General features: G+C 52.9%; 91 protein-coding genes and 2 tRNA genes. 59 read left to right on the top strand and 34 right to left on the bottom strand.

From position 1 onward, the window contains the following. On the top strand, nt 1-662 hold a 662-nt coding region (locus tag MLE19_RS19005), incomplete at its 5' end, for a hypothetical protein (RefSeq protein ID WP_240719686.1). Between the two features lie 300 nt (nt 663-962). Beyond that, on the top strand, nt 963-1,811 hold the full coding sequence (locus tag MLE19_RS19000; protein ID WP_240719685.1) for a sulfurtransferase: 849 nt from the start codon (nt 963-965) through the stop codon (nt 1,809-1,811). Nucleotides 1,812-1,986: 175 nt separating this feature from the next. Here the strand turns inward: MLE19_RS19000 and rlmF are convergent, their stop codons facing one another. Further along, entirely contained in the window at nt 1,987-2,925 is a 939-nt protein-coding gene (rlmF, locus tag MLE19_RS18995; protein WP_240719684.1) for a 23S rRNA (adenine(1618)-N(6))-methyltransferase RlmF, read from the bottom strand. Nucleotides 2,926-3,086: 161 nt separating this feature from the next. Here rlmF and MLE19_RS18990 point away from each other — a divergent pair, with 161 nt between their 5' ends. Further along, the gene (locus MLE19_RS18990) at nt 3,087-3,632 is read left to right on the top strand and encodes a macro domain-containing protein (RefSeq protein WP_240719683.1); all 546 of its coding nucleotides are present in this window, start codon (nt 3,087-3,089) and stop codon (nt 3,630-3,632) included. Between the two features lie 76 nt (nt 3,633-3,708). Then, nucleotides 3,709-4,128: a GFA family protein gene (locus MLE19_RS18985; protein WP_240719682.1), complete on the top strand. Its 420-nt coding sequence runs from the start codon at nt 3,709-3,711 to the stop codon at nt 4,126-4,128. A gap of 758 nt (nt 4,129-4,886) precedes the next feature. Here the strand turns inward: MLE19_RS18985 and MLE19_RS18980 are convergent. Then, entirely contained in the window at nt 4,887-5,783 is an 897-nt protein-coding gene (locus MLE19_RS18980) for a LysR family transcriptional regulator (RefSeq protein ID WP_240719681.1), read from the bottom strand. A gap of 159 nt (nt 5,784-5,942) precedes the next feature. Here MLE19_RS18980 and leuC point away from each other — a divergent pair, with 159 nt between their 5' ends. The 15 genes from leuC (at nt 5,943) to MLE19_RS18905 (ending at nt 23,103) form a co-directional block, all read left to right on the top strand. Beyond that, nucleotides 5,943-7,394, top strand: coding sequence for a 3-isopropylmalate dehydratase large subunit (gene leuC / locus MLE19_RS18975; protein WP_240719680.1), 1,452 nt, complete (start codon nt 5,943-5,945; stop codon nt 7,392-7,394). A gap of 3 nt (nt 7,395-7,397) precedes the next feature. Beyond that, a complete protein-coding gene (gene leuD / locus MLE19_RS18970; RefSeq protein ID WP_240719679.1) occupies nt 7,398-8,045 on the top strand; it encodes a 3-isopropylmalate dehydratase small subunit in 648 nt (215 codons plus the stop codon). Between the two features lie 35 nt (nt 8,046-8,080). Further along, nucleotides 8,081-9,160, top strand: coding sequence for a 3-isopropylmalate dehydrogenase (leuB, locus tag MLE19_RS18965; RefSeq protein ID WP_240719678.1), 1,080 nt, complete (start codon nt 8,081-8,083; stop codon nt 9,158-9,160). 205 nt (nt 9,161-9,365) lie between these two features. Continuing rightward, nucleotides 9,366-10,478, top strand: a complete 1,113-nt coding sequence (gene asd / locus MLE19_RS18960; RefSeq protein WP_240719677.1) for an aspartate-semialdehyde dehydrogenase — start codon at nt 9,366-9,368, stop codon at nt 10,476-10,478. Nucleotides 10,479-10,660: 182 nt separating this feature from the next. After that, nucleotides 10,661-12,766, top strand: coding sequence for a type IV pilus assembly protein FimV (locus MLE19_RS18955; RefSeq protein ID WP_240719676.1), 2,106 nt, complete (start codon nt 10,661-10,663; stop codon nt 12,764-12,766). Nucleotides 12,767-12,775: 9 nt separating this feature from the next. Next, nucleotides 12,776-13,714, top strand: coding sequence for a tRNA pseudouridine(38-40) synthase TruA (gene truA / locus MLE19_RS18950; protein ID WP_240719675.1), 939 nt, complete (start codon nt 12,776-12,778; stop codon nt 13,712-13,714). Further along, on the top strand, nt 13,711-14,349 hold the full coding sequence (locus MLE19_RS18945) for a phosphoribosylanthranilate isomerase (protein WP_240719674.1): 639 nt from the start codon (nt 13,711-13,713) through the stop codon (nt 14,347-14,349). Before truA ends, MLE19_RS18945 begins: the two co-directional genes overlap by 4 nt. 191 nt (nt 14,350-14,540) lie before the next feature. Further along, on the top strand, nt 14,541-15,728 hold the full coding sequence (gene trpB, locus MLE19_RS18940) for a tryptophan synthase subunit beta (protein WP_240719689.1): 1,188 nt from the start codon (nt 14,541-14,543) through the stop codon (nt 15,726-15,728). Between the two features lie 23 nt (nt 15,729-15,751). Beyond that, on the top strand, nt 15,752-16,555 hold the full coding sequence (trpA, locus tag MLE19_RS18935; protein WP_240719673.1) for a tryptophan synthase subunit alpha: 804 nt from the start codon (nt 15,752-15,754) through the stop codon (nt 16,553-16,555). A 94-nt stretch (nt 16,556-16,649) separates the two neighbouring features. Continuing rightward, on the top strand, nt 16,650-17,669 hold the full coding sequence (gene accD / locus MLE19_RS18930) for an acetyl-CoA carboxylase, carboxyltransferase subunit beta (RefSeq protein WP_240719672.1): 1,020 nt from the start codon (nt 16,650-16,652) through the stop codon (nt 17,667-17,669). After that, nucleotides 17,662-19,011, top strand: a complete 1,350-nt coding sequence (gene folC / locus MLE19_RS18925; protein WP_240719671.1) for a bifunctional tetrahydrofolate synthase/dihydrofolate synthase — start codon at nt 17,662-17,664, stop codon at nt 19,009-19,011. The genes accD and folC overlap by 8 nt, the downstream gene beginning before the upstream one ends. Beyond that, nucleotides 18,998-19,699 (top strand): SPOR domain-containing protein, encoded by a 702-nt coding sequence (locus tag MLE19_RS18920; RefSeq protein WP_240719670.1) that lies wholly within the window; start codon nt 18,998-19,000, stop codon nt 19,697-19,699. The genes folC and MLE19_RS18920 overlap by 14 nt, the downstream gene beginning before the upstream one ends. Before the next feature lie 3 nt (nt 19,700-19,702). Further along, the gene (locus tag MLE19_RS18915; protein ID WP_240719669.1) at nt 19,703-20,278 is read left to right on the top strand and encodes a CvpA family protein; all 576 of its coding nucleotides are present in this window, start codon (nt 19,703-19,705) and stop codon (nt 20,276-20,278) included. An 80-nt stretch (nt 20,279-20,358) separates the two neighbouring features. Further along, nucleotides 20,359-21,879 carry an amidophosphoribosyltransferase gene (purF, locus tag MLE19_RS18910; RefSeq protein WP_035579689.1) on the top strand — a complete coding sequence of 507 codons (1,521 nt, stop codon included), beginning with the start codon at nt 20,359-20,361 and terminating at the stop codon, nt 21,877-21,879. 12 nt (nt 21,880-21,891) lie between these two features. Further along, nucleotides 21,892-23,103: an O-succinylhomoserine sulfhydrylase gene (locus tag MLE19_RS18905; RefSeq protein ID WP_240719668.1), complete on the top strand. Its 1,212-nt coding sequence runs from the start codon at nt 21,892-21,894 to the stop codon at nt 23,101-23,103. 118 nt (nt 23,104-23,221) lie between these two features. Here MLE19_RS18905 and MLE19_RS18900 read toward each other — a convergent pair whose 3' ends face one another. Next, nucleotides 23,222-23,500 (bottom strand): hypothetical protein, encoded by a 279-nt coding sequence (locus tag MLE19_RS18900; protein ID WP_240719667.1) that lies wholly within the window; start codon nt 23,498-23,500, stop codon nt 23,222-23,224. 354 nt (nt 23,501-23,854) lie between these two features. Between MLE19_RS18900 and MLE19_RS18895 the strand changes: the two genes are divergently transcribed. From MLE19_RS18895 to MLE19_RS18885, 3 genes are all read left to right on the top strand, one after another. Further along, entirely contained in the window at nt 23,855-24,421 is a 567-nt protein-coding gene (locus tag MLE19_RS18895; RefSeq protein WP_240719666.1) for a cytochrome b, read from the top strand. 79 nt (nt 24,422-24,500) lie between these two features. Continuing rightward, nucleotides 24,501-25,085, top strand: a complete 585-nt coding sequence (locus MLE19_RS18890) for a YceI family protein (RefSeq protein WP_240719665.1) — start codon at nt 24,501-24,503, stop codon at nt 25,083-25,085. A gap of 111 nt (nt 25,086-25,196) precedes the next feature. Further along, a complete protein-coding gene (locus MLE19_RS18885; protein ID WP_425356823.1) occupies nt 25,197-26,531 on the top strand; it encodes an MATE family efflux transporter in 1,335 nt (444 codons plus the stop codon). On the opposite strand, the gene MLE19_RS18880 is transcribed toward MLE19_RS18885, so the two are convergent. The 4 genes from MLE19_RS18880 to MLE19_RS18865 form a co-directional block, all read right to left on the bottom strand. Next, complete coding sequence (locus MLE19_RS18880; protein ID WP_240719663.1) at nt 26,528-28,012, bottom strand: NCS2 family permease; 1,485 nt, start codon at nt 28,010-28,012, stop codon at nt 26,528-26,530. The two genes, MLE19_RS18885 and MLE19_RS18880, sit on opposite strands and share 4 nt — an antisense overlap. A gap of 187 nt (nt 28,013-28,199) precedes the next feature. Beyond that, nucleotides 28,200-29,390, bottom strand: coding sequence for an aromatic amino acid transaminase (locus tag MLE19_RS18875; protein WP_240719662.1), 1,191 nt, complete (start codon nt 29,388-29,390; stop codon nt 28,200-28,202). Then, nucleotides 29,391-29,729, bottom strand: a complete 339-nt coding sequence (locus tag MLE19_RS18870) for a 4a-hydroxytetrahydrobiopterin dehydratase (RefSeq protein WP_240719661.1) — start codon at nt 29,727-29,729, stop codon at nt 29,391-29,393. It lies immediately after the preceding gene. A gap of 32 nt (nt 29,730-29,761) precedes the next feature. Continuing rightward, the gene (locus MLE19_RS18865) at nt 29,762-30,664 is read right to left on the bottom strand and encodes a GGDEF domain-containing protein (RefSeq protein ID WP_240719660.1); all 903 of its coding nucleotides are present in this window, start codon (nt 30,662-30,664) and stop codon (nt 29,762-29,764) included. 245 nt (nt 30,665-30,909) lie between these two features. Between MLE19_RS18865 and cobA the strand changes: the two genes are divergently transcribed. From cobA to dcd, 4 genes are all read left to right on the top strand, one after another. Further along, nucleotides 30,910-31,731 carry a uroporphyrinogen-III C-methyltransferase gene (cobA, locus tag MLE19_RS18860; RefSeq protein WP_240719659.1) on the top strand — a complete coding sequence of 274 codons (822 nt, stop codon included), beginning with the start codon at nt 30,910-30,912 and terminating at the stop codon, nt 31,729-31,731. Between the two features lie 188 nt (nt 31,732-31,919). After that, the gene (locus MLE19_RS18855; protein WP_240719658.1) at nt 31,920-33,092 is read left to right on the top strand and encodes a kinesin; all 1,173 of its coding nucleotides are present in this window, start codon (nt 31,920-31,922) and stop codon (nt 33,090-33,092) included. Between the two features lie 149 nt (nt 33,093-33,241). Beyond that, a complete protein-coding gene (gene apbC / locus MLE19_RS18850) occupies nt 33,242-34,042 on the top strand; it encodes an iron-sulfur cluster carrier protein ApbC (protein WP_240719657.1) in 801 nt (266 codons plus the stop codon). 11 nt (nt 34,043-34,053) lie between these two features. Next, the gene (dcd, locus tag MLE19_RS18845) at nt 34,054-34,620 is read left to right on the top strand and encodes a dCTP deaminase (protein WP_096279703.1); all 567 of its coding nucleotides are present in this window, start codon (nt 34,054-34,056) and stop codon (nt 34,618-34,620) included. An 80-nt stretch (nt 34,621-34,700) separates the two neighbouring features. On the opposite strand, the gene purN is transcribed toward dcd, so the two are convergent. Continuing rightward, nucleotides 34,701-35,450 carry a phosphoribosylglycinamide formyltransferase gene (gene purN / locus MLE19_RS18840; RefSeq protein WP_240719656.1) on the bottom strand — a complete coding sequence of 250 codons (750 nt, stop codon included), beginning with the start codon at nt 35,448-35,450 and terminating at the stop codon, nt 34,701-34,703. Further along, entirely contained in the window at nt 35,447-36,514 is a 1,068-nt protein-coding gene (purM, locus tag MLE19_RS18835) for a phosphoribosylformylglycinamidine cyclo-ligase (protein WP_240719655.1), read from the bottom strand. Before purM ends, purN begins: the two co-directional genes overlap by 4 nt. Before the next feature lie 226 nt (nt 36,515-36,740). Here purM and MLE19_RS18830 point away from each other — a divergent pair, with 226 nt between their 5' ends. Together MLE19_RS18830 and hda are read left to right on the top strand one after the other, a co-directional pair. Then, complete coding sequence (locus MLE19_RS18830) at nt 36,741-37,886, top strand: AI-2E family transporter (RefSeq protein ID WP_240719654.1); 1,146 nt, start codon at nt 36,741-36,743, stop codon at nt 37,884-37,886. Then, nucleotides 37,883-38,590, top strand: a complete 708-nt coding sequence (gene hda, locus MLE19_RS18825; protein ID WP_240719653.1) for a DnaA regulatory inactivator Hda — start codon at nt 37,883-37,885, stop codon at nt 38,588-38,590. The genes MLE19_RS18830 and hda overlap by 4 nt, the downstream gene beginning before the upstream one ends. A gap of 117 nt (nt 38,591-38,707) precedes the next feature. Here the strand turns inward: hda and MLE19_RS18820 are convergent, their stop codons facing one another. Continuing rightward, nucleotides 38,708-39,082, bottom strand: a complete 375-nt coding sequence (locus MLE19_RS18820) for a phasin family protein (protein WP_240719652.1) — start codon at nt 39,080-39,082, stop codon at nt 38,708-38,710. A 317-nt stretch (nt 39,083-39,399) separates the two neighbouring features. Here MLE19_RS18820 and MLE19_RS18815 point away from each other — a divergent pair, with 317 nt between their 5' ends. Then, nucleotides 39,400-40,776 carry a class II fumarate hydratase gene (locus MLE19_RS18815; RefSeq protein ID WP_240719651.1) on the top strand — a complete coding sequence of 459 codons (1,377 nt, stop codon included), beginning with the start codon at nt 39,400-39,402 and terminating at the stop codon, nt 40,774-40,776. A 37-nt stretch (nt 40,777-40,813) separates the two neighbouring features. Here MLE19_RS18815 and MLE19_RS18810 read toward each other — a convergent pair whose 3' ends face one another. Beyond that, complete coding sequence (locus tag MLE19_RS18810; RefSeq protein WP_240719650.1) at nt 40,814-41,884, bottom strand: endonuclease/exonuclease/phosphatase family protein; 1,071 nt, start codon at nt 41,882-41,884, stop codon at nt 40,814-40,816. Between the two features lie 208 nt (nt 41,885-42,092). Here MLE19_RS18810 and MLE19_RS18805 point away from each other — a divergent pair. Together MLE19_RS18805 and MLE19_RS18800 are read left to right on the top strand one after the other, a co-directional pair. Next, nucleotides 42,093-42,169: transfer RNA gene (locus tag MLE19_RS18805), tRNA-Val, on the top strand. Nucleotides 42,170-42,192: 23 nt separating this feature from the next. Further along, a tRNA-Val gene (locus tag MLE19_RS18800) sits at nt 42,193-42,269 on the top strand. Between the two features lie 56 nt (nt 42,270-42,325). Here MLE19_RS18800 and MLE19_RS18795 read toward each other — a convergent pair. The 4 genes from MLE19_RS18795 to MLE19_RS18780 all read right to left on the bottom strand — a co-directional run bounded on the left by MLE19_RS18795 (nt 42,326) and on the right by MLE19_RS18780 (nt 45,496). Next, nucleotides 42,326-42,805, bottom strand: a complete 480-nt coding sequence (locus tag MLE19_RS18795) for a GAF domain-containing protein (RefSeq protein WP_240719649.1) — start codon at nt 42,803-42,805, stop codon at nt 42,326-42,328. 102 nt (nt 42,806-42,907) lie between these two features. Next, nucleotides 42,908-43,699 carry a MetQ/NlpA family ABC transporter substrate-binding protein gene (locus tag MLE19_RS18790; RefSeq protein ID WP_240719648.1) on the bottom strand — a complete coding sequence of 264 codons (792 nt, stop codon included), beginning with the start codon at nt 43,697-43,699 and terminating at the stop codon, nt 42,908-42,910. Nucleotides 43,700-43,803: 104 nt separating this feature from the next. Further along, nucleotides 43,804-44,457: a methionine ABC transporter permease gene (locus MLE19_RS18785; protein ID WP_276322500.1), complete on the bottom strand. Its 654-nt coding sequence runs from the start codon at nt 44,455-44,457 to the stop codon at nt 43,804-43,806. Continuing rightward, entirely contained in the window at nt 44,438-45,496 is a 1,059-nt protein-coding gene (locus tag MLE19_RS18780; protein ID WP_240719647.1) for a methionine ABC transporter ATP-binding protein, read from the bottom strand. Before MLE19_RS18780 ends, MLE19_RS18785 begins: the two co-directional genes overlap by 20 nt. Before the next feature lie 555 nt (nt 45,497-46,051). Between MLE19_RS18780 and MLE19_RS18775 the strand changes: the two genes are divergently transcribed. The 10 genes from MLE19_RS18775 (at nt 46,052) to moaE (ending at nt 54,003) form a co-directional block, all read left to right on the top strand. Next, a complete protein-coding gene (locus MLE19_RS18775) occupies nt 46,052-46,684 on the top strand; it encodes a riboflavin synthase subunit alpha (protein WP_240719646.1) in 633 nt (210 codons plus the stop codon). Nucleotides 46,685-46,927: 243 nt separating this feature from the next. Continuing rightward, nucleotides 46,928-48,226, top strand: coding sequence for an NCS2 family permease (locus MLE19_RS18770; protein ID WP_240719645.1), 1,299 nt, complete (start codon nt 46,928-46,930; stop codon nt 48,224-48,226). 50 nt (nt 48,227-48,276) lie between these two features. Next, nucleotides 48,277-48,822, top strand: coding sequence for an adenine phosphoribosyltransferase (locus MLE19_RS18765; RefSeq protein ID WP_240719644.1), 546 nt, complete (start codon nt 48,277-48,279; stop codon nt 48,820-48,822). Nucleotides 48,823-48,827: 5 nt separating this feature from the next. Continuing rightward, nucleotides 48,828-49,307, top strand: coding sequence for a xanthine phosphoribosyltransferase (gene gpt / locus MLE19_RS18760; RefSeq protein ID WP_240719643.1), 480 nt, complete (start codon nt 48,828-48,830; stop codon nt 49,305-49,307). 2 nt (nt 49,308-49,309) lie between these two features. After that, the gene (gene ung, locus MLE19_RS18755) at nt 49,310-49,993 is read left to right on the top strand and encodes a uracil-DNA glycosylase (protein WP_240719642.1); all 684 of its coding nucleotides are present in this window, start codon (nt 49,310-49,312) and stop codon (nt 49,991-49,993) included. A gap of 94 nt (nt 49,994-50,087) precedes the next feature. Beyond that, nucleotides 50,088-50,717 (top strand): uracil phosphoribosyltransferase, encoded by a 630-nt coding sequence (gene upp, locus MLE19_RS18750; RefSeq protein ID WP_240719641.1) that lies wholly within the window; start codon nt 50,088-50,090, stop codon nt 50,715-50,717. 87 nt (nt 50,718-50,804) lie between these two features. Beyond that, nucleotides 50,805-52,037, top strand: a complete 1,233-nt coding sequence (locus tag MLE19_RS18745; protein WP_240719640.1) for a uracil-xanthine permease family protein — start codon at nt 50,805-50,807, stop codon at nt 52,035-52,037. Between the two features lie 85 nt (nt 52,038-52,122). After that, a complete protein-coding gene (mobB, locus tag MLE19_RS18740) occupies nt 52,123-52,731 on the top strand; it encodes a molybdopterin-guanine dinucleotide biosynthesis protein B (RefSeq protein ID WP_240719639.1) in 609 nt (202 codons plus the stop codon). 4 nt (nt 52,732-52,735) lie between these two features. Beyond that, nucleotides 52,736-53,533, top strand: coding sequence for a cyclic pyranopterin monophosphate synthase MoaC (gene moaC / locus MLE19_RS18735; protein WP_240719638.1), 798 nt, complete (start codon nt 52,736-52,738; stop codon nt 53,531-53,533). Between the two features lie 2 nt (nt 53,534-53,535). Continuing rightward, nucleotides 53,536-54,003, top strand: coding sequence for a molybdopterin synthase catalytic subunit MoaE (moaE, locus tag MLE19_RS18730; protein ID WP_240719637.1), 468 nt, complete (start codon nt 53,536-53,538; stop codon nt 54,001-54,003). Between the two features lie 25 nt (nt 54,004-54,028). On the opposite strand, the gene MLE19_RS18725 is transcribed toward moaE, so the two are convergent. Continuing rightward, the gene (locus MLE19_RS18725) at nt 54,029-55,639 is read right to left on the bottom strand and encodes a ribonuclease J (protein ID WP_240719636.1); all 1,611 of its coding nucleotides are present in this window, start codon (nt 55,637-55,639) and stop codon (nt 54,029-54,031) included. A 230-nt stretch (nt 55,640-55,869) separates the two neighbouring features. Between MLE19_RS18725 and purU the strand changes: the two genes are divergently transcribed. After that, nucleotides 55,870-56,724, top strand: coding sequence for a formyltetrahydrofolate deformylase (purU, locus tag MLE19_RS18720; RefSeq protein WP_240719635.1), 855 nt, complete (start codon nt 55,870-55,872; stop codon nt 56,722-56,724). 24 nt (nt 56,725-56,748) lie between these two features. Beyond that, complete coding sequence (locus tag MLE19_RS18715; RefSeq protein ID WP_240719634.1) at nt 56,749-57,420, top strand: energy-coupling factor ABC transporter permease; 672 nt, start codon at nt 56,749-56,751, stop codon at nt 57,418-57,420. An 8-nt stretch (nt 57,421-57,428) separates the two neighbouring features. Here the strand turns inward: MLE19_RS18715 and lexA are convergent, their stop codons facing one another. Continuing rightward, nucleotides 57,429-58,112 (bottom strand): transcriptional repressor LexA, encoded by a 684-nt coding sequence (gene lexA, locus MLE19_RS18710; RefSeq protein WP_240719633.1) that lies wholly within the window; start codon nt 58,110-58,112, stop codon nt 57,429-57,431. 266 nt (nt 58,113-58,378) lie between these two features. Here lexA and MLE19_RS18705 point away from each other — a divergent pair, with 266 nt between their 5' ends. The 4 genes from MLE19_RS18705 (at nt 58,379) to MLE19_RS18690 (ending at nt 61,295) form a co-directional block, all read left to right on the top strand. Next, the gene (locus MLE19_RS18705) at nt 58,379-59,056 is read left to right on the top strand and encodes a TetR/AcrR family transcriptional regulator (protein WP_240719632.1); all 678 of its coding nucleotides are present in this window, start codon (nt 58,379-58,381) and stop codon (nt 59,054-59,056) included. Beyond that, the gene (locus MLE19_RS18700; RefSeq protein WP_240719631.1) at nt 59,034-59,570 is read left to right on the top strand and encodes a L,D-transpeptidase; all 537 of its coding nucleotides are present in this window, start codon (nt 59,034-59,036) and stop codon (nt 59,568-59,570) included. Before MLE19_RS18705 ends, MLE19_RS18700 begins: the two co-directional genes overlap by 23 nt. 66 nt (nt 59,571-59,636) lie before the next feature. Beyond that, entirely contained in the window at nt 59,637-60,668 is a 1,032-nt protein-coding gene (nagZ, locus tag MLE19_RS18695; protein ID WP_240719630.1) for a beta-N-acetylhexosaminidase, read from the top strand. Nucleotides 60,669-60,716: 48 nt separating this feature from the next. Beyond that, entirely contained in the window at nt 60,717-61,295 is a 579-nt protein-coding gene (locus MLE19_RS18690; RefSeq protein WP_007114399.1) for a hypoxanthine-guanine phosphoribosyltransferase, read from the top strand. A 19-nt stretch (nt 61,296-61,314) separates the two neighbouring features. Here the strand turns inward: MLE19_RS18690 and ppsR are convergent, their stop codons facing one another. After that, the gene (gene ppsR, locus MLE19_RS18685; protein ID WP_240719629.1) at nt 61,315-62,148 is read right to left on the bottom strand and encodes a posphoenolpyruvate synthetase regulatory kinase/phosphorylase PpsR; all 834 of its coding nucleotides are present in this window, start codon (nt 62,146-62,148) and stop codon (nt 61,315-61,317) included. Between the two features lie 272 nt (nt 62,149-62,420). On the opposite strand from ppsR, the gene ppsA reads away from it, so the two are divergent. After that, nucleotides 62,421-64,796, top strand: coding sequence for a phosphoenolpyruvate synthase (ppsA, locus tag MLE19_RS18680; RefSeq protein WP_240719687.1), 2,376 nt, complete (start codon nt 62,421-62,423; stop codon nt 64,794-64,796). Nucleotides 64,797-64,904: 108 nt separating this feature from the next. Continuing rightward, the gene (ggt, locus tag MLE19_RS18675; RefSeq protein WP_240719628.1) at nt 64,905-66,695 is read left to right on the top strand and encodes a gamma-glutamyltransferase; all 1,791 of its coding nucleotides are present in this window, start codon (nt 64,905-64,907) and stop codon (nt 66,693-66,695) included. Between the two features lie 8 nt (nt 66,696-66,703). On the opposite strand, the gene MLE19_RS18670 is transcribed toward ggt, so the two are convergent. The 3 genes from MLE19_RS18670 to acnB form a co-directional block, all read right to left on the bottom strand. Beyond that, the gene (locus MLE19_RS18670) at nt 66,704-68,590 is read right to left on the bottom strand and encodes a glycerophosphodiester phosphodiesterase family protein (RefSeq protein WP_425356822.1); all 1,887 of its coding nucleotides are present in this window, start codon (nt 68,588-68,590) and stop codon (nt 66,704-66,706) included. Nucleotides 68,591-68,685: 95 nt separating this feature from the next. Further along, nucleotides 68,686-69,183 carry a ribonuclease E activity regulator RraA gene (rraA, locus tag MLE19_RS18665; RefSeq protein WP_425356821.1) on the bottom strand — a complete coding sequence of 166 codons (498 nt, stop codon included), beginning with the start codon at nt 69,181-69,183 and terminating at the stop codon, nt 68,686-68,688. Between the two features lie 180 nt (nt 69,184-69,363). Next, the gene (acnB, locus tag MLE19_RS18660) at nt 69,364-71,967 is read right to left on the bottom strand and encodes a bifunctional aconitate hydratase 2/2-methylisocitrate dehydratase (protein WP_240719625.1); all 2,604 of its coding nucleotides are present in this window, start codon (nt 71,965-71,967) and stop codon (nt 69,364-69,366) included. A gap of 582 nt (nt 71,968-72,549) precedes the next feature. On the opposite strand from acnB, the gene MLE19_RS18655 reads away from it, so the two are divergent. Both MLE19_RS18655 and MLE19_RS18650 read left to right on the top strand, forming a co-directional pair. Further along, a complete protein-coding gene (locus MLE19_RS18655) occupies nt 72,550-73,221 on the top strand; it encodes a tRNA-(ms[2]io[6]A)-hydroxylase (protein WP_240719624.1) in 672 nt (223 codons plus the stop codon). Between the two features lie 27 nt (nt 73,222-73,248). Beyond that, entirely contained in the window at nt 73,249-77,148 is a 3,900-nt protein-coding gene (locus tag MLE19_RS18650; RefSeq protein WP_240719623.1) for an AAA family ATPase, read from the top strand. 44 nt (nt 77,149-77,192) lie between these two features. Here the strand turns inward: MLE19_RS18650 and MLE19_RS18645 are convergent, their stop codons facing one another. Genes MLE19_RS18645 through queC form a run of 4 tightly spaced genes read right to left on the bottom strand, consistent with a single transcriptional unit; the run spans nt 77,193 to nt 79,646 of the window. Beyond that, nucleotides 77,193-77,450 carry a YkgJ family cysteine cluster protein gene (locus tag MLE19_RS18645; protein WP_240719622.1) on the bottom strand — a complete coding sequence of 86 codons (258 nt, stop codon included), beginning with the start codon at nt 77,448-77,450 and terminating at the stop codon, nt 77,193-77,195. Further along, nucleotides 77,447-78,292 carry a 6-carboxytetrahydropterin synthase gene (locus MLE19_RS18640; protein WP_240719621.1) on the bottom strand — a complete coding sequence of 282 codons (846 nt, stop codon included), beginning with the start codon at nt 78,290-78,292 and terminating at the stop codon, nt 77,447-77,449. The genes MLE19_RS18645 and MLE19_RS18640 overlap by 4 nt, the downstream gene beginning before the upstream one ends. Then, nucleotides 78,292-78,936 carry a 7-carboxy-7-deazaguanine synthase gene (gene queE / locus MLE19_RS18635; protein ID WP_240719620.1) on the bottom strand — a complete coding sequence of 215 codons (645 nt, stop codon included), beginning with the start codon at nt 78,934-78,936 and terminating at the stop codon, nt 78,292-78,294. Before queE ends, MLE19_RS18640 begins: the two co-directional genes overlap by 1 nt. Then, nucleotides 78,936-79,646, bottom strand: a complete 711-nt coding sequence (gene queC / locus MLE19_RS18630) for a 7-cyano-7-deazaguanine synthase QueC (protein ID WP_240719619.1) — start codon at nt 79,644-79,646, stop codon at nt 78,936-78,938. The genes queE and queC overlap by 1 nt, the downstream gene beginning before the upstream one ends. 208 nt (nt 79,647-79,854) lie before the next feature. Here queC and MLE19_RS18625 point away from each other — a divergent pair, with 208 nt between their 5' ends. Next, nucleotides 79,855-80,271, top strand: a complete 417-nt coding sequence (locus MLE19_RS18625; RefSeq protein WP_240719618.1) for an SRPBCC family protein — start codon at nt 79,855-79,857, stop codon at nt 80,269-80,271. 49 nt (nt 80,272-80,320) lie between these two features. After that, nucleotides 80,321-80,929, top strand: coding sequence for a TVP38/TMEM64 family protein (locus MLE19_RS18620; protein WP_240719617.1), 609 nt, complete (start codon nt 80,321-80,323; stop codon nt 80,927-80,929). A gap of 4 nt (nt 80,930-80,933) precedes the next feature. On the opposite strand, the gene MLE19_RS18615 is transcribed toward MLE19_RS18620, so the two are convergent. The 9 genes from MLE19_RS18615 to MLE19_RS18575 form a co-directional block, all read right to left on the bottom strand. After that, the gene (locus MLE19_RS18615) at nt 80,934-81,173 is read right to left on the bottom strand and encodes a DUF2789 domain-containing protein (protein ID WP_240719616.1); all 240 of its coding nucleotides are present in this window, start codon (nt 81,171-81,173) and stop codon (nt 80,934-80,936) included. An 89-nt stretch (nt 81,174-81,262) separates the two neighbouring features. Continuing rightward, nucleotides 81,263-82,339 carry an asparaginase gene (locus MLE19_RS18610; protein WP_240719615.1) on the bottom strand — a complete coding sequence of 359 codons (1,077 nt, stop codon included), beginning with the start codon at nt 82,337-82,339 and terminating at the stop codon, nt 81,263-81,265. Between the two features lie 29 nt (nt 82,340-82,368). Further along, complete coding sequence (locus MLE19_RS18605; protein ID WP_240719614.1) at nt 82,369-83,580, bottom strand: MFS transporter; 1,212 nt, start codon at nt 83,578-83,580, stop codon at nt 82,369-82,371. Nucleotides 83,581-83,605: 25 nt separating this feature from the next. Then, nucleotides 83,606-84,109, bottom strand: a complete 504-nt coding sequence (locus MLE19_RS18600) for a hypothetical protein (RefSeq protein ID WP_240719613.1) — start codon at nt 84,107-84,109, stop codon at nt 83,606-83,608. Between the two features lie 105 nt (nt 84,110-84,214). Beyond that, nucleotides 84,215-85,471 carry a DEAD/DEAH box helicase gene (locus tag MLE19_RS18595; RefSeq protein ID WP_240719612.1) on the bottom strand — a complete coding sequence of 419 codons (1,257 nt, stop codon included), beginning with the start codon at nt 85,469-85,471 and terminating at the stop codon, nt 84,215-84,217. A 272-nt stretch (nt 85,472-85,743) separates the two neighbouring features. Next, complete coding sequence (locus MLE19_RS18590) at nt 85,744-86,250, bottom strand: helix-hairpin-helix domain-containing protein (protein ID WP_240719611.1); 507 nt, start codon at nt 86,248-86,250, stop codon at nt 85,744-85,746. Between the two features lie 65 nt (nt 86,251-86,315). Further along, entirely contained in the window at nt 86,316-86,921 is a 606-nt protein-coding gene (locus MLE19_RS18585; RefSeq protein WP_240719610.1) for a PqiC family protein, read from the bottom strand. Between the two features lie 9 nt (nt 86,922-86,930). Further along, nucleotides 86,931-88,631 (bottom strand): intermembrane transport protein PqiB, encoded by a 1,701-nt coding sequence (gene pqiB, locus MLE19_RS18580; protein ID WP_240719609.1) that lies wholly within the window; start codon nt 88,629-88,631, stop codon nt 86,931-86,933. Next, nucleotides 88,624-90,003: a paraquat-inducible protein A gene (locus MLE19_RS18575; protein WP_240719608.1), complete on the bottom strand. Its 1,380-nt coding sequence runs from the start codon at nt 90,001-90,003 to the stop codon at nt 88,624-88,626. The genes pqiB and MLE19_RS18575 overlap by 8 nt, the downstream gene beginning before the upstream one ends. A gap of 367 nt (nt 90,004-90,370) precedes the next feature. On the opposite strand from MLE19_RS18575, the gene MLE19_RS18570 reads away from it, so the two are divergent. The 6 genes from MLE19_RS18570 (at nt 90,371) to MLE19_RS18545 (ending at nt 98,467) form a co-directional block, all read left to right on the top strand. Continuing rightward, nucleotides 90,371-91,348, top strand: a complete 978-nt coding sequence (locus MLE19_RS18570; RefSeq protein ID WP_240719607.1) for a calcium/sodium antiporter — start codon at nt 90,371-90,373, stop codon at nt 91,346-91,348. 280 nt (nt 91,349-91,628) lie between these two features. Next, on the top strand, nt 91,629-93,044 hold the full coding sequence (locus MLE19_RS18565; protein ID WP_240719606.1) for a cytochrome ubiquinol oxidase subunit I: 1,416 nt from the start codon (nt 91,629-91,631) through the stop codon (nt 93,042-93,044). Nucleotides 93,045-93,046: 2 nt separating this feature from the next. Next, nucleotides 93,047-94,048 (top strand): cytochrome d ubiquinol oxidase subunit II, encoded by a 1,002-nt coding sequence (gene cydB / locus MLE19_RS18560; RefSeq protein WP_240719605.1) that lies wholly within the window; start codon nt 93,047-93,049, stop codon nt 94,046-94,048. Between the two features lie 3 nt (nt 94,049-94,051). After that, complete coding sequence (gene cydD, locus MLE19_RS18555) at nt 94,052-95,722, top strand: thiol reductant ABC exporter subunit CydD (RefSeq protein WP_240719604.1); 1,671 nt, start codon at nt 94,052-94,054, stop codon at nt 95,720-95,722. Beyond that, nucleotides 95,719-97,425 carry a thiol reductant ABC exporter subunit CydC gene (cydC, locus tag MLE19_RS18550; RefSeq protein ID WP_240719603.1) on the top strand — a complete coding sequence of 569 codons (1,707 nt, stop codon included), beginning with the start codon at nt 95,719-95,721 and terminating at the stop codon, nt 97,423-97,425. The genes cydD and cydC overlap by 4 nt, the downstream gene beginning before the upstream one ends. A 49-nt stretch (nt 97,426-97,474) precedes the next feature. Continuing rightward, nucleotides 97,475-98,467 carry an adenosine deaminase gene (locus MLE19_RS18545; protein WP_240719602.1) on the top strand — a complete coding sequence of 331 codons (993 nt, stop codon included), beginning with the start codon at nt 97,475-97,477 and terminating at the stop codon, nt 98,465-98,467. The last annotated feature ends 291 nt before the right edge of the window (nt 98,468-98,758 follow it).

The following is a 98,758-nucleotide window of genomic DNA, read 5'->3' as shown; positions in this document are numbered from 1 at the left end:
GTCTCAGTGGGGATTTGTGCGATATTCATTTATCCTTAATTCAGCTATTAGGTGGAGCTGATGCATATTCACAATTGCAAGAGGTTAAATCTTTACCTGGCATGGGAGAAGTTTCTCCAATGGATTTGCCAGCCATCCATATTTGGTCGTCCGAATCAGCGGTAAGAATAGCTCTTGGTAGATTTAAATCAGAAGATAGTCTAAAGGAAGTTTTCCGGATAATCTTTCAAGAAATAAAAGAAATTTCGGGTCCGATTACAGAAACATCGGTGCAAAATATCGTAGAAACTGTAACCACTTATGCTGAGAAAGACTCATATAGAATCAATGGGCAAGTAATAAATGGCGCTGTAGCAAGTGGTGATATCATTCAGTTTACCCAAAACTTTTATGAAGGAAAAAACCAAATGGATTCAGAACAAAGTGAATCAGAGCAAACACTTAAAGATGTTGAGATTGGTGGTGTCATCAAACAAACATCAAATGCTGAGAAATCTAAACAAAGTATTGAGCAGGCTAAGGCATCTGAGTTAGAGCAGTCCGCGAATTCAGAAAAACAAAGTCTAAAAATTGGTAACTATAGGGCCACTGGGAAATGGGCTGTTATAGGCTTAGTTATAGTTGTTATTGTCATAGCTATCATAAATAGCTTAGGTCAATAGCCTAACAAGCGCAGGTTGTCGGACTGGTTTTCCGCTGCGCTCCAAACCAGCCGCAACTGCGGACGTTAGGATACTGCAATACCCCCAGATGAGGAGGATTGCGGCTGCAAGGTAAGTAGTCACGAAGTGATATCAGACCTGCTTGCGAGGTTTACGCGGATGCTAAAGTCCTCACCTGCGTCTGCTATTAGTGTCGTTCGTCGATCAGCATGCTGCGGATGACGCGGTCCGCGTCTGCTTGCTGATCGCGCCCGCCCGCGATCGTGCACTGTTACATATTGACCTAAACCGGAGAACGCCATGCCTTCCCCCCTCGTGACCACCGACTGGCTGCAGGAGAATCTGGATAACGAATATTTGGTTCTGATCGACGCTAGCATGGCCAATGTCGTTGGCAAGGAGCCGATCATTTATGACCGTCCGATGTTGATTCCGGGAAGTTTCCGAATAGACCTGGAAGGAACGCTTTGCGATACCGGAGCTTCACAAGCCCACGCCTTCCCGACAGAAGAGCAGTTCACGGCGGAGATCCGTCGATTGGGCATCGAGCCCGAGAGCCTCGTGGTGGTGTACGACGATCAGGGTGTCTACTCGTCACCACGCGCCTGGTGGATTCTGCGGGCTATGGGCCTCAAACAGGTATTTGTTCTGGATGGCGGCCTGCCGCAGTGGTTGGCCGAAGGTCGGGACACCGTTTCTTCTTCGGTGTCAGATGCGGCCAAGCATGGCAGCGTGGTTGGCAAGCTCGACGACACTCTGGTTCGAGATTCTGCCTACGTTTTCCAGCACCTGGAGGACAAGCAAGTAACGGTCATCGATGCGCGATCACAGGCACGTTTCCTGGCGCAAGCGCCAGAACCCAGGCCTGGTGTGCGCGGTGGCCACATCCCCAATTCCCTCAACCTGCCGTTCACAGAGGTGCTGGAGGGCTATCGGTTCAAGCCAGCCAGCCAACTGGCGTCAACGTTTGCCCACCTCGCTCCCTCCCTTCAGCCCAGCAACGGGCACCAACTGGTTTTTTCCTGTGGCTCCGGCATCACCGCCTGCATCATCCTACTGGCGGCCGAGCTAGCCGGGTATACTCAGTTGTCACTGTACGACGGTTCGTGGGCCGACTGGGGCGGCAGTGAGTCGTTGCCGGTGGCGTAGCGGATATCTTCTCGCTACGAGATGAATTGGCAGTTCCTAACAATCACAGGCACGGCGACGTCTACTCCATTGCGGATTCGCCTCCACTTCTCTTTTAGCCATCCCCGGCGATGTGCTTATCTCAGTATAAAGTCCCGGCAAACTCCGCATAATCATACCCCACCTTAAAAAGGCCTCACATAAATGTCCAAGCCAATACCCTCGTAACTTTATTTCCCTGCTTCATCTCTATTTCCCTACTATCTACTGCACCAAGCTTTCCAATCAACTTCTTTGCAGGCTTAACATTGTCAGCTTTTGAAACCAAGCTGCTAAACCAGCGGCATTGAGTTGAATACGTTTGGCTTTCTCTTATTAGCTTTTTAAGAAACAGCTGTTCGCCCCCCTTACACCAGAGCTCTGCTCCCATCCCGCCAAAATTCAGCGTGGGGATTTTGGTTGTTGCTTTCTGTTCACCGCGACTATGAGCAAGGTTATTAAGTTTACGCTGGCTACCTTTAAGTGCTTCATCAAGCGAGGCATGGAAGGGCGGGTTGCATACGCTGACGTCAAAAAACTCCCCAGCCTGAATGATCCCTTCAAAAATATGGTTTTTATCGGGCTGCGTGCGCAGCGTGAAGTGATCTTTGAGCGTGGGGTTATTGGCGATAATCGTGGCGACGTTCTCAAGCGAGTTAGGGTTAATGTCACTACCCACACACTGCCAGCCGTAAATTTGGCAGGCCAGTAGCGGGTAGATGCCATTGGCTCCCGTGCCTATATCGAGCAGCTTGATGCTGGGCTGTTCACGTTCAAGCCCAATTAAGTCCGCCATGTAATGGATATAGTCGGCTCTGCCTGGTATGGGAGGGCAAAGCGCACCCTCTGGAATATCCCATTCGACAATGTCGTAGTATCGCTTTAATAACGCTGCGTTGAGCGTTTTTACGGCCAGTGGGTCTGCAAAATCGATGGAACGATCGCCATAGGCATTCGGTTTCACATAGAGGGCTAGTGCTGGGTGGCTTTTTACGAGAGCTGGGAAGTCATAGCCTTGGTTGTGTAGATTCCTCGGGTGCAGACCTTTGCGAGCAGGCCCAGCGTGGCTTTTTTTACTTCGATTGAGGGTGTTCACAGTAATTGGCCCGAAGCTTGGCGTTCATTAGTCGAGTGGGTTTGGCTAGTCCGTGATTATAACCTTAATGGTTGCGCTGAGCTTATTCGGTAGTGGTCACATCAAAGGATACCCTTCTACAGTAGGTGATAAGAGATGCACCGTGATAGAGGGAGGTGGTTATGAACGATAAGAGCAGCATCAGCGTGCAGTGCGTGGTGGGCGATATCGCCCAGCAGTCCGATATGGACGCGGTGGTTAATGCCGCTAATGCATATTTGAGAACCGGTGGAGGCGTCGCTGGAGCGATTCATCGCGCTGCAGGCCCCGGCCTGGCCGAAGAGGGGCAATCAATGGCACCCATCAAACCGGGCCAGGCGGTACTCACTGGCGGGCATAACCTGCCCAACCGCTGGGTGATTCACTGTCTGGGCCCGGTATACGGCACCGACAAGCCGGAGGATCAGCTGCTGGCGGAGTGCTACCGCAATGCGCTGACACTGGCCGACGTGCACGGTATTGAGAGGCTGGCCTTTCCGGCACTCTCTACTGGCGCCTTCGGCTACCCAGCGGAAGAAGCCGCTCAAGTGTGCGCGGCTATCCTTGAAGCCATACTGCCCAGCTTGCATAAAGTGCGCCTGATCCGTTTTGTGCTATTCGATGAAGCTGCTCGGCATACTCTCCACGAAGCATTGGTTCAACGCTTGGCCATTGATCCAGCGGTCTAGCAACTGTGTTCATTCCTCCATTGAGACTACAGTGAAAAGATCAGAGCTGATAGAAACACAACTTAAGGAGACAAACATGGCATCCACCACCCAGCTTCAAGGGGCCTGCCTTTGCGGGAGTGTCAGCGTTACTGTAGCCACTCAAAGCAACCATGTTGGCGTTTGTCACTGCTCAATGTGTAGAAAGTGGGGCGGGGGGCCGATGTTTGCGGTTGAGTTTGCTGGTGATGTGGACTTTAAAGGCTCAGAGCATATATCCATCTTCAGTTCCTCTGAGTGGGCCGAGCGTGGTTTCTGCCAGCGGTGTGGTACTCATCTTTTCTATCGCTTAAAACAGGATGGGCATTACGCGCTTCCCGTGGGGCTTCTTGATGTCTCGGATGATTGGACGATAACCGAGCAAATCTTTATTGACCAAAAGCCGCGCTACTATTCACTAGCAGAAAAAACTAAGCAGTTGACCGGCGAAGAAGTGTTCGCCCAGTTTGGTGAGTAGGGAACAGTTCATAAGGCTTCGGAACGACGCCCGGTGGCACCTCAGCCAAACCCTGGCACCGCTGCGCGCTGCTTCCGCGGGTGCGCCTGAGGCTTACCACGCGCTACGAAAACCCATTGATCCAGCTTTGTGCACCAATCGTAGCGTGTGCCACCCCAGCCAAACCCCGGCACCGCTGCGCGCTGCTTCCGCGGGTGCGCTTCGCTTGCCACGCGCTACGAAAACCCATTGATCCAGCTTTGTGCACCAATCGTAGCGTGTTCCACCTCGGCCAAACCCTGGCACCGCTGCGCGCTGCTTCCGCGGGTGCGCCTGAGGCTTACCACGCGCTACGAAAACCCATTGATCCAGCTTTGTGCACAAATCGTAGCGTGTGCCACCTCAGCCAAACCCCGGCACCGTTGCGCGCTGCTTCCGCGGGTGTGCCTGAGGCTTACCACGCGCTACGAAAACCCATTGATCCAGCTTTGTGCACAAATCGTAGCGTGTTCCACCTCAGCCAAACCCTGGCGCTGCTTCCGTGGGTGCGCTTCGCTTGCCACGCGCTACGAAAACCCATTGATCCAGCTTTGTGCACAAATCGTAGCGTGTGCCACCTCAGCCAAACCCCGGCACCGCTGTGCGCTGCTTTTGCGGGTGCGCTTCGCTTACCACGCACTACGAAAACCCACAAAGCCAGATGTGCACATACCTTATCGTGCGGTAACGAGAAAGCGAATGCTACGAGTGCTTAGAGGCCCTGCGGGTACACATAGGGCTTATTTTATAGGGCTTTCCCCACGCGTAATTTCCAGCTCCTCAATCATCCTGCGCGCTGCATTCGAGAGCGTTCGGTTGGTATGCACTAAATACCCCAGCGGGCGGTAAATCGGTGCAGTGTCGACGTTAAGCTCTACTAATTCACTATCGATCATCTTCTCTGGCAGCAGGCTCCACCCTAGCCCTACGCTGCACATCATTTTTAACGTCTCTAAATAGTTGGTCGCCATGCTCACCGGCAGTTGCAGGCCAGCTTCGCTAAAACGCTGCGCGATAAGGGAGCCTGTAAAGGTCTTGGCCCCCGGCATCACGCAGTTGTATTCGCATAGATCAGTTAGTGACAGGACGTTTTGAGAGACCTGGTGGGCAAGAGGGTGATCAATAGCACAGGCAAAACAGAGCCGGTCTCGCCACAGCTCTACCACCTGCAGTTGCTCATGAGGGTGGGGCGCCAGCGTTACCACGGCCATTTCCAGAGTGCCGTCCAGCACTCCCTGGTACGCCTGTTCGGAATCCAGAAAATGCAGGTCTAGCGCTACCTCCGGGTGGCGCTGGGTATACTGCTTTAATAGCGGTGGCAAACGGTGCAGGCCAATATGGTGGCTGGTGGCCAGGGTCAGCTTGCCGCCTACCTGGCCAGAAAGGTTGGCCAGCGCGCGGCGGCTATCTTCTACGCTAAACAGTATTCTCCGCGCTTGGGGTAGCAGCACGCTACCGGCTTCGGTTAATGCTATCCGTCGCCCAATACGATCAAACAGCCGTGTGCCCACCTGGGACTCCAGCGTGGCAATGCGTTTGCTTACCGCAGGCTGGGTCAGGTGCAGCTGTTCAGCCGCCCGTGAGAAACTTTGTGTATCTGCCACGGCCAAAAAGGCTTGTAAGCTTTGGGTATCCATGGGCTGCTTCCTAATAATCTATTCCAGTTTGGAATCTAAACTATGAATAACATGAATTGCTTTTATGCGCGAGTCGCGTGACACTGACTTCACAAGTAATTTAAGCAGCCCATAGAGGCGGCTATACCGAACTAGCAGGGCACTGCCCAGGAGAGCCACATGTCAGGTCAAACCCTTTACGACAAGCTTTGGAATCAGCACTTGGTCAAGCAACGCGATGACGGCACCGCGCTGATTTACATCGACCGCCAGTTGCTTCACGAAGTGACTTCGCCTCAAGCGTTTGAAGGCCTGCGTTTAGCTAATCGTAAGCCATGGCGTTTGGATGCCAACTTGGCCACGCCTGATCACAACGTGCCGACCACTATTAAAGAGCGCGCCGAGGGTAACAGTGGCATTAAAGACCCTGTATCGCTGATTCAGGTACAGACCCTGGACGACAACTGCCTTGAGTACGGCATTGAAGAGTTTAAAATCAACGACCCCCGCCAAGGTATCGTGCACGTGGTTGGCCCCGAGCAGGGCGCTACGCTGCCAGGTATGACCGTGGTGTGCGGCGACTCCCACACCGCTACCCACGGCGCTTTTGGTGCTTTGGCCCACGGTATCGGCACTTCTGAGGTCGAACACGTGATGGCGACCCAGTGCTTGCTAGCGCAAAAAATGAAGAATATGCAGGTCCGCGTAGAAGGCGAGTTGGGCCTGGGCGTGACTGCTAAAGACGTTGTATTAGCGATTATCGGTAAAATTGGCACCGCTGGCGGTACTGGCTATGCCATTGAGTTTGCCGGTAGCGCGATTGCATCGCTTTCGATGGAAGGCCGTATGACCGTGTGCAATATGGCCATTGAAGCAGGCGCCCGGGTCGGTTTGATTGCCGTAGACGACACCACAATTGATTACCTTGGCAAACGGCCTTTCGCGCCGACGGCTGAGCAGTGGGAAGCCGCAGTAGCTGACTGGCGCAACTTGGTTTCTGACGCTGATGCGCAGTTCGATAAAGCGGTTACTTTGCAGGCTGAAGAGATTGAGCCACAGGTGAGCTGGGGCACCAGCCCGGAAATGGTCACCGGTATTTCTGGCCAGGTGCCCGACCCGTTCGCCGCGCTGGATGAAACCGTACAGCGCAGTCACACTCGCGCACTGGAATACATGGGGCTTCAGGCCAACCAGAAAATTACCGATATCAAGTTGGATAAAATCTTTATCGGCTCCTGCACCAACTCGCGCATTGAGGATTTACGCGAAGCCGCCAAAGTTGCCAAAGGTAAGAAAGTGGCGGATTCGATCAAACTGGCCATGGTGGTGCCGGGGTCTGGTTTGGTGAAGCGCCAAGCGGAAGCGGAAGGTCTGGATAAAATCTTCATTGAGGCAGGTTTTGAGTGGCGCGAACCGGGCTGCTCTATGTGCTTGGCCATGAACGCGGATAAGTTGGGTGCCGGTGAACACTGTGCCTCAACCTCTAACCGTAACTTTGAAGGCCGTCAGGGCTACGGTGGTCGTACCCACTTGGTTAGCCCGGCCATGGCAGCGGCAGCGGCGATCGCCGGTCACTTTGTCGATGTTCGCACCTTGCCCGCCAACGACGCCACTCACGCTCAGGAGGCCTAAGCCATGAAAAAATTTGAACGTTTTGAAGGCGTGGTAGCGCCTCTTGATCGCGCCAACGTCGATACCGATTTGATTATCCCGAAGCAGTTCTTGAAATCGATTAAGCGTACTGGTTTCGGCGTTAACCTGTTTGATGAATTGCGCTACCTGGATGAAGGTCAGCCGGGACAGGATTGCTCACAACGCCCGCTGAATCCGGATTTCGTTTTGAACCAGCCGCGTTTTAAAGGTGCTGAGGTACTCTTAGCCCGCCGCAATTTTGGTTGCGGTAGCTCCCGCGAGCACGCGCCTTGGGCACTGGAAGATTTCGGTTTCAAGGTAGTGATTGCACCCAGTTTTGCCGATATCTTCTACAATAACTCGTTCAAGAACGGCATTTTGTTGATCACCTTCCCAGAGGATGTGGTAGATCGTTTGTTTGCTGAGGTTGCCGCCAACGACGGTTACCAGTTGGATGTGGATTTAGAGCATAAGCGTGTCATCACCCCCAGCGGCGAAATTCTTGAGTTTGAAGTCGATGATTTCCGCAAGCACTGCCTGCTGGAAGGGTTGGACGATATTGGCTTGACGCTAAAAGATGAAGATGCCATTCGTGCGTTTGAGCAAAAACATAAAGCCGCGCGCCCTTGGCTTTTCCGTCAATCCGCCTAAGCCAGTCTCTAATAATTAAATGCTAAGGATTTTGCATGACACATAAGGTTTTGTTACTGCCGGGTGACGGTATTGGCCCCGAGATTGCCGCCCAGGCGGCACGCTTGTTGAAGGCGTGCCAAGAAGCTGGCTTGGATATTGAAGTAGAAGAGGCGCTGGTAGGCGGCTCCGCCTACGATGTGCATGGCGATCCACTGCCGGCGGAAACGCTGGAAAAAGCCAAAGCCGCCAGCGCTATTCTGCTGGGTGCGGTAGGTGGCCCTAAGTGGGACAAAATTGAAGACCTCTCCAAGAGGCCTGAAAAAGGCCTGCTGGGGCTGCGCAAGAATCTAGGCCTGTTCGGCAACTTGCGTCCAGCGATGCTTTATCCGCAGTTAGCTAGCGCTTCCAGTCTCAAGCCTGAGCTGGTGGCGGGTCTGGATATCATGATCGTCCGCGAGCTCACCGGCGGTATCTACTTCGGCCAGCCCCGGGGTATTGAAGTGCGCAACGGTGAGCGGGTCGGTTTTAATACCTATATCTACTCTGAGAGCGAAATTGAGCGCATTGGTCGCGTCGCTTTCGAGATGGCCCAAAAGCGTGGCAAAAAGCTCTGCTCGGTAGATAAAGCCAACGTGCTGGAAGTTACCATCTTATGGCGTGAAGTGATGGAGCGTTTGGCGCCAGAGTACCCAGACGTTGAGCTTTCGCACATGTACGTGGATAACGCCGCCATGCAGCTGGTGCGCGCCCCCAAGCAGTTTGACGTGGTGGTGACTGGTAATATGTTTGGCGACATTCTTTCCGATGCCGCCGCGATGCTGACCGGCTCCATCGGTATGCTGCCTTCAGCTTCGTTAAACGAAAGCGGGCAGGGCATGTACGAGCCATGCCACGGCAGCGCGCCGGATATCGCCGGTCAAAACGTGGCTAACCCGCTGGCCATGATGCTTTCGGTGGCCATGATGCTGCGCTACTCATTGAATGAGAATGCCATGGCAGAACGCATTGAAGCCGCTGTGGGCAGCGTGCTGGATGATGGTCTTCGCACCGCAGATATTGCCTCTGAAGGTATGCAAACCATCGGCACCGATGCCATGGGCGATGCGGTGTTGGCAGCGTTTTCTAAGCAATAAATTAGCGACTGCGTTAAGGGCGCCTGGGACAAGCCGTAGAGGGGGTCATTTGCCATGGATGGCAAATGTAGCGCCCAGGGATGGGTTTACAGCGCCCCCTCCAAGGCTTGTCGCAGGGATAGCCCTTAACCTATCTACTGACTTCAAAATCAGCGTAAAGAAGTGTGTATAATATAAAGACTCATTCTTTGCAGGAGGACTTCATATGTTGAAAGTCGGTTTCGTGGGATGGCGCGGCATGGTGGGCTCTGTATTAATGCAGCGCATGCTGGAAGATGGTGATTTTAAGGGCATCGAGCCGGTTTTCTTCACCACCTCCCAGGTTGGTCAGCCCGGCCCCGATATCGGTGTGGATGTGCCTCCGCTTAAAGATGCCTTTGATATTGAAGCGCTCAAAGCGCTAGATGTCATCGTGACCTGCCAGGGTGGTGACTACACCAAGCCGGTCTATAAAGATCTGCGTAACGCAGGCTGGAAAGGCTACTGGATCGACGCCGCCAGTACCCTGCGTATGGAAGATGAAGCGACTATCGTGCTAGACCCGGTCAACCGCAAGGTCATCGACGACCAGCTAGCCAAGGGTGCTAAAACCTTTGTGGGCGGCAACTGCACCGTGAGCCTAATGCTTATGGGCTTAGGCGGTCTGTTTGAAGCCGATATGGTCGAGTGGATGACCTCCATGACCTACCAGGCGGCTTCAGGCTCGGGCGCTAAGCACATGCGGGAGTTGCTCAACCAAATGGGTCAACTGCACGACAGCGTTGGCGAAGAGCTGAAGGACACGTCCAGTGCGATTCTGGATATTGATCGTAAAGTAACGGCTGCAATGCGCAGTGGGAGCTTCCCGACCGATAACTTTGCCGCGCCTCTGGCGGGTAGCCTGCTGCCGTGGATCGATACCAAGTTAGACAACGGCCAAAGCCGCGAAGAGTGGAAGGGCAGCGTTGAGACCAATAAGATTCTTGGCCTCGGCAACAACCCGATCCCCATCGATGGCCTGTGTGTTCGTATCGGCGCGATGCGTTCGCATAGCCAGGCGTTCACGATCAAGCTGAAGCATGATGTGCCGCTGGATGAAATCGAAGACCGCATCGCCAAGCACAACGAGTGGGTCAAGCTCATTCCTAATGATAAAGATGCCACCATTGCTGGTTTAACGCCTGCGGCTGCCACAGGCACGCTGCAAGTTCCCGTTGGCCGCTTGCGCAAGCTGCAAATGGGCGGTGAATACCTGTCAGCCTTCAGCGTAGGTGACCAGCTACTCTGGGGCGCTGCAGAGCCGCTTAAGCGTATGCTAAAAATCCTGCGCGAACAGTAATCGTTCATTGCTGCAGGTCAGTCGAAAACGGGAAGCTGTTCGCAGCTTCCCTTTTTTTTATGCGTCTATCTACCACGGTAGTGTGAAAAACGGCGTTATTTCGTTAAGTTAAGATAAAAAAGACGTAATACAATAAGCTTGCATCCATGGTAAAAAAGTAAGTAAGCGATCAGGGAACATTCATGAAAAAAACACTGACATGGATTACATGGCTCTCATTGAGTGCAGTGAGTCCTTTTGCGCTAGCCGTTGGGCTAGGGCAGGCGAGTGTCAGCTCGTATCTGAATGCGCCTTTAGATGCCTCGATCCCACTACTGGAAAGTAGTGAATACGCGCTAGATACTATTCGTATTGATGTTGCCGAACCGGCTGATTTCGCTGCGGCAGGTCTTGAGTGGACGCCATTAGCAGCCAGTGTTCGCGCTCAGGTCGTGGAACACCAAGGGCGGCGTCAGGTGCGCTTAAGTTCTGAGCAAACGATGCAGGAGCCCTGGCTTGATTTGCTGTTAACGGTTGAGTTTCCAGGCGGGCAGCAGTTTCGCGACCTCACATTGCTGTTTGATCCCAGAGATTATGCGCAACAGCAGTCTCAGAATCAGTCTCAAAGTCGGTTTCAAAACCAAGCTACCCAGTCTCAGCCAAGCACGGTTCAAGCCCAAACGGCGAGCTCGACGCAGCCGCCTGTAAGCGAGAATAGTACTGCCAATAGGGGCGCGGGTAACAACAGCGCGTATATTGGCAGTGGTGATACGTTATGGGGTGTTGCCGAGCGCGTTAAACCCCCAGAGGCTAGCGTTCAGCAGATGATGGTAGCGCTGCTTGAGGCTAATCCTGAGGCCTTTCCATCGGGCAATATAAATGATATGCGCGCAAGCCAAACGCTGCGCATACCCGATACAGAGCGCATTCTGGCGCGCTCTCATCTCAATGCCGACACTGCTATTACAGCGATGAATGAAGCCTGGCGCTCACGCCGCAATGGCTCTTTGCAGGCTGTGTCGCTTCCTAGTGTCGATGTCGACGCTGTTGCAGTGACTGCCAGCCAAGCCTTGGTCGCTAATGGTGCGAATGAGCCAACTAATGCGCTCGCCGCTGGCGGCTCGGAAGCGGATGAACCAGAAGTCGGCTTGCCTGAAGAGAGCGTCGTAATGAGTGACCCCGCAGCGCTTGAAGAAGCCGAAGGGCCGGAAGCGTTGACACGTACAGAGCTGACCGAGCAACTGCGCCTAAGCCAAACGATGCTTCAGCAGGTGCTTGATGAGCGAGAGTTAATGCGCGCTGAGCTTAAAGAGTTGCGTGGCGAAGTTGCCTCATTGACTCAGGCGCTTAGCGATGCCTTGTCTGCTCAACAGGCGCCACCGGAGCCACTCGTTGCGAGTATGGATGAGACGGATAGACCGGGTATGGTGGCCTTGTTTGAGCGCTATCAGTGGCCGCTGGCCCTGGCTGCCATTGCCCTGCTTTTAGCCCTGCTGGTGTGGCTACGTAAGCGGCGTGAAGAGACGTGGGATGACGTTCCGTTGGCGCATCCAGTGGTTAAGCCAACAGTGTCGCCCAGTGCCGCGCCCGAAACAAAAGCTATGCCCGACGCGGTTCCCGTCACCTACCCTATCCATGCGAATAGTGATAGCGCTGATGAGCCGCTTGGGGAGAGCCGCCAGCCCGTATCGGTTCAAAACGAGATGGCGGCCGAGCCTGAGACGGATACAGCTGAGGCAGACACGGCTGAGACAAGCACAGCGCCGCCGCTAAACACGGATGAGTGGTTGGTCGATCATCAAGAACAACTACCTGAGCAAACGAGCACGCACAGTTATGAAAAAAGTCAGGCTGCCGGTCTGGCGGAGCAGGGCAGGCAGCGGCGTATGGGGCTGCAGGCGGTTCCCAATGGCGGCTATACAAACGTTTCGTTAGCACCACCGCCTAGTTCTGCTCCCATGAGCCAAATGCTGGCTGCTTTTGGCGCCCCTTTGCAAGAGGATCCCCCGTCTATTGATGAGCCAACGCCCCACGCTTCTGAAAGTGAGTCCAAAGCCTCAGGGGACGACGGGCATCGCTTTATCGATTATCACCCGCCGATTTTAAACAGTACCTTTACCAGCCAAGATAGCCCGCACGCTGAAACTCCCATGCAGCCTTCGGTAGAGTTCGACAGACAGCCTTATGCGGCGCCCCTAACGTCTGCGAAACAACCGCGCCGGCCAATTGAAGAGGAGTGGGAAATTGAAGAGGTAGCATTCAAGCCGCGTGGCCTGGATAATAGCGAACCTTCAAAATCTTCAAAATGATGTGGCTTGATGACGCTGTTCTATCACTTCGATGAGAAAATTCCGCTTACTGGCCGTTTGGCAATGGGTATTGAGTACGACGGTACCCATTACTGCGGCTTTCAGCGCCTAAAGCACGCCGCCTCTGTCCAGGCTTCGTTAGAGGCTGCATTGTCAAAGGTGGCCAATGAGCCTATTCAGGTGCATGCCAGCGGTCGCACCGATTCGGGAGTGCATGCAACGCGCCAAATCGTGCATTTTGACCCCACCGCGGGGCGTTCTGAGAAAGCCTGGATTTTTGGTGCCAACACCCAGTTACCTCGCGACATAGCCGTGCGCTGGGTGAAGCCCGTGGGCGACGACTTTCATTCGCGCCTGTGCGCCCTGGGGCGCCGCTACCGCTACGTGCTGCTGAACCAGATTAGCCGCCCCGTACTGGAGCGCGCCAATGTGACCTGGTGCCGTGATCCGTTAGACGCTGATGCCATGCACAGGGCCGCCCAGGCCCTGGTAGGGGAGCACGATTTTTCCAGCTTCCGCGCCGCGGGTTGTCAGTCCAAAACACCCTGGCGACATATGCACTTTGTTGACGTAAAGCGCTACGGCCAGCTGGTGATGATCGATATCCAAGGCAATGCGTTCTTACACCATATGATCCGGAATATTGCCGGTGCGCTGGTGAGCGTGGGTCGCGGTACGCAAAGCGAAGCCTATATCGGCGAGTTGCTGGCGCTGCAAAACCGCCGCAAAGGTGATGTCACTGCTCCTGCCTGCGGGCTGCATTTTGTCGATTCGGTTTACGATGAGCGCTTTGATCTGCCTAAAGAGCCGCTGGGGCCTCATCTGCTCTCATTTACCGGTGAATGGACGGGAGAGCGTGAGCTTCCTGATACGCCGCGGGTTGCCTATCGTCGCAACCGCACACTCAGTAACAGGTCGGTTGGCCCTGAACAGGAGGCGTCACTATGAGTATCACTCCGCTAGCCCGCACCCGAATTAAGTTTTGCGGCTTTACCCGCAGTGAGGATATTGACCGGGCCGTAGCGCTGGGCGTAGACGCTTTGGGCTTCGTCATGTGGCCAAAAAGCGCGCGCAGCGTGAGTGTTGAGCAATTGGCAGCTCTTGCTGCTCGCGTGCCTGCGTTTGTAACCCGCGTAGGCCTCTTTGTTGATCAGCCTGCTGAGCTTGTAGAGCAGTGTTTACCCTATCTCGACATGCTTCAGTTTCACGGTAATGAAACGCCCGAGGAGTGCCAGCGCTTTGCTCGTCCCTGGATGAAAGCACTCCGCATGCGCGACGAGATAGATTTACTCCATGAAGCGCAGCGCTATCATCAAGCACAGGCGCTGCTGTTAGATGCCTATCGCCCGGGAACGCCTGGGGGCACAGGGGAGACCTTTGATTGGTCGAGAATCCCCGCAAATCTTGCAAAACCTGTTATCCTCGCCGGTGGGTTGAGTGCTGGTAACATTGCTGATGCTGTGCGTCAGGTAGCGCCTTATGCAGTGGATGTATCTGGCGGTATTGAAGCCTCACCCGGCTGTAAAGATGCCGATAAAATGGTGTCTTTCGTGCGTCATGTGGTCTTAGCCGACGCCCGTTAGGATTCGCTACATACGTTTATGTGTGGCTAGTTTGTGTGTAATTTATACGTATTGCTTGTGGGTAATTTTATAGAGCTACGTGTTTACGTCGATTCATTTATTGTTTGCCTGTTCTGGCGATCTTGTGAGGTATCCCTGTGACTGTTTCTGCGACGCCTGCACCAAAAACCAAGTTCAGTGACCTGACCCGAATGCCGGATGCCCGTGGTCATTTTGGCCCTTACGGCGGTCGGTTTGTGTCAGAAACCCTCAGTTTTGCATTAGAAGAGTTGGAGAAAACGTACTTAAGCCTGCGTGATGATCCTGACTTCCAGGCCGAGTTCGATTACGATCTTGCCCATTACGTGGGGCGTCCGTCACCGCTTTATCACGCAAAACGCTGGTCGGCGAGTCTTGGAGGCGCGCAGATTTGGCTTAAGCGGGAAGATCTAAATCATACCGGCGCTCACAAGGTTAACAACACGATTGGCCAGGCACTGTTGGCCAAAAAAACCGGCAAGCCACGTATTATTGCTGAAACCGGGGCCGGTCAACATGGTGTTGCCTCAGCAACCGTGGCCGCGCGTCTAGGGCTTGAGTGCGACGTTTATATGGGGGCTGAAGATGTTCAGCGGCAAAAGCTGAACGTCTATCGTATGCGCTTATTGGGCGCTCGAGTGATTCCGGTAGAGTCTGGTACTCGCACCCTCAAAGACGCCATGAATGAAGCGTTGCGCGACTGGGTCACCAACGTTGATAACACTTTCTATATCATCGGTACCGTGGCAGGCCCGCACCCTTATCCGCTGTTGGTGCGCGATTTCAATGCGGTAGTGGGGCGTGAAGCGCGCCGTCAGTCGCTGGAACAGATCGGACGTCTACCCGATGCATTGATTGCCTGCGTTGGCGGCGGCTCTAACGCCTTGGGTCTGTTCTACCCGTTTGTGGAAGATGACGACGTAGCCATGTATGGCGTTGAGGCCGGTGGCGATGGCGTTGAAACGGGCCGCCACGCTGCACCGTTGGCTTCTAACGCGCCGCGCGGCGTCCTGCATGGCAACCGCACCTACTTGATGTCGGATGAGGCTGGTCAGGTATCCGATACGCACTCCATTTCAGCTGGTCTGGATTATCCTGGCGTAGGCCCCGAGCACGCGCTGTGGAAAGACGTGGGCCGGGTCTCTTATGTAGCGGCTAACGATAAAGAAGTGCTCGAAGCGTTTCGAGAGTTGACGCGTATGGAAGGAATTATGCCAGCCCTTGAGTCGGCCCATGCGCTGGCCCATGCCAAGGTGTTGGCGCCTACCATGCGCCCTGACCAGCATATTGTGGTCAACCTCTCCGGGCGTGGCGACAAAGACATCATGACAGTTGCTAAGATTGATGGCATCGAATTTTAAGGGCAGCTTTTTTAAGGGCAAGCATGAACCGTATTGATCAGCGTTTCAGTGAACTTAAACAGCAGGGTCGCAAGGCCCTGATCCCTTACATCACCGCAGGGGATCCAGCGCCGCAGTATACCGTGGGCTTTATGCATGCCCTGGTGGAAGCGGGCGCTGATGTGATTGAACTTGGCGTGCCGTTTTCCGATCCAATGGCCGATGGCCCGGTGATTCAAAAAGCCTGTGAGCGTGCATTAAAGCAGGGCACACGGCTGATTGATCTTATGCAGATGGTCAAAGAGTTTCGTCAAACCGATACCACAACACCCATAGTGCTCATGGGATACTTAAATCCTATTGAGCGTATCGGCTACGAGAACTTTGCCGATCAGGCTGCCAGCGCGGGTGTCGACGGTGTTCTGATTGTCGATATGCCCCCGGAAGAGGCCGATGAAATCGGGCCGCTGCTGAAATCTCGTGATTTGGCGGCGATTTTTCTTGTTGCGCCTACCACTTCTAACGAGCGAGCCGCTACAATATGCGCCCATGGTGAAGGCTACCTATACTATGTTTCGCTGAAAGGCGTGACAGGAGCTGCCACTTTAAACGCAGACGATGTTGCCGAACACTTGGCACCGCTGCGTGGTATGACCGATTTGCCGCTTTGTGTCGGTTTCGGTATCCGCGACGGTGCGACCGCCGCTGAGGTGGCTAAAGTCGCCGATGGTGTGATTGTAGGCAGTGCCTTGGTTAACCGGATCGCCGAAAGCCAGGACGCGCCGGAAACCATTGCGGGCCAGTTGAAAAGTGTATTAGCAGAAATGCGTACGGCGATGGATGCCTAAAGCTAGACGCTTTGTCACCTATACTGAATAGATAAACGACACTCATCAAGCCTGGTTTTGCCAGGCGTTGACGTATAACGGAAGCCTTTTTGATATGAGCTGGTTAGACAAGATCGTACCCTCCATGGGTCGTATCCAGCGTAAAGACCGTCGCGCTAGCGTGCCCGACGGCCTCTGGCGTAAATGTCCCAAGTGCGAAGCGGTTCTCTATCTCCCTGAGTTAGAGAAACATAACAGCGTATGCCCCAAGTGCGATCATCATCTGCGCTTGACGGCACGCAAACGCTTGGACTGGTTCTTGGATAAAGCAGGACGCGAAGAGATTGCGGCGGAAATCGAACCTAATGATCGATTGAAATTCCGCGACTCTAAGAAATACAAGGATCGCCTGACGGCGGCGCAAAAAGATACCGGCGAGAAGGATGCGCTGGTCGCTATGCGCGGCGAGTTGGACGGTTTGCCGGTAATTGCCGTTGCCTTTGAATTCACTTTCATGGGCGGCTCAATGGGCGCGGTGGTCGGCGAGAAATTTGTACGTGCTGCGACCCTGGCGTTGGAAGAGAATATCCCGCTGGTGTGCTTTGCCGCCTCCGGTGGTGCACGGATGCAGGAAGCACTCTTCTCGTTGATGCAGATGGCCAAAACATCAGCCGCGCTTGAAAAGCTCAAGCAAGCGGGAGTGCCATATATTTCGGTGCTAACGGATCCTGTATTCGGCGGTGTATCTGCCTCGTTGGCGATGCTAGGTGATTTGAATATCGCCGAACCCAATGCGTTGATTGGCTTCGCAGGCCCACGGGTAATCGAACAAACAGTGCGTGAAACCTTACCAGAAGGTTTCCAGCGCAGTGAGTTTCTGCTTGAACATGGCACTGTCGATATGATCGTTCATCGTCATGAAATGCGTGCCCGCGTGGGCAACGTACTGCGTAAGTTAACGCATCGCGATGCGACCCCCGTTAGTTCGTTGGCCACTGACGATCTGGATGTTTCTGAACCCATCGTTGAAGAAGCGACGTTAGCGGACACTGCTAATGTGACCTTTGAAAAGGTCGATGCGGCGAAGAAAGACGCTACCTCCGCTAAGAGTGATGATCATTCACGCAATGCCTGACTCTCTAGCACCACACTCTTTGCAGCCACGCTCCTTACAGCAGTGGCTGCAGTATTTGGAAACCCTGCACCCGGTTGGTATTGATATGGGGCTGGAGCGGGTTTCCGAAGTGGCAAAGCGTATGGGGTTGCTTTCAAGCTCAATTGCCCCTCGCGTTATTACGGTTGCAGGTACTAATGGCAAAGGGTCTACCCTTGCCATGGTAGATAGCGTTGCCCGTGCTCATAACCTGCGAGTGGGTACTTATACCTCGCCGCATTTATTGCGCTATAACGAACGCGTCAGAATCGATGGTCAGGAAGCGGACGATCAACTGCTTGTACAAGGGTTTGAGCAGGTTGAACGTGCGCGATTGCAGGATAGTGAAATTAGCCTGACCTATTTCGAAGCGGGCACGTTATGTGGGCTTTGGTGCTTAGCCAACGCGAAGCTAGATTTGGTGGTACTCGAAGTAGGGCTTGGCGGACGGCTTGATGCGGTCAACATCATTGATGCGGATGTCGCCATCGTGACGACCATCGCCCAGGATCACGCCAGTTTTCTGGGCACGGATTTAGCTCAGATTGGGCGCGAAAAAGCCGGTATTTTTCGTGCTCATCGGCCGGCCGTATTAGGCAGTCAAACGTTACCCGCAAGCGTTGTCGAGTGCGCCCAAGCGTTGGCTGCGCCTACGTTTGGTTTGGGTCAGCAATTTGTTCATCAAGTGATGGATAACGGTAACGAGCGCTCTCTATGGCGTTGGCAGGGTCAGGATTCACGTGGTCAATATGTTGCCATCGATGAGCTTCCTTATCCTGGTCTGCCGATTGATAACGCTGCCACGGCCTTACAGGCGCTGTTGCTGGCTGAGGTCGATTTGACTCAAGCTGGTGTGCAAACGGGACTTGCAGCGGTTGAACTAGCAGGCCGCCTGCAATGGGTAGGTCCGTGGTGCCTTGATGTAGGGCATAATCCCCATGCTGCCGAGTATGTGGCGCGTCATTTGCCCGCGCCACCAGCAGGCGGCAGGCAGTGGGGCCTTATCGGCATGTTGAATGATAAGGATATTGACGGTGTCATACAGGCATTATCTGCCCGCATAAGCGATTGGGTGTGCGTGACGCTGACAGGTGAACGAGGTTGCCTGGCAAGTGAGTTGTCGCAACGTATTATTGCTCAGGGAGGGCGGGTACACTTTTGCGCAGATTCGCCGCAAGCTGGCGTCGATTGGTTCGCTAATGTGTTAACGCCCAATGATCGTGTCTTGGCTACCGGGTCGTTCTTTACTGTAGCGGCACTACTAGCTCGGCCACTGCCAACAGGCGCCGCGTCGCTTGATGGAGACGGAAATGAAATACGGTAAAACCGAACGCATTAGCGGTATTGTAATTTTACTCGCGCTGCTGGCGATTTTTGTGCCTTGGCTAATGAGTGACCCTGCGCCCCGAGAAGATCGCCCTCAGCCGAGCTTTGTGATTGAACAGCCGGTTGAAGTGGAGCGACAGAACGTGCCCGCACCAGAGCGGCCTTCAACTATTACCGAGTCTTCATCATCTCCAGCACCCAGTGTAGAGAGTGATGATGGCTTTATCCCTATCGATGCTAATCCGCGGGAACCGCAAACCGATCAAATAGCTGCGGGCCAATCGCCCTCCAGCCCAGAAGCGGCAGGATCCAGTGAGCCTGATGACACCCAGGCTATCTCCGATAGCGATCCTATCGCGGATTTAATTGCCACCAATAGTGGAAGCGGCCAAAGCAGTGCTGAAAGCTCGTCGCAAAGCTCGTCACCAAGTGCCTCCAGCCCTTCGGCAAGCGCTCAGGGAGAGTGGGCGGTGCAAGTGGGGAGTTTTGGCGTGCCAGCGAATGCCCAGCGGCTTAGCGCTCAACTGTCAGAAGCAGGTTTTAGCGTCTATCAACGTGAGCGTGATAACAACATGACCACGGTTTTTGTAGGCCCATATGCCACCTCCGAAGACGGTGAATCAGCCATGTCCTCGATTAAAGAACGCGCCAATGTTCAGGGTCTTCTTGTTCGAGTAAGAGATTAACCCATGGCGTTAACCTGGATTGATGCGGTGTTCCTGGCCGTGCTGGCGCTGTCGATGCTAGCCGGTTTTGTAAGAGGTTTTGTTCGTGAAGCGTTAGGATTGGCCGCCTGGGTAGTGGCTTTAATGGTTGCCAGAGTGCTGGCTGAACCCGTGGCCGAACTGATGAGCGGTTTTATTGAAAGCTTTGATGCCCGTTTAGTGCTCGCTTTCGTGCTGGTGATTTTTGCCGTCATTTTACTCTGTGGCATTGTGATTCGCTTGGTCCATGCCGCGGTAGAGTGGGTAGGGATGGGCCTTTTGAACCGCGTGGCCGGGGCTGCTTTCGGGGTTGCGCGGGGGGCCGTCATTTTACTCGTGGCAACGGTGTTGATCACGCTGACGCCGTTGTCTGAGCTACAGGCGTGGCAACAAGCCGAACTGCGCCCAACTTTTATTCAATTACGCGACTGGGCGGTCAGCCAGTTAGATCAGTGGGATCGTGAACTCCCCGAGGCGCCCGCGTCGCTGCGCGATATTTCTCTACCCGAACTGCGTCTGCCCGGTGGGTCGCAGCGGGATGTTATCCCGGCAGGTGATTGACCTGCTACTGAAGTTGATTCTACGAACGTACGGGTTTGCTTAGGTGTAGGCAAACCATGGCATTAAGCGAGGTAACGTGAATGTGCGGTATAGTGGGCCTTCTGGGCAAGCAGGCGGTAAATCAGGGAATCTACGATGCCCTGACCGTACTTCAGCATCGTGGCCAGGACGCTGCCGGCATGATGACGTGGAGCGAGGGACGCTTCCTACTGCGCAAAAGTAACGGCTTGGTGCGCGATGTATTTCACACCCGTCATATGGCCCGTTTGAAAGGTAATCTGGGCATTGGCCACGTGCGTTACCCAACGGCTGGCTCTTCTAGCGAAGCCGAGTCACAGCCGTTCTATGTCAACTCTCCTTATGGTATTGCGCTGGCGCATAACGGCAACTTGACCAATTCCGAGCAGTTGAAGCAGGAGCTGTTCTCGACCGATTTACGCCACATCAATACCAGTTCTGATTCTGAGGTGCTGCTCAACGTGTTTGCCCATGAGCTGGGCAAGCAGGGGTTGCATCTGGAAGCGGAAGATATTTTCGACGCCGTGCGTCGTGTTCACCGTCGCTGCAAAGGTGGCTATGCCGCCGTGGCGATTATTAACGGCTTCGGTATGGTGGCCTTCCGTGACCCCTTCGGTATTCGCCCGGTAGTGTTTGGCACTCGCGAAGAGGAGAACGGTCAAGCGGTGATGATCGCTTCTGAATCCGTTGCACTGGACGTCGGTGGCTTCGAGCTTGAGCGCGACTTGTCTCCTGGCGAAGCTATTTTTGTCGATATTGAAGGCAATATTCACACTCAAGTTTGCGCTGATCGCCCACAGTTACGCTCGTGCATTTTTGAACACGTTTATCTAGCCCGCCCTGATTCGCTGCTCGATGGTGCCTATGTTTACGGTACTCGCATGCAGATGGGCCGTAAGCTGGGCGACCGCATTCTTAACGAGTGGCCCGATCACGATATTGATGTGGTTATTCCAATCCCCGATACGTCACGCACCTCTGCCCTTGAAATGGCACAGCACTTGGGTGTGACCTATCGTGAAGGCTTCATGAAGAATCGCTACATTGGCCGTACCTTTATTATGCCGGGGCAGACCCAGCGTAAAAAATCGGTACGCCAAAAGCTCAATGCTATAGACGTTGAGTTTAAAGGCAAAAACGTCCTGCTGGTGGACGATTCCATTGTCCGTGGCACGACCTGTAAGCAGATCATTCAAATGGCTCGCGATGCAGGCGCGCGTAAAGTTTATTTTGCTTCAGCAGCGCCCCCGGTGCGATTCCCTAACGTTTACGGCATCGATATGCCAGCGGCGTCTGAATTGATTGCCCATGGTCGTAGCGAAGAAGAAGTGGGGGATTTGATTGGCGCTGACCGTATCTTCTATCAAAACCTGGAAGATCTAAAATCGGCGTGCCGCGAAGTGAATCCTGAAATGGAAGAGTTTGATTGCTCGGTATTTGACGGCAACTATGTGACCGGCGATATAGACGACGCCTACCTGGCCGCCTTGGAAGCTAGCCGTAATGATTCTGCCAAGGATCAAAGCGCCGGTGACCATGCCCTGGTTGATATGCATAATCAGGACGATGACCTGGACGATTAGGAGAGAAGCCATATGCATGATGACAATCACCAGGAAGACGGTCACCAGGATGAGTGGTCACTAGAGACGCTGGCGATCCGGGCAGGCCATCAGCGCACCTTCGAGCAGGAGCACTCGGAGCCTATTTTCCCGACTTCAAGCTTTGTTTACGAAAGCGCTGCAGAAGCGGCGCGTAAATTTGGTGGCCAAGAGCCTGGCAATGTTTACTCGCGCTTTACCAACCCAACGGTGCATACCTTTGAGCGCCGCCTAGCGGCCCTTGAAGGCGGCGAACGCTGCGTGGCTACCAGCTCGGGCATGTCGGCTATTCTCTCCACCGCGCTGGCGCTGCTTTCAGCGGGAGACGAGATTGTCGCTTCCCGGTCGCTGTTTGGCTCTACGGTTAGTCTGTTCGATAAGTACCTGGGTAAATTTGGTATTACCACGCGTTATGTGGAGCTTTCCAACGTTGCTGCATGGGAGGCTGCGATTACTCCTAAAACGCGCCTACTGTTTGCCGAAACGCCTTCAAATCCGCTGTCGGAAATTGCTGATATCCCGGCGTTAGCAGCGCTGGCAAAGCGTCACGATGCGCTACTGGCGATAGATAACTGTTTTCTTACCCCGGCGCTTCAACAGCCGTTGGCTTTAGGCGCTGACCTTGTTATCCATTCGGCCACTAAGTATCTCGATGGTCAGGGTCGCGCCATTGGTGGCGCGGTAGTCGGGAGCCATGCGCTGCTTGAAGAAGTGTTCGGGGTGGTGCGCACCTGTGGACCGTGCTTGAGCCCCTTTAATGCGTGGATCTTCACCAAAGGTTTGGAAACCCTGTCACTGCGTATGAAAGCGCACTGTGAAAACGCCTTAATTCTGGCGCGCTGGCTCGATGCTCACCCGGCAGTGAATCAAGTGTTCTATAGCGGGCTTGAGCATCATCCTCAGCACGCCATGGCCAAACGTCAGCAAAAAGGGTTTGGTGCGGTGTTGGGTTTTGAAGTGAAGGGCGGCCAGGAGGGCGCTTGGCAGGTCATTGATGCCACTCGTATGCTCTCTATCACAGGTAACTTAGGTGATGTGAAAACCACTATCACTCATCCTGCGACGACGACCCATGGCCGTTTATCGGATATGCAGAAAGAAGCGGCGGGTATTGCGCCAGGGCTTATTCGCGTGGCGGTCGGCCTTGAGAGCCAGCAGGATATCCAGCGCGATCTTGCGCGTGGTCTGGATGCTTTGGCTAGCTAGTTGATGTTAAGCAATCCGGCGCAAAAACGAAAAACCCACCTTTGATTAAGGTGGGTTTTTTCGCACTTTTGAAACTTAATGGGTTATATGATTTGCAAGTAAAGCACCATCATTTGTTTCAAGAAGCGTTGCGGTGGGGCAGATCTGACAGCGCAATCTGGTCTTCACTATCGGAAGAGCCATTGGCGTGAGAGCTCGGAGCAGCAACGCTGTTTTTCTCTGCATCGCCATTAACTAAAGGCAGATCAGCCGTCGTCATGTGCAGGTTGTCAGTACTGTGATTCGCTGAAGAGCTAGGGTGTACAATCTGGTTAAGTTCGCCAGAGCCCTGTTCAGCTAGAACGGCGGTAGAAGTTAATGTCATGGCAATAGCGGTGATAAGGGTGATTTTTTTCATGATTGGCGCTCTCGATTAGAAAGTTTATGTGCAGTTTTTAAGATCGTTACACAATGTCTCTTTGGACATGCGCTAATAGTAAGCGCGCAAACAAAATGATAAAATTGATTAAATTTGCTGGATATATTCGATTTTATAGAACGAACTACCTTTTCGAATTTTTAGCAAAGCGCTGTGTAAAAATCGTTAGCTGGTTATTCAATGGTTTTTACGAATGAAATATTCTGCTTTTTTCAGAGGTTTTCAGCAGCTTCTAGCGGTAAGGTTCTGGGCGTGGATGAATAGCTTAATCCAAGCTCTGATAGGCGCGTTGGCGAAGTTGAAGTAGCCACAGATAAAATGAGGAATAGCACAATGTGGCGAAATAGTCGCAGCGGGTGGGGATTGATCAGCATTCTGTTTCATTGGCTGAGTGCGCTAACCATTATTGGCCTGTTTGCACTAGGTTGGTGGATGACAGGGCTAGGCTACTACGACCCTTGGTATAATCAGGGGCCCTGGATCCATCGATCAATTGGTATATTGTTGCTGATTGCTACGTTAGGACGGTTAGTATGGCGGTTCATTCAGCCGACACCGAAAGCGGAAGGCCGTCGTTTAGAAACTATAGCGGCTCATATAGGTCATATTTCGCTGTATGTACTTGTATTAGTGGTGATGGCGAGCGGTTACCTAATTTCCACTGCTAATGGTCGCGGCGTAAGTGTATTTGGTTGGTTTGAAGTACCTGCTTTGCTCCACGACCTACCCAATCAGGCAAGACTAGCGGGCGAGGTTCACTGGTATAGCGCATTAGCGCTAATGATTTTAGCCGCAGGTCACGCCTTAGCAGCGTTTAAGCACCACTGGATAGATCGGCATAAAACGTTGGTACGTATGCTGCATCCAGGCTATAGCCGACGTAATGCATCAAAATATTAACAGAATTCGTTTTGACCGCCGTGACGCTAATAGCCCTTTTTTCACGGTGATTATTAAGTAACCCAAGGAGTTGTTTACTATGTTGAAGAAGACTGCATTTGCCTCTGCGATTGCCGCCGCAGCACTGGTTCCATTGAGCCAAGCCCAGGCAGCTGATTATCAAATCGATACCGGAGGCCAGCACGCCTTTGTTCAATTTAAAATTTCTCACCTGGGCTTCTCTTACATTCTGGGCAGCTTTGAAGAGTTTGAGGGTCAGTTTGCTTACGATCCTGAAGATCTCGATGCCTCCTCGGCCGAAATTGAAGTGCAGGTTGATAGCCTAACCAGTAACCACGCTGAGCGTGACCGTCATATCCTGAGCAGCGACTTCCTCAACGCGAGCGAGTTCCCGACTGCCACCTTTACGTCAACCGGCTTTGAGTCAACCGGCGACAGTGAAGGTGTGCTGACAGGCGATCTAACCCTGCACGGTGAAACCCAGGAAATTGAAATGCCGGTTACGCTAATGGGTGAAGGCGATGACCCATGGGGTAACTACCGCGCTGGTTTTGAAGGCAGCACCACGCTGACCCTGGGCGATTACGGTATCGACATGAGCGATTTCCCTGAAACCATGCATGAGCTAGAGCTTTACGTTACATTTGAAGGTATTCGTCAGTAACATCTCACTGTTCTGACTACGCCACCGCCCTTTAAAGGGCGGTGGCGTTTTACGTTAAATCTAAAGAAGTGTTAATCCGTCGAGATAAGGAGAGATTGCTTGGCAGCCGTCATGCATCAAAAAGAGTTGGCGATAACCCTATGGCGCCAAACATGGCCGATGGCTATTGGGGTCTTGGCGCTATTGGGTTTTCAACTTGTTGATAGTGCCTTTATTGCCCGCTTGGGCACTGCCCAGTTGGCCGCGCAGTCATTTACCTTTCCTCTATCGTTTCTGATTATCGGTATTCAGGTCGGAATGGGCATTGCTATTGCCGCGCTTATTTCTAGGGCGTTAGGGGCGGGCGAAGAGTCGCGGGCGAGGCGCTTGAGTAGTTTGGTGCTAATGGCGGGCGGTGGCGTCATCGGCATATTGGCGATCGCGTTATGGGTATTTTATGTGCCTATCTTTCAACTGCTGGGCGCGGATGAAACGACGCTCTCCTATATTCGAATTTATTGGGCGCCTCAATTGCTGTCGGCTTGGTTGGGTGCCCTGCTTTATTTTAGTTACAGCGTATTTCGCGCCCACGGTGATACCCGTCTACCGGGCAAAATGATGGTACTGAGTAGCCTTGTTAACCTTGTGCTCGATCCATTGTTGATTTTTGGAGTAGGTGATTGGGAAGGCTGGGGGCTACCCGGTGCAGCCTGGGCAACTGCCATTGCGTTTTCAGTAGGTTTACTGGTAACCACGCGTAAATTACTTAAACGCCAGTGGGCGGCTCAGCAGGGGCTTTGGATTGAGGCAAAGCAGTCTTGGCGGCCCTTCGCGGGCATTGCCGCACCTGCGATGGTCAGCCAATTGATGCCCCCTTTGGCGGCGATGCTGGCCATTTCTGTGGTGGCGGGCCTGGGCGAAAGTGAAGTGGCAGCCTGGGGCTTGGCGAGCCGGTTGGAAACCCTCTCACTGATGGTGATATTGGCGATGACCATGTCGCTGCCGCCATGGTTAGGGCGTTGCTATGGCGCCGGTGATTGGGGGCAGATTCAGCAGCTTATGCGTTTGGCGGTCAAGGTCGCGTTAGTTTGGCAGCTAGGGCTTGGCATCTTACTGGCTCTGGGAGCACCCTGGCTTGCCATGGCGTTAGCAGGTAATCCTGATGTGCAAACTGAATTGACGCTGCTAATTCGCTTTTTGCTGCCCAGCTACGCAGCGCTTGGTATCTGTATGTTGGTAGTGTCAGCGGGCAATGCGTTGGGCTGGCCGCTACGGGCAATGTTGCTATCGAGTGCTCGGCTATTTATATGTTATTTGCCGTGCCTATGGTTGGGCTCACAGTTCTTCGGTTGGTGGGGGTTAGCGGCAGGGGCGGCTGTAGGTAATCTATTGGCGGGATTAATGGCGTGGCAAGTCATGCGACGTATTTTGTCCCGCCCGCATCGGCAGGCGGGATTCGTCAATTAACGCTGGCGGCCAGCTTCCTGGAAAGCAAAATACACAAACAGCAGCGCCATGCCCAAGTAGCCCATCACGAACTCAGGGGCGGCATTGAGTGACAGTTTAGGGGCGTGCATAAGGCCAAAAAATGAAAAGCCCGCCGCAATCGACGCAAAGGCGGCTGCACGCTTAAACTGATGATCAATGACTGAGACGGTCATAGCACCGAGCAGAATGGCCATAAACATAGCTCCTTGGCCCATCACCACAATGGCGCTGGAAATGTCAGTCACCACCTCGCCAGCACCGCGATTAAAGCGGGTCATCACGTAGTTGGCAAAGTAGGGCAGCATGGCCAATGCAACGGCGGGGTAGTAGCGCGTGTCGTTAGCTTGAAAAGCGGTGGCAATCATCGACATGCCGACAAATACCAAAATCGGTGCGACCACGGAAACGGGAATGATGGCGGCTAGGGCAGCGATTAAACCGAACATGGTGGCCAGCGCATACACTGCGCCGTTGAGCAGGCTGTAGCCGCGGCCTGCGCCCATCCACTTGGCGCCCACCGTCGCTATATAAACCGTGGTGGGAAACACGCCGCCAAACAGCGCGCCGATCATGGTGCCCGCGCCATCAACCGCTTGGCATTCGCGCACATCATACTTATCGCCTGCGGCTTCCATCGCCTCTACGTTGTTCATCGTCTCAATAGCGTTGTACAGCGTAATGGGAAGCACCACTGTTAACACTGCTAGCATACTGGTCAGTAGTAACCCCAGCCCTTCAAACCAGGCTAAGTTGGGGAGCAGCGGATAGAAGCCCAGATGGGTAAACGCATCGCTGAAGCGCTCGGTGCCAGCGTCGCCAATGAGATAGGCCATGGCAGTACCGACAATAATAGCGAATAGCGAGGTAGGCAGTTTAAACGGCATGCTGACCCGGGCGACCAAGCCAACAATAATGATCGCTAAGACCAACAAGCCAATAATCGGCATTTCCAGCGTTTTAAACAACATTTCCCCAGCAATGAACGTTAGCGCGACACCAGCCACCGCGCCGAGCATTGCAGCTCGTGGCAGGTGATGCTGCACCCAGCGGCCAATGACGCTAATGGCGGCTTCAATGGTGCCGCTAATAAAGCAGGCGGCAACGGTGACTTTCCAGGCCATTTCCGCATCGCCGGTCAACTGCTCTGCGGGTAGCAATACGCCAAATAAAAATACGAACATCACCGGTGTTGAAATGCCGTAAGAGAGCGCCGTCACATCCGCGCGGTTCTCCTTGCGTGCCAGTCTGGCGGCGCTCCACGCATAGTAAAAATTACCGACCATTACCGCTACTGCTGCGCCCGGCAGTACTTGTCCGTAAACAATCGAGGCGGGAAATCCCATGCCGAGCATCGTGATGGCGATGATGACAAAGTTGGCAATGTTATTTTGAAATAGGGCGAAGAACGCGTCGGTATCTTCTTTTTTGTACCACGGGTAGTGAGTGCTGGCAGCCGCCATGTCAGGCCTCTTGATTATGGTGTGTTGTATACAAGGCTACGCCGAGTGTGCCGAAGAGTTGACTAATCGGTCAAGTGTCTTGCACACAAAAACGCCCAGGAAGACCTGGGCGTTCGTAGTGCGCTAGTACTTGTTGGTTAAGTGCTTTTTGGCTAAGCACTTGTTTGAATAAGTACTTGGATGCTACCTAGTCATTCACAGCGGCGATCGCTTTAGCTAGATAGGGCAGGTTCTCGTGAGAGAAGCCCGCTACGTTGGCACGACCTGAGCGAACCATGTAGATGCCAAACTCATCGCGCAGGCGATCTACCTGTTCAGGCGTCAAGCCGGTGTAAGAGAACATACCGCGCTGCTCTGCTACGCAGGCGTACTTTTCATCCAGCCCATAGGGCTTAAGAGCTTCTACGAAGTCGCGGCGCAGCGTATTGATGCGGTCGCGCATTTCTGTCAGCTCTTCACGCCATAGCGCAGTTAGCTCGGCGTCGTGGAGAATCTCGCTGACGATAGACCCGCCATGCGCAGGCGGGTTTGAGTAGTTTTCCCGTGCCACGATCGCGACCTGCGAGCGAATGTTGTCCATCTGCTCACTGTCTTTTGCCACCATGATCAAGCAGCCGGTACGCTCACAATAAATACCGAAGTTCTTTGAACAGGAGCTGGTAATGATAGCTTCGTCGAGTTTTTCAGCCAGCAGGCGTACGCCGTAAGCATCCTCATCCAGGCCTTCGCCAAAGCCCTGATAGGCAAAGTCAATCAGTGGCAGAAGTTTGCGCTCTCGCACGATCTCTAACACTTCCTGCCACTGCTCGTGGGAAAGGTCAAACCCGGTGGGGTTGTGGCAGCAGGCGTGAAGTACCACTACGTCGCCTTCTGGAATGTTTTTCAGCGCTGCCCGCATACCGTCAAAATCTAAACGGTTGTCGGGATCGACGTAAGGGTATTTGTGCAGCTCAATACCGGCTGCGGTAAAAATACCGTGGTGGTTTGGCCACGTTGGATCACTTACCCAGATGCCCTTACCTGGCAGCTGTGAGGCAATAAAATCAGCGGCCAAGCGAAGTGCACCTGTGCCGCCAGGCGACTGAGTGGCACTCGCGCGATTGGCTTTCAGTACCGGGGACTCAGCGCCAAACACCATGGGAAGTACGACTTCGCCGTAGCTGGGGGCGCCATGAGAGCCGATGTAGGTTTTCGTCGTTTCATTCTTGAGCAGGCGAGCTTCTGCTTCCTTGACGGCGCGCATTACCGGTGTATTGCCTTGGGTATCGCGGTAAACACCAACGCCTAAATCCACCTTTTGTGGATTGGTATCTTTTTTGAAAGCTTCGATCAGCCCGAGAATGGCGTCTCCTGGGACTCGCTCAATATGCTCAAACATTTATTCGGCTACCTCGTCGGTTCTGGCGGCAAGAATGAAGTCATTTAGGTGCAGGCCCTTAATAGCGTGAGACCACCAAGTGACGGTGGCTTTGCCCCACTCGGTCACAATAACGGGGTGATGGCCAGCCTGCTCTGCAATATCGCCAACGCACTGGGTAAATGCCAATGCGCTAGCAAAGTCACGAAAGGTAAAACTCCGTGACAGCTTCATGATGCCATCGTGCTCGACAATCTGCCACTGGCTGAGGCTTTTTAGCCACTCTAAGGCTTCATCTTGGCTTAGCGGTTGGGTGTTTTTGCTGCACGGTTCACAGGTATGTTCGGCAAGGGCTGTCATGGCTGTTCTCCATATAGCCTAGGTGTTCCTTTCTAGCGTAGGAGGCATACGCAATCGCGACCAATGTCCTTGGCGCTATAGAGCGCTTGATCAGCCCGTTCGATTAGGCTAGTGAGTGGCTCACCACAGCGATATTCAGAAATTCCAATGCTGAGCGTGACATGGCCCGGGCCCATGCCGAAGTCCCGGGCGCTAATGGCTTGGCGTAACCGATCTGCAAGTGTATGGCATTGCTGCAGCGGTGTAAGAGGCAGCACTGCCATAAACTCTTCCCCGCCCAATCGGGCGATCATGTCTTCGCAGCGCAGTAGCGACTGCGCTTGCGTCGCTAGCTGCTTGAGGACGTCATCGCCATGCAAATGGCCCCAGCGGTCATTTAGACGCTTAAAGTGATCGATATCGATCATCATAATTGAAAGCGGTGTGCCGTGGCGGGTGCTGATTGAGGCGACGTTAGTGAGATGCACCATCAATTTTCGCCGATTGGGTAACTCCGTGAGCGGATCTGTATCGCACAACTTACGAAGCCGCTGCTCCTCGAATACTTGATCGCTTATGTCCATCATTATGCCGTTCCACTGCACCCCATCGGGAACCGGCTCTGGATTTGCACTGACGGCTATCCAGTGAGGCTTGCCTGTTGGAAATGGTAACCTAAAGCGTGTTGTGAGAGGCAGCATCCAACGCGCTGAGCGCTCAATAGCCGACATGATTTTAGGGTGATCCTTCCCTGTTAGCTGCTCAACTAGCTGTCCTGCATTTTCTGCGAGCAGATCCCGGTTTATATGTTGGAGTGCCACGCCGCCGCCCTCTAAATAAGGGAAGCGCATATGGCCGTTGCGAGCACGGTGGAATTGAAAAACGACACCAGGGATATGGGGGACTAACTGATCTGCACTGACTCGCTGTGGTTCGTCTATATCATTCACGGGCATGCGTGAATCTCCAAACATATGCCAATTTAAATTTGATCGTGAAGGTTAGACCTAAATACGTTAACAGGATGTAAGCCATTGCAGACAAAATGCCGATTATCCATATTTTATTAGAATAAATATATTCATTTTGTTTATATATTCGATTGAATTCTAAGTAATAGACAATGTGTTATTGGCATTTAATGATAAAATTAATTACTTTTTTGCATATTAAAAACCTTTCTTATTCCTGAGGTGTTTTCTTGGACGTAGGACGAGAGCAAACGTCCCAGCCATATGGCTTGGTTAGTTTAGTAGGGGCAGGACCCGGTGATCCTGAGCTATTAACGCTCAAAGCATATAAACGACTGCAGTCTGCTGAAGTTGTGCTGTATGACCGCTTGGTGAGCGATGAAATTGTTGCGTTCATTCCAACGCAAGCACAGCTTTTTTATGTGGGTAAAGCTCGCTCGCAGCACAGTGTTCCTCAGGATGGTATTAATCAAGCATTGGTGAAATGGGCTCAACAAGGCAAGCGTGTTGTCCGTCTTAAAGGCGGCGATCCGTTTATTTTTGGTCGCGGAGGGGAAGAGCTTGAAGCCCTGGTAGCGGCACAGATCAGTGTTGAAGTGATACCGGGCGTAACGGCAGCATCGGGCTGTGCTGCGTATGCAGGCATCCCTTTAACCCATCGCGATCATGCCCAGTCGGTGCGCTTTGTTACCGGACATTTGCAGCAGGGCGAGTGCGAGCTTGATTGGGATGCACTAGCGCGGCCAGGACAAACCTTGGTTTTTTACATGGGGCTCGGCAGCGTCAACGTGATCAGCCAGGCGCTGGTGAAGCATGGTCTATCTCCACATACACCGCTGGCCTTGATTGAACAGGGGACAACGCGTCAACAGCTCACCCACGTGGGAACGTTATCTGAATTGCCAGATACTTTCTTGGCGGGGCACATTAAACCGCCTACGCTGCTTATTGTGGGCAGCGTCGTATCACTGCATACCAAACTGGATTGGTTTGATGCGCTTACCGGCGAAGCATCGGGCTTTCATGAGGGTAAACATCCACCTTCAGACTAACATCATGATCATTTCTGTCTGGCTGGTAACATACTAGCAACATTTATATACGATTTTACTAACAGACTGGCTAGATACAGTGAGCTGTGTATGCTGAAGGGGAGATCATCCACGGTTAGCGCATTACCTTCGTTCGTGAAGACCGTTAGCTTGGACAAACGTTAGCTAAGACCATAGAGGAACGCATAATGTCAGAAGCAAACCACTCGGATCACCAGCCGCCTGCCAGCAAGCCAGAGCCGACTAAAAAGTCGGATATGAAAACGCTATTTCAAGATAACAGGGTAAAAGCGATTGCCGGTATTGCTGCCATCGCGGTTATCTGGGCAATTATGGCGCAATCTAACGCCGGCTCACGCCAGGATCAGGTCGATAGCTTAGAAGAGCAGCTCGCCAGCGCTGAGCAGGAAAACAGCCAAATGAGCCAACGCATTAGCGAAATTGAGGAAGCTGAAACCAATTTAGCTGCGCTTCAAGAGGAGATGGCATCTCTTGAGGCTCAGCAGCAAGAGGCCAGCTCTTCGCTTGAAAGTGCCCAAAGCAATGTCAGCGATGTGCAGTCGCGATTAGAAGAGCTTGAATCCGAGCGAAATGCGCTGGAAGAAGAAATTGCCTCTCTTAATGAGCAGGTAGAGAGCGCTGAGAGTGAGATGACCGCACTGCGCGAAGAGCGCGACGAGATCACCAGTACGCGCGATGAGGCAGAAAGCACCCTTCAGCAAGTAGAAGAAGCGCGTTCTAGCGCTGAAGAAGCTCGTCAGGAGGCTGAAGCCGCTCGTCAAGAAGCCGAGGAGCAGCGCCAACAAGCGGTTGAAGAGCTAGGAAACACGGAAGAGGAGCTGTCTGGGCTGGAAGAGCAGATTAGCCAGTCAAATGAACAGCTCAGTGGTTTGGAAGAGGAAATCTCAACTGCTCAAAGCGAGCTTGATGAGCTAAAAAGTGAGCGTGACTCCATCACTGGCGAACGCGATGAGCTGCAAAACGAAGTTGATTCGCTAACGGCGCTTCGTGAAGAGGAAGAGCAGAGCTTGAACGACGTGCGCAGCGAGCTCGATGACGTCATGGTCGCTTTGGAGATGGGCCGCGAGGAAGTGTCGAGCGTTGAAAGCGATATTGAAGAGCGTGAGAGCCAGCTGGAACGTTTAGAGGGCCAGTTAAGCGAATGGCGTGATGAGCTGTCTACTCTTGACAGCCGTTTGGCCGATGCGGAAGAGTCCGCTGGTGAAGCAGCTTCCTCTTCACAGGACGGTTCTTCTGAAGACAGCTCTTCAGAAGGCAGCTCGTCTGCAGAGAGTTCATCAGAAGAAAGTGCCAATGATAGCGATGGTGGGAATGAAGAACAGCAGCAAAATGCTGGCTAATCGTTAACAGCGGTAACGCTATAGAGTAGCAATCTGAGAGCGGATGTCGGGAAACCGGCATCCGCTTTCTTGTTGTTGGTTTATGAATGCGGCCCCGAGGAGTATCATTCATACAACGTTAAACGAGCCTAAATGAGGAGAGCCATTGTATGGATGGGGTTAAGCATATTATTGCAGTGGCATCGGGCAAGGGTGGCGTAGGTAAATCCACGGTGACTGTAAATCTGGCGCTAGCATTAGCGGCACAAGGATACCGTGTGGGTGTTCTTGATGCGGATATTTACGGTCCCAGCCAAGCACAGATGCTCGGTGTTAAAGAGGGGGTGCGCCCTCAAGCGGCTGCCAATGATAAATTTCTGCCGCTGGAAGCGCATGGCCTTCAAGCCATGTCGATGGCCTTTATGGTCAATACTCGCGAACCAATGGTGTGGCGTGGTCCCATGGTGGTGGGTGCGTTTCAACAGATGCTGACGCAGACCCAGTGGGATAATCTCGACTTTCTGCTGATCGACATGCCGCCAGGCACAGGCGATATACAGCTGACGCTGGCGCAAAAAGTGCCGGTGGCAGGCGCTGTGATCGTCACAACGCCACAGGATATTGCCCTGCTAGATGCCCGCAAAGGGATTGAGATGTTCCGCAAGGTTAATGTTCCAGTGCTCGGCGTGGTAGAAAACATGAGCCTTTACCACTGTGAAAACTGCGGCCATGAAGCGGCTATTTTTGGTACCGGCGGCGGGGACAATATTGCACAGGAGTACGATACCCAAGTGCTTGGACGCCTGCCGCTAACGCTCTCTATCCGCGAATTGACAGACTCAGGTCGCCCGAGCGTCATATCTGAACCTGAGGGTGCGGTTAGCCAGACCTTTGCTGCTATCGCCCAAAAAGTAGCTGCAGCAGTAAGTGCGAATCAAGGCGACGGCCCCACTATTTCCTTTAGCGAGTGATGACGTAACACATGAGTATCAAATCTGATAATTGGATTCGTCGCATGGCCAAGAGCGACGCGATGATCGAGCCGTTTGAAGCCGAACAGGTGCGCTATGTGAACGACCAGCGCGTTATCTCCTACGGCACTTCAAGTTACGGCTATGATGTGCGCTGTGCTGATGAATTCAAAGTCTTCACCAATATTCATTCGGCGATTGTTGACCCCAAAGCGTTTGATGCAAAAAGCTTCGTCGATATTAAAGGCGACGTGTGCGTTATTCCGCCAAACTCATTTGCACTGGCTCGCACGGTGGAGTACTTCCGTATCCCACGCAATGTGCTGACGATCTGCCTGGGTAAATCCACCTATGCGCGCTGCGGCATCATTGTTAACGTAACGCCGCTGGAGCCTGAGTGGGAAGGCCACGTTACCCTGGAGTTCTCTAACACCACCAATCTACCGGCAAAAATTTATGCCCATGAAGGTGTCGCGCAGATGCTGTTCTTAGAGTCTGATGAAGTGTGCGCCACTTCTTATAAAGACCGGGGCGGTAAATACATGGGACAGCGCGGCGTTACGCTTCCACGGACTTAATCATCACTGGTTGGCTATAAAAAAAGCGCCTTACGGTGAACCCGTAAGGCGCTTTTTTGTGTCTATTTCTCAAGCTAAGCTTATGACTCTTCGTCTAACTCCTCATCAAGTTCTTCAGCCGCATCCGCATGAGAAAGCCGCATTCCATGTTCTGGCAGTAGATGGCCATCCATTTTGGCACCTTCCGGACTGAACTGAAGTCTGCCTTCTAAAAACCACTGTACGGCAATTGGGTAGAGTAGGTGCTCACGAGAGCGCACTTTCTCTTGCAGTGTTTCAGCCGTATCGTCAGCGCTGACCTGAAGCTCCGCTTGGAGCACCACGGGGCCACCATCGAGCTCTTCGGTGACGAAGTGAACGCTACAACCATGGCTTGTGACACCGTCTGCCAGTGCACGAGCGTGAGTATTGAGCCCTTGATAAGCCGGTAGCAGGGAAGGGTGAATGTTAAGCATACGGCCCAGAAAGCGCTGCACGAAGCGGGGAGTCAAAATACGCATGAAACCTGCCAGCACGATCAGGTCCGGCTCATGGCGCTCAATGACCTTGATCAGGGCGCCGTCGTAGGCTTCACGGCTATCATATTCGCGATGGGGTAGTGCCACCGCTTCAATACCTGCTTCATGGGCACGCTTTAAACCGTAAGCATCAGCGATATTGGAAATCACGGCAACAATCTCACCGCCGCCTAATCGGTCATGGGATTGGGCCTCAATTAACGCCTGTAGATTGCTGCCATTGCCTGACACCAGCACTACAATGCGACGCGCGCCTAGCGGTTCTGGGGTCACATCTTTAATGGTATCGCTTTGGTAATCCGTATTGGTCATGCCGAGAGGTTCTCCAAAATAACGGCTTCCTCTTGACGTGCAACGATCTGCCCAAGGCGATACACTGTTTCACCTTCGGCTTCCAGGTGAGCTGCTGCCTGCTCAGCTTGCTGTTGGGAGACGACGACGACCATGCCGATACCGCAGTTGAGCACACGGTGCATTTCGGTTTCATTGACATTGCCTTGAGTCTGAAGCCAATCAAACACGGCAGGCCGCTGCCAGCTAGCAATATCAATATGCGCTGCGAGGTTGTCAGGCAGAACCCGGGGAATGTTTTCAAGCAGCCCACCGCCGGTAATATGCGACAGGGCGTGTACCGCAATATCACTACCGCGCATTAAAGAGAGCAAAGATTTTACGTAAATGCGCGTAGGCGCCATCAGCGCATCACCAAGGGACTGGCCGTCGATATCGGTGTCTAGCGAAGCGTTGCTGACCTCGAGGATTTTACGAATCAGCGAGTAACCGTTGGAGTGGGGGCCTGAAGAGGCCAGCCCCAGGATCACATCGCCTTCAGCCACTTTACTACCATCTAAGATGTCTGCTTTTTCAACAACGCCAACGCAAAAGCCTGCTAAATCGTAGTCGCTGCCTTCGTACATACCCGGCATTTCAGCGGTTTCGCCGCCGACTAGCGCACATCCTGCCAGCTCGCAGCCTGCACCAATACCAGTGACAACATCGGCGGCAATATCCACATCGAGCTTACCCGTGGCATAGTAGTCAAGAAACAGTAGCGGCTCGGCGCCTGCCACGATCAAATCATTGACACACATAGCGACCAAATCAATACCAATCGTGTCGTGTTTGCCAAGATCCATCGCTAGGCGCAGTTTCGTGCCAACGCCATCGGTTCCTGAGACAAGAACGGGTTGCTGATAGCCTGCTGGAATTTCACACAGCGCGCCAAAACCGCCCAGCCCGCCCATTACCTCTGGGCGAGTAGTGCGTTTGGCAACGTGTTTGATGCGGTCAACCAGGGCATTACCGGCATCAATATCGACGCCTGCGTCCTTATAGCTGAGGGAAGGAGTAGCCGAAGAAGAGGAGGTCTCGGTCATGACAGATCCTGTGAAGCAATTAGCGGTGCTGGTAGTGCTGGCGACAAGGCCAGAGCTGGGCTTAACTTTGGCGGATTGTAACACTCAGCGGCCCAGGTCGCACCGCTGTCACACATGTTGAAAACCAGACGAGCAGCTTTTGCTCATATGCGGCATAGTAGTGATAAGAAAAAATAGCGACGATTACTGTGAATAAGTGGATTAAATCCACGTTTGAGAGGGAACTATGCGGAATTCTTGGTGGGGTGTCCTGTTTTTGGTGGTGATAGGCGGTTTAATCTTTTTATTAGACGCCGTGCTGATGCCTTTTATTGCGGGGATGATTCTCGCTTACCTAGCCGATCCGCTTGCAAACCGTTTCCAACGTTGGGGCATGAGTCGGCCATTCGCGGTGAGTAGCGTATTTTTGGTATTGCTCATCGTTTTAGTGGTCAGTTTGCTTATATTAATACCGCTGCTTGTTCAACAGCTTAAACAGCTGGGCGAAGCCATTCCAGGTATCTTTAATTGGGTAGAAAATACACTCGCACCTCAGGTTCAAGAGTGGACGGGTTATGACTTAACCACGGAATTAACCAATGCGCGTGAAACGCTTGTCGAAAACTGGCGTGATGCTGGCGGCTACTTGGCCCAGGCGCTAGGCCAGATTGGCCGTTCCGGCATGGCGTTCGTATCCTGGATCACCTATGTGGCGCTGATTCCCGTTGTGACCTTTTACCTGCTCCTGGATTGGAATCGGCTGCTTGATAATATTGCCAACCTCATTCCGCGCCAGTGGGCAGATGACACTTTCCGCCTGGCCCGTCGCTGCGATGAGGTGCTTTCATCGTTCTTGCGCGGGCAGCTGTTAGTCATGCTGTGTTTAGGGATTATTTACGCGGTGGGTTTGACGTTGATGGGGCTGAATTTTGGTTTGCTCATTGGTTTTGTGTCGGGGCTGGTCAGTATCGTGCCGTTCTTGGGCTTTATCGTCGGCTTAGTCATCGCTCTCGTTGTGGCCCTTTTCCAATTCGCGACCTGGTGGGCAGTCTTGGGGGTCATCCTGGTATTCAGTATCGGTCAAATGGCAGAGAGCGTCGTTCTGCAACCTAAGTTATTAGGCGATAAAATTGGCCTTCACCCGGTTGCGGTAATATTCGCCGTACTGGCAGGGGGTAACCTGTTTGGGTTGACAGGCGTACTATTAGCACTGCCGGTGGCAGCGGTTATTCTGGTGCTACTCAAAGAGGTCAAGGCCCGCTATCAGGAGAGTGAACTGTACGACGAAAAAAACAACGATAGCCATCCGAGCATCATTGAAGTCAGTTCTTCCTATCATGATGAGCCGGAACGAGATGAGTATCGTCGTAAAGATATAGGGGAGTCCCCATGAGCCGAGTACCGGCACAGCTTCCACTGGGAATTGGGCTACGTGACGATGCTACTTTCGATAACTACTACGTGGCGCGAGCTAACGCGCCGCTGGTAGAGCACCTTACCCGGCAGCTAACCCCTGAAGGTGAGCAGTTTCTTTACCTTTGGGGGGCACCGGGTGTCGGCCGTAGTCATCTGCTCCAAGCAGCCTGTCATGCCGCTTCCGATGCTGACAAGCGCGCGCTCTATTTGCCGCTGGGTGATTTAGGCCACTTCCCGCCGTTAATGCTCGAAGACATTGAGCGCCTGGATCTCGTGGCGATTGACGACCTAGAGTGCGTGATTGGCCGTAAACGCTGGGAGGAGGCGCTGTTTCACGCCTTCAACCGGCTGCGTGATGCCGGTAAAAAGTTGGTGATAGCGGCGAGCGCATCTCCGCGTCAGCTAAACGTGGTGCTGCCTGATTTAGCTTCGCGTTTAACGTGGGGGGTGACGTTTCACGTTCACTCGCTGGATGATGACGACGAGCGATTAGCGGCTTTAAAGTTGCGCGCCAGCGTGAGAGGCATGCAGCTGCCAGATGATGTGGGGCGCTATATTTTGCATCGCGGCCCGCGTGAGTTAGGCGAACTGTGTCGCGCTGTGGAAACGCTCGATAAGGCGTCTTTGACCGCCAAGCGCAAGTTAACCATTCCTTTTGTGAAATCTGCACTCAATTGGTGATTTGGTTGTTAAAACAAACGGCTAAGGTTGCTACGAAAACGCCACCGCTGGCAGAGCCTGCGGTGGCGTTTATTGCCGCTATGCTAAGCGCATGCGGTGCACATAAACCTGATTGGTTTAGGCAGTTTTCGTCATTTTGCTAGCCGCAGTTTGCGCCTGCTTGACGTTATCTTCAGTGATTTTCTGGCTTTTCTGAATAAAGTCCTGCTGCAATGACACTACTTTGTCCGCGTCGCCTTTAGCGCGCTCAGCTAAGTCTTTAGCGACTTTTTGCTGGCTTTCCATGTAGCTACGCAGGCCTTCAGCATCTTTTACGTCCATCATCTGACGCATCTGCGCAACGCCTGTATCGAAATAGGCTTTGCTGGCGTCCATCTGAGCATTGACCATTTTTTCAGTGTAATCGATGCTCAAAGCCATGTAGGCACGTGCTGGCGCCATAAACATGTTGTCAAACTGCTGATTCATTTCGTTAGTATTTAATGTACGCATCGTCATACTCTCCATGGTTTAGTCTTGCCAAAAGCAGCTATCCAGAGGTTGGCGCTGCTTATTTATCAAGTGGCTAGCTTTTTAAACTATCTTGCGGTGCAGCATAGCAACTGTGTTTGTGCAGTGCAACAATTTGCTTTTGGCATATTTAAATTGCCCCGCCTGAGAAGGGTTTGAAAACCATGGAGAGGCATCATCGCTTTGGCGTGTTTACCCTTTGGGTGTAACCAGCTAGCTTTAAGCGAGTAGGCGAACGATATAGCAACTACGCCCTCAGAGAAGTAGCACTATACGTCACATTGATTGGAGAACGAGCTATGGCAACACGGATGGAAAGCGACAGCATGGGCGAACTGGAAGTGCCTGCTGATGCCCTATACGGCGCGCAGACCCAGCGGGCAATCAATAACTTCCCTGTTTCCCATACACCTATGCCGACCGCCTTTATACATGCGGTCGCTCGTATAAAGCTAGCGGCAGCCCGGGCTAACCAAACCCTGGGAGGGTTGGATAGCGAACGTGGCGAAGCGATTCAAAAAGCGGCTAGGGAAGTACTGACGGGCAAACATGATCAGCATTTCCCCATCGACGTTTTTCAGACCGGTTCAGGTACTTCCACCAATATGAACGTCAACGAGGTGTTGGCAACCTTGGCAAGCCGTGAAGGCGTTGAGGTAACGCCCAATGATCACGTAAATATGGGGCAATCGAGTAATGATGTAATCCCAACGGCGATTCACCTTTCGGCCGCCATTGCAGTGCACGAATCTCTGCGCCCAGCGCTCGTTCATCTGCGCGACACTATTGACCAGCGTGGACGTGAGCTTAGTCATGTGGTTAAAACTGGCCGGACTCATCTGATGGATGCCATGCCATTGCGTATGGATCAAGAGTTAGGTGGCTGGTCGAGTCAGCTAAATCAAGCGATCGAGCGTTTCGATAGTGCCATGAAGAGGCTGTGTAGATTAGCGCTAGGCGGAACCGCCGTGGGTACCGGCGTGAATGCACCGGTTGGCTTTGCTGAACAGGTGGCCCAGGAGCTTAGCGAGCAAACGGGGTTAATGTTCACGCCTAACGACAGCTTCTTTGCCAGCTTATCGTCCCAAGATGCTGCAGTAGAACTGTCAGGTCAGTTAAAAGGCTTGGCCTGCGTGATTATGAAAATTGCCAATGACCTGCGCTGGATGAATTCAGGTCCTTTGGCTGGGCTCGGGGAAATTGAGCTTGAAGCACTGCAGCCCGGTAGCTCCATAATGCCGGGCAAAGTTAATCCCGTTATTCCAGAGTCAGCCGCGCAGGCAGCCGCACAGGTGATGGGCCTTGATACCGCAATTACGGTTGCTGGACAAAGCGGAAACTTTCAATTGAACGTGATGCTGCCGCTGGTGGCTTCGAACCTGCTTACCTCCATTAGCTTGATGAGCAATACCGCCCGGCTGCTAGCGGATCGAGCAATTGCGACCTTTAAAGTACGCGAAGAGAACGTCAAAGGTCCGTTGGCGAAGAACCCCATCTTGGTAACGGCGCTGAACGGCGTCATTGGTTATAACGCTGCCGCCGCCATTGCTAAAGAGGCGTATCAGGCGGGCAGGGCAATTATTGATGTTGCTGAGGAGAGAACCGATCTTGATCGCGAAACCCTAGAGAGGCTGTTAGATCCGGCCGTGTTAACCCAGGGAGGAATCCCTGAGTAACACGGATCAGTTTGGCTTGATGCAATAGCTGAAGGGCTCAGGTCTCTTGCTCTTCCGTTTTACCTTCCTGAATGGTTTCGTTGGCTTCACTGCGCTCTTCTGAATTTGCTTCGGGCGTTTCGGCTTCGTCTTTACGCGAGGGGCGGTAGCAAAAAGTTGCCAATATAGGGAAGTGATCTGAACCGAAGTACTCAAGTCGCTTCATACCTACAAGAGTGAAGTGTTCGGTGACGAAAATGTGATCCAGGGGCCAGCGCAGCATTGGATATTTTGCATGGAAGGTGCTGAACAGGCCGCGCCCGCGGCGTGGGTCGAGCATACCGCCAATACGGCAGAACAGCCGTGTAGTGCGTGACCATGCAACGTCATTCAGGTCTCCAGCTACTAAAGTAGGCTGGGGGTCTTCATGAATTTTCTTGCCTACCAGTAATAGCTCAGCATCGCGCCAAAGGGATTTCTCACTTTCGCTAGGGGCGGGTGGGCGAGGGTGTAGGGCAAATAAGCGAATAGAGTCCCCGTTGGCTAGCGTTACACGGGTGTGAATAGACGGAATATCATCCTGAATCAGCCATTCAACTGACGTGTTCGTTAACTCAAGGTGCGAGTAAAGGTGCATGCCGTAAAGGTTATCTAACGGGATTTTAACGCTATTGGGCCACTGCTCTGAGAGCGCTGGATCAAGCTGGTCTTCCCACCACTGATCCGACTCAAGGGTCAGGATAATGTCAGGCTGGTGCTTTTTGATCATTTCAATCAGCGGTTGTGCCTGGCGGTTGGGCGTAAGCACGTTAGCGATCAGTAGTGTGATGGTTTTGTCGTCGTCATTACTCTTTGCCGCTTTCACCTGTACAGGCCATAGGCGCGTAAATGGCGAAATATAGTAGGCTTGCACCACGAAGGTAATGCCTGAGCCAAGTAGAGCAACCCACAGCCATGGGCCTGATTCCACGAAAATAGCGGCAAGCAACCAAGTGGCAAATGCAAGGCAAGCGATTTGCAGGCGAGGAAATTCAAAGCTACGTATCCACCACCAGTGGAGCTCGATGCGCGCAATCAGCGTCGCCAATAATAGCGCAATGGCTATGCTTCCTAGCAAAATACCCAGCATGGTTTCCCTCTCTATTAGAAAATGCCTACAGCATAGAAGCGCCTAGACTAGCGTTATAAATATGTAGGTGTCGAGTTGGCGGCATTTTTTGAACGATTTAGTCGCTTGCAACAACGTATCTAGAGCGGGAAATAGCTTGCAATTCAGTGATGAAAGCGTAAAATACGCATCCGTTGCTTGGCAAGTGCCATCTGTTACAGCGCACAATAGGACCATAGCTCAGTTGGTTAGAGCGCCACGTTGACATCGTGGAGGTCGGCGGTTCAAATCCGCCTGGTCCTACCAGCCTTATGCCAATACCTCTTTCTAGGACCATAGCTCAGTTGGTTAGAGCGCCACGTTGACATCGTGGAGGTCGGCGGTTCAAATCCGCCTGGTCCTACCAGCTGTTGTCAAAGACACCCCGGCATTTATTGCTCGGGGTGTTTTTGTATGGGCGTTTTAGCGCTCAATTAAGTCGGGAAGCTCTGTCTGGCGGATAAATGTAGCGACCAGGGCTTCTAGACCTGCTTGGTCTTGTGGTGTGAAGCGGGCCTGGAGAGGGCTGTCCAGGTCGAGTACGCCCCATAGCGTTCCATTGACGACAATGGGGACGACTAGCTCAGAGCGGGAGTTCGCATCACAAGCAATATGGTCAACCACGGCATGCACATCGTCGACTCGCTGGGTGATCTGCTGGCGTGCAGCGGCACCGCATACTCCTTTGCTGAAAGGTATAGGGTGACAGGCTGGTTGCCCCTGAAACGGCCCTAGGCCTAATACATCGGGCTCACGCTGAAGATAAAAGCCGACCCAGTTTAAGTCGCTTAGCTGCTGCTGAATAAAGGCGCAGGTTTGAGCGCTATTGGTGAGCCAGTCACGTGTGTCGAGTAGCGCTTCAAGCTGGCGATTGAGGAGGGGATAATCAACACTTTTGGGCATGAGATGCTCCGTTTCAACTAACGTAACAGGCCGACACTTTTGCACAAGGGCTTACCTATGCGTGCCGGCCTGACGTTACTTATTGATAGCTAAGTCGCGCTATTACTCGATCCAGCCAGGAACCGCCGCGCCTTTGAAGAGCTCTTCTGCTTTTTCGATCACTTCATCGCGCTGATAGGCGTCGACCAATTGACGGATCTCTTCGCGCTCTTCGTCACCACCGCGTACGGCAATCAAGTTGACGTAGGGTGATTCTGGGCCTTCCTTGATCAATGCATCGTCAAGGCTCAAGCCAGCTGGCTGCGCAAACGTGTTGTTGATGAAAGCCATGTCGACATCTGGCAGTACGCGAGGTAGCTGAGCGGCTTCAATTTCACGGAAACGGAAATCGCGTGGATTTTCAGCAATATCAATAGGTGTTGATTCTAGGAATTCAGGATCGTTAAGCGTAATCAAGCCTTCGTTATGCATCAGAATCAGCGCACGACCTTCATTGGAGGGGTCGTTGGGCAGTGCAATTTGTGCGCCGTCTGGCAGGTCATCAATGCTGTCGTACTTTTCTGAATAAGCACCAATCGGGTACACAAACGTGTAGCCGGCAATGGCTAGGTCATAGCCGCGGTCTTCAACCATTGACTGCAAATAGGGTTCATGCTGGTAGGCGTTGGCGTCCAAGCTGCCGTCGGCCAGAGCAGCATTTGGCGTGACGTAATCAGTGAACTCAATGATTTCGACATCCAGGTCATACTCTTCTTTTGCAATCCGTGCCGCCACTTCCATTACTTCGGTTTCAGGACCGGCAACGGTGCCCATTTTGATGCTGCGGGTTTCTGCATTAGCAACGTTAACCGCAAGGGCGAGGGCTGTAAGGCTACCAATTAACAATTTTTGCATAAGGTTTCTCCAGAGACGTTGTACATAATGGTGCAATGATGCGGCAATAAAAAACCGTTGTCTAATGCGATTTGGTTATATTGAATGGATAGGTAATTCGGCGCTTATTTTCGATCACTTTTGCGTACCAGGTAATCACCCAAGCTCTGGAACGCTTGCACCATAATCACAAGAATAACGACAGTAATTATCATAATCGTTGGGTTGAAGCGGTTATAGCCGTAGCGAATGCCTAGGTCACCCAGGCCGCCACCGCCTACGGCACCTGCCATCGCGGAGTAGCTAACCAGCGTAACAGCGGTAATGGTTAACCCCGTCATGATTCCGCCTCGGGCTTCCGGAATCAGCACTTTGCAGATAATTTGCCAGGGCGTCGCCCCCATGGCTTGGGCGGCTTCGATTAAACCGGGGGAGATTTCATTCAGCGCGCCTTCCACTAAGCGTGCCACAAACGGAATAGCCGCAATGGTAAGCGGTACCGACGCGGCGTTGATGCCAATTGAGGTGCCCACCAACATGCGCGTAAAGGGAATGATCGCCACCATCAAAATAATAAAAGGGATCGAGCGACCAATATTAGTCACAATGCTCAACGCCTGGTTGAGCACTGGTTTCGCTAATATTTGGCGTGGGCGTGTAACGTACAGCATCACTCCAAGCGGAAGACCAACGAGGGTGGAAATAAGTCCTGAGACGGCCACCATATAAAGGGTATCCAGCGTGGCCTGTAAAATAAGATCAATCATTGCGCTGGACATGGCCGAGTACCTCTACCTGTAGTTGATGAGATTCAAGATAGGTCATGGCTTGTTGGGTTTGTGTCGGCGTGCCCAACAGTTCAGCGATCATCAGGCCTAGCGTGCGCTCCTGAATTGACTCTACCTTGGCTTGCAGAATGCTGACATCGACCCCGCACTCCCGAGCCAGGCGTGAAATCAACGGTGTTGAGACCGCATCGCCCGAGAATGTTAGGCGCACCACCGGGTGGGTGTTTTCGCTGGGGGCATCAAGAAGTCTTTCAATCAGCTCCTTGGGTGGTGTGAGCTGAAGAAAATCGTTAAGAAACTCACGGCCGAGCTGAGTGCGTGGCGCGGTGAAAAAATCGCCAACTTCAGAGTCTTCTACAAGTTCGCCATCTGAAATAAGACTGACCCGATGGCAAATCGACTTAACCACTTCCATCTCGTGGGTGATCAATAGGATGGTAATACCCAGCTGTTGGTTGATATCGCGCAGCAGCTCCAGTATTGAGCTGGTAGTTTGTGGGTCTAGTGCTGAAGTCGCCTCGTCGCATAGCAATACTTGCGGCTTACTGGCCAGCGCCCGGGCAATGGCCACACGCTGCTTCTGGCCGCCTGAGAGTTGAGCAGGGTACTGATTAGCTTTGTCTGCTAGCCCGACCATTTCCAGTAGCGGGATAACGCGATCGCGGACGGTATGGCGTTTTTGCCCCATGAGCTCAAGTGGTAAGGCAACGTTGTCGAATACCGTCCGCGTGGTTAGCAAATTAAAGTGTTGAAAGATCATGCCGATGCGATGGCGAGCTCGATTAAGCGCCGCGTTGCTAAGGCGGGTCATCTCTTGGCCATCTACCGTGACGCTGCCACTGGTGGGGCGCTCTAACAGATTGACGCAGCGAATCAGCGTCGATTTACCCGCGCCCGAGAGGCCAATAACGCCATGGATGGTGCCTTTAGGGACGGTTAAGTTTGCGTTTTTGAGCGCATGGACAGCATTTGAGCCACTGCCCCGGGTGTTACTAAAATACGTTTTACTGACGTTGCTAAGTTCAATCATAGCGTCTGCCTTACTGGTAGGCCGAAGACGGAGTGCGGGGTGCAAGCTGAGGGCGGGCCAGTGTCGCAGTGGAAATAAAAAAAGCCACCCTAATGGGTGGCCATTAACGCTGGACACACCCTTTTAGCTGCACTTCACTCATCAGTGACCAATACTACGTCAGTGACCAAGTGGACGCCCGCAATCTGGGTACAAATCGGCGTCTTTATATTTGCGGCAAAATTTTAGAGATAGGCAGTTGTTATGTCAATTATAAAGGTCTGATTTTATGGCTTATGTATTTAAGATAGTCTTATTATCTAATGCATAAAGGTATTTTAGGATATAAGCCTGCCTTGTTCGTTTGGAAAGCACCCGTCTGGATAAATATCATGTAAGCCCGATCAACGCTTGAAAAGTAGATGGCATAGAATACCCTGGCCAATAAACCATCACTGCTGCACAAACATGGGCGGCAATACGCACCTTCATCATCTTTATCGGCATCTTTACTGCTCATTTTTTATCACACTGTTTTTATTAGACAGTTTTATCTACTTAGGAGTGACGAACATTATGTTTACCGGCATTGTGCAAGGAGTGGCCAGCGTTGTGGCGGTGCATGAGCTTGATGATTTTCGCGTCCATGTTGTGAAGATGCCTCCGCCCATGCGCGATGGGCTTGAGATTGGCGCCTCTGTTGCACACAACGGCGTCTGCCTCACGGTCACCGCTATCGAAGGTGACAATGTCAGTTTTGATTTGATGCGTGAAACGTTGCGGTTGACCAATCTTGGTGCAATAGAGCCGGGGCAGTGCGTCAATATAGAGCGCGCGGCGCGCTTTGGCGACGAAATTGGCGGGCACTCCATGTCGGGTCACATTATTTCGATGGCAGAGGTAGTGGCTATCGAAGAGGCGCCAAACAATCGTCGGCTATGGTTCTTATTGCCAGAAAGGCTGGGGCGCTTTGTGTTTGAAAAAGGCTATATCGGGGTGGACGGTATTAGCCTGACTATTGGTGATGTGCGCTATACGGAGAGTGGGGGCGTGGAGTTCAGCGTCAATTTAATTCCTGAGACCCTTTCACGCACCATTTTGCGAGAACGGGCGCCTGGGGATCAGGTCAACATCGAAATTGATCCGCAGACTCAGGTAATCGTTGAAACCGTTGAGCGTGTTCTTTCTCAGAAAGGCCAGTTTCAATAAAGCAGCGTTTAATAAGGAGGCTACCCAGCGTCCATAATTAGCTTCATTGACTATTGGGTTGACCGATCGGTTAAATTGTGGCCTAAAGATTGCTTGGCATTAGGCGGCGGGGCTCATCCCCGCTTACATTGGTCGCTATGCTGAGGCGCTCGCATCACGGTGAGCGTTTCGGTAGTATGTGCGGCTTTTCTCAGCACCAGAACGCATACTCGTGCGGCGTTAGCGCTAAGGACAACAAAATTCATGAAACTTCTGGATAACTATTTCAAGCTCAGCGAGCACAAAACCAACGTGAAAACAGAAGTTATCGCCGGGATTACAACGTTCCTGACGATGGCCTACATTATTTTCGTCAATCCGAGCATCTTGTCTGAAGCCGGGATGGACTACGGTGCAGTCTTTGTTGCGACTTGTTTGGCTGCGGCAATTGGCTGTTTCGTGATGGGGCTATGGGCCAACTATCCCATTGCTCAGGCGCCTGGCATGGGATTGAATGCCTTCTTTACCTATGGCGTTGTGCTGGGCATGGGATATACCTGGGAAGCTGCCTTGGGTGCGGTATTCTTCTCTGGTTTAACATTCTTCTTATTAAGCATTTTTAAAATTCGGGAATGGATCATTAATTCTATTCCTATGACATTACGCCTGGGCATCGCCGCCGGTATCGGGCTTTTCCTGGCGATGATTGCACTTAAAAATGCGGGCATTGTCGTTGCTAATCCCGCGACCTACGTTTCGCTGGGTGATCTCTCACAGCCGCCGGCGATTTACGCGCTGTTAGGTTTCTTTGTGATTACCGCGCTCTCCTACTTACGCGTCACCGGTGCGGTGATGATCGGTATTTTAGGTGTTACCGTGATCGCGATGGTGCTTGGCCACAATGAGTACGGTGGTTTGATGTCTATGCCGCCGTCGATTGCCCCCACCTTTATGGCTATGGATTTAATGGGCGCGCTGGATGTAGCGATGCTCAGTGTCATTTTTGCTTTCCTGTTTGTGGATCTGTTTGATACTTCTGGCACGCTGGTGGGCGTTGCCCATCGAGGCAAATTGCTGGATAAAGATGGCAAGCTGCCGCGTTTGGGTCGAGCCATGATGGCTGATAGCACCGCGTCAATGGCGGGTGCGGCGTTGGGTACTTCCACAACAACTAGCTATATTGAATCAACGGCTGGCATCGCATCCGGTGGCCGCACCGGCTTAACCGCGGTAGTCGTTGGCGGTATGTTCCTTATCAGCCTATTCTTCGCGCCGCTGGCGGGCTCAATCCCCGCTTACGCAACGGCGGGAGCGTTACTGTATGTGGCGGTATTGATGGCGGGCAGTCTGGCTCACGCTAATTGGGAAGATCCGACCGATGCGGCGCCGGTACTTATTGCTGCGCTGGCAATGCCCCTGACGTTCTCGATTGCCGAAGGCATAGCGCTAGGCTTTATTAGCTATGTGGCCATCAAAACGCTATCAGGTCGGTTTGCCGATCTTAATCCGGCGGTCGTTATTCTGGCGCTGCTGTTTGCGGCAAGATATCTATTCTTAGTCTGATCGGCTTGGCTCCTTTCAACACTTAATTTTTTTACTCAATGAGAGACGCGATGAGCATCTACGGCGACTACATTAAGTCCGTTATTCGCACGGTTCCCGACTGGCCTGAAAAGGGCGTGAATTTTCGCGATATCACTCCTTTGCTGCAAAATAGCGCTGCCTTTCGCAAGCTGATCGATAGCTTTGTACACCGCTATCAGGAAATGAACATGGATGCCATCGCGGCCATTGATGCGCGCGGTTTCATTATTGGCGCACCGCTCGCTTATGAGTTGGGGTGTAGCTTTGTACCGGTGAGAAAGAAGGGCAAACTGCCCTTCAAGACTATTAGCGAAACCTATAAGTTAGAGTACGGCCATTCGGAGGTTGAACTTCACTCCGACGCTTTCCAGAAAGATGACCGTATCCTGCTGATGGATGATTTGATCGCTACTGGTGGCACGATGCTAGCCGCCGCTAACCTCATTCAGCGTAGCGGTGGGCACGTAGTAGAGACGGCCACCATTATTGATCTACCTGAGCTGGGTGGTTCACAGAAAATTCGCGATGCGGGTTATAGCGTATTCGCAGTTTGTTCATTTAACGAAGACGAGTAACTCCCATGAGCAGCGACCGCTATCACCAACACTTCACTGTCTCCTGGGATCAGCTTCACCGTGATGTGCGTACGCTTTGTCATCAGATGATAGAGCGTGACTTTAAGGGCATCGTGGCGATTACCCGTGGTGGCTTAATTCCCGCTGCGCTGATTGCCCGAGAGCTGAATATCCGCCTTATCGATACGGTGTGTATTAAAAGCTACGACCATATGGATCAGGGTGGCCTGGATATTATGAAGGGTGTTGACCACGACGGCGATGGTTGGCTGCTGGTTGATGACTTGGTAGACACGGGTAAAACGGCCCGTGCGGTACGCAAAATGTTGCCCAAGGCCCACTTTGTGGCTATTTATGCTAAGCCGGACGGCCGCCCGTTGGTGGATCAATACCTGACGGAAGTGGCGCAGCAGTGCTGGATACAGTTTCCTTGGGATATGGGCGTTGCTTACGTTGAACCGCTTGTCGATCAAATCAAGAGGTAATGATGGCCAACCCACTTCCCGAAGATTGGAGTCAGTGGCTGGGTAATGAGTTTGAGGCCAATTATATGCTGACGCTAAAGTCGTTTTTAGCACAGCAGAAAGCGGCTAAAAAGATCATTTATCCGCACTCTTCACAATGGTTTCGTGCCTTTGAGCTGACACCGCTTAGCGAAGTGAAGGTGGTCATTTTAGGACAAGATCCTTACCACGGGCCAAATCAGGCCCACGGCCTATGCTTTTCCGTACAGGCGGGTGTTCCGGTGCCGCCATCGCTGGTCAACATCTATAAAGAGCTGGCTAGCGATGTCGGTTTTACACCTGTGCGTCATGGCCATCTTGAAGCGTGGGCTAAGCAAGGCGTGCTATTGCTCAACACATCACTGACCGTAGAGCAGGGTAATGCGGCTTCTCATCGCGGTAAGGGGTGGGAGCCGTTTACCGATCGTGCGATTGAAACCGTCAGCCAGCATGCTCCACCATGTGTGTTTCTGTTATGGGGAAGTCATGCGCGCCAAAAGAAGGCGTTAATCGATCAGGGGCGTCACTTAATACTCGAAGCCCCGCACCCTTCGCCGCTCTCTGCGCACCGGGGCTTTTTTGGTACTCGGCATTTTTCCCAAGCAAATCAATTCTTGCAAGCCCAAGGGCGAGCGCCGATCGAGTGGCAATTGCCGCAAACCCCTTAACCTCTTAGCTGGTTACGGGTAGAATGTGCACAATTTTGCGCCTAGTGATAGGCGCCAGGTTGCCATCCTGAATCCCCTGCTGTGAGGAAGTCCCATGAGTGTTTACGCCATTAACCATCCGCTTGTTCAACATAAGCTGGGACTGATGCGCGAAGTTGATCTGAGCACCAAGAGCTTTCGTGAGCTGGCAGGTGAAGTAGCCAAGCTACTGACCTATGAAGCAACGAAAGGTCTGGAGCTGGAAGATCATGAAATCCAGGGATGGAACGGCGAGCCAATCGCGACGCGGCGGTTGAAGGGGAAAAAGGTCACCGTTGTGCCGATTCTGCGTGCGGGCTTGGGTATGCTGGACGGCGTGACAGATTTGATCCCCAGCGCACGAGTCAGTGTTGTCGGTTTGTACCGAGATGAAGAGACCCTGCAGCCGGTGCCTTATTTCGCCAAATTTGCCAATGATATCGAAGAGCGCATGGCGATCGTCATTGATCCAATGCTCGCCACCGGTGGTTCGATGGTCGCCACGTTGGACATGCTGCGTGAACGCGGCTGCGAGCATATGAAAGTCATCGTGCTGGTGGCGGCGCCTGAGGGAATAAAGCGGGTTCAGGAAGCTTATCCCGATGTCGAAATATACACGGCATCGGTCGATGATCGACTCGATGAAAATGGCTATATCGTCCCCGGATTAGGTGACGCTGGCGATAAGATTTTCGGTACACGCTAAGTCTCCTTCATCATATTGCCCCTTACGCTTTGCGTTAGGGGCATTTTTTTGCACAGCTAGTTTCTAATAATTACTAGGGATTCTCCAATGCATGAAGCTACCAGCCAAGCTGAGTCGTGGCCAAAAGTACTTTTAACCGGCGCACAGATGTTATTTGTCGCTTTTGGTGCCTTGGTATTAGTGCCGCTGTTAACCGGGCTTGATCCTAGTGTTGCGCTATTTACTGCTGGGGCTGGCACACTGATATTTCATGCCGTGACTGGCCAGAGTGTGCCGGTTTTTTTAGCTTCATCGTTTGCTTTTATAGCGCCTATTCAAGGCTCTGTGGCCAGCTTTGGCATACCGGCCACGATGGGTGGGTTGATGGCGGCGGGGCTTGTATATGTCGCTATCTCCCAAGCTGTTCGGTTAAAAGGGACTGAGTGGTTGCACCGTTTACTGCCCGCCGTGGTAGTGGGCCCGGTGATTATGGTGATTGGCCTGGCGCTGGCGCCGGTGGCCGTGAGTATGGCCACTGGTGAAACCAGCGACAACATCGGCTATGGCGTAGCGATTTTCTTGTCCATGACCAGCCTACTGGTAACGTTACTGCTTGCGGTGTTTGGTCGGGGCCTGCTGCGCCTAGTGCCCATTATTGGCGGCATTGTGACGGGCTATTTATTAGCACTGTTCTTGGGGGTCGTGGACTTTACGCCGGTTCGTGAGGCCGCATGGTTATCGGTGCCCAGTTTTACGGCACCCAGTTTTCACTGGGCCGCTATTCTTTTTATGATCCCAGTCGCTATTGCCCCGGCAGTAGAGCACATTGGTGATATGGTCGCGATTGGCTCAGTAACCCGCAAAAACTACCTGGAGAAACCCGGCCTGCATCGCACCCTGTTAGGCGATGGGTTGGCGACCAGTGTGGCTGCACTTTTTGGTGGCCCGCCGAATACGACTTACTCAGAAGTGACCGGTGCGGTTACGCTGACGCGGGCGTTTAACCCCAAGTACATGATCGTTGCTGCGATTCTCGCCATTGTGCTGGCCTTTGTGTCAAAGCTTGGCGCGCTGCTGCAAACCATTCCTGGCCCGGTCATGGGCGGTATTATGACGCTGCTATTTGGTTCTATTGCGGTGGTTGGCATGAACACCTTGGTGCGGGCAGGGCAGTCCTTAACGGCGCCACGTAATTTAGTCGTGGTCTCGCTGATTTTGGTATTCGGGATTGGTGGCATGCAGTTTGGCGGTGGTCAATTTACGCTGCAGGGCGTTAGCTTAGCGGCCTTGGTGGGCATTGCGTTGAACTGGTTGTTACCTCGTGAGCAAGAGGGCGAGTAAGCTAATCGTCCATTAACGCCGCGTGCATAGTATAAATGGCGTTGCCTATAACAGTGCGTTTAGTGGTCATCAGGAGTTTCGGCGCATGGAAAACGAACTAACGGCATCCTTTCCCATTTTAGGAATTGCTGCCTGGAGCGGCACTGGAAAAACGACGCTGTTAGAGAAGTTGCTGCCACGGTTAGCTGACTATGGCTTGAAAGTAGCCGTGATCAAACACGCACACCACTCGTTTGATGTCGACCAGCCGGGTAAAGATAGCTATAAACTTCGTAGTGCGGGTGCTGTGCCTGTGTTGGTGGCCTCCCGTCAGCGGTTTGCGCTGATGCAGGAGACGCCCGGCCAGGACGAGCCCGATTTAGCCGAATTGATTGCCATGATGGTTCCGCACCATCCCGATTTAGTAATTGTGGAAGGCTTTAAAGCCTGGCCGATTCCTAAGTTAGTGCTATACCGCGATGGCATTGGTGATGAGGCTATTTTAACCGGCCCATGGGTGGAGGCTGCAGCGCTTAGCGCGCCTCCGGCTGTCGATTTAGCCGCTTCAGTGACCCAGTTAAATCTAGACGATAGCCACGCAATAGCGCGCTGGATAGTGAGTTGGGTAAGCATGAAAAATGACGCCATGTTTTCAAATGCTTCGTTTTCAAATGCTTCGCTTCCAAATGCTTCGGATTCAAAAAAGGAACGGTGACAACATGCAGCTAACCCACCTTAACACCCGTGGCGAAGCCAATATGGTAGATGTCGGCGATAAACAAGAGACCCGCCGAGAAGCCATCGCTTCGGGGCGCATCATGATGAAGCCTGAAACGCTGAAATTGCTAAGCGACGGTGAATTGCCGAAGGGAGATGTGTTGGCTACCGCCCGCATTGCCGGTATTCAGGCTGCTAAACGTACTCATGAACTAATCCCTCTGTGTCACTCCTTGGCACTATCCAAAGTGTCGGTTGAGTTCGATATTGATGTGGCTGAATCATGCGTCCATGTGACCTCAATGTGTCGCTTAAATGGTCGCACTGGGGTTGAAATGGAAGCGCTAACCGCCGTCTCGGTAGCCTGTCTGACACTTTACGATATGTGTAAAGCCGTCGATAAAGATATGCGGATCGACGCCATTCAGCTGGATAGTAAGCAGGGCGGCCAGCGCGGCGATTATCAGCGTCTAAATTCCCAAGTGCCGATAGTGACGGGGGATGGCGTGCCGGGAGAAGTAAGTTTGGGCGAACGTTGCGCGTCTCCCTGCGTGCGGGTCAAATTTTTAGCTGAGCTGCGTGAGCGCTTAGGGGAAAGCGAGGCGGTAGTCAGTCTGGATCAGCTTGCGAGCCGCGATATTAGTGGCTTAAAGACTGCCTTGGCCGAGCGCGACAGTCGCTTTAAGCTACTCACCGACCAGCGTACGCTGTGTGCAATTAATCAAGTGATGGCTAATGATGATGCTTTAGTGACCGATGAAGACGAAGTGGCATTTTTCCCGCCGGTTACTGGGGGGTGAGGATGGATATTGAGCTGGATATTAAAGTAGCGATTCAAGCAGCGCCTTTCTCTATGGACTACGGATATGGTGATGCGTTAGCAGGGCGCAGTGATATTGGCGCGGTGGTTAGCTTTACCGGGTTGGTGCGTGATTTTAATGAAACGCCAGACGTTACCGGGTTAACGTTGGAGCACTATCCGGGTATGACCGAACGCACTTTGACCGAGATTGGTGAGCAGGCTTGGCAGCGTTGGTCGCTACAGGCAGTCCGGATCATTCACCGCGTTGGTTACCTGGCGCCAGGCGATCCAATTGTGCGCGTGCTAGTGGCCAGCGCTCATCGCCGCGAAGCCTTTGAGGCATGCGATTTCATTATGGATTATCTTAAAACTCAGGCGCCATTCTGGAAGAAGGAGCACTCGACCCGTGGCGAGTACTGGGTAAAAGAGCGTCACTCCGATCAACAAGATGCCGCGCGGTGGCGTTAGCGCTGATCGAGTCTAAGCAGGTCGCTTAGCGATTGGCAGCATTGTCTAGGGTGATGGTCTCGGGGAATTCGGCGGCCATAATCTGTAGGTGCACATCGGGTAGATGCTGCATATGATCGGCCAGCCAGTGAATCAGGCGAGGTTGTAACGCCTGTCGTAAGTCAGCCAACGTCTCTGCGGCAATCTCTTCAAGCTGTTCATCCAACCAATCGCTAAAGCTATCCTCATCCAGCGGGCTGGCCCCTGAAGCGTCTAGCATTAGACGGCCAATGCGAGCCCATCCAGTATCCGTCGCCGTTACCGGCAGTGCTAGGTAAAGACTGCCGCGACGAGCCTTGTTGGCATCGTGCACCTCTAAGCCTGGGTGAGGCACTACGCTATTTTGGCTGACAATGCAGGGTGGCTGTGGGTAACGCGCCTCGCAGCGCAATCCATGATTATCAAAGCAGATTAAATCGCCATTAATCGGCGTCAGAGGCGCGCTAATGCCTAACTGACTGGCAATCGCCTGATGGGCTTGCTGATGCCGCGCTTCGCCATGGACGGGCAGCAGGTATGTCGGTTTGACCCATTGGTAGAGTTTGATTAATTCATCCTGAGCAGGGTGCCCGGTGGCATGTAATTCGGGATGATTAACTTCATCGAATATGCGCACACCTAAGTGCTCTAAACGTTTTTTGAGCTGTTCAATGGGGCGTTCATTGCCCGGAATGGCTTTAGCCGAGAAGATGACATTGTCGCCGGGCTGAAGGTCAACAAAGGGATGCCTGCCCTGAGCCAGGCGCTGGAGAGCTGCGCGGGGCTCGCCCTGACTACCAGTGGCGATAATGACTACTTCATCCGGGGGTAGGTAGCCCAGGTCGTGATTGGGCACCAGCGGCGGTAAATCGTCCATATAGCCGAGACCACGCGCAACGCTAACCATGCGCTCCATGGAACGCCCCATTAAACTAATACGACGGCCACACTGGTGCGCCGCGCGTCCTATGGCTAATACCCTTGCCAGGTTGCTGGCGAAGCAAGAGACAACGACACGGCCCTGGCAATTGCTGAGGGTTTTTGCCAACGCTCTGGCCACATCACCTTCGCTGCCAGAGTGTCCCGGCATTGGGGCATTGGTCGAATCACCCACGACTAAATCGACCGGCGCTAGCGCTCTAAACTGTGTTGCGCTCATCGGCGTACCAATGAGCGGTTCAGGATCGAGTTTCCAATCACCGGTGTGTAACACGCGGTAGCCACCGGCCATCACGATCAAGGCACAGCTTTCGGGAATTGAGTGCGTCAAAGGCAAATAGCGTAACGTAAATGGGCCGCTTTCCAGCGCCTCGCCTGGCTCAATGACATGAATAGCAGCGCTGCTAAGCTGGTGCTCAGCAAATTTTAGTCGCAGCAATCCCGCTGCCAATGGAGTGGCATAAATAGGGCAGTTCCACATTGGCCATAGCCACGCGACGGCACCAATATGGTCTTCATGGCCGTGGGTGATGTATAGCGCTTTGGGTACGATCCCTAATGCTTTCGGTGTATCAAGATTAGGGACTTGGAGCGGTGAGTTGGGAAGATCCTGGCGAATCATCATGCCGCAGTCGACGGCAATCCAGTGATCATCATAGCCGTACAGCGTTAGATTCATTCCAATCTCACCGCATCCCCCCAGCGGCAGCATGCGCAGCGGAGGACGACGACGGGGACGAATTTGAACGCGTGGTGAAAGCATCAGTTATGAAAAGCCTAAAAAGTAGTGACTTAACTATACGGGAAGGCAGGGGCGGCTAACAATCATCGATGGCCTTCCGATACAATATGAAGCCTAAGCCGCTGGTTTGTCATACTTAGCGGAGAAATAGGTCAAGAGTAGCTTATATGTCTCATTATTATCGTTTAGTTGTGTCCTGTCCCGATCAAGTAGGTATTGTGGCTCGCGTGTCGAGCTTTATTGCTCAGCAGGGTGGTTCAATCACTGAAGCAAGCCAGCACTCTGACTTGGAAACCGGCTGTTTTTTTATGCGCTACGAAATCCTGGCCGATTCGGTGGGCATGTCGGTAGAAGCACTACGTGCGTCGTTTGAAACGGTCGCTAGCGAATTTGATATGCAGTGGTCTCTGGTCGACACTCAGCAGCGTCGTCGGGTGGTGTTAATGGTGTCGCGGGAGTCCCACTGTTTGGTTGATCTGCTTTATCGCTGGCAGGCGGGAGAATTGGATTGCGATATTGTTGGCGTGATCTCTAACCACGACGATATGCGTTCACTGACCGAGTGGTACGGCATTCCTTACCATCATGTGCCGGTCGACAGTGAAAACAAACAGGCATCGTTTGCCCTTGTTCAGGCTGAAATCGATAATGCGCGGGCTGATTGCGTAGTGTTAGCGCGTTATATGCAAATATTGCCACCTGAGTTGTGCGCGCGCTATGCAGGGCGGGTGATTAACATTCACCATAGCTTTTTGCCCTCTTTCGCTGGCGCTAAACCTTACCATCAAGCCTATCAGCGCGGGGTTAAGCTAATTGGTGCGACCTGTCACTATGTCACCGAGGAGCTCGATGCGGGGCCTATTATCGAGCAGGATATACATCGCGTAAGCCACTGCCATACGCCAACAGATTTAGTGCGCTTTGGCCGTGACGTTGAAAAATCGGTACTTGCGCGCGGTTTACGCTGGCATCTTGAAGACCGCGTGCTGGTTCATGGCAATAAAACGGTCGTCTTTAGCTAACGCTTGTTCACTTGAGAGGTCGCTATGTCATTCGCGCAAAGTGTACTAGCGCCCTGGGCGCTACTGCTCACCTCATTACTCTCACTAAGCGTGATGGTATGGGCATTTTGGCGACGGCCTTGGCAAGCATTGATAGAGGACACAGCGCTTCAGCATCGCTGGTTAGGGGCAACGCTAGCGGTGGTGCTGATGTGGCAGCTACGTGCACAGGCGGTGGATTGGCTAACGCTGCACCTCGTCTTTACAGTCTTGATGACGCTTATATTTAAAGCGCCATTAGCCCTCATCAGCAATGTGCTGATTAATGTGGCGATGGTGGTGATAGGGCGCAATGAGTGGATGCTATTGGGCGCGAATGTGCTGGTAACAGGAGTAGTGCCTGCTGCCATCATCGGCACGGTATGGCGGCTGGTAGATCGCCGCCTCCCGGATAATTTGATGGTATTTCTATTTGCCTGCGGCTTTTTCGGTGCGGCGCTGGCAACGCTAGGAGCAAGTTTGGTTGCAGTGCTACTAATAACCGTAGCAGGCACCGACCCTGACGCTGTCTATCTAGCCCAGGAGTATGCCCGCTTCTTACCTTTGTTAATGCCATCTGAAGCGTTTATCACCGGTATGCTGCTGAGCATCCTACTGGTCTATCATCCGAGCTGGGTGGCCACCTTCAATGACCACCGCTATATCGACATGCAGTAGTAGCCAGTTTAGCCGAGCGCTTGGCCATTGCCGCCACGGATCACGCCAACGCCCACCCCTTCGATATCGAGTGGCTGGGAGCGTAGGTCGATTTCAATAGGCGCAAAGTCTGGGTTTTCTGCAAACAGAGTGACCTGGTGCCCTTGGCGCTTGAAGCGTTTAACAGTCACTTCATCATCCAGACGCGCCACCACGATTTGGCCATCGCGCACACGATCGGTGCGATGAACTGCCAACAGGTCACCTTCCAAAATGCCAATATCCTTCATGGAAAGGCCGCGTACGCGCAGCAGATAGTCGGCTTTTGGGGTGAAATATTCGGCTGGCAGCGGGCAGTAGCGATCTATATGTTCTGCGGCCAGGATGGGGCTTCCAGCGGCGACTTCGCCAATGACAGGCAGACCAACCGGCGGCGATTCAATATGATTGGCAGCGGCTAATGGGGCCACGCTGCTATCCACTACTTCTTGTGGCTCTTGATTGGGCAGGCGAATACCGCGTGACGTATTGCGGATAATCCGAATGACGCCTTTGCGTTCAAGCGCGCGTAAATGCTCTTCAGCGGCATTGGGCGAGCGAAAACCAAGTGCTTTGGCAATCTCTGCGCGAGTAGGAGGGTAGCCAAATTCGCTCATGGTCTTAACGATAAAATCAAATACGTGCTGTTGGCGAGCGGTTAGCGGACGCGACATACCAGACTCCAAAATAGTGAATAGACAGTAACAAGTTAAATGTCGACTTAATCGATAAGTGTTTAAGTATACAGTATGTTCCTCTGTCCAGTATATGGCTTGTCAATTGTTAACGCTAAGGTTGTTGAAATTCTCCTAATCGTTTGAAACTAAGTTTTTGCTTATTTACCAGGCTGCATTTCGTTAATAAATCAAGCGTTGAGCCCGCAAAGGTTATGGCATAATATTTTGCAATGTTTTAAACACCCGTTTCCCTGGAGAGCAACATGGCTCAATCTGATACGGTGACGCGTATACTCGATACCGCTGAAGTGCTGTTTGCAGAGCGAGGTTTCGCTGAAACTTCGCTGCGCAACATCACTAGCAAAGCGCGCGTTAATTTAGCAGCTGTTAATTACCATTTCGGTTCCAAGAAAGCCTTGATTCAGGCCGTTTTTTCACGCTATTTGGACCCCTTTACCCAGCGTTTTCATACCGCCCTCGACGAGCTTGAAGCTCAGCACGAAGGACGCGTTATCCCGCTTGAAACGCTACTCGAAACCATGGCTACCACGGTTCTGGCAGTACCCGCTGAGCGCAATAGTCTAAAAGTCTTTATGCGTTTGCTAGGCTTGGCTTACAGTCAAGCCCAAGGACATCTTAGACGCCATATTCAGCAAGAGTATGGCGACGTGTTTACTCGTTTCACTGAACTTGTGCGTCAAGCAACGCCTGACTTGCCTGACGCAGAACGCTTTTGGCGGCTACACTTCATGCTCGGCACGGTGATTTTTACCCTTTCTGGTCTTGATGCGCTGCGCGATATTGCCGAAAAGGATTATCACGAGCAGGTCACCGTGCGGGATTTGGTTCGACGGTTGCGTCCGGTTGTGGTTGCTGCCATGAATGCGCCGTTACCCCCAGCACTTGAAGAAGGAAAATATGCTAACGCCCAGGCTAGCTGAGCTACCCCCAACGGAGAGCATCTGGTTAGAGATAGATACCACTCAGCAACAGCTACGCTGTTGGCGAGGACCAAAAGTGCTCCACGAGTGTGAGATATCGACGGGTGCCGCCGGCATTGGAGAGCGCAATGGCAGCGGTAAAACGCCCCATGGTTGGCACTATGTAAGAGCTGCTATCGGTAGCGAGATGCCAGAGAATGCGGTATTTCGCGGTCGACGTTGGACTGGCGAGACCTTCTCTCCTGCACTTGCTGAAGTGCACCCTGAGCGGGACTGGATATTGACACGTATTCTGTGGCTTTGCGGGTTAGAAAAAGGCGTCAACCGAGGTGGGCAGGTAGACTCTCAGCGGCGCTATATTTATCTCCATGGTACGCCGCCTGACGAACCCATGGGGGTCGCCGCCTCCCACGGCTGTATTCGGTTACGCAATAGTGATTTGCTATATATCTTTTCGCTAGCGGTGCCGGGCACGCCGGTTTGGTTACACGGCGGTCGGCAGTGCTTTGATTAATCAGGTTTTGACACCGCTAGACGATCGTCTAGAATCATCTCCCCTTTCATTGGTGGACCTGTCACGATGACTCAACCGTTAGGCCCGGTCATGCTCGACCTTGAAGGCACGAAATTGACGGCCGCAGAAAAGCGCTTGCTGCTTGAACCGGCGGTAGGGGGCGTAATCTTATTTGCCCGTAATGTTGAAAACGGCTACCAGGTGCGTCAGCTCTGTAGCGATATTCGACGCGTACGCGCTGATTTACTGATTGGCGTTGATCAAGAGGGGGGGCGTGTCCAACGTATTAAAGAGGGGATGACTCGTCTTCCGGCAATGGCGCGTATTGGCGAGTGCTACGCTGACCATCCGCAGGATGGGCTTGCATTAGCAAAAGATGCAGGCTGGCTGCTGGGGATGGAAATGGCGGCCTGCGGATTGGATCTTAGCTTTGCACCGGTATTGGATGTGGAGAGCGGGGTTTCAAGCGTTATTGGCGATCGAAGCTTCAGCAGTGACCCCCAGCATGTAGCAGACCTTGGCGGCGCTTTCATTTTAGGCCTTCACGATGCCGGAATGACCGCCGTGGGCAAACATTTCCCTGGCCATGGTGGCGTCGCGGCTGACTCTCATGTTGCTCTGCCGGTAGATGACCGGCCACTAGAGGTCATTAAGCAGCGTGATCTTGTACCCTTTACTCATCTCGCCGCGCAGTTAGAAGGCATAATGCCCGCCCATGTGATTTACAGCGCTTTTGATGCCCGTCCTGCCGGATTTTCTCCGAGTTGGCTAGGTATGCTGCGTGAGTCGCTGGGTTTTAAAGGCTGCATCTTTTCTGATGATTTAAGTATGGCGGGCGCCCATGAAGCGGGTGGGCCCAAGCAGCGTGCCAAGGCAGCACTAGCGGCGGGGTGCGATATGCTGCTGGTATGCAACGACCGAGCAGCCGCGCTTGAGGTAATCGAGACTTGCCAAGGCGTTGAAACAAAGCGTCCCGCTAAGCTGCGCTACAGCCGAGCACGTCCTGATTTGGATGCGCTAAGCGCGCTGGGCCGATGGCGTCGAGCCCACGCTAAGCTGGAAGCGCTGGCTGATAAGCCAGAACCGACTGCGTTGTAAATGCACACAGCTAATGTAAACCAAGCTTTTAACCCGCCTGGAGTTTAGATGTCAAAGTTGGATAAAGAAGCCTTAGAGTCGTTGGACTCAATGCGTGAGTTGATGGATAACGCAGACTGCCTGATTTCTCAGCAAGAGGTAGAGAGGGCGCTTGATCGCATGGCGGAAGCGATCACCCGAGACCTGGGGGACAAACTGCCGGTCTTTTATTGCGTGATGAACGGAGGCCTAATTACCACAGGTCATTTGCTGACCCGTTTAGGCTTTCCACTCGAAGTAGATTATTTGCATGCCACTCGTTACCGCAACGAGCTGCGCGGTGGTGAGCTCTTTTGGCGCGTTTCTCCAGAAGTGCCAATGGCAGGCCGCCATGTGGTGATTGTCGATGACATATTGGATGAAGGCGCGACGCTAGCAGCGATTCTTGCGTACTGTGAAGAGGCCCAGGCAGCCAGTGTAACGACTGCGGTGCTGGTGGATAAGCAGCATAATCGCAAAGCAGTACCAGGCTTAAAAGCCGACTACTGCAGTTTAGAAGTCGCCGACCGTTATGTGTTTGGCTTCGGTATGGACTACAAAGGCTACTGGCGGAACGCGCCAGGTATTTTTGCCCCTAAAGGCATGTAGTTTGCCCAAATTGCTGTCATTAGCGGGGCGAGAAGCGCCTCGCTAGCCCTGTTTCTGCAATCATCCGCGTTGAAATCTCTTCTACCGAAAAGCGCGTCGCATCAATAAAGGGGATGTGCATCGTTCGATAGAGTGATTCTGCTTGCTCCACTTCTTGTAGACACTGATCCATTGAGCTGTATCGGCTATTGGGGCGTCGCTCATTGCGTATTGCTGATAAACGCCGTGCATCAATGGTTAAACCAAAGAGTTTTTGGCGGTGTGGGGTTAACGCTTTGGGTAGTTTGAGCATACCATCTTCGTCTAAATCATCTTCCGTCAGCGGATAGTTGGCCGCGCGAATACCAAATTGAAGCGCCAGATAGAGTGAGGTGGGAGTCTTGCCGCAGCGTGAGACGCCGACCAGGATAATATCTGCCTTGTCGTATTGGTGAGTACGTGCACCATCATCATTATCCAGCGCAAAGTGCACCGAGTGGATACGGTCCATATAGACATCATCGCTACCAATCGAGTGGGTGCGCCCAACGCTATAGGAGGAGTGAGTGTCCAACTCCTGTTCCAGCGGCTCTAAAAAAGTTGAAAAGATATCCACTTTAAACCCAGAGGCCTGACGAATAACGTTGCGTATTTGTTGGTCAACGATGGTATCAATGATGATTGGGCGCTGCCCGTCTCTGCTCGCCGTCGCTTCAATAATCGCTGCTAACGCTTGCGCTTTTTCCAGCGTATCGATATAGGGCTTGGTCTGCATATCGATCTCAACATCGCTGAACTGGGCTAACAGGCTACGCCCTAAACTTTCCGCCGTGATGCCGGTGCCATCTGAGATAAAAAAAGCCGTACGTTTCATAGTGACATCCACTGGTGAGTATCGGCCCTATTGTGTGCCGAGCCGATTGTCAGGGCAACTTGCTATGGCGGTTTTGAGGCATGCTGATAGCAACTGGCTACACAAATGGCTTAAAAAGCGCTGCTGTTGTAAAAATCCTCCATTCCCTTCGCTGTTAGACCAATGGCGAATACATTAGCGCGGTGCTAGGGTGTCTCAATCAATAATCCATGATCCTAAGTCGTAACGACTTAACCAGTGATTATGTCGATGTCTATGAGCGAGGGGGTTACGTGGAAGAGTACATTCTGTGGTTCGATCAATTAGGCATGTCAGACGTCGAACGTGTGGGTGGTAAAAACGCCTCGCTTGGTGAAATGATTTCCAACTTGTCAGGTGCTGGGGTAACGGTGCCTGGCGGATTTGCCACTACCGCTCATGCGTACCGCGAGTTTCTCTCCCACGAAGGCCTTAACGAGCGCATCAATGCCACTCTGGCGCGCTTGGACGTGGACGATGTGAAAGCGCTAGCCGAGGCGGGACGCAACATTCGCCAATGGATAATCGATACGCCGTTGCCGCCTACCTTTGAAGCGGCACTGCGCGATGCTTACGGTCAGTTGCAGCAACAGCACCCTCAGTTAAAAGTGGCGGTACGTAGTTCGGCCACGGCAGAAGATTTACCTGACGCCTCCTTTGCTGGGCAGCAGGAAACCTTCCTGAACATTGAAGGTTTTGACAATATTAAGCGTGCCGTTCACGAAGTGTTTGCTTCTCTGTTTAACGACCGCGCTATCTCTTACCGAGTGCATCGTGGCTATGCCCACGAGAATGTCGCGCTGTCTGCGGGTGTGCAAAAGATGGTGCGCTCCGAGACCGGCGCGGCAGGGGTTATGTTTACCCTAGACACTGAATCCGGCTTTAAGGATGCGGTATTCGTGACGGCCTCATGGGGCTTGGGTGAAACCGTCGTGCAGGGCGCGGTTAATCCAGATGAATTCTACGTCCACAAACCCACGCTTGCAGCGGGGCGCCCGGCGGTGTTGCGGCGCAATTTAGGCTCCAAGCTGATCAAAATGGTTTACGGTCAGGACGCCAGTGCGGGTAAATCGGTAGAAACGGTTGATGTGCCGCACCAGGATCGAGGCCGTTTCTGTCTTAATGATCAGCAAATAATGGAGCTGGCCCGACAGGCCATGACCATTGAGCAGCATTACCAGCGTCCTATGGATATCGAGTGGGCGCTAGATGGCGATGATGGTGAGCTATATATCGTTCAGGCGCGTCCTGAAACGGTGGTCTCCCAGCAGGAGGGCGGTAAGCTTGAGCGCTTCCAGCTTCGTGAGAAGGGCCGCACGCTAATCACAGGCCGGGCGATTGGTCAGCGCATTGGCCGAGGTGCCGTCAAAGTGGTGATGAGTCCTGATGATATGGACAAGATCCACGATGGCGATATTCTGGTCACTGACATGACGGACCCGGACTGGGAGCCCATCATGAAACGTGCTTCCGCCATCGTGACTAACCGGGGTGGACGTACCTGCCACGCGGCCATTATTGCTCGCGAACTGGGTATTCCCGCGGTGGTTGGCTGCGGCGATGCGACCACACAGTTAAAAGAAGGCATCGACGTTACGGTTTCCTGCGCAGAAGGCGATACCGGCAATGTCTATGAAGGTCTGCTGGAGTTTGACTGCAAGGTTTCAAGCGTCGACGCCATGCCGGAAATCCCCTTCAAGATCATGATGAATGTAGGCAACCCTGATCGCGCATTTGGTTTTGCCAGTTTGCCCCATGCCGGTGTTGGCTTGGCGCGGTTGGAGTTTATTATTAATCGGATGATCGGCGTTCACCCTAAAGCGTTGCTGGAGTACGACACGCTGCCTGTTGATTTACAGCAGGTGATCGATCTGCGTACCGCGGGCTATGCTGACCCGGTGAGCTTTTATGTCGATAAGTTGGTTGAAGGTATCTCAACGCTGGCGGCGGCATTCCATCCTCAGCGCGTCATCGTGAGGCTTTCTGATTTCAAATCCAATGAATACGAAAATTTGATTGGCGGTAAGCTCTATGAGCCCGGTGAAGAGAACCCTATGCTGGGTTTCCGAGGGGCATCACGCTACATTTCTGAGGCGTTCCGGCCCTGCTTTGAACTCGAGTGCCGTGCCCTTAAACGGGTGCGTGAAGAGATGGGCTTCGAGAATGTCGAAATCATGGTGCCCTTTGTACGCACTACTGATGAAGCCCGAGAGGTGGTTGAGCTGCTAGCCGCCAATGGGTTGGAGCGGGGAGGTCCTACAGGGCTTAAAGTGATTATGATGTGCGAGCTGCCCGCTAACGCGCTATTGGCCGATGAGTTCCTAGAGTATTTCGATGGTTTCTCTATCGGCTCAAATGACTTGACCCAACTGACGCTAGGCTTGGATCGTGATTCCGGTATTGTGGCGCATCTGTTTGATGAGCGTAATGGCGCCGTTAAAAAGCTGCTGGCCATGGCGATTCAGGCCTGTAAAGCCAAGGGTAAATATGTCGGTATCTGCGGCCAGGGGCCATCAGATCATCCCGATCTGGCTAAATGGTTGATGGAGCAGGGGATCGATTCTGTATCACTTAATCCTGACGCCGTGTTGGAGACTTGGTTTATGCTCGCAGGGCAAAAAATCGAGTAGTTATATTTATTTTGACTAATTTACGCCCGGCCATTGTGCCGGGCGTTGTTGTTTTTATAGGCTACTCTTCTGGAGTGGTTTTTTTAATTTGTCGCGGAGAGCGCTGAGATGTCCTCAAAGTCAGTTAAGTTCGCACTGCCTGTTTTGCTGGTGGCGCCATTATATAGCTGGGGTTTTAGCTACGAAGCACCCTCAATTTCGCCCGAGACTGAGTCCGGTTACGAAGAGAAACCGGGCTGGGCAGCTGAGTCATTTGCGGTGGCTGCTGCCAACCCTTTGGCGACGGATGCCGGTTACCAAGTTCTCAAAGCCGGTGGCAACGCCATTGATGCAGCCATTGCGGTACAAATGGTGCTGAATTTGGTGGAGCCGCAATCTAGCGGGATCGGTGGTGGTGCTTTTCTAATGCATTTCGACGGCAATGATGTGAGCGCCTATGATGGCCGAGAAACCGCACCCCAGGCGGTTGATGGTGAGCTTTTTATGCAGGATGGCGAGCCACTGGCGTTTAACGATGCAGTGGTGAGTGGTCTATCGGTTGGCGTTCCAGGCACCTTACGAATGCTGGAGAAGGCTCACGCAGAGCACGGTGAACTGGCCTGGGAGGAGCTGTTTACGCCCGCTATCACGTTGGCGGAGGAGGGCTTTGCCGTCAGTAATCGTTTGCACACCAGCTTGGCAAATGATGAATTCCTGCGCCAAGACCCGTTAGCAAGCCAGTTCTACTACGATGACAATGGTGAGCCCATTGCAGTGGGGGATACGCTTAAAAACCCGGCGCTGGCAGAGGTTCTACGTCGCGTAGCCACTCAAGGTAGCGCCGCCCTGCATGAGGGTGCCGTGGCGGAAGACATCGTTGAACGGGTTCAGAATCACCCTGAGCGGCCCGGCAGTTTAACGCTTGAGGACATGAGTGGTTATCAGGCACTTGATCGTGAGCCGCTGTGTACACCCTGGCAGCAGTGGGAAGTGTGTGGTTTCCCACCGCCTTCTTCTGGCCACCTCACGGTTATGCAAATATTGGGCATTCTGGATCAGCAGCCGCTGCTTGAAGCTCCGTTAGATAATGGCACTTCAAGCAGCGGATGGTTGCACCAGTTCCTGGAAGCGTCACGGTTGGCATTTGCTGATCGCGGCCGCTACATTGCTGATCCCGATTTTGTAGAGGCACCCGGTGGTGACTGGTCGTTGATGTTGGCGCCGGACTATTTACAGCAGCGCAGTCAACTCATTGAAGAGATGAGTATGGGCGATAGCGCTGAGCCGGGTAACCCCGGCGAGCTTGCGGTTAGCTGGGCAAGTCAGCCTGATCAGCCAGAGTATGGCACTAGTCATATAAGCATTGTGGACGAAGACGGCAACGCAGTGGCCATGACGACGACGATTGAGCAGGCGTTTGGCTCACGCATTTTATCCGATGGTGGCACCGGGTTGGCGGGTGGCTTCTTACTCAATAATGAGTTGACCGACTTCTCGTTTGAACCTGTCCTGGATGGCGATCCGGTGGCAAACCGGGTAGAGCCTGGGAAGCGTCCACGTTCCAGCATGAGCCCCACGCTGGTCTTCGATCAGGAGAGCGGTGAGCTAGTGGCCAGTTTAGGTTCACCGGGTGGAGCAGCGATTATTCATTACACTGCACGAACCCTAGTGGCGTTGCGCGATTGGGGGTTAAGTGCTCAGGAGGCACTCAATCTACCACATGCCATTACTTTGGGCGGTGATGTGTTTGTTGAGCAAGGTCGCTTCCCCGAGGCAACGATAGAAGCGCTCCGCGAACGAGGCCACACGGTGAGCGAGCGAGAACTAACCAGTGGGCTTCAAGCGATCATGCGTCTAAATGATGGCACTCTATTTGGCGGTGCCGATCCACGTCGTGAAGGCGTTGTTATGGGTGATTAACTCGCAGCTCATTGACGTAACCAGTTGCGCAACTTCACCAGCATTAGCGCCCCGTCACTGAGCTCGCGGCGGTCTTGAATAAGCGCTGTTAAGCGATCTGGGTAATCGGTGATGATAGCATCGACACCCAGATCGATTAGCGTCGACATTCTGGTACGGTCGTTGACTGTCCAGGCATGTATTTCGTACCCATAGAGCCGTGCTAAACGAATTTCCCCTTCGGTAATGCGGTTGTGCCGAAGCCCTAGTGCATCAAAGCCGCGACGATTAAGCGTACCGGGTAAGATGAGTTGCGCCAGCAACGTCACTCGCAACTCTGGTGCGCGGGCGTTGATATGCTCAAGTAATGATGGAGACATGGTTGCCATGCGCATATCCATACGTGCATTAGGGAAACCGCAGGCGGTGTAGCCGTCATAGGCGTTTTGTTGGGTCGCCCAGCAGCGATAGCGAAGGTCACTTTCTGCATTAAGAGTAGCTATTACTGCATTGGCTAACGCCTGCTCTTGACCCGGCAGGGGCTTGATGTCGATCATCAATCCGGCTTTTCCGCGTACTCTTTGCAGAGCCTCATCCAAGCCCGGAATATTCTCACCTTGAAACGCATCGCCGAACCAACTGCCTACATCGAATTGACTCAGTTGTTCTCTGGTTAGCTCACCAAACTCACGGTTGTCACCGGTTAGCCGCGCCATGCTGCGGTCGTGGTAAAGCATCACCTGCTGGTCACTGCTCAAGCGTACGTCTATTTCAATATAGTCGGCACCATCAACCAGGGACTGCTCCAATGCAGCCAGGGTGTTTTCTGGCGCTACCATGGAGCTTCCTCGATGGGCGATCACTGCAACGTTGTCGCGTATTTCAAAACTATTCAGAATCCACCACGCTTGAAGACCGGCAAAAACAAGCACGCTGAGTTCAACCACCCAGGCAAGACGTCCTGCAGTCGTATCTTCCGGCGGGGCCGCTGGGCGAGGTTCACGATGGGCTAGCTGCATATATAAACACGCAGAAAGCAGGGCGTTGGTGGCAATACCCACAAATGTGATGGCCAGCGTCACCAACACATAGCCCAGTAGGTACGCCAGCATCGCCGGAATCAGCACAGCATTATGCTCGGGTAGCCACCACAGCAGGGGCGTGAAGAGGCGGTCAAATAGCAGAGTGATCAGCAGCGGAAGGCTGATAATGATCACCAGCAAGAGCAGCACCGCTGCACCAATTGAGCGTCGCCAACCGCGAGTTAAGCTAACGCTCCGTTTCAGAGCCTGCCAGGGGGGGCAGCTTTCCAGGGCCACGAAGGGCAGGGCGAGCAGCCAGCGCAGATAGAGCCATGATGCCGCCCATATCCAGGCAATGATCAGAGGTAGGGCGCAGGCAATGAAATACCAGAGCGCGGGTGGGCGGACTCGCTGTAAATAGTAAGGGTCTATACCACTCAGCCAGAAGTCGTAAAGCCACGTTAGGCCGAGCATAAAGGGTGCGAGTAGTAATAAGTGTGTGCCCACTTGAAGTATGACAAGTCCCGCCAGGGCGGGCAGCCGACGGGTGCTCAGCCAGAGTGCTTCTAGGGCCAGCCGATAGTGGTTATCGCGTGGTCGGACGGCCACCTGCAACATGCCCGCCTGCTGCCAATAAATAATCAGAAATGCAAACCCAAGCCCTATCAACATGCCGACTAAACCGAGAGGGCTAAACAGCAGCGTAATCAGCTCATCGTTGGTGACGACGGTGCGGTTGAGTTGGGCAAGTAACCCACGAATTACCCAGGTAATCGCGGGCAGCAGCAAAGCAGAAGCGAGCAGCGTGAAAAACAGATGATAGGCGATCAAAGGGCGAAGATGATCGCGCAGTGTGCGCAGTAAGGCAGAGCCAAGATGGGTCAAAGGCTGCATCGTCACTAAACGGTAAGAATGAGTCACCAGGGTGGCAGTAACCGCCACGCCTGGCAAGCGGATCGATTAGCTTTGAGACGTAATGTTCTGAATACTTAGGGCAACGGTAACTCATGCTTGGCAACAATAATGCCGTTGTTATCGGCATACAGCCACTGGCCAGGCTGAAAGGTAACACCGGCAAATGTTACGTCGATATCACGTTGGCCTTCACCATGTTTTTCACTTTTGCGTGGATGGCTGCCCATCGCCTGCACGCCGATTGGCAGGGCGGCGAGTATTTCCACATCGCGCACACAACCGTACATGACAACGCCCGCCCAACCATTCGCCACGGCTTGTTCGGCGAGCATATCTCCCAGCATGGCGCAGCGGTGCGAACCACCTGCATCAACCACCAGCACTGCGCCGTTACCCGGCTCGGCGACGGCCTGCTTGACCATGGAGTTGTCTTCAAAGCACTTTATCGTACGAATAGGGCCATAGAAGGCTTCAAGACCGCCAAAATTGGCAAACAGTGGGTCAAGCACTGCGACCTCAGGATGCGCATCGCAAAGATCCGGCGTCACTATATCAATCGAGTTCGTCATCATATGCTCCTAGGGGTAAAAACGGTTGCCATCCCAAGCTCTATCAAGGGTGTACATAAAAAACGCCCCGCCCTGAAGATCAGTGGCGGGGCGTTCGGTCATCGACTCAGAAAATGCAATGTTTTACATTTTCTGCGATGGTGCGAGCATCGGCGATGGGGCGGCCTCAAGTGCTATTAACAACTAAGCTTCTTGAGCGACCGGAATCACGTTTGAGGCGATCTTTTGATACTCCTCAATTTCGTGAAAATTCATATAACGATAAATCTCGCCCGCCATGGCGTCAAACTCACCCATATAGCGCTGATACTCTTCAACGCTGGGTAGGCGTCCTTCTACTGCGGCAACGGCCGCCAATTCCGCAGAGGCTAGGTACACATTGGCACCATCACCAAGGCGGTTCGGGAAGTTCCGTGTAGACGTAGACACAACGGTGCTCTTGGCAGCAACGCGCGCCTGGTTACCCATACACAGTGAACATCCCGGCATTTCCATGCGTGCACCTGCACGGCCGTAAATACCGTAGTAGCCCTCTTCGGTCAGCTGATGCTGATCCATTTTAGTCGGTGGTGCCAGCCACAGCCGGGTTTTTAAACTGCCAGCAGGCTGCTTTTCAAGCAGTTTGCCAGCAGCCCGGAAGTGGCCGATGTTAGTCATGCAAGAACCGATAAAGACTTCGTCGATTTTCTGGCCGGCGACTTCAGACAGCAAACGTGCATCGTCTGGGTCGTTCGGCGCACAGAGAACCGGCTCTTTGATTTCAGCCAGATCGATCTCGATAATTTCAGTATACTCGGCATCTTGGTCGGCGCGCATCAAACTCGGATTAGCCAGCCATGCTTGCATACCTTCAATACGACGGCTAATGGTGCGTTCGTCACCATAACCATTGCCCATCATCCACTTCAACAGGGTAATGTTGGACTTCAAGTATTCGGTCACGCTCTCTTCTGACAGGGTAATTGTACAGCCAGCAGCAGAGCGCTCGGCAGACGCATCAGAAAGTTCAAACGCTTGCTCGACAGTGAGATCTTCCAGACCTTCAATTTCCAACACGCGTCCAGAGAAGGCGTTTTTCTTGTTGGATTTGTCAACAGTCAGCAGGCCCTGCTTGATGGCATAGAGCGGAATAGCGTGTACTAGATCACGCAAGGTAACACCAGGCTGGCGCTGGCCCTTAAAGCGAACCAGTACCGACTCTGGCATATCCAGCGGCATGACGCCGGTGGCAGCAGCAAAGGCTACCAGGCCTGAACCTGCCGGGAACGAGATGCCCAGCGGGAAGCGCGTGTGCGAGTCGCCGCCGGTACCGACTGTGTCAGGCAGTAGCATACGGTTTAGCCAGCTATGAATAATGCCGTCGCCGGGGCGCAGTGAGACGCCGCCACGGTTCATGATGAAGTCAGGCAGAGTGTGATGCGTGTCCACATCAACTGGCTTCGGGTAAGCAGCGGTGTGACAGAAAGACTGCATGACCAGATCGGCTTGGAAGCCCAGGCAGGCAAGGTCTTTCAATTCATCGCGCGTCATGGGACCGGTAGTGTCTTGTGACCCAACGGTGGTCATTTTGGGCTCGCAGTACATGCCGGGGCGAACGCCATCTAAACCACACGCTTTACCCACCATTTTCTGCGCTAAGGTAAAGCCTTTGCCGGTATCTTTGGGCTGATCAGGTAGGCGGAAGACGTCAGAGGTCGGTAGACCCAGCGATTCCCGCGCCTTACCGGTCAGACCGCGACCAATGATCAGTGGAATACGGCCGCCAGCGCGTACTTCATCAAGGATCAGCTGCGTTTTAAGTTCAAAGGTAGTAATGACGTCATCGCTATCGTGTTTGCACACTTTACCTGCATAGGGATAAACGTCGATGACATCGCCCATGGTCAGGTTGGTAACGTCCATTTCGACCGGCAGGGCGCCCGAATCTTCCATGGTGTTAAAGAAGATCGGCGCAATTTTGCTACCAAAGCAGAAGCCGCCAGCGCGCTTGTTCGGTGCGTAAGGAATGTCATCGCCGAAGAACCACAGAACGGAGTTGGTGGCTGATTTACGCGATGAGCCGGTACCTACTACATCACCTACGTATACGACCGGGAAGCCTTTGGCTTTAACGTCTTCGATCTGCTTGAGCGGGCCGGTGGTGCCAGGTGTTACAGGCTCGATGCCGTCGCGCTCGTTTTTGAGCATGGCATTGGCGTGCAGCGGAATGTCCGGGCGTGACCAAGCATCCGGCGCGGGAGACAGGTCATCTGTGTTGGTTTCGCCGGGTACTTTAAACACGCTTAGAGTGATTTTTTCAGCCAGCGCTGGTTTAGAGAGGAACCACTCAGCATCGGCCCAAGATTGAATCACTTCTTTGGCAACGCTATTACCGTTTTTCGCTCGTGTTTCTACGTCATGGAAGGCATCGAACATAAGCAGTGTGTGCTTAAGCTGTTCACCTGCTTCACGGGCGAGTTCTTCGTTATCGAGCAGTTCGACCATCGAAACTATGTTATAGCCACCCTGCATGGTGCCCAACAGCTTAACGGCATGAATCTTGTCGATCAGCGGTGAGCTTGCTTCACCTTTCGCAACCGCGGTTAGAAAACCCGCTTTTACATAGGCGGCTTCATCCACGCCCGGCGGAACGCGATTGGTGATTAAATCAAGAATAAACTCCTCTTCACCGGCCGGTGGCGTTTTTAGTAGCTCAACCAGTGACGCTACTTGTTCGGCGGTTAGGGGTTTGGGCGGGATGCCCTCAGCAGCACGTTCCTCGACATGTTGGCGGTAAGCTTCAAGCACGTTGGGGCCCTCTCATCTACGTTCTCATTTACTTTATGGTGACGGCCTAAACGTTGCACGGTGTTGGCTGCGCAGTTTTAAAAGCAGGGCCATTCACATATGACATACGCTTGACAAACAGCATATGGTTGGATGGCTGAGATTCTACGGCAAACTGTCGACAATGTTAAGATGGCAAGAAGAAGCGTGTCTTGTACTTTGTGTTTATGTCGGGATCAAAATGAATCAAAAAAACGCTTTTTATTAGTCGATTAGCATAAATTCAGGAAAGTTTTTTCCTGTTTCTAAGTCAACCTAAGCGTGTGCGGGTGTGATTGACGTTACAGCGCGTTACCATAGTCCTCAATTTATTACCCTAGCGTCATCGTGCTGCTCTGTAGCGGCAAGTGGCCGCTAGGGAAAAAGTCGCTAGGCACACAGTGACTATAAGCTGTGCCTATAAAGTGTGTGGAGCGCTTTTGGGTACGCTGCTACATTAGAAATAGAAGATGTAAGGTTTCAAGAACCGCAGGCAACAGGGACTAAGCGCCTTGCGCGCTTATATGTTGTACAATAGTGAAATACAAGATCGGTAATGGTGTTATGTTGATACAACCCAGTGCATTACATAAAAGCGTCTTGCAGACGGCTGACCATGGTTTAAAAGCTGATGATCTGCTGCCAGAAAGTCTGTACCAATTTTTGGCCTGCGATACCCCTAGGGAGTGGTTGCAGTGGGCGCTTGAAAACCCTGAAACGCTGCTTATCGATCATGCTCAGTGTGAGAAAAAAGCGGCTTCCACGGCAATGAGTTTGCTCTATCGCTACGTTGATCAACCGCTGTTGCTAAGCAAAATGTCGCAACTAGCGCGCGAAGAACTGCTGCATTTTGAGCAAGTGGTTGCGCTAATGGAAGCACGTGGGGTTGCCTACCAGCATTTAACAGCATCTCGCTACGCTGAAGGCCTTAGACGCCACTTACGTAGCAATGATCCCGAACGGCTAATTGATGTGCTAATCATTGGCGCACTTATTGAAGCGCGTAGCTGTGAACGATTCGCTTGCTTGATCCCTTATTTAGATGAAGAGCTAGCCAAGTTTTATCGCACCTTGGTGAAGTCAGAAGGTCGTCATTTTGAAGACTACTTGTTACTGGCGCGCCAGCAAACTTCAAACTCTATTGATGAGCGGATCGCTTTTTTTGTAGCGCGTGAAGCGGAGCTGATTACTTCGTCCGATACGGCTTTTCGTTTTCATAGCGGTGTGCCAGCTTAAGCCGCTTAGCCCGGCAGGATGTTTATCATGCGCGATGCTCGTGAGACTGATCAGTTAACCCTATTTGGCCATTTTTCGCTTACTCAGGGCGAAGATGTACTCACCCACTTTAGCTACGACAAAGTAAAGGCGCTGCTTGTTTATCTTCTGCTGCATCGCCAGCCAGTTAACCGCGCTGCTTTAGCGGAGTTGTTATGGCCCGATCAAGGGTTGTCGTCAGGTAGAACCAACCTGCGCCATGCGCTGCACTGTTTGCGCCAGTCGCTGGGAGAGAGTGCCGACCGAGTGTTGAGTGTCTCCCGGCAAACAATAGCATTTCAGCTCCCTGCTAATTGGCAGGTAGACCTTCATACGCTGCAGCAGTTGCTGGAAGGGCCGCGCGATTTAAATACCTTAGAAGCGCTGATGGCTTGTTATCAAGGCGACTTAATTGAAGAGCTGCAGTTGACCAACTGTAGCGAGTTTCAGCGTTGGTTGGTTCAAGTGCGTAATGAGTGGCGCCAGCGTGTCATCCGCTTTGCCGAACAGGTGCTTGAAGCCCATGCGGATGTACCCGATCCCATTCTGGAAACCTTGGTTAGCCGCTTTTCAGGCTACGGCCCGTTTCATGAACGTTTGGTACGTCAACTTGCTGAACAGAACCAAATGGCCGCCGCCCACGAGCAGTATAATAGCTATTTGCAGCTATTAGCTTTGTCGGGTCAGCAGCCCGAGCCAAGCTTTTTACAGCTGGCTAGCTACTGGTCGGATGGTCACCATGATCCGCGCATGATGAGCCCGCAAGGGGCTTTTTCTCGCGCGCTGGCTGCGGACAGTAAACCTCTCCGTGAAGACGAGATTGAGCTGCGCCAGCTCTCTGTAATGGCTATTCGCCTGCGCCTGAAAGGGGAGTGGCAAGACCGGGCGGCGACCCGCCACTGTCTTACTCTGCAGTTGGAGTTACTGCGCTGGTTAGAGCAGCAGTGCCATCACCTTGGGGGCTTTTGGTTGCCTGGCGCCACCGGTGGTTTGGGGTTGGCATGTTTTGGTACCCACGGTCCTGCGCATCAATTAGCTGAGCTGGTGGCGCTCTATGAGCACTGCCGTCAGGCACTTCCTCAGGAGAGCGCTCGACACTGGTCTGGCGAAGGGGATGTTCCTCAGTTCGAACTGGCCGCTGGTTTGCACAGTGGCCGCGTTGTTTACCTTCCTGAGCGTCAATTGGCGGATCCTTTAGGGCAAGTCACGCAAACGTCGTTGGAACTCATGAGTGCTGCCGAGGGGAGTGAGCTGGTTATTTCCCAAGAGGCCAGTCAGCACATGCCGCCCGCGCTCGATTTACAGCCGAGGCTGGTGTCACGCTTGGTTGCCAGCGACGGTCGCGTTCGTTTACGTGCGTTGGTCCTGGGCCAGAACGAGGGTGGCCGCGACGCACTGCCGCCCAGCTTGGTCGGCCGTGAAACCTCATTGCGCACTTTACGCGATGCGCTGGCGCGGGCGGGTATTGGCCTGCGCCAAAGCGTTTTGGTACGTGGGGCTTCGGGGATGGGTAAGTCGGCTTTGATGGTCGGCTTTCGTCAGCTAGAGCTAAGCCGTGATGCAGCGATTTGCTGGCAGCCCACCACGCGTCTTTCGGTACTGGATCCTTATGGCGTTGCCCGCACGCTGGTTGGCTGGTATCTCAAGCAAACCCTGACCGTTGAGGCTATTCACGAGCTACAGGCAACGCTTGAGTTCGATCAACTTGCATCAGACCGACAGCATCTCCTGGAGCAAGCACTTGGGGTTCATGAAGTACAGGAAATCACCCAGCTTGCTCAAAGCGGTGAGGCCGTTGAGCTGGTGGTCATGTTGCTGCACCGCCTGATAGAGCGTCAGGCGACCACCCATACCCTGGTGCTAATGATCGATGATCTGCAGTGGCTTGATGAACCTTCATTTAAAGTATTAGCCGGACTGCAGGCCCGTTTGCCCATTAATACTGCCTTTATGTTGGTAGCCAGCCATCATGGCCGTGAAGTGTTGCCTGTGAAGTTGCATTGGGATCAGCAGATCAGTCTAGGTAATCTGGATGCCTTGCAGTGCTCGCGGTTGCTATCTCAGCTGTCACGGCGTTACCGCATTCACCTGAGCCCTCGACTGCGCAATCAGATTATTGAGCGTTGCGATGGTGTGCCGCTCTATATGCAGGAGATATGTCGTCGCTTGGATATGGATCGCCGAGAAGGCCGCAGTGTTCAATTTGATGAGCTGCCCAAAGGGTTATTAGGGCTTCTGGCCAGCCGCATTGATCAGCTTGAGGGAGATCGTGAAATTGCCCACGTGGCGGCGGTACTCGGTAAGCGATTCCGGTTGGATTTCCTACTTGAGTGCAGTGGCTGGGAAAAAGGACGCTTAAACCAGGCGCTAGAACATATGCGGGTGCTGGAAATTGTCGAGCCGGTCGATAAAGAGAGTGGCGAGCACGAATATCAGTTTAGCCATCAGTTACTGCAAGAAGCCGCTTACTTATCATGCCCGCGTGACGTCCGTGTAAAGCTACATCAACAGGTGGTGACCTTAATCGAAGAGCGCTTCCCGGTGTGGATTAGTCGCCACCCGGGTGATTTTGCCACCCATTTGCGCCGTAGCGGTCATTATGCTCGCGGCGCACGCTATTTTGAGCTGGCAGCCCGGGAAGCCCTTAAAGTGAGTGCCAACAGAACCGCCCTTCGCATGGCTGATTTTGGTTTAGCCAGCCTACGTCACGTCGAGCATGAGATCGAACGAGAAGTCAGCTTGCTCACCGTGCGCGGCCAGGCCGCTTTTTCATTAGAGGGGCACGGTTCGCCGACCGCTCATGAAAGCTTCGTGCGTGCCAGGGAGCTACTGCGGGAAGCAGGCAGCGATAGCCTCGAAGATCCAGAAGATTTAGAGCAGATATTTCTGGTCAAATGGGGACTTTGGGTAGGGCGTAGCCAGCGCTATGCCCATGCCGATGCGTTTGCCCTTGCTTCGACGCTGGCTGATATCGCATCGCGCCTCGAAGACCCGCGCTATCGCCGTTTAGCCGACTATGCTCGGGCTAATTGCGAGTATTGGGCTGGCCGCATTCAGCAGGCTCACGACCATTTGGATGAAATCGATCCGCTTAATGCGCAAATGATGATTGAGTGGTTGCCATTCTCAGATCATCCGCAAGTCTCTGCCGCGTGTTTTCAAGGCTGGGCGCTCTGCTTACGGGGCGATTATCAGCGTGCCGAGCGTCAGGTCTCAGCGGCCATTCGGTTGGCGGAGAAGATTGCTCACCCCGGTACCTTGGCGCTTGCACTGTTATTTGCGGCCGCGCTCTTTCGTCAACTAGGCCATGTGCACCTAGCCGCGCGACATGCAGAACGGGCGGCCGCCATGACCGGCACCCCTGATTTACAGCTGTGGCAAATTTCTGCACAAAGTATTCTTGGCTGGCAGCGGGCTTTAGCCGGTGATGCCTCTGGGTTAACGCAATTGCGCGATTGTCTGGATCAGATGGCGGAGCTCAATGGACGTGATCGCTATCAGCGGCCAGTGTTGTGGTACTCGGACGCCTGTATTGAGCTGGGCGAATTAAACGCCGCAGAAGATTATCTCGACCAGTGTTTGGTGATCGCCCGAGAAAGGACAACGCTTTTCCTACCTGAGTTAGCCACGCAGCTTGCCCGAGTGCGCTCTCTTCTTGGGCATCCCGCCAATGAGGTTAAAGCACTGGCCGAAATGGCGATTAATCAATCTCGTGAGCACGGTAATCGCCACCAGGAATTAGCGGCTCTGGAGCTATGGCTGACGCGCATCGAGCCTAATGATCAGCAGGCCAAGGAGAGCTTTCGCCGTTTATTGAGTGAAGTCAGCCATAGTGATGCCCCGGTACTGACACGCTGGATCAGTTTGTTGGATCGGCGCTTACCGCACCCCGTGGGTATTGAAAACTAGCCGTAGGGGGGGGGGGCTCTGGTAGGGGTGGATAGGCTACGCCTCTAGCGTGTGTCTTCTTCTAGCCAGGTCAGCGTGGCGAGCGCCTCTTCACGGTGCTCGCCACAAACGCTGGTATCAAAGTTAAAGCGTTCGCAGACCCTGGGGCGGCTCGGGTCGCCGAACAGTCGGCACAGGTTATCCTCATCTAACTGCACGCAGCGAACGCCCGCCGGCTTGCCTTCAGGCATGCCGGGGATGGCTGAGCTAATTGAAGGCGCTATACAGCAGGCGCCACACCCTGCACGACATCCTTCACTCATATCGCAGCACTGGGTGAAAACATAGCAATTGCACCCTTGTTGATGCCCTCAAAGGCCTGGATGCGTGTGGTCACTCCGCTTTGCGTGGCCACCTTTTTTGCCAGCCAGGCGGCAATATTTTCAACCGTTGTGGGGCCGGGTAGAACTGCACAGAGCGAGTGTGGCAGCGTAATGGAAAAATCACCTTGTGCGGCCCGATAGCCGCAGGTAAGGAAGTCGTTATCCTGTGATGTAATATCCGCTTCTTCAAGTAAGTAGCGATTATCCAACCATGCCGCCCACTGCTGTTCGAGCATAGTTTGACGCACCCCCTGCTGAAAGATATGCAGCCGCGAACGGTGGCCGTGGGCGATACGCTGGCAGTTGCCTAAATGGCGTTTTAGGCCGTGCGTGTAGCCATAGGCAACGCCATCAATGGCCTCATCGCTAAGTCTTAAGGTAACGCGGTGGACATTTTCAGGCCGTTCTTGGGTGAGCTGCTGGCTTAAATGCTCAGCGACCGTATCAAACTCAACGGTTTGCCAGGGCAACAGGCTAAATGCCTCTTTGGGGCCGCGTACTTCCATTGGATAGGGCGTTGTGGTGCGAACGCATAGGCCTTCATGGCATTCGGTGACACTGACGCCTGGCGCTTGCGTGGGTACTAGCAGCGTATGATCAAGCCCATTGTCCAGCGTGCGCTTGATCCACGGTTTTACTTCACCAAAATCGAACAGCATGCCATCTTCACCTAGCTCGCCATCCAGTACGGCATCTACCTGCCAGCTGCAGCCGACTAAGCCGCGCTTGGAGCACCAAAGAGAGACGTCGATATGTGTCAGTTGGGTAACGAATAAAGACATTAATCAAAACCTGCTAATTTGTGCATTTGCAGCGATAAACGCCACTGCGGATTGGCCATACAGTACGCGGTCGCTTCAGCGACAGTCGTTTTGTCCTGGTTGAGCGGAGCAAGATCCATCGGCTGTAGAAAGAAGTGACGAAACCCCAGGCCTGAAAACTGCTCTGGGGGTGCGTCTACCTGGGGGTAAACGAGTTTTAATTCGTCACCTTGGGTAACGGCCAATGGATTGCTTCCCTTGGGGCTTACACACAGCCAGTCGATACCTGGAGGCGGTGCAAGCGTGCCATTCGTTTCGACGGCCACTTCAAACCCATGGCTGTGAAGCGTGGCAATCAATGCCGCGTCAAGCTGCAGTAAAGGTTCCCCACCGGTAAACACGACATAGGGCGTTGCCTCGTCGCTATGATGGGGCCAAAGCGCGGCAATATGTTCGGCAAGGGCATTGGCAGTGGCAAACTTTCCGCCGTTGATACCATCAGTGCCAATAAAGTCGGTGTCGCAAAAGGTGCATTTAGCCGTCGCGCGATCAGCTTCACGGCCCGACCAGAGGTTGCAGCCGGTAAAGCGACAAAAAACACTGGCTCTGCCTGCCTGGGCGCCTTCCCCCTGGAGGGTGTAAAACGCTTCTTTGATCTGATACATCAGCGCTGACCTATTGGGTTGTCAGGGCTATAAGCCAGTGGATCTGTGACACCATTGGCGGCAAAAGCAGCTAGCCGTTCGCGGCAACTGCCGCATACACCGCAGGCTAATTCTCGGCCTTCGTAGCATGTCCAGGTGTGGCGATAATCCAGCCCCATGGCAAGGCCTTCACGTAGAATGTCGGCCTTACTTGAGGAGAGGTAGGGGGCGTGTAGCGTCACGGGCTCGAAGTTGGCGATGCCCGCCACGTGATTCATCGCCTCAACAAATTCGGGCCTGCAGTCGGGGTAGAGTATATGGTCGCCGCCATGGGCCCCGTAATCGACACGACCTGCGCCAATGTTAACTGCTTTGGCAATCGCGAGTGAGAGCAAAATCATATTACGATTAGGCACCACGGTAGCGCGTAAATTCTCCGTGGCGTAGTTGCCATGTGGCATTGTCTGGTCTGGGTTGGTGAGCGCTGAATTATCGATTAGGCCATGAATCGCTCGTATGTCGATGACTTGGTGTGGCACGCCAAGCGACGTGCAAACCTGGCGAGCCGTATCGAGCTCGCGGGCATGGCGCTGACCATAGTCGAACGACAGCGCATGTACGCTGAGACCTTCACGTAGCGCGCGATGCAGCACGGTAAAAGAGTCCATTCCACCGGAATAGATAACCACGGACGTGGCGTTATGGGTCGCCACTGAGGGAGTTGATGACATGAGGAAGTACTCGTTGTCGGAGAATTTGTTAATCGCGAACAGCACTTAGCTGGCGCGGCGATCCGGGGTCCGGTCCGGAAAGGCGGCAGTTTACGCAATAGCCGTTAATCTGACCAGTTTTAGCACTCATTGAAGCCAACACTTTGTTGGCGAGCAGCATTAATATCAACATGCTACGCTAATCGTCCACACTGTTAGAGGGATACCGATGGCCACCATTGAACACAGTGAAATTGTTAATGCATCACCCGAGCGCGTGTTTGAACTTTTGCGCCGTGTTGAAGACTTTGCTGATTACTCTGACCTGATTCGTTCTATCGACACACTTGGCGAGAATCGCTATCGGTGGCATGTGCGCGCAGTGGGCATGGACTGGGCCTTTGATGTCCTGGTTACCGAGAACCAGCCGCCGCATGTACTGGCATGGGAGTCGTTAGATGGCGTTAAAAATCAGGGGCGATATCAACTCCGAGAAGTGCCAGAAGGCACGGAAGTGTCGCTGACGCTGAGCTATGAGATTCGCAATCGGTTAATGGAAAAAGCCGTTAATAAGGCCGCCAAGCCATTAGTGGGTAAAGTGAGTCGACAAATACTTGAGCGCGTAGAAGCTCGTTTAAATGAATAAAACCCCACGACGATCATGGCGGTGGGCGCTAGGTTTTGCGTGTTTCGCGATGCTTACCTATCTGTGGCTGTGGTATTCGCCAGATTTAATGGCATTTAAGCTCTGGGCTTCCCAAGCATCGCATCATCCTGTGGTGATTATTGGCGTGATGCTGACTATGGCCATTACGTTAGCTATAGGCTTGCCCGGCAGTATTGGACTGTGGCTTATTGCGCCATTTTACCCGCCACTTATCGCTACGCTTATGCTGACGATAAGTAGTGTGGTAGGCGCACTGGGGGCGTATCAGTTAGCGGCAAGAGCTGGAAGACGATGGAATCCCAGCGGGCTGACATTAAAAGTGATGCAGATGCTTGAGCAGCGTAGCGATTTGATGACTCAGTGTGCGCTTCGGGTATTGCCCGGCTTCCCTCACTCGGTGATCAACTTTGCCGCGGGGCTACGTAATATTTCTATCAAGACCTTCCTGTTGGCGGCAACACTTGGTTTAGCAGTGAAGTGGGTTGTCTATAGCAGTGCCATTTATGGCGCCTTGGAAGCTATTGAAGAGGAGGATGCGTTGCAGTTTGATGTGGTGTTACCCCTCATAGCACTCGCGTTACTGCTACTTATTGGTGCCTGGTTTAGGCGCCGCGTCGATGCGGCGCGAAAATCTTAATGGCTTAATTAGCTTTATGCATTGAGGCATCAAGGTGATCGACGACCTCTGCCCAATCCGCATCTTCATCGACCGCTTCTTTTAGAAATTCAGCTTGTCCTTCGTTCCAGCAAGGGGCGTCAGCCAGGGGCATTGATTCGGGCAAAGGGGCGTTGCGTTGTATAAAGCGCTCAATGGAGTCTGCGTCTGAAGCAAGACCCAACTGTTCAAATAACTCGCTGAAATGATGTACCGGTTTTTCCATAATCTGTTGCTCCTTCAAACTGTTAGGTTAACCTCCTTCACCATAGTCTTAATCTCAGCTAATGCCAGCACGGCGGCAATTTTGATGAGTTAACGCTCACCGACGAGAGGCGTTAAAAAGCGCTGTCGCTGATCTTCTAACGTGAGTGGCTGTGCCAATAAATGGGCAAGCTTAGTAAAGGCTGCTTCAGGCGTCATGCTGTCGCCCGCCATAATGCCGGCATCGCTGAGACCATGCCCCGCTGCATAAGCGCCTAGATGAACGCTCCCTTTGGGGCACTGGCTAATGGCCGCGAGCAACTTGCCTTCTCCACTGGCTTTAGCAAGCACATCCAGCAAGCCAGGGTCGTTAGGTAGATTGCCTGCACCCCAGAGCTGAAGCAGGGCACCCTTGACGCGTGAATCACCCAACCACGTATCAAGCTGCCAAGCGGTAATGCCAGGCCAAAGCACAATGCGGACAACTTCCCCTTGATTGACCAAGCGGTAGTCAGGCAGCTCGAAGCGGGGCGCGCCACGCTGTTGCTGTCCCAGTCCACGACTGGGGTAATAAACGAAATCGTCGCCCACCCGCTTACCTAGTAAGGGGTAGTTGGGGCTGGTGAAGGCATCGGCCGCATCGCTGTGCTGTTTGATGGCGCGGGTGCCGCGGAGCAGTTGCCCAGCAAAGTAGATAGCCACTTCTTGCAGTGACGGGGTGGCGGCAAACTTAAGGGCGCCATGTAGATTTGCCAAAGCGTCACTGTCGGGGGCTTCCAGCGGGAGCATTGAACCGGTGATAACGACTGGGCGATCCAGACCCTGCAGTTGGTAAGCAAGGCTGGCTGCGGTCCAGCTAAGGGTGTCGGTGCCGTGAATAATGACGAAGCCAGCGTAAGACGTCAGTTGATCATTAATATCAAGGGCTAACTGTTGCCAGGTAAGGGGTGTGGCAGCGCTTGAGTCAATTAGTGTCGCGTAGCTAATGACATCATATACCGGAAGAGCCTGCTGCTGAGCAATTGGTAGTTGAGTAAGCGCTGCAGCCATTCGGGTAGCAAAGTTACCGCCCGGCGCAAGCCCATTGGGGTGCGACTGCATGCCAATCGTACCGCCTGTGTAAATCACTAAAATACGTTTATCGGTCATGGCGTTGCTGGCTAAAAGGGAGTAGGGGGGCATTGCCATCTCCTGAGGTTATATAGGAAACCTGGGAATCAATTACCGCGGGTGACCCGCTCGACCAAAAGTCCGCCGCTTATATCATCTAGCCGCTGATTGCGTCCCGCTAGTAATGCGAAACCACAGCAAACCGTAATCAGTACGATTAGTAGCCAGGCGATATGTGAGGTGCTGGCGCCTGATTGAAGCATAACCCCTACGCCAAACGGTCCCAGCGCTGCCAATGTATAACCACCGCCCTGAACAAGGCCGGACAGTTGCCCTGCCAGCCTTGAATTTGCTGTGCGTAAGACTAACAAGCTCAGCGCTAAACTAAAGCTGCCCCCTTGACCAATCCCCAGAAGTGCCGCGCCGGGCCATTTCCAGATGAGTGGCGCGATCAGCAGCATCCACAGGCCTGCGGCGGTGCTTAAGAGTACTAACAATAAAGCTGGGCGTTGGTCTTTTCCCAAGCGTGCAAGCCAAGGTGCTCCTAAAGCAGACGCCAGTTGACACATGATTGATACGGCCATGGTCCAGCCCGCGTCGGCCTCGTTATAGCCGCGGTCGACTAGCAGCGTTGGTAGCCAGCCAAACACGATATAAGCCATGGAGGATTGAATACCCATAAACAGCATAACGTGCCAAGTCAGTGGTTGCTTGAGCAGTCGTAGGATGCCGCTTTTTGGCGCAGAGAGCGTATTGGTTTGGGAGGATCGAGGCATCTGGTAGTGCCAGAGGATAAGCGCTAGCAGTGCCAATAATGACCAGCTCATCAAGCTTGCCTGCCAGCTACCCAGTAGTTGTATTAATGGCACGCTTAGGCCGGCGCCTAGAGCGCCACCAAAACAGAGCGCCATGGTATACAGGCCGGTCAGTAGGTCGGCGCTGTTAGGAAGCTCACGTTTAACCAAGGCGGGTAATAAGGTGCCGCCAATGCCAATCGCACAGCCTGCCATTGCTGAGCCGATGAATAACACCCCCGGAAGCGGCAAACCACGCAAAATAAGCCCTGCGGCGAGAAGTATCAGCGCAGCACTCAGCGCCCGTTCACTGCCTATGTGTTTGGCGAGTGTAGGAGCCAGGGGCGCAGACAAGCCCAAAAAGAGTACGGGAAGGGTGGTGAGTAGACCCGCAGCAGTCGCCGAAAGCCCCGCGCTTTCTTGTAAGCGGGTTAGCAAGGGGGCAACTGATGACATGGCGGGGCGAAGATTTAGCCCCACCACGACCATTAGTAAAATAAACGTAATTGAACGACGCGATGCCATAGAGGTGCTTATTTCATACCAACGCTTACTTAAGGTGGGGGCGCAAGTCTCCGCGTACGGCATCGAGTAGCGTAATGAAGTGATAGTCTTGTGAGGAGTCTAGGCAGTCCACTCTGACATTGGTGCGCATGCCTTTATCCATCTGCAACTGATCAAATATTTCTAAAGTCAGCTTACGTGCAGGTTTATCACCTGGCGCCATAATGCCGTCTTCCAGGGTAAAGGTTTCAAGCAGAGTGACACGTACGCGGGTGCTATTACCTTCGCTCAGTACGCGACGCACAAACAGCCAGCCTTCGCAGGGCAGGGCGTGGTTGTCATCGCGTTGACGCAAGAATATCGTGCGGTAGCAAGCGCCCTCAACAGATGCCTTTTCAGCCATGCTGCGGTAGGCCTGTAACACTTGATTAGCAGATGCCCGAGCGTCTTCTAAACGCTGCACAATACCTTGATGCTCGCGGCTGAGTTGCTCTTGACGCTGAAACGTCAGCCATTGGCGATACTCCGCCATAAGTTGAGAAGACGCCATAATCACTCCATGAAAAGTTGTTCATGCCTAACGGCAAAATAGCTGCTTTATACAAGAGGCTGGAATATACAAAGGCGACACCTTCGCATATTCCAGCAAGCCGCGCTAGCGGCGAACGCGGCGTTTGCGTTCACCACCGGTATTAGCACTCTGGCCTTCAGGTTTGCGTTTAGCGCGGGGTTGGCGCTGATTGCGTCGGCCATTCTCGATAGGTTCAGGTTTGATGCTGGGGTCAGGTTCAAAACCGGGCTCTATATGCTTCGGCAGTGTCTGCTTAATTAGCCGCTCAATATTGCCTAGCAGGCCGTCTTCATCGACACATACCAGTGAAACTGCTTCACCATTGCTACCAGCACGGCCGGTGCGTCCAATGCGGTGAACGTAATCTTCCGCTACGTTGGGTAGGTCGAAGTTGACGACATGTGGAAGCTCATTAATATCAAGGCCCCGTGCGGCAATATCGGTAGCCACAAGCACCTGTAAATCGCCACTTTTAAACGCTGTTAAAGCGCGCGTACGGGCACCTTGGCTTTTATTGCCGTGGATCGCCATTGACGGTATATCTTGCTTAGAGAGCTGCTCAGCTAGGCGGTTCGCACCATGTTTAGTGCGTGTGAACACCAATACCTGAAACCAGCCATTCTGTTGAATTAAGTGCGCTAATAGTTCGCGTTTTTTCTCACGATCCACGCGGTAAATAGCTTGCTCAATTTTCTCAGCAGTCGCGTTACGTGGTGCTACCTCAATCATTGCTGGATTGTCCAGCAGTTGTTGAGCCAGGGTTTGGATCTCATTTGAAAAGGTGGCTGAGAACAGTAGATTTTGACGCTTTTTGGGTACTAGGCGCAGCAGGCGTTTGATGTCGTGGATAAAGCCCATATCAAGCATACGGTCTGCTTCATCTAACACCAAGATTTCTACCGCAGAGAGATCTACATGTCCCTGCTGGTGTAAATCTAAAAGGCGACCTGGTGTGGCAACCAGTACATCAAGGCCGGCTTTAAGCGCATCAATTTGAGGCTGTTGGCCTACGCCACCAAAGATGATGTGCGAGCGTAGCGCTAAATGTTGACCATAAGTTGATACGCTTTCACCTACTTGAGCAGCAAGCTCACGAGTAGGGGTTAGCACCAGTGCACGTACCTGACGTTTGCCAGGACGCTTGCCGGTATTTAAACGTTGCAGCATCGGCAGTGTGAAACCTGCCGTTTTGCCAGTGCCGGTTTGGGCGCTGGCGAGCATGTCACGACCTTCCAAGACGACGGGAATGGCTTGTCGTTGTATCGGGGTAGGTTCGGTGTAACCTTGCGCTGTGACAGCGCGTAATAGATCGGCGTGCAGGCCAAGTTCAGAAAAGCTCATGCGTTCTCCGCAGTCACCTAGTGAGTTAATACCGGTAAGTGGTTATTTTCACTAGATGTAATGTTCAAAAAGCGAGGTTGATCGATCTTCGCGGCAGCGCAGTGTGCCAGATATCTAAGCGTGCCGCGATGGTCGTTGATTAGCCGTGGATGACCGTGACAGGAGACGTGAAGACTACAATGCTTAGCAGCACTGTGATCTGATGCGCACGGGCACATCAGAAAACTTACGTATCAGTAATAAGCCGAGCAGTGTAACACGATTATATAGCGTCAGCTTGTTTGGCTGTCTCGTGTCAGCGACGAGTGTTGGGCATGTAGGGGGATCAGCCGAGCCAGTGTCGCTGGGGGTAATTGCAGCTGGGCAAGCGCCTTAGGCGTTAATGCAAAAAACTGCTCGGGAGTGAAAACGCCCAGTTGAAACAGCTGGCGTGCGGTTGCTGGCCCTAACCCATCCAGGGCGAGCAGCCTGCGCGCAAACACCGAAATAAAACGGTTTTGCTGTTGCTCGTCGAGCTTAGCTGCCGCGCTTTGATAGTAGTCCCCCGCGCACAGGGTTATAAATTGCTCGATGCGCTCAAGTGCCGCGAGTGTTGATCCGTCAAGCGAGAGCATTGCTAGTTGGTCCAGCAGTGCGTCGTGACTATGCAGGGCGGTCTCAAGTGTCGTGGGCGACGCCTTGTCCTCCAGCAGGGTAGTGACTGTATGCATCAGAGTATTCACTGCATCACGCAGTTGAACAGTGGGTAATGCAGCAGTATCGTTCGGCTCATCTGTCATGTGAACATCCCTGAGAAGACTTAGGTCAAGCGTAGTTCAGCAAGCTACGTTTAGAAAACCGCAAATCAATTAAAATAGTTGCCCTGGCGTATTTGAGTAGCGATCAGCTCTGCGGCTTGATCCCAGCTTGCGCTCAGCGCCCGGACCAGAGCCGGATAACCGTCTGCTTCCAACGGGGTCTCAGCGTGAAAATTCTCCATCACCAGCAGCTCACCCGCAGCGTTTAGTAATTGCCATTGGCCACTAGCCAAGGCTACGCCATCAAACCGGCCTTGAAATTGGTCAACGCTTAGACGCAGGGTTAGTGCATCAGAGGGTTCATTTTCTGCACGTATAACCCTGAGCATCGGCAGTGCTTGCGATAAGTGGGTACGTATTTTTCGCTCTAGCTGCCGATCCAGTCCTTCTGCCCATTGATGTTCACGTGCAGCGTTCAGCGTAATGTCATCCAACTGCATCACGATGCCATCTACATCTAGGTAGTGGGCCAAGCGAGGCGAGCTCAGCACGAGCGTGCCCTCTGGTTGGTTTGTGGTACTGCTCAACTGGTCGACCGGTAGCATGTATCGCGTAGGGGGAGTAGTACTGCTGGCACAGGCCGATACTAATACGCACATCATTAGCAGCAGTAAACACTTGATCCAGTTGGTCATACGTTTCCCTATAAGCATGGAGGCTCCTTAATCACGGGGCGCGCGTGGAATTGGGTCTTGGGCATCCAGGTTGTCAAACAGCAGAGCTCTGGGGTTGTCGTTAAGCGTGCGGGTAAGTGGCTGCAGATCACGCATTAAGCGATCCAGTCGCTCGATGGCAGTCGTGAGCTCCTGGTAAGCGGGCGAAGAGGGAGACAGGCCCTGCAGCGTGTTACGCAGTTCCTCAAGAGTACCGTTTAGATTACCGCCAATCGCTTGAGTCTCAGGATCATTCAGTAACTGATTGATAGAGGAGCTTACTTCACGAACTTCATTGAGCACGCTTTCAGAGGCTTGCAAATTACGATCCAGGCCGGCTAACAAAGGCTCAACTTCAAGATCATTCAATTTCTCAAGCAAATCGGTAACCTGCGCTTGAATCTGCGCAAACCCGCCTGCGACTGTAGGGAATACGGCGCGATCAGAGAATCGTTCGGCAACATATTCGTCGGCTAGGTCACGTTGAAAGTTCAAGTCGACAAATAGTGCGCCTGTTAGCAGGCTGCCACTTTTTAATGACGCGCGCAGTCCAAGGCCAAACATACGTTCAAAACGGGCTTCCCACTCTTCGAGATCGATATCGCTGTTTTCGATGCCCAGGCGCTGCGGCTCTATCCTGATCAATACGGGAATTGCAAAGCGGGCGCGGGAGTCGGGCTGCGGAGCGGTAAAGTTCCATGGTACAGCGGCAACGGTGCCCATTCGTACGCCGCGAAACTCTACAGGTGCTCCTTTGGAAAGGCCCCGCACCGTTTCATCAACCAGGAGCACATACTCTAAGTAACGATTAAACGTTCCTTCTCGGGCGGCATTTTCATCCGCATAGAGCGTGAAACGAGAGTTTGCCTCAACCGGCTGACCCATGGGGAGGTCTTCGGGCACACCAAATGTCACGCCACCACCGAGCAGGGCTTCAATGGATTCGACGTTAACCCGTACACCATCAGCGCCTAACTGGAAATCGATACCGCTTGACGTCCAGAAGCGCGTGCTGTCAGTGACTAAATTGGTGTAGGGCTCTTCAATAAACACCTGGTGCTGCATGGTTCGCGACTGTGGTTCAAAGCTGTTCTCTTCAATTCGCCCTACGGTGTAGCCTTGGTACGAAACCGGGTCACCGACGCGCAAGGAGTTACCGAGCTGACTCGTTAAGCTAAGCCGCAGGCCCGCCTGCCCAGCAGGGGCGACGGGGGGAATGTCGCTGACCGGAAATTCGCGTCTCGGTGCCTCTTCAGTGCCGGGTTCCAGCTGAATATAAGCACCCGATAGCACGGTGCCTAGGCCACTAATCCCTTCACGGCCAATACGTGGCTTGACCACCCAGAAGCGGCTGTCTTCACGCAGCATATCCTCTACTTCCGGCTGAATGCGTGCTGTTAAAACGGCATGTGAGAGGTCGTCAGAGAGGCGTACGCTTTGTACTCGACCGATTTCTACGTTGCGGCTGCGAATAAGCGTATTGTTCGCTTCAATGCCTTCTGCGCTGTCCATGGTCAGCGTTACCAGGGTGCCCCGGCTAGAGTAGTTGTCATATACCAGCCATAAGCCTATTGCGATGGCAACAATCGGGACAACCCAAATAGGTGAAAGGCGGGTCTGGCGTGATGTTTTGGCCTTGTTTAAATCCTGCTCACTGGTTGGATCATCGTTCGTTTGATTGGTATTGGGCGGTGTTGTTTCATTAGCCATCAACAGGTTCCTTGGTGGCCGTTTTACGGCGAAGAAGAGAGTGGCGAAGGGAGTGGTGAAGAGAGTTTCGTTGTGGCAAAGATGTGTCCCATATCAAGCGGGGATCAAAGGTCATCGCTGCCAGCATGGTTAACACGACAACGGAGCCGAAGGCGAGTGCCGCTGGCCCTGGCGTAATCGACATTAATGATCCTGCGCGAATCAGTGCCACTAATATAGCGACCACAAAAACGTCTACCATCGACCAGCGGCCAATAAATTCCGTTAATCGATACAAACGGGTGCGGCTTTGGGCATTCAGGACATTGCTTCGTCTCACCACTAAGCAAAGCCACGTGAGCGCTACTAATTTACCCACGGGTACGATAACGCTGGCTATGAAAATGACGGCTGCGATTGGCCATGAGCCCATCTGAATCAATTGAACAACGCCGCCAATAATAGTGGATGGGGTGGAGTTGCCTAAACTTGTGGTGGTCATGATTGGGTAAACATTGGCAGGAATGTACATGATGGCCGATGCACCCAGCAGCGCCCAGGTACGCTGCAAACTGTGTGGCAAGCGCTGGTGAAGTTTTTCGTGGCAGCGAACACAATACCCACGCCCTTGGGGTGATAGTCGGTTTATAAGTCCACAAGTAGGACAGCCGGTTAGACCTTGGGCGGCGGCGGGCATACCTGTTTGAGTATTGTCAGGAGATAGTGGCTCTCCTTCTAGTGAGAACCACATCCAATCCGCATCGATAGACTGAGTCGTCATCAGCAGTAAAAGTGCAAAAGCGCAAAATGCCCAGAATGATATGCCTAACTCGACATCGGCCAGACCCGCTATTTTTATTAGGCTGACAAGGGCACCAATTATAAATACATCGGCCATCATCCATGGCGTTAAGTGGGCTAACGAGCGGGCTATATCGCGGCTAAAAGGCAAGGGATGGTCACGCAAAAGACCAAACTGGAGCCAAAGCACGCCAAACAGGTATACCGCTGGCAATACCACAATCGTCATGATGATGGCGATCGCCACGAGCGGCTGATGAAAGCCAATCAGGGCCGTAGCGGTCTGCGTCAACTCAATGCGGTTGCTAACCCCGCTAACGGTAAAACTGATAAAGGGAAATGATACCGCCACTATCAATGCAATGAGTGATGCGATGGCAAGCGCCATGCTGCGCTGTGCTGGGTAGCGGTGACGTTTGACTAACACATGCGAGCATCTTGGACAGCTTGCTCTTTCGCCAGAGCTAAGTGGTGGTAGGGCAGATACCCAGTCACATTCATGACAGGCACGCAGACGTCTCCGCTGAGTGCGAACCTCAGGCGGAGTGCGGTCAACGAGTGGGGTGTTAACCGGTAATGTGCGGCGTTTCATCAATCTATTTGGGGGCAAAAACCAAAACTCTCAGTGCGAACACCTAGCTAAACTACTAGGCTATGGCGAATTAAGCTTTTAATCATGCAGTATAGCAAGTCTATGTCGCTGAAATAATGTTCAAAAACATCGCCAGGCTGCTTGACCAAAGCGTCAGTTTAGACAACGATGCTGCGGCGCAATGACAAGCAGTGCATGACGCTAATAGTGACCGTTTATATTTCTGCCAGGATAGTTCCTAAACAGATGGTCGCAATATGTTAGTCATCATTGCTAGTAATAGTATCTTACTGCTCCACGCTTGAAGCGACATTAAGATACGCAATCCTGAAAATAGTGCTGATCATTATGTTCTGAAGGAAACGAAATGTTGCTTCCCACTTTAGCGGTTTTGTTTGGTTTGATCCTGTTGGTTTGGAGTGCCGAGAAGTTTATTGATGGTGCTGCAGCAACCTCGCGTTGGCTTGGGCTTTCTCCGCTACTGATCGGCATGCTGGTTATCGGTTTTGGTACATCAGCACCGGAGATGATGGTTTCAGTCCTCGCTGCACTGGATGGAAATCCCGGTTTGGCGGTGGGTAACGCTTATGGCTCAAATATCGCCAATATAGGTTTGATTTTAGGCCTGATTGCGCTTATTTCACCACTGGCCGTTCACTCCAGCGTTATTCGCAAAGAGATGCCAATACTGATGCTCGTCATGCTGGCGACTGGCTTAATGCTGCTGGATGGTTTTGTAGCACGCTGGGAAGCAGTCTGTCTCTTACTGGCATTAGTGGCCTTTATCGTTGTCAGTATCGTTCGCTCACGCAGTCAGCCCGACGACGCAATCGTATCTGAAGTGGCTGAGACCCTAGATAGCAAACCGATGTCCCGGGGTAAGTCCATTATGTGGACCCTGGTGGGCCTGCTTCTGCTTATTGCGAGTTCACGCTTATTGGTGTGGGGGGCAGTGGAAATAGCTGTTCGCTTCGGCGTAAGTGACTTGATCATTGGTTTAACAGTGGTGGCTATTGGCACCTCGCTGCCGGAACTGGCATCTTCAATCAGCGCTTTGCGCCGTAAAGAGCATGATTTGGTATTAGGCAACGTGGTGGGTTCTAACCTGTTCAATAGCTTGGCGGTTGTTGGTCTAGCGGGGGTCATTGCGCCCATTGAAGCAGGGCGGGAAGTGTTGGTGCGCGACTGGAGCGTCATGACGGGCATGACGCTCTTGATGATTCTGTTTGCGTTTTCCTGGCGCGGCCGCCCTCGGCGCATCAATCGTTTAGAAGGCGGTATTCTGCTGGCTCTGTTTATCGCCTACACCGGCTATATGGTCAGCGTCGTAATAATGTCGCGATAGCAGTTAATGTAGTAGCTGGATAGTAGCTGGGATCATGGTTAAGAACATGATGAAAGAGGCATAGTGCACCGCTTTGGTGCTTGGTGCGTCAATGCGACTCATCTTGGACACCCATTGATTATTATATGATGGTTGTCCAAGAAGGGCGTAGTAAATGGTCAATAGCAGTGGAAAAGAAATAAGCTTAGTGCTTATAACTAAAAGTGTCGTGCCACTAAGGCTCAACTAAGCTTGTGTTAACCCTTTTATGGGATACCGATTCAGGTCTTAGGAGAGTGAAATGGAACTTGATCCGCTCGTATTGTCGCGATTGCAATTTGCATTCGTCGTGTCGTTTCACGCAATCTTCCCCGTATTTACCATCGGCTTGGCGTCCTACATTGCGCTGCTTCATGGCCTATTTTTCAAAACGAAAAATCCAGCTTGGGATCGTCTATCACTCTTCTGGACAAAGGTATTTGCCGTTGTCTTTGGGATGGGGGTGGTGTCAGGCATCGTGATGTCGTTCCAGTTTGGTACTAACTGGAGCAATTTTTCCCAGGCATCCTCGAATTTTCTTGGCCCTATGCTGAGCTACGAAGTGGTGACAGCCTTCTTCTTAGAAGCGGCTTTCCTGGGCGTGCTGCTATTTGGGCGTGGAAAGGTACCCCAGGGGGTTCACCTCTTTGCAGCCATTATGGTGGCGGTGGGCACTTTCATTTCCTCCTTCTGGATCCTATCGGCTAACAGTTGGCTGCATACCCCGGCAGGGGTAGAGCTGATCGACTTCCGTTTCCATGTTACCTCATGGTCCGAAGCAATCTTTAATCCCTCTTTCCCATACCGCTTTATGCATATGGCGGTTGCCTCCTTCTTAACCGGTGGCTTTGTAGTGGCAGGGGTGAGTGCTTGGTTCCTGTTACGCGACCGTGACCCCGAAGCTAATCGCCGCGCACTCTCCATGTGTCTCTGGCTATTGCTATTTTTGGCACCAACCCAGGCGGTCATAGGTGATTTCCATGGTATTAACACCTTAGAGCACCAGCCAACAAAAGTGGCTGCCATGGAAGGGCATTGGGAAACTTCTGGCAATGTGCCGCTGCTGCTGTTTGCCATTCCTGATCAGGAAGCGCAAACCAACCGCTTTGAGTTGGGTATTCCCAATCTGGCCAGCATCATCTTGACCCACTCTATCGATGGGGAGGTGCCGGGTATTAGTGAGGCGGCGCCTGAAGAACAGCCGCCGGTATTGATTGTTTTCTGGGGCTTCCGAGTCATGGTAGGCATTGGCCTGCTAATGATTGCAGTGGCGTTAACGGGATTAGTGTTGCGCCTCAAAGGACGTATCTATGATAAGCGGCTATTTTTAAAAGGTTTGACGGCGATGATTCCAATGCCGTTCGTTGCTGTCTTAGCGGGTTGGATCGTGACTGAGTCAGGCCGTGCACCTTGGCTGGTTTACGGAATGATGACGCATGCCGAGGGTTTAACGCCTTCACTCACTGGCCCTATGGCACTGTTTACGCTGATTGGCTATGTCTTGGTTTACGCCGTGGTGTTTTACGCGGGCATTTATTACCTCACGCGCGTAGTGCGCAACGGTATGCTGCCTGAAGAAGAGCGCGATACAACCGATGAGAACTTCAAGCGGCCCATGCGACCCATGTCTGCTGCGCATACCCCTTTTGACGATGACGTTGACCCGGTGAGGAGCTAGACATGGAAATGTTTGATCTAACGTTAGTTTGGGCCTTCATCATCGGTTTCGGCATCATGATGTATGTGCTTATGGACGGATTTGATCTGGGGTTGGGTATTCTTTACCCCTTTGCTCCCGATGAAGATGCCCGCGATGTGATGATGAACTCGGTGGCGCCGATATGGGATGGCAATGAAACATGGCTAGTGCTAGGTGGCGCTGGGCTTTTAGGCGCTTTCCCGCTGGTTTATTCGGTGTTCTTACCAGCACTGTACATTGGTGTCTTCTTGATGCTGGCAGGGTTGATCTTTCGCGGTGTTGCCTTTGAGTTTCGCTTTAAATCCCGTCGTAACCGCCGCTGGTGGAACCGCGCTTTTTGCTGGGGTTCGGCGATCGCCGCTTTCGCTCAAGGGGCTGTTGTCGGGGCTTATATTCAAGGCTTTCCCGTGGAAAACTTCGCCTATGTAGGCGGCGCATTTGACTGGCTAACCCCTTTCTCAGTACTGACAGGGCTTGGTTTGATGGCAGGCTACGCGTTGCTAGGGGCTACTTGGCTAATTCTAAAATCGGAAGGGCATGTGCAAGATTGGGCTTATAAGATCACACCAATGCTGTTGGCCTTGGTGCTGTTTGTATTTGCCGTAATTAGCCTGTGGACGCCGTTCATCAATCCGCTGGTGTGGGAACGTTGGTTCGGCAATATTCAACTGATTTGGATTTTCCCCGTCTCTGCGTTGCTCTGCGCGTTTGTTGTCTTTCGCTCGGTCCAAAAGCGTCGTGAGGGGGTGCCTTTCCTAGCAACTATTGGTATTTATGTTTTTACGTATTTAGGGTTGATTGTAAGTAAATGGCCAGTGATTGTGCCACCAGACTATACGTTGTGGGACGCGGCTTCTTCGCCTGAATCACAGCTGTTCCTACTGGTGGGGATGGTGTTTGTTATTCCGATTATATTGACCTATACCGCTTGGACGTATTGGGTATTCCGCGGCAAGGTGCGTGTAGGCGAGGGATACCACTGATCCATGGTAACTGAAGAGGCGCTCTCTCTTACCCCGCGCAGTTGGCTGCAAGCGTTGGCTAAGGGAGAGCGTAAACGCCTGCTAGGCGCTGCGTTTTGTGGCGTCCTGGCAGGTAGTCAAACGATAGTCGTGGTAGTGGGGCTTGCATGGCTTATTGATCAATTGGTGGTTCACGACCAATTGCCCGTTACCCTGCTGCCAATATTCTCTCTGCTGGTAGGCTGTGTGCTTTTACGTGCTGCTTTTCAGTGGGGCCATGAAACGCTGAGCCTGGAGGCGAGCCTGCTAATCCGGCAGCGTGCCAGGGTTGAGCTGTTAGATAAACTATCCGCGTTAGGCCCAGTGTGGCTTACCAGCCAGCACAGTGGCTCTTTGGCCAACCAGGCGGTTGAGCATATCGATGCGCTGGAGGGCTATTTTGCGCGGTTTTACCCTCAATTGCGTATAACGCTCTGTTTGCCGCTATTGATATTGGCGGTGGCAGGCTGGCTCGATTATCTAGTGGCTCTTTTTCTACTGCTTTCTGCGCCGTTAATTCCGCTTTTTATGGCGTTGGTCGGCATGGGGGCGGAGCGCCTCAATCGTGATCAGTTTGTTGCCGTGTCACGACTTTCAGCGCACTTTATTGACCGTGTACGAGGCATGACAACACTTCAGCTGTTTGGTCGCACGTCGGATGCCCAGCAGGATGTTTGGTATGCCACAGATGGTTATCGGCGCCTTAGTATGCGTACGCTTCGGTTGGCGTTTCTCTCATCCGCGGTGCTGGAGTTCTTTTCCTCTGTGGCGATTGCGGTCGTGGCCATGTATGTCGGTTTTGGCCTCTTAGGCTATATAGAGTACGGCCCGTCACCGTCACTGACGCTTTTTTCAGGTTTAGCCGTGTTATTGCTGGCGCCTGAGTTTTTCCAGCCTCTGCGTACGCTTTCTCAGCACTACCATGATCGCGCTGCGGCATTGGGCGCCGCCGAAAGCGTGGTGAATATACTTAATCAGCCAAGCTTGGTGAGCGAGCATCGCTATGAGACGCCGCTGTCAGATAGGTCAGCCATCGAGTTAACGGCTGCTTGCGTTTCTTACCCTAGTAGAGGGCAGGTAATCGGCCCCATTGACCTCACGGTCCGGCGCGGTGAGGTTGTGGCGCTTAGTGGCGCTTCTGGTAGTGGCAAGTCGACGCTATTGGCGCTGCTTGCGGGCTTTATAGCGCCAAGCGCTGGGGAGTATCGTCGCCAAGATAGCCACTTCGCTTGGCTGGATCAGCAGCCCTGCATGCTGCACGGAAGCTTGAGCGATAACCTGCGTTTGGCGAATCCGGAAGCGTCCCGTGAAGAGATGGTCGCCGCACTACAGGGTGCAGGTTTTGGGCCTCTTTTGGCACAGCTACCTGAGGGTCTGGAGACGTTAATCGGCGAGCGTGGCGTGGGGTTGTCAGGTGGCCAAGCTCAGCGTTTAGCACTTGCTCGTATTTATCTCAGCAATGCACCGCTGGTGCTTTTAGATGAGCCTACGGCGAGATTAGACCAAGAGACTGAGCAGTCGGTTTTGGCGGCTTTGCTTGAGCTTTCCCAGCAGGGCCGCACCCTGGTAATAGCGACCCACCATCCGGCAGTCATCGCCGCTGCCCAGCGCCACTTGACGTTTGAGCAGGGGCAACTCGTCGAGGTGATCTCATGATGGCTATTTACCGCGATTTTCGCCCCTGGCTTCTGCTGTTAGTAAGGCGTCGTCGGCGTTTCTTGTTGGGCGCTCTGTTGGTGTTGATCACTCTATTGGCAGGGCTTGCGCTTCTGGGGCTATCGGGGTGGTTTATTACTGCCAGTGCCCTGGCCGGCATCGCCTTGTCCTTAGGGTTGCCTGCACGGCTTGATGTTTATGTTCCTGGTGGCGGCATCCGTTTCTTCGCCTTAGCACGCACCGTAGCGCGCTATGTTGAGCGGCTGTATAACCATAATACAGTGCTAACGCTGCTGGCTGACTTACGTTATCGAGTGTTTGGCTATTTAATGCGTTTAGACGACGCACGTTTGCACGGTGAGCGTGCCAGCGACTGGCTGAGCCGATTAACGGCCGATATCGATACTCTGGATAATTTTTATTTGCGGCTCTTGGTGCCACCGTTAGTGGCGCTGCTTGGTGTAGTGGCTGTTTCTCTTTTTGTGGCTATTTGGTTGCCCGGCGTTGCCGTGCTGATTGCAGTCACTCTAGGTTTGCTTTGGCTGATGGCGACCCTGTTGGCGGCTGCCTGGGGATTTTCACAAAGCTATCAGCAGGTGGTTGATCAGCAGTCGCTACGTCGTCTAGTGGTTGATCAAGTCCAGGCATCGGCTGAGTTGATGAGCTATCAAACGACCCGGTGGCATCGGGCTATGATCGCTAGTCAAGAGCAGCAGGCGTTTCTCAATCAGCGTCGCTTGGGGCGTAAGGCAGCGTTGATAAACTGTTTGGTAAGCATCATTACTGGATTAATGGTATTGGCGGTAGTGTGGTTCGCTAGCCTTGTGTTCACCAAGCAGCTGGTAACAGGCCCTATTTTGGTAATGGCTACTTTGATAGCGTTGGGAGTCAATGAGGCCTTCATTCAGCTACCCACAAGCTTTATCAAGCTGGGTGCTAGCTATGCAGCGGTACGACGTTTAAACGCGTTAACCGATGATTCATCGCCCTCTGTCCCTGCCGTTCCTTTGCCTGAAGGGGTTGGCCTCAGTGTTCAGGTTGATCGGCTCTCCCTGCACTATTCGCAAACACTAGAACCGGCATTAAATGGTATTGATCTTCAACTGCCCGCTGGAAAGCGAGCGGTGATTACTGGCAACTCTGGTGCCGGAAAATCATCTTTAGCCAGTGTGTTGATGGGGCGCTTAAAAGCGACCCAGGGTGAAGCGATGGTAGGCGGTGTTCCTGTTTGGCAGCTCTCTTCCGAAAGCCGTGCCAACCATTTTGTTATGCTCACTCAGCAGGTGGATCTCTTTGATGCCTCTATTGCCGAGAACCTGCGTATTGCCAACCCCGCAGCAAGTGATGCCATGCTCTGGCAAACATTGAGAGCGGTTGCCTTGGATCGCTGGGTTGAGCAACTGCCGAAAGGCTTAGCGACGGCGGTGGGCGAGAAAGGCCAGCAGCTTTCGGGGGGGCAAGGTCGCCGTTTGGCTTTAGCACGACTAATGCTATGTAACCCTCAAGTGGTGATTCTCGATGAGCCGTTTGCCGGAGTGGATGCGTCGACGGCAGAACATATCGCTGCTTCCCTGGATAAGTGGTTGATTAATCGAACGGTTATCTTTTTTGTCCATCAAGTGAGTTCGCTGAAATTACTGCCTGGAGTTGAGTACCGCTGGCATCTAGATACCGGTAAACTTAGCCAATGCCCGATTATATAACCGATAATGAGTGATATTGATCAATTGATAAGACAGCTAGGAGCCCTCCATGCACGAATTCTTACGCAACCTTCCGAAAGTAGAGCTCCATTTGCATATCGAAGGTTCACTGGAGCCTGAGTTAATGTTTGCGCTAGCGCAACGCAATGGAATTGAGTTGCCTTATGCGACTGTTCAAGAAGCCAAAGATGCTTATTATTTTAACGACCTGCAGGGGTTCTTGAATCTCTATTTTCAGGGCATGAGCGTGCTTCGTCATGAAGAAGACTTTTACGATCTGGCGATGGATTATTTCAAACGCGCCCGAGGGGAGGGCGTTGTCCATGTCGACATGCACTTTGACCCCCAGGCGCATCTGCAGCGTGGCGTTCCCCTTGAGGTGGTCATGGGGGGATTATTAAAAGCCAAGCAGGAAGCTGAAGAAACACTCGATCTCTCTATCGGCATGATTATGGCTTTTCTACGTGATCGCCCTGCTGAGGAGGCGTTACATGTCCTGGAGCAAGCGGCTCCTTATTGGAAAATGTTAGATGCTATTGGGCTCGATAGTGCTGAGCAAAATAATCCACCGGTAAAATTTGCTGAGGTGTTTGAGCGCGCTAAGCAGCTTGGGCTTGTGCGTGTGGCCCACGCCGGGGAGGAAGGGCCCGCTGACTTTATTAAAGAAGCCCTGGATATACTTGATGTTCAGCGCATAGATCACGGAGTGCGCTGTTTAGAAAGCGAGGAGGTGGTCGAGCGTTTGCGCAGTGAGCAGATTGTTCTAACCGTTTGCCCACTCTCCAATGTCAGCTTGAAGGTGGTAGAGGATCTGCGTGATCATCCGCTGCCCAAGCTTTTGGCTAAAGGACTCAAAGTAACGATTAGCTCAGATGATCCTGCCTACTTTGGCGGCGGCATGCTAACCAACCATATTGCGTGTGCCGAAGCGTTTGGTTGGGATGAGACGGTTTTCCGCCAATTAACGCGCAACGCTATTGAAGAAGCCTTTACTACTAATAAGCGGCGCGACGAACTTCTGGCCCGCTTAGCAGCATTATAAGGGTTTTGCGCCTCGTTTATTGGATCAAGCTTGGCAGCCGTTACATGCAGAGCTAGGTTTTTGCTCATAAATATTCAAATCGCTGTTGACGCTGGCGGTGAATCGGGTAGTATACGCCACACGTCAACGGGGCACGGCCTCGGCGACCAGCTCTTTAACAATTTGATCAGGTAATTCATGTGGGCGCTTGCTGGTACGGTGACAAATCACCAAATATCAAGGCAAGCGGTCATGAGAACGTAAGTTTGAATGAATTCGTTTGAACCTTGAGCCAAGTTTGATCCACTTTTG

Origin of the sequence: Vreelandella neptunia, assembly GCF_022489065.1 — a bacterium.
Taxonomy (GTDB): Bacteria; Pseudomonadota; Gammaproteobacteria; order Pseudomonadales; family Halomonadaceae; genus Vreelandella; species Vreelandella neptunia_A.
Note: the sequence above shows the minus strand (reverse complement) of the source record. Positions and strands in the feature narration are given on the sequence as shown.

Coding starts and splice junctions, on each gene's coding strand:
- MLE19_RS18885 (WP_425356823.1), top strand. CDS start 25,197: ATGCATCAAAAAGAGTTGGCGATAACCCTATGGCGCCAAACATGGCCG.
- moaE (WP_240719637.1), top strand. CDS start 53,536: ATGGATATTGAGCTGGATATTAAAGTAGCGATTCAAGCAGCGCCTTTC.
- hda (WP_240719653.1), top strand. CDS start 37,883: ATGAGCCGAGTACCGGCACAGCTTCCACTGGGAATTGGGCTACGTGAC.
- MLE19_RS18585 (WP_240719610.1), bottom strand. CDS start 86,921: ATGCTTATAGGGAAACGTATGACCAACTGGATCAAGTGTTTACTGCTG.
- MLE19_RS18595 (WP_240719612.1), bottom strand. CDS start 85,471: ATGAGCTTTTCTGAACTTGGCCTGCACGCCGATCTATTACGCGCTGTC.
- trpA (WP_240719673.1), top strand. CDS start 15,752: ATGAACCGTATTGATCAGCGTTTCAGTGAACTTAAACAGCAGGGTCGC.
- moaC (WP_240719638.1), top strand. CDS start 52,736: ATGCAGCTAACCCACCTTAACACCCGTGGCGAAGCCAATATGGTAGAT.
- gpt (WP_240719643.1), top strand. CDS start 48,828: ATGAGCAGCGACCGCTATCACCAACACTTCACTGTCTCCTGGGATCAG.
- leuC (WP_240719680.1), top strand. CDS start 5,943: ATGTCAGGTCAAACCCTTTACGACAAGCTTTGGAATCAGCACTTGGTC.
- MLE19_RS18915 (WP_240719669.1), top strand. CDS start 19,703: ATGGCGTTAACCTGGATTGATGCGGTGTTCCTGGCCGTGCTGGCGCTG.
- MLE19_RS18985 (WP_240719682.1), top strand. CDS start 3,709: ATGGCATCCACCACCCAGCTTCAAGGGGCCTGCCTTTGCGGGAGTGTC.
- accD (WP_240719672.1), top strand. CDS start 16,650: ATGAGCTGGTTAGACAAGATCGTACCCTCCATGGGTCGTATCCAGCGT.
- rraA (WP_425356821.1), bottom strand. CDS start 69,183: ATGATGACGAACTCGATTGATATAGTGACGCCGGATCTTTGCGATGCG.
- MLE19_RS18645 (WP_240719622.1), bottom strand. CDS start 77,450: ATGAGTGAAGGATGTCGTGCAGGGTGTGGCGCCTGCTGTATAGCGCCT.
- MLE19_RS18565 (WP_240719606.1), top strand. CDS start 91,629: ATGGAACTTGATCCGCTCGTATTGTCGCGATTGCAATTTGCATTCGTC.
- MLE19_RS18785 (WP_276322500.1), bottom strand. CDS start 44,457: ATGTCCAGCGCAATGATTGATCTTATTTTACAGGCCACGCTGGATACC.
- MLE19_RS18605 (WP_240719614.1), bottom strand. CDS start 83,580: ATGGCATCGCGTCGTTCAATTACGTTTATTTTACTAATGGTCGTGGTG.
- MLE19_RS18815 (WP_240719651.1), top strand. CDS start 39,400: ATGGCAACACGGATGGAAAGCGACAGCATGGGCGAACTGGAAGTGCCT.
- MLE19_RS18545 (WP_240719602.1), top strand. CDS start 97,475: ATGCACGAATTCTTACGCAACCTTCCGAAAGTAGAGCTCCATTTGCAT.
- MLE19_RS18615 (WP_240719616.1), bottom strand. CDS start 81,173: ATGGAAAAACCGGTACATCATTTCAGCGAGTTATTTGAACAGTTGGGT.
- purM (WP_240719655.1), bottom strand. CDS start 36,514: ATGACCGAGACCTCCTCTTCTTCGGCTACTCCTTCCCTCAGCTATAAG.
- MLE19_RS18700 (WP_240719631.1), top strand. CDS start 59,034: ATGCTAACGCCCAGGCTAGCTGAGCTACCCCCAACGGAGAGCATCTGG.
- MLE19_RS18650 (WP_240719623.1), top strand. CDS start 73,249: ATGCGCGATGCTCGTGAGACTGATCAGTTAACCCTATTTGGCCATTTT.
- MLE19_RS18655 (WP_240719624.1), top strand. CDS start 72,550: ATGTTGATACAACCCAGTGCATTACATAAAAGCGTCTTGCAGACGGCT.
- ppsR (WP_240719629.1), bottom strand. CDS start 62,148: ATGAAACGTACGGCTTTTTTTATCTCAGATGGCACCGGCATCACGGCG.
- ggt (WP_240719628.1), top strand. CDS start 64,905: ATGTCCTCAAAGTCAGTTAAGTTCGCACTGCCTGTTTTGCTGGTGGCG.
- purN (WP_240719656.1), bottom strand. CDS start 35,450: ATGACCAATACGGATTACCAAAGCGATACCATTAAAGATGTGACCCCA.
- MLE19_RS18810 (WP_240719650.1), bottom strand. CDS start 41,884: ATGCTGGGTATTTTGCTAGGAAGCATAGCCATTGCGCTATTATTGGCG.
- MLE19_RS18780 (WP_240719647.1), bottom strand. CDS start 45,496: ATGATTGAACTTAGCAACGTCAGTAAAACGTATTTTAGTAACACCCGG.
- MLE19_RS18715 (WP_240719634.1), top strand. CDS start 56,749: ATGTCATTCGCGCAAAGTGTACTAGCGCCCTGGGCGCTACTGCTCACC.
- queC (WP_240719619.1), bottom strand. CDS start 79,646: ATGTCATCAACTCCCTCAGTGGCGACCCATAACGCCACGTCCGTGGTT.
- MLE19_RS18830 (WP_240719654.1), top strand. CDS start 36,741: ATGCGGAATTCTTGGTGGGGTGTCCTGTTTTTGGTGGTGATAGGCGGT.
- MLE19_RS18900 (WP_240719667.1), bottom strand. CDS start 23,500: ATGAAAAAAATCACCCTTATCACCGCTATTGCCATGACATTAACTTCT.
- MLE19_RS18890 (WP_240719665.1), top strand. CDS start 24,501: ATGTTGAAGAAGACTGCATTTGCCTCTGCGATTGCCGCCGCAGCACTG.
- MLE19_RS18745 (WP_240719640.1), top strand. CDS start 50,805: ATGCATGAAGCTACCAGCCAAGCTGAGTCGTGGCCAAAAGTACTTTTA.
- upp (WP_240719641.1), top strand. CDS start 50,088: ATGAGTGTTTACGCCATTAACCATCCGCTTGTTCAACATAAGCTGGGA.
- MLE19_RS18600 (WP_240719613.1), bottom strand. CDS start 84,109: ATGGCGTCTTCTCAACTTATGGCGGAGTATCGCCAATGGCTGACGTTT.
- MLE19_RS18990 (WP_240719683.1), top strand. CDS start 3,087: ATGAACGATAAGAGCAGCATCAGCGTGCAGTGCGTGGTGGGCGATATC.
- MLE19_RS18690 (WP_007114399.1), top strand. CDS start 60,717: ATGTCAAAGTTGGATAAAGAAGCCTTAGAGTCGTTGGACTCAATGCGT.
- MLE19_RS18765 (WP_240719644.1), top strand. CDS start 48,277: ATGAGCATCTACGGCGACTACATTAAGTCCGTTATTCGCACGGTTCCC.
- MLE19_RS18955 (WP_240719676.1), top strand. CDS start 10,661: ATGAAAAAAACACTGACATGGATTACATGGCTCTCATTGAGTGCAGTG.
- MLE19_RS18980 (WP_240719681.1), bottom strand. CDS start 5,783: ATGGATACCCAAAGCTTACAAGCCTTTTTGGCCGTGGCAGATACACAA.
- mobB (WP_240719639.1), top strand. CDS start 52,123: ATGGAAAACGAACTAACGGCATCCTTTCCCATTTTAGGAATTGCTGCC.
- dcd (WP_096279703.1), top strand. CDS start 34,054: ATGAGTATCAAATCTGATAATTGGATTCGTCGCATGGCCAAGAGCGAC.
- MLE19_RS18795 (WP_240719649.1), bottom strand. CDS start 42,805: ATGCCCAAAAGTGTTGATTATCCCCTCCTCAATCGCCAGCTTGAAGCG.
- MLE19_RS18775 (WP_240719646.1), top strand. CDS start 46,052: ATGTTTACCGGCATTGTGCAAGGAGTGGCCAGCGTTGTGGCGGTGCAT.
- MLE19_RS18895 (WP_240719666.1), top strand. CDS start 23,855: ATGTGGCGAAATAGTCGCAGCGGGTGGGGATTGATCAGCATTCTGTTT.
- purU (WP_240719635.1), top strand. CDS start 55,870: ATGTCTCATTATTATCGTTTAGTTGTGTCCTGTCCCGATCAAGTAGGT.
- MLE19_RS18570 (WP_240719607.1), top strand. CDS start 90,371: ATGTTGCTTCCCACTTTAGCGGTTTTGTTTGGTTTGATCCTGTTGGTT.
- MLE19_RS18770 (WP_240719645.1), top strand. CDS start 46,928: ATGAAACTTCTGGATAACTATTTCAAGCTCAGCGAGCACAAAACCAAC.
- MLE19_RS18575 (WP_240719608.1), bottom strand. CDS start 90,003: ATGAAACGCCGCACATTACCGGTTAACACCCCACTCGTTGACCGCACT.
- cydC (WP_240719603.1), top strand. CDS start 95,719: ATGATGGCTATTTACCGCGATTTTCGCCCCTGGCTTCTGCTGTTAGTA.
- purF (WP_035579689.1), top strand. CDS start 20,359: ATGTGCGGTATAGTGGGCCTTCTGGGCAAGCAGGCGGTAAATCAGGGA.
- MLE19_RS18945 (WP_240719674.1), top strand. CDS start 13,711: ATGAGTATCACTCCGCTAGCCCGCACCCGAATTAAGTTTTGCGGCTTT.
- folC (WP_240719671.1), top strand. CDS start 17,662: ATGCCTGACTCTCTAGCACCACACTCTTTGCAGCCACGCTCCTTACAG.
- cydD (WP_240719604.1), top strand. CDS start 94,052: ATGGTAACTGAAGAGGCGCTCTCTCTTACCCCGCGCAGTTGGCTGCAA.
- MLE19_RS18820 (WP_240719652.1), bottom strand. CDS start 39,082: ATGCGTACATTAAATACTAACGAAATGAATCAGCAGTTTGACAACATG.
- asd (WP_240719677.1), top strand. CDS start 9,366: ATGTTGAAAGTCGGTTTCGTGGGATGGCGCGGCATGGTGGGCTCTGTA.
- MLE19_RS18865 (WP_240719660.1), bottom strand. CDS start 30,664: ATGCCCGTGAATGATATAGACGAACCACAGCGAGTCAGTGCAGATCAG.
- pqiB (WP_240719609.1), bottom strand. CDS start 88,631: ATGGCTAATGAAACAACACCGCCCAATACCAATCAAACGAACGATGAT.
- truA (WP_240719675.1), top strand. CDS start 12,776: ATGACGCTGTTCTATCACTTCGATGAGAAAATTCCGCTTACTGGCCGT.
- MLE19_RS18880 (WP_240719663.1), bottom strand. CDS start 28,012: ATGGCGGCTGCCAGCACTCACTACCCGTGGTACAAAAAAGAAGATACC.
- queE (WP_240719620.1), bottom strand. CDS start 78,936: ATGTATCAGATCAAAGAAGCGTTTTACACCCTCCAGGGGGAAGGCGCC.
- cydB (WP_240719605.1), top strand. CDS start 93,047: ATGGAAATGTTTGATCTAACGTTAGTTTGGGCCTTCATCATCGGTTTC.
- MLE19_RS18725 (WP_240719636.1), bottom strand. CDS start 55,639: ATGAATCTAACGCTGTACGGCTATGATGATCACTGGATTGCCGTCGAC.
- MLE19_RS19000 (WP_240719685.1), top strand. CDS start 963: ATGCCTTCCCCCCTCGTGACCACCGACTGGCTGCAGGAGAATCTGGAT.
- apbC (WP_240719657.1), top strand. CDS start 33,242: ATGGATGGGGTTAAGCATATTATTGCAGTGGCATCGGGCAAGGGTGGC.
- MLE19_RS18870 (WP_240719661.1), bottom strand. CDS start 29,729: ATGACAGCCCTTGCCGAACATACCTGTGAACCGTGCAGCAAAAACACC.
- MLE19_RS18905 (WP_240719668.1), top strand. CDS start 21,892: ATGCATGATGACAATCACCAGGAAGACGGTCACCAGGATGAGTGGTCA.
- MLE19_RS18855 (WP_240719658.1), top strand. CDS start 31,920: ATGTCAGAAGCAAACCACTCGGATCACCAGCCGCCTGCCAGCAAGCCA.
- MLE19_RS18790 (WP_240719648.1), bottom strand. CDS start 43,699: ATGCAAAAATTGTTAATTGGTAGCCTTACAGCCCTCGCCCTTGCGGTT.
- MLE19_RS18620 (WP_240719617.1), top strand. CDS start 80,321: ATGCTTACCTATCTGTGGCTGTGGTATTCGCCAGATTTAATGGCATTT.
- ung (WP_240719642.1), top strand. CDS start 49,310: ATGGCCAACCCACTTCCCGAAGATTGGAGTCAGTGGCTGGGTAATGAG.
- MLE19_RS18640 (WP_240719621.1), bottom strand. CDS start 78,292: ATGTCTTTATTCGTTACCCAACTGACACATATCGACGTCTCTCTTTGG.
- MLE19_RS18920 (WP_240719670.1), top strand. CDS start 18,998: ATGAAATACGGTAAAACCGAACGCATTAGCGGTATTGTAATTTTACTC.
- MLE19_RS18590 (WP_240719611.1), bottom strand. CDS start 86,250: ATGACAGATGAGCCGAACGATACTGCTGCATTACCCACTGTTCAACTG.
- MLE19_RS18625 (WP_240719618.1), top strand. CDS start 79,855: ATGGCCACCATTGAACACAGTGAAATTGTTAATGCATCACCCGAGCGC.
- nagZ (WP_240719630.1), top strand. CDS start 59,637: ATGACTCAACCGTTAGGCCCGGTCATGCTCGACCTTGAAGGCACGAAA.
- lexA (WP_240719633.1), bottom strand. CDS start 58,112: ATGTCGCGTCCGCTAACCGCTCGCCAACAGCACGTATTTGATTTTATC.
- leuB (WP_240719678.1), top strand. CDS start 8,081: ATGACACATAAGGTTTTGTTACTGCCGGGTGACGGTATTGGCCCCGAG.
- MLE19_RS18670 (WP_425356822.1), bottom strand. CDS start 68,590: ATGCAGCCTTTGACCCATCTTGGCTCTGCCTTACTGCGCACACTGCGC.
- MLE19_RS18610 (WP_240719615.1), bottom strand. CDS start 82,339: ATGGCAATGCCCCCCTACTCCCTTTTAGCCAGCAACGCCATGACCGAT.
- leuD (WP_240719679.1), top strand. CDS start 7,398: ATGAAAAAATTTGAACGTTTTGAAGGCGTGGTAGCGCCTCTTGATCGC.
- MLE19_RS18705 (WP_240719632.1), top strand. CDS start 58,379: ATGGCTCAATCTGATACGGTGACGCGTATACTCGATACCGCTGAAGTG.
- trpB (WP_240719689.1), top strand. CDS start 14,541: ATGCCGGATGCCCGTGGTCATTTTGGCCCTTACGGCGGTCGGTTTGTG.
- MLE19_RS18875 (WP_240719662.1), bottom strand. CDS start 29,390: ATGTTTGAGCATATTGAGCGAGTCCCAGGAGACGCCATTCTCGGGCTG.